The sequence below is a fragment of the Streptomyces sp. NPDC048419 genome, from assembly GCF_043200415.1.
Classification (GTDB): domain Bacteria; phylum Actinomycetota; class Actinomycetes; order Streptomycetales; family Streptomycetaceae; genus Streptomyces.
Window position 1 is genome coordinate 57259 of record NZ_JBICXT010000007.1, and the last position, 114281, is coordinate 171539.

Consider the following 114281-nt stretch of genomic DNA (forward strand, 5'->3'; position numbering starts at 1 on the left):
CGAGGCGGTCCGCGCGGCCGTCCCGGACGCGATCCTCGGCGGTGACCCGGTGGACCGCCTGCCGGCCAACGCCCACTTCACCTTCCCCGGCTGCGAGGGCGACTCCCTGCTGCTGCTCCTCGACGCGCAGGGCATCGAGTGCTCCACCGGCTCCGCCTGCACCGCGGGCGTCGCCCAGCCCAGCCACGTCCTGCTGGCCACCGGTACCGACCCCGACCTGGCCCGCGGCACCCTGCGCTTCTCCCTCGGCCACACCTCCACGGAGGCGGACGTCGAGGCGCTCGCCAAGGCGATCGGCCCGGCGGTCGAGCGGGCGCGCGCGGCGGGACTGACCTGACGCGCCCGGAAGTCGTCCTACGACTACGCCGACGAGACGGAGGCGGAGGGAGAGGCCGAGGCGGAGGCCGAAGCCCGGTGCACGAGCCGTATGTAGCGGCCCCAGTCCCAGTAGGGCCCCGGGTCGGTGTGATCCGTCCCCGGCACCTCGACGTGGCCGATGATGTGCTTCCGGTCGACGGGTATGCCGTAGCGCCCGCAGATCCCCGCCGTCAGGCGCGCGGAGGCCGCGTACATCGCGTCCGTGAACGAGGAGGCGCGCTCCACGAAGCCCTCGTGCTCGATGCCGACGCTGCGTTCGTTGTACTCGCGGTTGCCGGCGTGGAACGCCACGTCCAGCTCGCGGATCATCTGCGTGACCTCGCCGTTCTGGCGGACGATGTAGTGGGCCGCGGCCTGGTGGTCCGGGTTCCGGAAGGCCTTGACCGCGCTCGCGAAGCTGCCCTGGGTGACATGGATGACCACCCGGTCTATCGCGTAGTCCGCGGGCCGGTCGGCACGGCGGTAGTTCGCCGAGGAGGCCGCCACTCACTGCGCGCCGCGGAAGTCGACCGCACCCGGCGTGCGCGGCTTCTCCACTCCCGGCATCCGCCACCACAGATGTGACAGCTCCTCGCGCGCCAGGACGGCCGTGCCGATCGCGGCCGCCGCCCCGCCGACCAGCAGCGCGCGCCGCCCGATCCGCCGGTCCGAGTCGCTCTTCGTGTCCCCCATGTGATCACCAACGGATACTCGTGGGCTCCGGTTCCCGCGCCCCCGTACTCTTGAAGGGTTATGACTGACACCCCGCAGCGCCCCCGCCCTCTTCGCGTACTCGCCGCCATGTCCGGCGGAGTGGACTCCGCCGTCGCCGCCGCCCGCGCCGCCGAGGCCGGCCACGACGTGACCGGTGTCCATCTGGCGTTGTCCGCGAACCCGCAGTCGTTCCGCACGGGCGCGCGTGGCTGCTGCACCATCGAGGACTCGCGCGACGCCCGCAGGGCCGCGGACGTCATCGGCATCCCGTTCTACGTCTGGGACCTCGCCGACCGCTTCCGCGAGGACGTGGTCGAGGACTTCGTCGCCGAGTACGAGGCCGGCCGCACCCCGAACCCCTGCCTGCGCTGCAACGAGAAGATCAAGTTCGCCGCCCTGCTGGACAAGGCGCTGGCCCTCGGCTTCGACGCGGTCTGCACCGGCCACTACGCCCAGGTGATCGTGAACGAGGACGGCACGCGCGAGTTGCACCGCGCCTCCGACATGGCCAAGGACCAGTCGTACGTCCTCGGGGTCCTCGACGACAGGCAGCTGGCGCACGCCCTGTTCCCGCTGGGCGACACGGTCACCACCAAGGACGAGATCCGTGCCGAGGCCGAGCGCCGCGGCCTCGCGGTCGCCAAGAAGCCGGACTCGCACGACATCTGCTTCATCGCGGACGGCGACACCCAGGGCTTCCTCGCCTCCCGCCTGGGCAAGGCCGAGGGCGACATCGTCGACGAGTCCGGCGCCAAGCTCGGCACCCACGAGGGCGCGTACGGCTACACCATCGGCCAGCGCAAGGGCCTGCGCATCGGCACCCCGGCGCCCGACGGCAAGCCGCGCTACGTGCTCGACATCTCGCCGGTCGACAACACGGTGACGGTCGGCCCGGCCACTGCCCTGGACGTCACCGCGCTGACCGCCGTCAAGCCGCGCTGGTGCGGAGCGGCGCCCGCCGGCCCCGGCACGTACACCGCCCAGCTCCGGGCGCACGGCGGCGAGACCGAGGTGCGGGCCGAACTGGCCGACGGCACCCTCGCGGTGTCCTTCACGGAGCCGGTCCGCGGCGTCGCCCCCGGCCAGGCGATCGTGCTGTACGAGGGCACGCGCGTGGTGGGCTCGGCGACGATCGCGTCGACCACGCGCGCGCCGGCGACGGTGGCCTGAACCGCCCTAGCCGGCCGGGGCGAAGAACTCCGCCAGCACCGGCGCGAGCACCTGCGGATCCACCCTGTGGGTCTGGTCCGCCAGGCTCCGGTACGTCCCCTGGGGCACCGCCTCGGCCACGGCCCGGGCGGCCTCGCCCATCCAGGCGGGGCTCGCCTCGCCGGAGACCGACAGCACGGGCACGTCGATCCCGGCCAGCCGCGCGCGGGGCACCGTTCCGTCGCCCAGTACGGCGTCGTCGTAGGCGAGGCTCGGTGCGAGTGCCTCCATGGCGGCCCACATGGGGGACTGGCGGGCGCCCCGGATCATGTCCTCGGCCAGACCCGTCAGCCGGAGGAACAGCTCGACCGCGTCCCCGCGCCGGTCGTCCCGGAGCGCCTCGGTGAGGTGCGCGGTGTACTCGGTGCGTTCCTTGCCGGCGTCCTCGGACATGGCGAACGGCACCTCGTACACGGCGGCCCGGCCGACCGGCAGTCCGCTCGCCACCGCCTCCAGGACGAGCGCGCCGCCCGAGGAGATGCCGTACAGCGAGGCCTCGCCGCCCGCGACTTCGATGAGCGCCGCGAGGTCCTCGACCTCGCGGGTCACCGCGTAGGGCGCCGTGTCGCCGCTCTCGCCCCGGCCGCGCCGGTCGTAGACGATGACGCCGAAGCGGTCGGAGAGAGCCGCCGCGAGGGGGACCACCGTGGCACTCGTCGACATCGCCCCGCTCACGAGAACGACCGCCGGGCCCTGTCCGAACCGTTCATAGGCGACGGGGGTGCCGTCGCGTGAAAGGGTCTTCTTCTCCATGCCTGTGGAGACTGCCCCACCACACGGAAATATGCGCGCTCAATCGCTCACGACACGTCCACTTCGTAGAAGCAGAGGTGGTCCTTGATCTCGGTGACGTCTGGCTTGGGGTCGGGATACGACCAGACGATGTCCGCCGCGTCCGGGGCGGACCAGTAGGAGGCGGTGCCCTTGAACGGGCAGTACGTCTGCGTGTCGGAGGGCGTCAGCAGGTCGAGGCGTACGTCCTCGGGCGGGATGTAGTACCGCACCGGACAGCCCGTCTCGCGCAGCAGAAGGGGCCGGTCGCTCTCCGCCAGAACCTGGTCGCCGTGCACCACGCGCACGTGCTGGTCGCCTTGCTCGATGGTGATCGTGTGTCCGTTGGCCATACCTGGGCAGCGCTCGTGGGCGCCAAGTTCTTCCCGCGTACGGTTGCCTCATGCGTATCTGCGTCTTCCTCTCCGCCGCCGACCTCGACGACCGTTACACGCGCCCCGCGCGCGACTTCGCGAAGCTGCTGGGCAAGGGCGGGCACACGCTCGTCTGGGGCGGTTCGGACGTCGGGCTGATGAAGGTGGTCGCCGACGGCGTGCAGGAGGCGGGAGGCCGGCTTTGCGGGGTCTCCGTGGACTTCCTGGCGGCCAAGGCGCGGCAGGGCGCGGACGAGATGGTGATCGCCGGGGACCTCGCCGAACGCAAGCGGCTGCTCCTGGAGAAGGCCGACGCGGTGGTGATCATGGTGGGCGGCACCGGCACGCTCGACGAGGCCACCGAGATCCTGGAGCTGAAGAAGCACGGGCACACCGACAAGCCGGTCGTCCTGCTCAACACCGCGGGCTTCTACGACGGCCTCAAGGAGCAGTTCCGGCGCATGGAGGACGAGGGCTTCCTGCCGCGGCCCCTCACCGACCTGGTGTTCTTCGCGGAGGAGCCGGTGGGCGCGCTGGCATACCTGGAGGAGAGCCAGGGCGTCGAGTGAGTCCGGCGTGAGGTGAGCGGGGGAGCCGGGCGGCGCGACGTCCCGCACCCGCGTGATGCGAGCATGGCGGCATGGCTACACATGTGATCACCGGAGCGGGCTCCGGCATCGGCGCGGCCGTCGCCCGCCGCCTCCACGCGCGCGGGGACGAACTCGTGCTCCACGCGCGCGACGCCGGCCGCGCCAAGGAGCTGGCGGCGGCGTTCCCCGGTGCGAAGACCCTGGTGGGCGACCTGGCCGACCCGGACAAGCTGTCCTGGGCCTTCTCCCACCAGACCCTTCCCGACCGCGTCGACTCGCTGCTCCACATCGCCGGCGTCGTCGACCTCGGGCCGGTCGGCGACCTCACCCCCAAGTCATGGCGCCACCAGCTCAACGTCAACCTGATCGCCCCGGCCGAGCTGACCCGGCACTTCCTGCCCCAGCTCCGCGCCGCCCGCGGACACGTCCTGTTCGTGAACTCCGGCGCCGGCCTGAGCGCGAGCGCCAACTGGTCCGCGTACGCCGCCTCCAAGCACGGCCTCAAGGCACTCGCCGACTCCCTCCGCCAGGAGGAGCACTCCAACGGCGTCCGCGTCACCACGGTCTACCCCGGCCGCACCGCCAGCCCCATGCAGGCCAAGGTCCACCAGCAGGAGGGCAAGGAGTACGACGCCTCGAAGTGGATCGACCCCGAGTCCGTGGCGACGACGATCCTCATGGCCCTCGACCTGCCCGCGGACGCGGAGGTCAACGACCTGACGGTGCGCCCGGGCGGGTGACGGCGGGACGGGCCGGGGCGGTGGTGGAGGAACATAGGCTTCTCGTGTGAACGCAGACCTTCCCTTCGGCCCCGCCACGGGCATCGGCTCCATGCCGGGCGGCGACGCCCGTGAGGCCGCCAAGACCGTCACCGGGACCTTCGAGGACTTCCCGTTCCTGCCCGAACTGCCCGCCCGGGGCCCGGGCGCGGACATGATCGGCCGCACCGCGGGCCTGCTGGTGGACCTGTACGCGCGCGTGGAGCCCAGCGGCTGGCGGATCGGCGACCGCCCGGGCCGGGACACCAGGCGCGCGAGGTCCTGGCTCGGTGAGGACCTCGACGCCCTGGAGGAGTTCACCCAGGAGTACGAGGGCCCGCTCAAGGTCCAGGCGGTGGGCCCCTGGACCCTCGCCGCCAACCTGGAGCTGAGGAACGGCGAGGCGGCCCTCTCCGACGAGGGCGCCTGCCGTGACCTGGCCGCCTCGCTCGCCGAGGGCCTGCGCCTGCACCTGGAGGACGTGCGGCGCCGCATCCCCGCCGCCCGCCTCGTCCTCCAGCTCGACGAGCCCTCCCTCACCGCGGTGCTCCGCGGCCACGTGAAGTCCGCCAGCGGCTACCGCACCCACCGGGCGGTCGACCGCCAGCTCGTCGAGGCCACCCTGCGTGACGTCATCGGGGTTCACACGGGCGGCCCGGCCGTGGTCCACTCCTGCGCACCGGACGTCCCGTTCGCCCTGCTGCGCCGGGCGGGTGCGGCGGCGATCTCCTTCGACTTCTCGCTCCTGACCGAGCGTGACGACGAGACGATCGGCGAGGCGGTGGAAGCCGGTACCCGGCTCTTCGCCGGTGTCGTGCCGGGCACGGACGGCCCATTGTCGGACCCTGCCGGTAGCGTCATGGGTGTCAGGACGCTGTGGCGCAGGCTGGGGCTGCAACCGGGGCTTCTCGCGGAGGCGGTCACGGTCACGCCGTCGTGCGGACTCGCGGGGGCCTCCCCGGATTACGCGCGCCGGGCTCTCGCCCACTGTGTCAGGGCGGCGAGATCCCTCGCGGACAACCCAGAGTAACGGGAGGACGACACGGTGGCCGGCGACAAGCAAGCGGAGACGGCGGTGCCCGCCGAGGCACGGGAGCAGCACGCGAAGCTCGCTGAGCAGATCGAGGAGCACCGCTTCCGGTACTACGTGAAGGACGCTCCCGTCGTCAGCGACGCGGAGTTCGACAAGCTCCTGCGCTCCCTGGAGGCGCTGGAGGAGGAGTATCCGGAGCTGCGCACCCCGGATTCGCCGACCCAGAAGGTGTCGGGGTCGTACGAGACCGAGTTCACGGCGGTCCGGCACGCCTCGCGCATGCTGTCCCTGGACAACACCTTCAACGACGAGGAGCTCGCCGCCTGGGCCGACCGCGTCCAGCGGGAGCTGGGCGAGCAGGAGTACCACTTCCTGTGCGAGCTCAAGGTCGACGGCCTCGCGGTCAACCTCACGTACGAGCGCGGCCGTCTCGTCCGCGCGGCCACGCGCGGCGACGGGCGTACGGGGGAGGACATCACCCCCAATGTCCGGACGATCGCGGAGATTCCGGACCGTCTGAACGGCGACCGCGTCCCGGACCTCGTGGAGATCCGCGGCGAGGTCTACTTCCCGATGGAGAAGTTCGAGGAGCTCAACGCCCGCCTGGTGGAGGCCGGCGACAAGCCCTTCGCCAACCCGCGCAACGCGGCGGCCGGTTCCCTGCGCCAGAAGGACCCCCGCGTCACCGCCACCCGCCCGCTGCACATGGTCGTCCACGGCATCGGCGTGCTGGAGGGCTTCGAGGGTCTCACCCGCCTCTCCCAGGGCTACGACCTGCTGAAGACCTGGGGCCTGCCCACCTCCCGGCACAACAAGGTGGTCGACGGCCTCGACGGCGTACGGGAGTTCATCGCGTACTACGGCGAGAACCGCCACTCCGTGGAGCACGAGATCGACGGAGTCGTCGCCAAGCTGGACGAGATCCCCCTCCAGGGACGCCTCGGTTCCACCTCCCGCGCCCCGCGCTGGGCCATCGCGTACAAGTACGCGCCCGAGGAGGTCAACACCAAGCTCATCAACATCCGCGTGGGCGTGGGACGTACGGGCCGGGTCACTCCGTACGCCCAGGTCGAGCCGGTCACGGTGGCCGGTTCGGAGGTGGAGTTCGCCACCCTGCACAACCAGGACGTGGTCAAGGCCAAGGGCGTCCTCATCGGCGACACGGTGGTGCTGCGCAAGGCCGGGGACGTCATCCCGGAGATCCTCGGCCCGGTCGTCGACCTGCGCGACGGCAGCGAGCACGAGTTCGTGATGCCCGCCGAGTGCCCCGAGTGCGGTACGCCGCTCAGGCCGATGAAGGAGGCCGACGTCGACCTGCGCTGCCCGAACGCGCGCGCCTGCCCGGCCCAGTTGCGCGAGCGCCTGTTCTACCTCGCCGGCCGCAAGGCGCTGGACATCGATCACTTCGGTTACGTCGCCGCGGCCGCCCTGACCAAGCCGCTGGAGCCCGCCGACCCGCCGCTGACGGACGAGGGCGACCTCTTCGACCTCACCGTCGAGCAGCTGCTGCCCATCAAGGCGTACGTCCTCGACCAGGACAGCGGGCTGCCCAAGCGCGACCCGAAGACCGGCGAGGAGAAGATCGCCACGGTCTTCGCCAACCAGCAGGGCGAGCCGAAGAAGAACGCGGTTGCCATGCTGGAGACCATCGCCGCGGCCAAGGAGCGCCCGCTCGCCCGCGTACTGACCGGACTGTCGATCCGTCATGTCGGCCCGGTCGCCGCCGAGGCGCTGGCCCGGGAGTTCCGGTCGATCGAGCGCATCGAGCAGGCCACCGAGGAAGAGCTCGCGAACACCGACGGCGTCGGCGGGATCATCGCCGCCTCCCTCAAGGAGTGGTTCGCCGAGGAGTGGCACCAGGAGATCCTGCGCAAGTGGCGGGCCGCCGGCGTGCGCATGGAGGAGGAGGGCTCGGGCGAGGACGAAGGGCCGCGCCCGCTCGAAGGACTGACCCTCGTGGTCACCGGCACCCTCGAACACTTCACGCGTGACGGCGCCAAGGAGGCCCTGCAGAGCCGCGGAGCGAAAGTAACCGGTTCCGTTTCGAAGAAGACGTCGTTCGTTGTCGTAGGTGACAACCCAGGTTCGAAGTTTGACAAGGCAATGCAGCTCAAAGTGCCTGTGCTGAACGAAGAAGGTTTCAACGTCCTGCTGGAGCAGGGCCCGGACGCGGCGGCCGAAGTTGCGCTTCCCACAGAGGAATAGCGATTGAACGCCACCCGATCGGCGCATACCAGATGCATACGGGTGGCTGGGGTGCATTCGGGCAACCGTCGACGACCGCTGCCCGTGGAAGCCTTCTGCGGCCTACTGTTGAGATGTGCACCTGCCGTGCCCAGCTGCGGTCGGGGCATCCCCTTGCTCTTGATGAGCAAGGGGAAGGGTTTTCCAACGCGGCGCCGTTGATGGATGTCGGGCACCGGGCCGCGTGGCGTGGGCACCGCCGGCTGTGAGAGGGACGGGAATGGAACCGACCGAGAGCGCCGCCCCTGACTCAGGGCTGCGCCTGCGCCGCGTTGCCGGCGCATGGCGGGCGAGCCGGTGGGCCGGGCGGCCTTCGGAACGTCCGGGTGCGGAGGGGCGCGCCACCGGACAGTACACCGCGACCGACGGGCGTGCCCCGCACCTCACCGCAGACCACCCCGCAGGGCTGGACGACCCCGAAGTCGAACGGCACCCGTCCTGGCCCGCGCTGCCCGCCGCAGTCGTGGGCGCCGCGGCCTTCGTCCTGGGGGCCGGTTTCTACCGGGCGTTCACCGGCAGCCACGCGCTCTTCCCGTGCGGCACCGTCGGCTGGTCCCTGGCCGTGCTGACCGGCATCATCGTCGGCCACCTGGTGATGCTCGGCCGCTCCCGCTGGTGGGGCGGCACCGGCTCCGGGGCCGCCCTCACCCTCGCCGTCCTGCTGCTCTACGGGTGGGTGCCGGCCGGAATGGTCAGCCTCACCGTCGTCGTGCTGGTCGGCATCGCCCGCCGCAACCGCTGGCGCCAGGGCGTGCTGCACGGCTCGGTGGACATCCTCGGTATCGGCGCCGGGGCCCTGGTGCTGGGCGCCTTCGGCCGGGTGCCGTCCGTCGAGACGCCCTGGGACCCGAGCAGCTGGAGCCTCTACACGGCCCCCGCGGTGGTGCTGGTCGCCGCCGCCTATCTGCTGGTCACCCGCACCCTGCTGTGGTACCTCCACGCCCCGCGCCGTGAAGGTCTGCCCACCGTCGCCCGGACCGCCCTGGTCAGACACGGACTTGTCGCGGTCGCGCTGCTCGGCATCGCCCCGCTGGTCTGCGTGGTCGCCGTCGCCCAGCCGGTGCTGCTGCCGCTGTTCGCCATCCCGCTGATCGCGCTCGACTCCACCCTGTGGATAGCGCGCGCCCGGGCGGAGGAGCAATTGCGCGACCCGCTGACCGGACTGCCCAACCGGCAGTGGCTCCAGGAGCGCATCTGGACGGCGCTGGACGACGCCGAACGCATCGGCGCCCGCGCCGCCCTGATGCTGATCGACCTGGACCGCTTCCGTTCGGTCAACGACACACTGGGGCATCTCGCGGGCGACCGGCTGCTGTTGCAGATAGCCGACCGGCTGCGTCTCGCACTGCCGCGCGGAGCGGAGGCCGCGCGGCTGGGTGGTGACGAGTTCGCCGTACTGCTGCCGGTCGCCGACTCCACGACGTCCGCGACCCGGGTGGCCCGCGGCCTCGTCGCCGCGCTCAGCTCCCCGCTCGACCTCGACGGGCTCACCCTCGTCCTGGAGGCCAGCGCGGGCGTCGCCGTCTTCCCGGACCACGCCCTGGACGCCGAGGGGATGCTGCGCCGGGCGGACGTGGCGATGTACCAGGCGAAGCGGGACCGCACGGGCGTCGAGGTCTACGAGTCCAAGCGGGACTCCAACACCCCGGACCGGCTCGGACTCCTCGGTGACCTGCGCCGGGCCCTGGACGCGCAGGAGGTCGAGCTGCACTACCAGCCCAAGGTCCAGTTCGACGGGCATGTGGCCGGACTCGAGGCGCTGGTGCGCTGGGTGCATCCCGAGCGGGGGAAGGTGCCGCCGGACGAGTTCATAGCGATCGCCGAGTCCTCGGGACTGATGCCCCATCTCACCGAGTACGTCCTGGAGACGGCGCTCGCGCAGGTGGCCCGGTGGCGGGCGCAGGGTCTGCGGGTGCCGGTCGCGGTCAACGTCTCCCCGCGTGACGTCCACACCCCCGGCTTCGCGGGCTCCGTCGCGGCCCGGCTGGCCCGGCACGGAGTTCCGGCGGGAGCGCTCCAACTCGAGATAACGGAACACGTCCTGCTCGAGGACCCGCAGCGCGCCGCGGACACCCTGGCCGGTCTGACCGGGCACGGCGTGAAGATGTCGCTGGACGACTTCGGCACGGGCTACTCGTCCTTGGTGCATCTACGGCGCCTGCCGGTGAGCGAGCTGAAGATCGACCGCTCCTTCGTGGCGCGGCTGGCCGTCGACGCGGAGGACGCGGAGATCGTCCGCTGCACCGTGGACCTGGCCCACTCGCTGGGCCTCCTGGTGGTCGCGGAGGGCGTCGAGGACGACGAGACCTGGGAACGCCTGCGCGACCTGGGCTGCGACGCCGTACAGGGCTGGCTCGTCGCGGCGGCGATGCCGGCCGAGGAGGCGACGGCCTGGCTCCTGGCCCGCGGCACGCGCGGCTGGCAACGCCCGCGCGCGGCGCTTCCGGCCGCCGCCTCCGACGAATAGCCCTCTGCTCGCAGCGTCCCGGCAGGGTCTCGGCAGCGTGCTCAGCCGCCGCACCCTGCCATGAAATGCCCGATCAGCAGAGCCAGCCGTTCCTCGTGCGCCCGCTCCGGCAGCCGTCCGCTGCGCATGAGCGTCACCAGGCCGTGCAGACCCGCCCAGTACGTCTCCGTCAGCAGGCCCACGTCGTCGCCCTCCGCGGCGATCGGGGTCACGGCCGCCACGAGTTCCGCGAACCCCTCCTGCAGGGGGGTCGGGGCCTGCGGTGTGGCGAAGGGGAGGTCGACGGTGTGGGTGAACATCGCGTCGTAGAGGGCCGGGCGGCGGCGGGCGAAGGCGGCGTAGGCGCGGCCTACCGCGGCCAGCGCCTCGCGGGTGCCCTTCGCGGCCGTGCGGGCCGTGTGCAGTTCGGCGGCCAGTTCCGCGAAGCCCTGTAGCGCGACCGCCGCCATGATCGCGTCCTTGCCCTTGAAGTGGCTGTAGAGGACCGGCTGGCTGTACTCGATCTCCGCCGCCAGCCGACGCGTGGTCACCGCGTCCCAGCCCTTCGACTCGGCGAGTTCCCGTGCGGCCGTGACGATCAGCCGCTCACGTTCCGCTCGTTCGCGCTCCCGGCGCGTATGGATCGACATGGCAAGAATTCTAGCATCGCTAGCCAACCTGTCGGCGCTCTGCTAGCTTCGCTCTCGTGCCTAGCGTTGCTAGCGACTTCACACGAGGAGATGGACATGACCGCCACCGCCTACACCCTGGCCGTCCTGCTCGACCTGTTCTGCGTGTTTCTCGGCTACCGGTTCCTGTTCCAGCCGGCCCCCGCCGCCGCCGGTTACGGCGTCCCCGCCCGTCCGGAGGGCGACGCCGGTGCCTATCTCTCGGTCAAGGGCCTGCGGGACGGTACCTTCGGTCTGCTGGGCCTGGCCCTGCTGGCCTTCGTCGGCGCCCGGGCCGAGGCCTGGTTCATGCTCGCCGTGGCGCTCGTGCCGCTCTTCGACACGCTCATAGTCCTGAGGAACGGGGGCACCAAGGCGGTGGCGTTCGGGATCCACTTCGCGACGGCCGTCGTCGTCCTGATCGGCGCCGTCCTGCTCTTCCTCGTCTGAGCACGTCAACGTCCGCACCACTACCGGGGGTTCGAAGATGTCGCTGTTCGTTCCGAAGTTCGACGAGTCCGTGATCGTCCGTGAGGCCGAGGCGGAAGTCGTCGGCCGCGCTCCCACCACCGTGCGCCTGCTGGCCGACAGCAGCAGTACCGGCGGTGCGCTGTCCACCCAGCGCGTCACCCTCACGGGCGGCGCGGACGGCGCCAAACCGCACTGGCACGACAACTCCGCCGAGATGTTCTTCCTGCTCGACGGCGCCGCGGAGATCCTCTCCGGCGACGAGGTGCTCACCGCCGGCCCCGGCGATCTCGTCATCGTCCCGCCCGGCAGGCCGCACGCCTTCGCCGCCGTGCCCGGTGCCGACGCCGACCTCCTCATCGTCCTCGCACCCGGCGTCGAGCGCTTCGAGTACTTCCGCCACCTCCAGCGCATCGCCCTCGGCGAAGCCACCCCGGAGAGCCTGCTGGAGGTCCAGGACCTCTACGACAACCACTTCATGAAGAGCCAGGCCTGGGAGGGCCGCCGGCACTGAGGGGCAGGGCGCCGTCACCGGCGCGGAGGGGGGCCGGGTAAACCGTTTAACGGCCCGAGCCCCCCGCCCCATAGGATTGGGGCCAGTCGTCACATTCCCGTCTGTCGTGCGACGCGACCCGCCCTTCGGGCGGACGACGGGAATGCGACGACCGGCCCCGGCCCCGAACCACACACACTCACCCCAGAGGATCGCTGCATGCCTGGCATTACGCGCGAGGAGGTCGCGCACCTCGCACGGCTGGCGCGTCTGGAGCTGAAGCCCGAAGAACTCGATCACTTCGCCGGCCAGCTCGACGACATCATCGGCGCGGTCGCCCGCGTCAGCGAGGTCGCCGATCAAGACGTACCGCCGACCTCGCACCCGCTCCCGCTGACGAACGTCATGCGCAAGGACGAGGTCCGTCCCTCGCTCACCCCCGAGCAGGCGCTCTCCGGCGCCCCGGCCCAGGAGCAGCAGCGTTTCAAGGTGCCGCAGATCCTGGGGGAGGACTGAATCCCATGACGGACAACGTCAACATCATCAAGCTCACGGCCGCCGAGACCGCCGAGAAGATCGCCTCCGGCGAGCTCACGGCCGTCCAGGTCACCGAGGCACACCTCGCCCGGATCGAGGCCGTCGACGAGAAGGTGCACGCCTTCCTGCACGTCGACCGAGAGGGCGCCCTCTCGCAGGCCCGTGCCGTCGACGCGAAGCGGGAGCGGGGCGAGCAGCTCGGCCCCCTCGCGGGCGTCCCGCTCGCGCTCAAGGACATCTTCACCACCGAGGGCGTTCCGACGACCGTCGGCTCGAAGATCCTCGAGGGCTGGCTCCCGCCGTACGACGCGACGCTCACCAAGCGGCTGAAGGCCGCCGACGTCGTCATCCTCGGCAAGACCAACATGGACGAGTTCGCCATGGGGTCCTCGACGGAGAACAGCGCCTTCGGGCCGACCGGCAACCCGTGGGACCTCACCAAGATCCCCGGCGGCTCGGGCGGCGGCTCCTCCGCCGCGATCGCCTCCTACCAGGCCACCCTCGCCATCGGCACCGACACCGGCGGCTCCATCCGCCAGCCGGCCGCCGTCACCGGCACGGTGGGCGTGAAGCCGACGTACGGCGCGGTCTCCCGGTACGGCATGGTCGCGTTCTCCAGCTCCCTCGACCAGGGCGGGCCCTGCGCCCGTACGGTCCTGGACGCGGCGCTGCTGCACGAGGTCATCGCCGGGCACGACCCGCTCGACTCCACCTCCATCGACGCCCCGGTCCCGCCGGTCGTCGAGGCCGCCCGCAACGGCAGCGTCGAGGGCATGCGCGTCGGCGTGGTCAAGCAGTTCCGCGGCGAGGGTTACCAGGCCGGCGTCATCCAGCGGTTCGACGAGTCCGTCGCGCTGCTCAAGGAGCTCGGCGCCGAGATCGTCGAGCTGGACTGCCCCTCGTTCGACCTCGCGCTGTCGGCGTACTACCTGATCGCCCCGTCCGAGTGCTCCTCCAACCTGGCCCGCTTCGACGGTCTGCGCTACGGCCTGCGGACCGGCGACGACGGAAGCCACTCGGCGGAGGAGGTCACCTCCCTCACCCGTGAGGCGGGCTTCGGCCCCGAGGTCAAGCGCCGCATCATGCTGGGCACGTACGCCCTCTCCAGCGGCTACTACGACGCCTACTACGGCTCCGCGCAGAAGGTCCGCACGCTCATCACGCGCGACTTCGAGAAGGCCTTCGAGCAGGTGGACGTGATCGTGTCGCCCACGACGCCGACCACCGCCTTCGCGATCGGCGAGCGCGCCGACGACCCGATGGCGATGTACCTGGCCGACCTGTGCACCATCCCGACCAACCTGGCCGGCAACGCGGCCATGTCGCTGCCCTGCGGCCTGGCCCCGGAGGACAACCTTCCGGTCGGCCTGCAGATCATCGCCCCGGCGCTCAAGGACGACCGTCTGTACAAGGTCGGCGCCGCGGTCGAAGCCGCCTACGTGGAAAAGTGGGGGCACCCGCTCCTGGAGGAGGCTCCGTCGCTGTGACCAAGACAGGCAAGACGCTGACCAAGGCGCAGGACTTCAAGAAGTCCAAGTCCGGTATGTACGTGTCCATCGCCACCACCGCCTTCGGCGCGTTCGGTGTCGCCAAGCGGATCAAGAAGGCACGTTCCGAGCAGGACACGCTGCGGCTGCTCGACGCGACCGTGGCCGCCGTCGGCATCGTCACCGGCCTCGCCGTCCTGTACCGCGAGCTGAAGCGGCTGGGCGACGACGACGTCCTCCTGGGCTGAGAGGGAAGTTTCACCGTGACCACCACGACCGACCTGGTGTCGTACGAGGACGCGCTGGCGTCGTACGACCCCGTCATGGGCCTCGAGGTCCACGTCGAACTCGGCACCAAGACCAAGATGTTCTGCGGGTGTTCGACCGAACTGGGCGCCGAGCCCAACTCGCAGACCTGCCCGACCTGCCTCGGCATGCCCGGCGCGCTCCCGGTCGTCAACGCGACCGGCGTCGAGTCCGCGATCAGGATCGGTCTCGCGCTGAACTGCGAGATCGCGGAATGGTGCCGTTTCGCCCGGAAGAACTACTTCTATCCGGACATGCCGAAGAACTTCCAGACCTCCCAGTACGACGAGCCGATCGCCTTCAACGGCTACCTCGACGTGCAGATGGAGGACGGCGAGACCTTCCGCGTGGAGATCGAGCGCGCCCACATGGAGGAGGACACCGGCAAGTCGACGCACGTGGGCGGCGCGACGGGCCGTATCCACGGCGCCTCGCACTCGCTGCTCGACTACAACCGCGCCGGCATCCCGCTCATCGAGATCGTCACCAAGCCGATCGAGGGTGCGGGCGAGCGCGCTCCCGAGGTCGCGCGGGCGTACGTCCGTGAGCTGCGCGAGGTCATCCGGGCGCTCGGTGTCTCCGACGCCCGGATGGAGATGGGCCAGATGCGCTGCGACGTGAACCTGTCGCTGCGCCCGCACGGCCGCGAGAAGTTCGGTACGCGCTCCGAGACCAAGAACGTGAACTCGCTGCGCTCCGTGGAGCGTGCGGCCCGCTTCGAGATCCAGCGGCACGCGGCCGTGCTGTCCTCCGGCGGCACGATCATCCAGGAGACCCGGCACTTCCACGAGGACACGGGGTCGACGACCTCGGGCCGCGTGAAGGAGGAGGCCGAGGACTACCGGTACTTCCCCGAGCCGGACCTGGTGCCGGTGGCCCCCTCGCGCGAGTGGGTCGCGGAGATCCAGGGCGAGCTGCCCGAGCTGCCGCTGGTGCGCCGCAGCCGGCTGCGCGAGGAGTGGGGCATCTCCGGCACCGAGATGCAGGCCATCCTGAACGCCGGTGCGCTGGACCCGATCGTCGCCACTATCGACGCCGGTGCCGACGCCGCCTCCGCCCGCAAGTGGTGGATGGGCGAACTGGCGCGCAGCGCCAACGAGTCGGGCACGTCGCTCGACGAGCTGGCGATCACCCCGGCGCAGGTCGCGCGGGTCACCGAGCTGGTCTCGAAGGGTGATCTGAACGACAAGCTGGCCCGCCAGGTCATCGAGGGCGTCCTCGCGGGCGAGGGCACCCCGGACGAGGTCGTCGACAAGCGCGGCCTGAAGGTCGTGTCGGACGAGGGCGCGCTCGGCAAGGCCGTCGAGGACGCCATCGCCGGTAACCCGGGCGTCGCGGACAAGATCCGCGGCGGCAAGGTGGCCGCGGCCGGCGCCCTGGTCGGCGCGGTCATGAAGGCGACCCGGGGCCAGGCCGACGCGGCCCGCGTCAAGGAGCTGATCCTGGAGAAGCTGGGCGTCGGCGAAGGCTGAGCGGTAGCACGCGTACGGCCCCGGAGGCATGTCCTCCGGGGCCGTACCGCTGTGTGCGGCGTGCCACGCGCTACCTGCGGCGCCCGACGACCCGTACGAACCCCAGAGTTCGCCCCTCGTCCGCCCGCACCATCTCGCCGACCCGGCGGGCCATCGTGCGGTGGAACTCGTCCGGGCTCTCCTCGGCGACCACCTCGCACCGCAGCAGCCAGTCCCGCCAGCCGTCCGGCTGCCAGTCGGCCGTCTCGACCTCGACGGCCCCGCTGCGGGTCCAGTGGCGCCGCCACCAGCCGGCGGAGTGGAAGCACCAGAAGTCGGGCTCCCAGCAGGGCCTGAGATGCTCGGGAGGCTCGTCGCCGGCCGGCTCCTCGCGCAGCGCCGGTACGACGACGCCGATATGGCCGCCGGGCTTCAGCAGCCGGGTGAGCGTGGGCAGATACAGGTCGTCGGTGCCGAAGTACTGATAGGCGTCGATGCTCACGATCGCGTCGAAACTCCCCTCGGCGAAGGGCAGTTCGTGAGCTTCCGCGTGCACGGGCAGCACGCGGTCGGCGAACCCCGCCTCGGTGACGCGCCGGGCGTTGTCGTCGGACTGCACCCAGAGGTCGGCCGCGGTGACCTGGGCGTGGAACTCCCGGGCCAGGAAGACCGACGTCATCGCGCGGCCGCAGCCGAGGTCGAGCACCCGGGCGCAGCGCGTCCAGCCCGAGGGCGCCAGCCATTCCAGCAGCCACAGGGCGTTCGGGCCCATCTGGTTCCCGACCGTCCAGCGTGCGCCGTACTGGCTGCTGCGCGGATAGGACGGGTGGATCACACGGTCAGCGAGAGGGTCCTTCGAGGTCCTGGAGCCGATGTCGGACATCGGTGAACGGGCTCCTTGGGATCTTCGTAGTGGAAGGCGATGCGCAGGAACTCGGCCGGACCTTCGAACAATGCACCCGCTTCGGTCGTCGGCGAGGGGGCCGGGGAGGGCTGACCCGCGGAAGCCGGCACCCGGCCGGGGCGCCTCGCAGCCGGTTTCCCGGGAGGACGCGCTACCCTCGCCCGCCATGAATGGACGCGCTGATTCCGAGATGCCGGACGACGACTTCGGTCCGGCCGAGGACGCGCGGCGGGCCCGCTGGACCGCGGCCGGGACCGGGGTGCTGCTGGCCCTCGCCGGGCTGGCCGCCTCCGTGCTGCGGGCCTCCGGCTCCGCTCCGGCGCTCGTGCCGGCCGCCTACGCCTTCGGTGCCGCCGTCTGCGCGGCGGCCGCGGTGCTGGGCTCCCGGGGACGCACCCGGCGGGCACTGTGGCTGCTGATCGTGGGGGTGTTCGTGATGGCGGTCGGGGACCAGTTCGACTGAGGTGACAGAGTCGCCGTTACTGTCCTGTGATCTGCCTCCCACTCCTGTGAATAACCCCACGAACGGCATGAACGATCACTTCTGCCTGCAAGAGTGGTCCTTCCATTGCTCACGCGTTCTTTGCGGGCTGTTCATCTCCTGAACGACTGTTCCCGGTCAAAGATCCACAAACCGTCTCCCGGGAGCTCGTTAGTGGCAGCCCTTGCACGCTGGTGTGTCCGGAACCGCCTCGCCGCGATGCTCCTGTGGCTCCTCGCGTTCGGCGGGGTCAGCGCGGCCGCCGCCGTGACGGGTACGGCGTACTCCAACGACTACGAGGCTCCCGGCACCGAATCGGGCGCCGCCACCCAGCTGCTGCAGCAGGGCTTCCCCGGAATCGGCGGCGACGGCGACACCGTCGTGTGGCACACCACGTCCGGCACCGTCCGGGCCGCCGACGTCGAGCAGACGATGACCCAGACCCTGGACAAGATCACCGATCTGCCGGGCATCGCCTCCGTGAGCAGTCCCTACGACGGCCAGGGCGGGGGCCGGATCAGCTCCGACGGGCACACCGCGTACGCCACGGTCACCTTCCACGACCGCGCCGAGGACATCACCAAGGCCGAGGCCCAGGCCGTCGTCCGCACCGCCAAGGCCGCCGACACCGACGGGCTCCAGGTCGAGCTGGGCGGCAGCGCCGTCGCCCTCACCGAGTCGGCCGGCGGGCACGTCGCCGAGATCGTCGGCGTGGTCGTCGCGACGGTCGTCCTCTTCCTCGCCTTCGGCTCGTTCGCCGCCTCGATGCTGCCCATCGGGACCGCGCTGGTCGGCGTCGGCACCGCGTACGCCGGGATCGTGCTGCTCGGGCACGCCATGACGGTCGCCGACTTCGCGCCCATGCTGGGCATGCTGATCGGCCTCGGCGTGGGCATCGACTACGCGCTCTTCATCGTCACCAGACACCGCCGCGGCCTCAAACGCGGGCTGTCGGTCGCCGAGGCCGCCACCAGCGCCGTGACGACCACGGGGCGCGCCGTGGTCTTCGCAGGTGCCACCGTTTGCATAGCCCTGCTCGGGATGCTGATCCTCAGGCTCAGCTTCCTCAACGGCGTCGCGATCGCCGCCTGTCTGACCGTGATCCTCACGGTCGCGGCCTCCGTCACCCTGCTTCCGGCCCTGCTGTCGTTCATCGGCCCGCGCGCCCTGAGCCGGCGCGAGCGCCGACGCCTGGAGGAGCACGGGCCGCAGCCCGAGCTGCCGACCGGGCTCGCCCACCGGTGGTCGGCGTTCGTGGAGCGCCACCCCAAGGTGCTGGGTGTGGTCGCGCTGGCCGTGATGACCGTCCTCGCGCTGCCCACCCTCTCCCTCCACCTGGGCACCTCGGACGCCGGCAACGACCCCAGGACGTCCACGACGAGGCAGGCGTACGACCTTCTCGCCGACGGCTTCGGCCCCGGCGTCAACGGCCCGCTCACCCTCGTGACCAAGGTGAACGGCGCCGAGGACCGGCTCGCCCTGGACAACCTCGACGCCACCATCCGCACCACCGAGGGCGTCGCGTCGGTGACCCCTGTGACGTACAACACCGGTGGTGACACCGCGTACTTCTCGATCGTCCCGACCTCGGAACCCCAGTCGCAGAAGACCAGCGACCTGGTGGACCGGCTGCGCACCGAGGTGCTCCCGCGCGCCGAGACCGGCACCTCGCTGGACGTGCACGTCGGCGGTGTGACGGCCGGGTACGACGACTTCGCCGACGTCATCGTCGGAAAGCTGCCCCTGTTCGTCGGTGTCGTCATCGGCCTCGGCTGTCTTCTGCTGCTGCTCGCCTTCCGGTCCATCGGCATCCCGGTCAAGGCCGCCGCGATGAACGTCGCGGCGGTCGCCGCCGCCTTCGGCGTCGTCGTCGTGATCTTCCAGTGGGGGTGGGGGAGCGAGCTGCTGGGCCTCGGCCGCGCGGGCCCCATCGAGCCCTTCCTCCCCGTGATCATGGTGTCCGTCCTCTTCGGGCTCTCGATGGACTACCAGGTGTTCCTGGTCAGCCGGATGTACGAGGAGTGGCTGGAGACCGGTGACAACCGGCGTGCCGTCCGCGTCGGCCTCGCCGAGACCAGCCGGGTGATCAACTCCGCCGCCGTCATCATGATCGCGGTCTTCCTGGCCTTCGTCCTGAGCGGCGACCGCGTGATCGCCATGTTCGGCATCGCGCTCGCCTCGGCCGTCGCCCTCGACGCCTTCGTGCTCCGTACGCTGCTGGTCCCGGCCCTGATGCACCTGCTCGGCGGCGCCAACTGGTGGCTGCCCCGCTGGCTGGACGCCCGCCTGCCCCGCATCAGCATCGAGCCGCCCGAGTGCCGTGCCGCCCATGAAAGGCTGGCCGCGGCGACGGACGCAGAGGTGGCGGACGTACTGGCGAAGGGGCGGGACGAGGATGTACGCGATATCCCTGGGTGACGACGGAGCGCAGCTGCGGCCGCTGGAGCCGTGGCACGCCGAGGAGTTCCTCGCGCATCTGGAGCGCGGACGGGAGTTCATCGGGCAGTTCATCCCGTTCGGCTCGAACGCCGTCGACGTGCTCTCCGCGCGCGAGACGCTCCAGCGCTACGCCGACATGCGCGCCGCCGACACCGCCTCGTACCACGGCATCTGGCTGGACGGAAAGCTCGTGGGTGGCGTGCTCACGCTGAACTTCGAGGCGCAGACCGGCAACTGCGAGGTCGGCTGCTGGCTGGAGCCCGCCGCGACCGGCCGCGGACTGATCACCCGGGCGATGCGGGTGCTGATCGACTGGGCGGTCGAGGAGCGCGGCATCCACCGCGTCGAATGGGTGGCCGCGTCCGGGAATGTGCCGAGCCTGAACGTCGCCCGCCGCCTCGGAATGACCCGCGATGGCGTACGACGCGAGGCGCACCCCTATGGTGGGGTGCGGCACGACCTCGAGGTGTGGTCGATCCTCGCCCCGGAGTGGCGTGCAGCACGCGCGCGTGCCGAACACACAGATCAGTAGGGAGAGGCTCGACGGATCGCCTCGGCGATCTTTTAGAGACTTCTCAGACAGCGTCCGTACGGTGCGAGGTATGGGAACCAGCAAGACTGTTGACGAGGCCGGAACCGAGGCCACCGAAGTGAAGCCCGACGAGGAGACGGTGGACACCACCGCGACCGACGGGACCGAGGCGGACGAGAAGACCGCCGGCGCCACCTCCGGGGAGGCGACCGCGGAGGCCGACCTTGTCGAGTCCGGTGCCGACGGCGAGGCGTCCGGCGTCGGCCAGGGCGCGGGAGCCGTCGTCTCCGCCGCGCTCGGCGTCGTCTCGCTGACCGGCAGCTGGGTCGGCACCGTCGCGTCCGCGCGCCAGTCGCTCATCGGTCAGTTGCACGCCCAGAGCTCCCAGAACTCCAGCGTGTCCAAGCTGCTCGACGAGGGCTACGGCAACGCGTGGCAGGCCACCGCGATGTGGGGCGGCGTCTTCGCGCTGCTCGCGCTGATCGTCGGTGTCGTGGTGCTGGCCAGGCCCGCCTTCGGGGCCCCGGGCAAGCCGCAGGCCGTGTGGATCAAGTCGGTCGCCTGGGGCGGTGTCGCTCTCGGCGTCATCGGCCTGCTCCTGGCCGTGCTCAAGTACACCGACATCCTGCTCGCACTGCCCTCCGCGGGCTGAGTCGCCGCAGGTCCTGAGGGGTCTTAGGGCATCCGTAAGCACCTTACGGAGCTCCTGAGGCCCCTCACGCGCGTCTAAGGCCCCGGGCTCCGCCGAAGATGCGGAAGTCTCCCGATGTGGCGCACCCCCCTTGGAGACGAAAGTTGAGGCATCGCAGGAAGCGAAGCCGAAACCGACTCTCACAAGGGACACACCATGTACGAGTACGAGATCACCCAGTTCCGTTCCGCCGAGCTGATCCGCCAGGCCGAGCAGGAGCGCCAGGCCCGCGAGGTCGTACGGGGCCGCCGCGCCGCCCGCCGCGAGGCCGCCGCGGAGCACGAGACGCATAGGCCGCGCCTCCGCCGGCTCCGGTCGTCCGCCCGCGCCGCGTGAACGCGGGGCTTTGGGAGGGCGGCCGCACGGGGGACGGCCGCCCTCCGAAGGACCACGACCGCACCGAACGGACCCCGCCCGCGCCCTCACCGCACCTCCCCGCGGTGGGGGCCGCGGTGCGTCCGGCGGCAGTCGTCCCGGCGAAAACCGGTGCCGCACTGTCGGACCCCCGTGCGATGCTCGGGCTCGTGGAGACCAGGTCCGTCAGTCCGGTGTTCGTCGGCCGTGCAGAAGACCTGAAAACCCTCAACGATGCGCTCGCCCGCGCCGCCGCGGGCGAGCCGCAGGCGCTGCTGATCGGCGGGGAGGCCGGGGTCGGCAAGACCCGGCTGGTCGAGGAGTTCGCCACCGCGGCCTGCCGGGAGGGCGCCGTCGTCGCGCTCGGCGGCTGCGTGGAGATCGGCGCCGACGGCCTGCCCTTCGCGCCGTTCTCCACCGCCCTGCGCGCGCTGCGCCGTGAGCTGCCCGACGCACTCGCCGCCGCGGCGGCCGGCCAGGAGGAGGAGCTCACCCGCCTGCTGCCCGAGCTCGGCGAGTCGAGCGGAGGGCGGCACGACGAGGAGGGCATGGCCCGCCTCTTCGAGCTCACCGCCCGCCTGCTGGAGCGCGTCGCCGACGACCGCGTCGTCGTCGTCGCCCTGGAGGACCTGCACTGGGCCGACGCCTCCACCCGCCATCTGCTGGCCTACCTCTTCCGCACCCTGCGCACCGGCCGCCTCGTCGTCCTCGCCACCTACCGCGCCGACGACATCCACCGCCGCCACCCGCTGCGCCCCCTGCTCGCCGAACTCGACCGGCTGCGCACCGTCCGCCGCATCGACGTGGCCCGCTTCAACCGCGAGGAGGTCGGCCGTCAGGTCGCCGGCATCCTCGCCGCCGAACCGGACCCGGCCCAGGTCGACGACATCTTCGAACGCTCCGACGGCAACGCCTTCTTCGTCGAGGAACTCGCCGTGTGCGCCACCGAGGGCTGCGGCACCGGCCTCACCGACTCGCTGCGCGACCTGCTCCTGGTCCGCGTCGAGGGGATGCCCGAGAGCGCCCAGCGGGTCGCCCGGGTCGTCGCCGAGGGCGGCTCCACCGTGGAGTACCGGCTGCTCGCCGCCGTCGCCGGGCTCGCCGAGGACGACCTCATCGAGGCGCTGCGGGCCGCCGTGAACGCCAACATCCTGCTCGCCACACCCGCCGGCGACGGCTACCGCTTCCGGCACTCCCTGGTCCGCGAGGCCGTCAGCGACGACCTGCTGCCCGGGGAGCGCTCCCGCCTCAACCGCCGCTACGCCGAGGCACTGGAGGCCGACCCCACGCTGGTCCCCGCCGACCAGCGCGTCATGCGCCTGGCCAGCTACTGGTACCACGCCCACCACCCCGCCAAGGCCCTGCCCGCCGTCCTGGACGCCGCCGTCGAGGCCCGCTGCCGCCACGCCTACAGCGAGCAACTGCGGCTTCTGGAACGGGCGATGGAGCTGTGGGACACCGCCCCCGAGGACGTGCGCGACCAGCTGCGCCCCATCGACTACAGCGAGGTCTATCCTCCCCCACTGCCCGAAAGGCGTGGGGGGACCCCCAGCGGCTGCGACCCCGCCACCACCCCCCTGAGCTACCTCGACATCCTCGCCGAGGCCGCCGTCGCCGGAAGGCTGTCCGGGGAGCGCGAACGCGCCCTGAAGATCACCAAGCGCGCCCTGCATCTGCTGGAGGACGAGGGCGACCCGCTGCGCGCCGCCTGGTTCTGGGTCCAGCGCTCCCGCCTTGTGCAGGCACTGGCCCGCGGCGACGGCTGGCAGGAACTCGGCACCGCCCAGGAGCTCGTGCGCGGCCTGCCGCCCTCCGAGGTGCACGCCGAGGTGCTCGCCAACGTCGCCAACTGGTCCTCGCTCCACGAACCCGGCCCCGACGCCCTCTCCGCCGCCGAGCGCGCCGTCGAGTACGCGCGCATGGTCGGCGCCCGCGAGATCGAACTCAACGCCCGCATCACCCTCGGCGCCCTCATGGTCGACTCGGGCTCCGCCGAACCGGGCCTCGCGGAGATGTACGAGGTCAAGGACCAGGCCCTGGCGGAAGGCGTCTCGATCGTCGCCGGCCGCGCCTACGTCAACCTGCCCAGCGAACTCGACGCGGTCGGCCGCACCCGCGAAGCCGTGCCCATCCTCCAGGAGGGCCTCACCTACACCAGGAAGTTCGGCCTGCTGGACTCCGAGGCCTGGGTGTGGGCCAACCTCTCGGAGGCGCTGTACTCCCTCGGCCGCTGGGACGAGGCCGCCGACGCCGCGAGAGGCGCCCTGCGCGTGGGCCTCAGCGCCAAGCCCCAGGGCGGCGGCGCGATGTGCCTGGCACACGTCGCGCTCGGCCGCGGCGACCTGCCCGAGGCCGTCCGTCAACTGGCCGCCGCCCGCGCCCACTTGGGCACCCACGACCCCATGCCCCAGCACTCCCTCCTCCTGTCGCGCATCGAGGTCGGCGTGGCCGCGGGCCAGGGCCGCTTCCTCGACGCGCGGGCCGAGACCGTCCGCGTCCTGGCCTCCGACATCCCGCCCGGCACCCAGCGCTACCGCTGGCCCCTGCTGCTCGCCGCCGCCACTTCCGAGGCCGACGCACGCACCCTGCCGGCCGCTGCCGAGGGCCGCGCCGACGTCCTCGAACGGATCCGCGAGACCGCTGGGAAGACCACCACCGACGCCCCCATCTGGCTCGCCCACGAGCAGTGGGTACGCGCCGAACTCGCCCGCGCCGCAGGCCAGGACACCATCGACACCTGGTCGGACGTGGTCACCTCCTTCGAATGCCTGGACCGCCCCTACGACCTCGCCCGCGTCCGCCAGCGCCTGGCCGAAGCCCTGCTCGCGGTCGGCGGTGACGAGGAGCGCGACCGCGCCGCCGACCTGCTCCGGCTGGCCCATGCCGTCGCCGAGCACCTCGGCGCCCGCCCGCTCGCCGGCTCCGTGGCACTGCTCGCCCAGCGTGCCCGCCTCACCCTGAGCCGGGCCCCGGACCGCCGGCCCGCCGATCCCGCCGAGGCCCTCGGCCTCACCAGCCGCGAACGCGACGTCCTGCGCCTGGTCGCCGCCGGCCGCACCAACCGCCAGATAGCCGAGGAGCTCTTCATCTCCCCGAAGACGGCGAGCGTCCACGTCTCGAACATTCTGGGCAAGCTGGGCGTCTCAGGGAGAGGGGAGGCCGCCGCCGTGGCCCACCGACTCGGTCTGTTTGCGACGACCGGGGACGGGGACCGGGTGGTGGCCGGATGAGAGAGGGGACACCGTGTTCAACGCCTTCGAGGAACTCTTCGCCCCGGGCCGCAAGCACACCCGCGACGAGCAGAACCGCCTGGAGCTGACCCGGGAGGACGTGGGGGACGCCGACCCCGGACGCGGCCCGATAGACCTGGCGTCCGGCAAGGTCGTCGTACGGCGGCCGAACGCCGAGGAGCGGGAGGAGTCCGAGGCGTCGGGCGAGCCCGTCGAGCCGCAGGGGCCTGAGCCCGGCGTGGAGTGACCGGCGGCTACTTCACCTCCAGTTCCAGGATGCGGTCGTCACCGCTCTTCGGGTCACCGCGGCCGTCCGTGTTGCTGGTCGCCAGCCACAGCTTGTCGCCGCCCGCCGAGACCACCGTGCGCAGCCGGCCGTACTTGCCGGTGAGGAAGGCCTGCGGCTCGGCCGAGGCCTCCGTGCCCTTCAGCGGGATGCGCCACAGGCGTTGGCCCTTCAGGCCCGCCATCCATATGGAGCCCTCGGCGTAGGCGATGCCGCTGGGGGAGGCGTCGTCCGTGTGCCACTGGGCAATGGGGTTCTGGTACTTGGAGTCGGACGACTTGCCCTCGGCGTTCGGCCAGCCGTAGTCGGCGCCCGGCTTGATCGCGTTCAGCTCGTCCCAGGTGTCCTGGCCGAACTCCGAGGCGAACAGGCGCTGTTTGTCGTCCCAGGCCAGACCCTGCACATTGCGGTGGCCGTAGGTGTAGACGGGGGAGCCCGGGAACGGGTTGCCGGGGGCCGGTTCGCCCTCCGGGGTCATCCGCAGGATCTTGCCGCCCAGGGACTTCTTGTTCTGGGCCAGGCCCTGCTGACCGCTCTCGCCCGTGCCGGCGTAGAGCATCTTGTCCGGACCGAAGGCGATGCGGCCGCCGTTGTGGATGTAGCCCATCGGTATGCCCTTGAAGATCGTGTCCGGTGCGCCCAGCTGTTCGCCGGCCGGCTTCTTCGTGTCGTAGAGCATGCGGACGATGCGGTTGTCCGAGCCCGAGGTGAAGTACGCGTAGATCATGTGGTCCGAGGCGTAGTCCGGGGAGAGGGCGATGCCGAGCAGGCCGCCCTCGCCGGCGTGGGAGACACCCGACACCTTGCCCAGCCCGGTCTTCTTCCCGGTCTTCGCGTCGACCTTGGTGATCGTCCCCTCGTCCCGGTCGGCGACGAGCAGGCTGCTGTCGTCGGGCAGCGGGGCGATGCCCCACGGGGTGTTCAGGCCCGTGGCCACCGTGCGCAGCACCTTGACCGAGCCCTTGGCGGGCGGGGCCTGCTCGGCGGACTGGTCCGACGGGGACGCGTTCGCCGTCGTGCTCTCCGCTCCCTTGTTGTCTGCGCCGCCCGCGGATCCGTCGCCTCCGCCGCCGGAGGAACAGCCCGCCGTCAGCAGCAGCGCGGTCGCGGCCAGCACGGCCGGCACAGCTCGTCGTAGCACGATCTTGGTCCTTTCGGCGGCGGTCCAGCGGCACGTTCGGCAGGTTCTACTGTTCTTACACCGCTCGCGCCCCGCAGGTTCCCGATCAACGGAACCGGTCCCCGCAGCGCCACGGAACCCACCCGCTTCCGGTCCGGCGACCTCAGTCCTCAGTCCTCAGTCCTCAGTCCTCAGTCCTCAGTCCTCAGTCCTCAGTCCCAGGATCCGCGCGCACCCGGCAACCCCGCCACCTCGGCCAGGTCCCCCGGCGTCAGCCGCAGCGTTGCGGAGGCCGCGTTCTCCGTCGCCCAGTGCTCCTGTTTGGTGCCCGGGACCGGGACGACGTGGCGGCCCTGGGACAGGACCCAGGCCAGTGCGACCTGGGCCGGGGTGACCTCGGTGCCGTGGCGGGCCGCGGTACGGCGCAGGCCCGCCACGATGGGCTGGTTCGCGGCCATCATCTCCGCGGTGAAGCGGGGGTGGCGGGCGCGGACGTCGTCCGGTTCGAAGCCCTCGCCCGGGGTGAGCGTGCCGGTCAGGAAGCCGTTGCCGAGGGGCATCGCGGCCAGAAGGCCGACCCCGCGCGCCTCGCACCAGGGCAGCAGCGACTCGAGCGCCTCCGGCGACCACACCGACAGCTCGGCCTCCACCGCGCTCACCGGGAACACCTGCTGCACCCGCTTCAGCTGCCTGATCGTGGCGTCGTGCAGCCGCGTACCCGAGCGTCGGCCACCGCGCGCACCGACGGCGCACAGCCCCAACGCCCTTACCTTTCCGGCCTGGACGAGCTCCGCCATCGCGCCCCAGGTCTCCTCGACGGGCACCTCGGGGTCCTCGCGGTGCAGCTGGTAGAGGTCGATGACGTCCGTCTGCAGGCGCCTGAGCGACGCGTCGCAGGCGCGCTTCACATAACCGGGGCGGCCGTTGGCCACGACATGCTGCTCGCCGACCAGCAGCCCCACCTTCGTCGACACGAAGGCGTCCTCGCGCCGCTCCTTCAACGCCCGCCCCACCAGCAGCTCGTTGGTGAACGGGCCGTACATGTCGGCGGTGTCCAGGAGCGTCGAACCCGCGTCGAGCGCCCGGTGCACCGCCCTGAGCGATGCGTCGCCGCGCTGCCGCGATCCGCTGTACGCCCAGCTCATCGGCATGCACCCGAGGCCGACGGCCCCCACCTCGAGCGCCCCCGCGCCGATCGTCCTGCGCTCCACCTGCTCGTGACCCTCCCTCTCCAGGCCCCCAACCTAACCTCTGCGCTTCCCAGGGCCTGACATAGCCTCCTGACATGACTGCTGACGTGTGGCTTCCCATCCCGCCGGACACCATCGAGGGGCTGCCGGAGGGGCCGAACTACCGCTACTGGGACGGTGCCGACGAGTTCCCCGCGGACCCGGCCGACTGCGCGTACTACGTCGTCCCCTACATGAAGCCCGGTGACGTGGGCGTGCGCCCGCTGCCCGAGTTGAGCGCCGTACAGGTGGTGCAGACCCTGTCGGCCGGCATCGACAGCCTGGAGCCCGGACTGAAGCACCTGCGTCCCGGCGTGCAGGTGTGCAATGCGCGCGGGGTGCACGAGGCGAGCACCGCCGAGCTCGCCCTCACGCTGATCCTCGCCTCGCTGCGCGGCGTCCCCGACTTCGTGCGCGCCCAGGACCGCGGGGAGTGGCGCGGCGGGTTCCGGCCGGCCCTCGCGGACAAGAACGTGCTCATCGTGGGCTACGGCTCGATCGGTTCCGCCATCGAGGACCGGCTCGTTCCGTTCGAGGTGGCGCGCGTGGCGCGCGTCGCGCGCTCTGCGCGCACGACGGCGCGCGGGCCGGTGCATCCGCTCGCCGAACTGCCCGCCCTGCTCACGGAGGCGGACGTCGTCGTCCTGATCACGCCCCTGAACGACGCCACCCGGCACCTGGCGGACGCGGAGTTCCTCGCACGCATGAAGGACGGCGCCCTCCTGGTGAACGTCTCCCGCGGCCCGGTCGTCGACACCAAGGCCCTGCTCGCCGAGGTGGAGACCGGCCGCATCACCGCCGCCCTCGACGTCACCGACCCCGAGCCCCTGCCCCGCGAACACGCTCTGTGGCGGGCGCCCGGCGTCCTCATCAGCCCCCACGTCGGCGGCCCCACGTCCGCGTTCCTGCCGCGCGCCAAGCGGCTCATCGTGGACCAGTTGACCCGGTTCGTGAACCAGGAGCCGTTGCGCAACGTGATCCTTACGACAGGTACAACCGGCGCATGACACCGGGGATTTCGAGCGTCCCGCGCGGGACCCGCGCGACCGGCGCGGCAGGCGCGTAGTCCGTTTCCGGCACCCTCCGCAATCCTCTGGACGCGGTCCGTGCTCGCATTCCCGCTGGTCGTCACGGAGCGTAGAGGAACTATGTCCCTGAGTGACGAGACTGGTGTATCGTCCGGAGCAGGGGCTGCGCCGTGCACCGTTCGGCGCCGGGGATGGACATTGCAGACTGTGAGGGGGGCGACGGGCGATGCACGGCCGATGGACGAGCGATCCGACGCGACGGGGCCGCCGATGGCGACCCTGGCGTACGGCCGCGCGCAGACGCGGTCACCACGGCAGTCACGGCTGCCGTCACAGCCACCACATCGAGCAGGACGACCGCCGCAGGCACGGACACCCAGCGTCCCGGGGTCCGTGGGACCCGGGAGCGGAGCGGACCGGGAGTGCGCGGTGAGCCCGCCACTGCCCGTCGCGACCGCCTTCGACGGAGCGCTGCGGGCGCAGCCTTCGCGAGGGCCGCTGCTGCCCCGTCCGCCGTCCCTCGGCGGCCGGCCCGGCCTGGTCCATCAACTGGTCCTGGCCCTGATCTGCGCGGGATACGCCGTCGGTTCCGCGCTCGACTGGGGTTCCGAAGAAGTCGCTTTGATCATGGGTGATTTCGGGCTGGCCGCCGCCGCGGCGACCGCCGCCGTGTCGCTCTTCCTGTACGCCCGCAGCCGCCGTATCCGCTTTCGACCCGCCTGGCTGCTGTTCGCCCTCTCCTCGGCCATGGCGGCCCTCGGCAACGCGGTCTGGGGATGGTACGAGGTCGTCCTGGGGGAGCAGGTGCCCACCCCCAGCTACGCCGACCTGTTCTTCCTCTGCTTCGCGCCGCCCGCGATCGTGGGGCTCCTGGTGCTCGCCAAGCGCCCGGTGACGAAGGCGGGCTGGGTCTGCCTGGCGCTCGACGCCTGGCTGATCGGCGGCTCGCTGCTCACTCTGTCGTGGAGCCTCGCGCTCGCCCAGGCGGCCAAGTTCGACGGGCCGAGTGTGGCGCACACCGCGCTGTCGCTGGCGTACCCGCTGCTGGACATCGCGCTGGTCAGCATGGTGCTCGCACTGCACTTCCGGCGTTCGGCGGTCAACCGCACCGCGGTCAACACCGCCATCGGCGCGCTGGCGCTCACGGTGATGTGCGACGCCTTGTTCACCTCGCCCCTGCTGCACAACAACTACCACTCGGGCCAGTCGCTCGACGCGGGCTGGTTCGCCGGCTCGCTGCTCCTCGCCTACGCGCCCTGGGCCGCGCCCCGGCTCGGTCAGCTGCCCGCGGAGGACGACGGGCACACACGCGTGGTGCACGAGCACCTGCCGGGCCCGCACGGCGGCACCCACCAGCACCACGCGGTGCCGCAGCAGGGCGAGCACACCCGGTATCCGGCCGCCCGGCCCATCGCCGGCTCCCTGGCCGCTCTCACGCCCTATCTCGCCGCCGCCGTCTGCACGTTGGGGATCCTCTACAACGTCCTCAACGGCCGCAGCGTCGACCGCGTGGTGCTCCTGACCGGCGGCACGGTCGTGCTCGCCCTCGTGGTGCGTCAGGGCATCATGCTGCTCGACAACATCACCCTCACCCAGGAGCTGGCGCAGAAGGAGAACCACTTCCGCTCCCTGGTGCAGGGCTCCAGCGACGTCATCATGATCGCCGCGCCCAACGGCATCCTCCGGTACGTCTCCCCGGCGGCCGCCGGGGTCTACGGACGCTCGGCGGAGGAGCTGGTGGGTACGGAACTGGCCAATCTCATCCACCCGGAGGACCTGGGCCGCGTGGTGCACGAGGTGCGCCGCTTCCTCGCCGCCAGCCCGCTCGAGGAACCCACTACGCGCATCGAGTGCCGCTTCCGGTCCGGCGGCGGGGGCACCTCCCGCTCGAGCGGGGCCGAGAGCGGGGGAGGCTGGCTCAACGTCGAGTCGACCGTCAACCGCCACCACGGCGGCCTCATCTTCAACAGCCGGGACGTGACCGAACGGGTGCGCCTCCAGGCGCAGTTGCAGCACAACGCCGAGCACGACCCGCTCACCGACCTGCCCAACCGCGCTCTGTTCACCCAGCGCGTCCAGCAGGCCCTGTCCGGCCGCCGCTCCACCGACCGGGGCACGGCCGTGCTCTTCATCGACCTCGACGGCTTCAAGGCCGTCAACGACACGATCGGGCACCAGGCCGGGGACGAGCTGCTCGTCCAGGCCGCCCGCAGACTCCAGGACGCGGTCCGCAAGGGGGACACCGCCTCCCGGCTCGGCGGCGACGAGTTCGCGGCCCTGATCGTGGGGGAGGGCACCCGGGACCGCTCCGCGCGCGAGCGGCACATCCTGGAGCTGGCCGACCGGCTCAGGCACACGCTGTCGCAGCCCTACCTCATCGACGGCAACGATGTCCGGGTGGCCGCTTCCATCGGCGTCGCCTTCGCCGAACCGAGCCTCGGCGCGGGCGAGTTGCTGCGCAACGCCGACCTGGCCATGTATCGCGCCAAGGCGGCGGGCAAGGGCCGGGTCGAGCTGTACGCCCCGCAGATGCAGCAGGACGTCGTACGCAAGGCGGAGCTGGCCACGCGCCTGCGTGCCGCACTGCACGACGGCGAGTTCGCGCTGCTGCACCAGCCCGTCGTCGGCCTGGAGGACGGCCGGATCACGTCGGTCGAGGCACAGGCGCGCTGGCGCTCCTCGCAGGGGGTGCTGTTCACCCCGGCCGAGTTCCTGCGCGTCGCCGACGACAGCGACAGAACCGCCGAGCTGGGCCGCTGGATGCTGGAGGAGGCCGTCGAGCAGGCCGCCGAGCGCACCGGGACGGGGCTGGCCGTGCCCGTGGCGGTCCGGGTCAGCGCCCGGCGGCTGCTGGACCGGTCGATGCCGCTCGGCTCGATCGAGGCCCTGCTGACCAGGCACGGGCTCCCGTCCGGATCGCTGGTGATCGAGCTGACCGACGCCGATCCGCGGATCTCCCTGGACGAGCTGGAGCGGAGACTGGGCACGCTGCGCAGGCTCGGCGTCCGGATCGCCCTGGACGGCTTCGGCAGCGGCCACGCGGCGATCACGGCGCTGCGCAGACTCCCCGTCGACGTGCTGAAGCTCGACCGCAGCCTGGTCGAGGGCGTCGTCGAGTCCGCGCGGCTGCACAAGATCACCAGCGGCCTGCTGCGGATCGCCAACGATCTGGGGCTCCAGTCGGTGGCCGACGGGGTGGACCTGCCCGAGCAGGTGGTCGCGCTCCGCGCGATGGGCTGCACGCACGGACAGGGCATGGCGTTCTCCGGTCCGCTGGACGAATACCGGCTGCGCCGGGCGCTCGCTTCCGGCCACTATCCGGTGCCGCACGGCCCGATCGAGCCGGCGTTCGCGGGAGGTGGGGCAGGGGTGTACACAGGTGGTGTCGCCGCCGTCCTGGGAGGCGGAAGTGCCCTCCGCTCACATAATGAGACTCCCGTCCCACCCACTTGACACGTGGTGCGTGCCGGGGGGAGGGTCAGTGCCATGCGCACCCGAATTCTCGTACTTGGAAAGCGCGTCGGCTGAGCTGGTGATGTCCGGACGGATCCGGAACTCCCAGCGACCACACCCGGCGCGCTCCCCTCGCTTGCCTTACGGCACGAGGGGTTTTTTGTTGCACAGGTGACCCCCGTGCAGCGCCCGAACACCGCGCAAACCTCGCAAAAACCCTCAGCATCGAGAAGAGAATGCCGATGACCGAGCAGGCCACCGGGGCCCACCATCCGCAGCCGCGGCCCCGTTCCGGAGGACAGCAGTCCGCACCCGAGCACGTCACGGGTGCGAAGTCCCTCATCCGCTCTCTCGAGGAGGTCGGGGCCGACACCGTATTCGGCATTCCCGGCGGTGCGATCCTTCCCGCGTACGACCCGATGATGGACTCCACCCGGGTGCGTCATGTCCTGGTCCGGCACGAGCAGGGCGCCGGCCACGCGGCCACGGGTTACGCGCAGGCCACCGGCAAGGTCGGTGTCTGCATGGCGACTTCCGGCCCCGGTGCCACCAACCTGGTGACGCCGATCGCGGACGCGCACATGGACTCGGTGCCGCTCGTGGCGATCACCGGCCAGGTCGCGTCCAAGGCGATCGGCACGGACGCCTTCCAGGAGGCGGACATCGTCGGCATCACGATGCCGATCACCAAGCACAACTTCCTTGTCACCAAGGCGGAGGACATCCCGCGCGTCATCGCGCAGGCCTTCCACATCGCCTCCACCGGCCGCCCGGGCCCGGTCCTGGTCGACATCGCGAAGGACGCGCTGCAGGCGCAGACGACCTTCTCCTGGCCGCCCGTGATGGACCTGCCCGGCTACCGCCCGGTGACCAAGCCGCACGCCAAGCAGATCCGCGAGGCCGCGAAGCTGATCACCACCGCCAAGCGGCCCGTCCTCTACGTCGGCGGCGGTGTCATCAAGGCACACGCCACCGCGGAGCTCAAGGTTCTCGCCGAGCTCACCGGAGCGCCCGTCACCACCACACTGATGGCGCTCGGCGCATTCCCCGACAGCCACCCGCTGCACGTGGGAATGCCGGGCATGCACGGTGCGGTCACCGCCGTCACCGCGCTGCAGAAGGCCGACCTGATCGTCGCCCTCGGAGCCCGCTTCGACGACCGCGTCACCGGCAAGCTGGACAGCTTCGCCCCCTACGCGAAGATCGTCCACGCCGACATCGACCCGGCCGAGATCGGCAAGAACCGCGCCGCCGACGTGCCGATCGTCGGGGACGCCCGCGAGGTGCTGGCCGACCTGATCCAGGCCGTCCAGAAGGAGCACAGCGAAGGCGGCAAGGGGGACTACAGCGCCTGGTGGAAGGACCTGTCCCGGTGGCGTGACACCTACCCGCTCGGCTACGACCAGCCCGAGGACGGCTCGCTCTCCCCGCAGCAGGTCATCGAGCGGATCGGGCAGCTCGCTCCGGAGGGCACGATCTTCGCGGCGGGCGTCGGTCAGCACCAGATGTGGGCCGCGCACTTCGTCCAGTACGAGAAGCCGGCGACCTGGCTGAACTCCGGCGGCGCCGGGACGATGGGCTACGCGGTCCCGGCAGCGATGGGCGCCAAGGCCGGCGCGCCGGACCAGGCGGTCTGGGCGATCGACGGCGACGGCTGCTTCCAGATGACCAATCAGGAGCTCACCACCTGCGCCCTGAACAACATCCCGATCAAGGTCGCCATCATCAACAACGGCGCCCTCGGGATGGTCCGCCAGTGGCAGACCCTCTTCTACAACCAGCGCTACTCCAACACCGTCCTGCACTCCGGCCCGGGGGCGGACGGCAAGCAGCCGAGCGCCGGCACGCGCGTGCCGGACTTCGTGAAGCTGTCGGAGGCGATGGGCTGCCACGCGATCCGCTGCGAGTCCCCCGACGACCTGGACAAGGTCATCGAGGAGGCGAACTCCATCAACGACCGCCCGGTCGTCGTCGACTTCATCGTGCACGAGGACGCGATGGTCTGGCCGATGGTCGCCGCCGGCACCTCGAACGACACGATCCTGGCCGCCCGGGACGTCCGCCCCGACTTCGGCGACAACGAAGACGACTGAGCGAGAGAGACGTAAAAAGATCATGTCCAAGCACACGCTCTCCGTCCTGGTGGAGAACACCCCGGGCATCCTGGCCCGGATCGCCGCCCTGTTCTCCCGCCGCGGCTTCAACATCGACTCGCTCGCGGTCGGCGTCACCGAGCACCCAGACATCTCCCGCATCACCATCGTCGTGGGCGTCGAGGACCTGCCGCTCGAGCAGGTGACGAAGCAGCTCAACAAGCTGGTCAACGTGCTGAAGATCGTCGAGCTGGAACCCGGGCAGGCCGTTCAGCGCGAACTCGTCCTGGTGAAGGTGCGCGCCGACAACGAGACGCGCTCCCAGATCGTCGAGATCGTCCAGCTGTTCCGCGCCAAGACCGTCGACGTCTCCCCGGAGGCCGTGACGATCGAGGCGACCGGCAGCAGCGAGAAGCTGTCCGCGATGCTCAAGATGCTGGAGCCGTACGGCATCAAGGAGCTCGTCCAGTCCGGCACCATCGCGATCGGCCGCGGCGCCCGTTCGATCACGGACCGCTCACTGCGCGCACTCGACCGTTCCGCGTGACGATCCTTCGGGCGGCCGGGTGACTCCGGCCGCCCGTATGGCGAGACCCCGGAACTTCCCTTCCGCCCACCGTCATACGGTGGGACGCAACACCTGCACACAAGGAGAGAACCCAAAGTGGCCGAGCTGTTCTACGACGCCGACGCCGACCTGTCCATCATCCAGGGCCGCAAGGTCGCGGTCATCGGTTACGGCAGCCAGGGCCACGCCCACGCGCTGTCGCTCCGTGACTCGGGTGTCGACGTGCGTGTCGGTCTGCACGAGGGCTCCAAGTCCAAGGCCAAGGCCGAGGAGCAGGGCCTGCGCGTGGTGACCCCGGCGGAGGCCGCCGCCGAGGCCGACGTCATCATGATCCTCGTCCCGGACCCGATCCAGGCCCAGGTCTACGAGGAGCACATCGCCCCGAACCTGAAGGACGGCGACGCGCTGTTCTTCGGTCACGGCCTGAACATCCGCTTCGACTTCATCAAGCCCCCGGCGGGCGTGGACGTCTGCATGGTCGCCCCGAAGGGCCCGGGCCACCTGGTGCGCCGCCAGTACGAGGAGGGCCGCGGCGTTCCGTGCATCGTGGCCGTCGAGCAGGACGCGACCGGCAGTGGCTTCGCGCTGGCGCTGTCGTACGCCAAGGGCATCGGCGGCACCCGCGCCGGCGTCATCAAGACGACCTTCACCGAGGAGACCGAGACCGACCTCTTCGGCGAGCAGGCCGTGCTGTGCGGCGGTACGGCCGCGCTGGTGAAGGCGGGCTTCGAGACGCTGACCGAGGCGGGCTACCAGCCGGAGATCGCGTACTTCGAGTGCCTGCACGAGCTGAAGCTGATCGTGGACCTCATGTACGAGGGCGGCCTGGAGAAGATGCGCTGGTCGATCTCCGAGACCGCCGAGTGGGGCGACTACGTCACCGGCCCGCGGATCATCACCGACGCCACCAAGGCCGAGATGAAGAAGGTCCTCGCCGAGATTCAGGACGGCACGTTCGCCCGTGAGTGGATGGCCGAGTACCACGGCGGTCTGAAGAAGTACAACGAGTACAAGACCGCGGACTCCGAGCACCTGCTGGAGACCACCGGCAAGCAGCTGCGCAAGCTGATGAGCTGGGTGAACGAGGAGGCGTAAGCCTCCGACGGACGGGGCCGGAGCGTTCTGCTCCGGCCCCTTTGTCCAGCGCGTCGAATCTCGGACGGGTGATCCTTCCGCGGAGGCGCAGGACGACCACCGCCGCGCCACTACACTGCCGTACTACATACGCGTCAGGCCCACAGCGTCGTGCGTCTTCCACGCGGCTCAAGCGGCCCTACGGGCCGCGACACCCCTCCACCGCCTGCGGCCGTCGGGACGGCCGTCCGCAATGGACTTGTGAGGACTCACGTGAGCTCGAAACCCGTCGTACTCATCGCCGAAGAGCTGTCGCCCGCCACCGTGGACGCGCTCGGCCCCGACTTCGAGATCCGGCACTGCAACGGAGCGGACCGAGCCGAACTGCTCCCCGCCATCGCCGACGTCGACGCCATCCTGATCCGTTCGGCCACCAAGGTCGACGCCGAGGCGATCGCCGCCGCGAAGAAGCTCAAGGTCGTAGCGCGAGCCGGCGTCGGCCTGGACAACGTCGACGTCTCCGCCTCCACCAAGGCCGGCGTGATGGTCGTCAACGCGCCGACCTCCAACATCGTGACCGCCGCCGAGCTCGCCTGCGGTCTCCTCATCGCCACCGCCCGCCACATCCCGCAGGCCAACGCCGCGCTGAAGAACGGCGAGTGGAAGCGGAGCAAGTACACGGGCGTGGAGCTCGCCGAGAAGACGCTCGGTGTGGTGGGTCTGGGCCGCATCGGCGCACTCGTCGCCCAGCGCATGTCCGCCTTCGGCATGAAGGTCGTCGCCTACGACCCCTACATCCAGCCCGCCCGCGCCGCCCAGATGGGCGTGAAGGTGCTGTCGCTGGACGAGCTGCTCGAGGTCTCCGACTTCATCACCGTCCACCTGCCCAAGACCCCCGAGACCCTCGGCCTGATCGGCGACGAGGCGCTGCGCAAGGTCAAGCCGAGCGTGCGCATCGTCAACGCCGCGCGCGGCGGCATCGTCGACGAGGAGGCGCTGTACTCGGCGCTGAAGGAGGGCCGCGTCGCGGGCGCCGGCCTGGACGTGTACGCCAAGGAGCCGTGCACGGACTCGCCGCTGTTCGAGTTCGACCAGGTCGTCTCCACCCCGCACCTCGGCGCCTCCACGGACGAGGCGCAGGAGAAGGCCGGTATCGCCGTCGCCCGCTCGGTGCGCCTCGCCCTCGCCGGTGAGCTCGTGCCGGACGCGGTGAACGTCCAGGGCGGCGTCATCGCCGAGGACGTCAAGCCGGGCCTGCCGCTCGCCGAGCGCCTCGGCCGCATCTTCACCGCGCTCGCGGGCGAGGTCGCGGTCCGTCTCGACGTCGAGGTGTACGGCGAGATCACCCAGCACGACGTGAAGGTGCTGGAGCTGTCCGCCCTCAAGGGCGTCTTCGAGGACGTCGTCGACGAGACGGTGTCGTACGTCAACGCCCCGCTGTTCGCGCAGGAGCGCGGCGTCGAGGTGCGGCTGACCACCAGCTCGGAGGCCACCGACCACCGCAACGTCGTCACCGTGCGCGGCACGCTCACGGACGGCGAGGAGGTGTCGGTCTCCGGCACCCTGGCCGGCCCGAAGCACCTCCAGAAGATCGTGGCCGTCGGTGAGTACGACGTCGACCTCGCGCTCGCCGACCACATGGTGGTGCTGCGGTACGAGGACCGTCCCGGTGTCGTCGGCACGGTGGGCCGTGTCTTCGGCGAGGCGGGCATCAACATCGCCGGTATGCAGGTCGCCCGCGCGGCGGCGGGCGGGGAGGCGCTGGCGGTGCTGACGGTGGACGACACGGTTGCCGCCGGCGTGTTGGCCGAGGTTGCCGAGGAGATCGGGGCGACGTTCGCTCGGTCTGTGAACCTGGTCTGACATGGCGAAACAAGCGCCGGACGGGCTGAGACAGCTCGTCCGGCGCTTGCATGTCCTGCTACTTGCCGGCGACGTGGATTCCCCGTAGCGCCCGCGCCGCCAGCAGCGCCGCTCCCGCGAGGAGGATGGCGCCGGCGATCGCCGCGCCCTGCATGCCGCTGGTGAAGGCCTCGCGGGCGGCCGTCGCCAGGGCGTCTCCCGTGCGCCCCGGGAGCCGGCCCGCGACGGCCAGCGCGCCGCCCAGTGTCTCGCGGGCCGCGTCCGGCGCCGCGGCCGGCATGTCGTGGCGGTAGATCGCGGTGCCGATGGAGCCGAGGACGGCCATGCCCAGGGCGCCGCCGAACTCCGCGCCGGTCTCCATCAGGGAGGCCGCCGACCCGGCCCGCTCGACGGGAGCGCTGCTCAGGGCGAGGTCGGTGATCTGGGAGATGACCATGACGATGCCGGAGGCGAGGACGCCGCATGCGGCCAGTACCAGCCAGAGGGAGCCGGTGTCCGCGAAGGCCAGCATCGCGTAGCCGGCGGCGGCGATCGCGAAGCCCGCCGTGACGACGTAGGCGCGGCCCACGCCCTTCTGGACCAGCGCGGTCGCCATCGGGGCGGCCATGCCGATCGGCACCGAGGGGAGCAGCGCCCACAGGGCCGCCTCCATCGCGCTCTTGCCGAGCACCGACTGCAGGTACTGCGTGGTGAAGAAGGCGGAGCCCATCATGCCGAACGAGGCGACGAGGTTGAGGGCCACCGAGGGCGCGAAGCCGCGGCCGCGGAACAGCGCCGGGTCGATCATCGGTGAGGCCGTGGTGCGCTGGCGGTGGACGAAGAGGGCCGCGAAGAGCAGGCCGACGGTGATCGAGACGACGTACTGGGCGTGCCAGCCCTCGGACGGGATCTCCTTCAGGCCGTAGATGACGGGCAGTACGGCGGCCATCGACAGCGGGACGCTCGGCCAGTCGAAGCGGCCCGGGTTCGGGTCCTTGGACTCGGGGAGCAGGAACGGGCCCAGGATCAGCAGCAGCGCCATCGCGGGCAGGTTGACCAGGAAGACCGAGCCCCACCAGAAGTACTGGACCAGGACGCCGCTCATCACCGAGCCGAGCGCGATGCCGGCCGTCATCACGCCGGACCACAGGCCGATCGCCTTCGCGCGCTGGCCGGGGTCGGTGAACATCGTGCGGACCAGCGCCATCGTCGACGGCATCAGGGTCGCGCCACCGATGCCGAGCACGGCGCGGGACGCTATCAGGGTCTCGGCGCTGTTCGCGTAGGCCGCGACCAGGGAGGCGGCGCCGAATGCGACCGCGCCGACGAGGAGCAGCCTGCGGCGGCCGATGCGGTCGCCGAGCGAGCCCATGGTCATCAGCAGCCCGGCCAGGACGAAGGCGTAGATGTCGAAGATCCACAGCTGCTGGGTGCCGCTGGGCTCGAGGTCCGCGCTGATCGCCGGGATGGCGAAGTACAGGACCGAGACGTCCATCGAGACCAGCAGCAGCGGGAGCATCAGCACGCCCAGTGCGGTCCATTCGCGGCGGCCGGCGAGCCTGGCCGGGGTTGTGGTGGTGCTCGTCGAGTTCGTCATGGCAGAGACTGTACGAGCGTCTTACACGCTTGTCTAGAACGTTTGTGTAAGTCATCTGTATGGGACGGTTGTATGAATCGGGGGTAGGGTGGCCCGCATGGGACACCGTGAGGATCTGCTCGAAGGCGCCAAGCGCTGCCTGCTTCAGAAGGGGTTCCTGCGTACGACCGCGCGGGACGTCGTCAAGGAGTCGGGGACGAACCTGGCGTCCATCGGCTACCACTACGGGTCGAAGGACGCACTGCTGGTGCAGGCCTACGTCTCGCTGATCGAGGGGCTCGGCGACAGCTTCGACCCGGGCTGGGGTGGTGCGAAGAGCGGGGCCACGGCGCCACCCGGATCGCTGGAGCGCTTCCAGGAGGTGTGGGCGAACATCATCCGCTCGGTCCCGGCGTCCCGGGGCATCTGGCTGCTGAGCTTCGAACTCATCGCGCAGGGCGACCGGTTGCCCGAGGTGCGCAAGCTGCTGGCCGCGGCGCAGGAGGAGGGCCGCTCGGGCATCGTGCCGATGTTCAACGGCGTCCCCGAGGAGCAGCTGGACAAGGAGACCGTCGACACGGAGGGCCGCTTCTACCAGACCCTGCTCAACGGGCTCATGGTCCAGTGGCTCTTCGACCCCGACACGGCGACCGACGCGGCGCAGCTCACGGAGGGGCTGCGCCGCGTGATCGAGGGCGCCGGGAACGGCTGACGGTCAGGGGCGGGCGGCCCGCCGGTCGCCCAGCACCGGTGCCAGCGCGCCCAGCATCAGGACCGCGGTCACCGCGAAGGCCCACGGGTAGCCGGTCAGGCCGGCGAGGACGCCGAAGCCCGCCGCGCCCGCGCCCATCCCGCCGTCGTAGGCGAGGTTCCACAGGGCGCTGACCGTGCCGTAGGAGGAGGCGGAGACCCGGGCGTACATCAGGGTCAGCGTGGCGTTCTGGGCGATACCGAAGCCGGCGCCGAAGAGGGCGGTGCCCGCGACGACGGCGATCGCGCTGCCCGTCGCGGCGATGACCAGCACGCCGGCCGCCGACAGGAGCAGGCCGGGCAGGACGAGGCGGGCGCTGCCGTGCCGGTCGCCGTGGCGGCCCGCGAGCCAGCGGAAGACGGTCGAGGCGGCGGGCTGCACGAACAGCGCCACGGTGACGACGCCGGCGGACGCGTGCGGAACGGCCAGCGGCAGGAACGTGACCAGGATTCCGGCGGCCGTCGCGGTGGCGGCGAACACGATCACGGGGCGCAGGAGGGCGCCCGTGCGCAGTCCGCGGACGACGCCCACCGACTCCTTCGCATGCGCCTCGCGGTCCGGCAGCCCGAGCACCGAGGCGATCGCGGCCAGCGCCGCCGCGCCCCCGGTCACGGCCACCGGCCCGTAGCCGACGTGCCCGGCCAGCAACAGCCCCAGCGGCAGGGCGATCAGCGACGGCACTCCGGAGACGACGCCCACGACCGCCAGGCCCTCGCCCCTGCGCTCCGCCGGGATCAGGGACGCGGTCAGGGCACCGCCCGCGACGATCGTCAGCGCGAAGCCCAGCCCGCGCACCAGGCACATCGCCACGATCCAGGCCACGTCCCCGGAGAGGGTCAGCACCACGGCCGGGGCGCCGAGCAGGAACAGGCCCGCCATCAGCGTCGCCCGGTAGCCGAAGCGGGCGACGAGCCGGGGAGTGATCAGCTCGCCGAGGACGGTGGTCAGCATCAGTGAGCCGGTCGCGAGGCCCGCGCCGCCGTTGCCGCCGGACTCGGCCGCGTAGGCGGGCACCACCGACAGCAGCAGGAAGAAGCTGACGCTCGCGCCGATCATGCTCACGAAGCGGAGCAGCAGGGGCCGGGTCAGCAGCCGGGGAGCCGGAACGATCACCTGGGGAGGGCACGGGGCCGAAGTCGTCATACCGAAGACGTTAGGGATCGACCGACTCCCCGCTAAGCTCCAATTCCATGCCAGTGCAGTGGGCCGGTTTGTCACCCGAGCTGCTCCTGACCGTCGACCGGGACAGCGGGGACCGCCTGTGCGCCCAGCTGGAGGGGCAGCTGCGCGACGCGATCCGCTCCGGCCGCCTCCAGGCCGGCGAGCGCCTCCCGTCCTCCCGCGAGCTCGCCCGCATCCTGGGCCTGTCCCGCGGTCTCGTCCAGGACTGCTACGCCCAGCTCCAGGCCGAGGGCTATCTCGTCACCCGCGTCGGCTCGGCCACCCGGGTGGCGGCCTGCGCACAGGTGGAGCCGGTCCCCGCGGCACCCCGGCCCGAGGCCCGGCCCCGGCTGGTCGCCGACTTCCGGCACGGCGTCCCGGACCTGGCCTCCTTCCCGGTCGCCGACTGGCTGTGGGCGACCAGGGAAGCGGCTCGCACCATGCCGACCGCCGACCTCGACTACGGGGATCCGCGCGGCAGTTCGGCCCTGCGCGAGGTGGTGGCGGGGTATCTGCGCCGGGTGCGCGGGGCCGCCGCCGACCCCTCCCGCACCGTCGTCTGCTCCGGCTACGCGCAGGGCCTGAGCCTCGCCCTGCGCGCCCTCGTGGGCACGGGGGTGCGGGTCGTGGCCTACGAGGACCCGGGCGGTCCGGGCACCGCGCACGCCGCGGCGGAGGCGTCCGGCCTCGCGGCCGTACCGGTGCCGGTCGACGAAGCGGGCGTCGACGTACGGGCGCTGGACGCCACCGGTGCCCGCGCGGTGATCGTCACGCCCGCCCACCAGTGGCCGACGGGCGTCGTGCTGGCACCCGACCGCCGGCACGCGCTGATCGAGTGGGCGCAGCGCCGGGACGCGTACGTCATCGAGGACGACTACGACGCCGAGTTCCGCTACGACCGCGAACCCGTGGGCTCCCTGCAGGGGCTGGCCGCCGACCGCGTGCTGTCCGTCGGCACGGTCAGCAAGTCCCTCGCGCCCGCCCTGCGGCTGGGCTGGCTGCTGTGCCCGCCCGCACTCGCCGGTCCGCTCACCGACCTCAAACGCATCGCCGACCGCGGCTCACCCGCCCTCGACCAGCTCGCCCTCGCCCGCCTCGTCGAGTCCGGCCGCTACGACCGCCATCTGCGCCGTATGCGCACGACCTACGCGGCCCGCCGCATCGCACTCGTCACGGCCCTCGCCCAACACGCCCCGGACGTACGGCTGTCGGGGCTCGCTGCGGGCTTCCACGCGGTGGCGCACCTGCCGTCGGGCGTCGACGAGCCGGTGGTCGTGGGGAAGGCGCGCGAGCGCGGGGTGGGGCTGTACGGCATGAGCGACTGCCGTACGTCGAAAGCGGCGACCCCGCCCCAACTGATCCTGGGCTTCGGCAACGTGACGGAGCGTGCGATCTCCGAGGGGATCGGGAAAGTGGCGGAACTCCTCGACGGCAGGCCCTAGTTACAGCCGCGCCCCCTTCAGCGCCATGTGCAGCAGCAGCCGGTCCTCGCCGTCGTCCAGGTCGAGGCCCGTGAGCTGCTCCACGCGGGACAGGCGGTAGTACAGGGTCTGGCGGTGGATGCCCAGTTCGGCGGCGGTGCGGCCGGCCTGGCCCGCGCAGTCGAGGTAGATCTCGGCGGTACGGGCCAGCTCGCGGTGGGCGGGGGAGAGGAGGGCGCCGACCGCCGGGTCGTGGGCCACCTCCGGCGGCAGCGAGGTCAGCAGGCGGAAGGGACCGATGTGCGACCACTCCGCGACCGGGCCGAGCCGGGGTTCCGCGAGTGCGGCCCGCGCCGCCGCGGAGGCCTCTCGCCAGGCCGCCGCCAGCTCCGCGAGGCCCGTGCGCGCGGGGGCGATGCCGGCGGCCGCGGTGGTGCCGCGGTCCAGCTGCCGGGTCCGCTCCAGCATCCGCCCGGCCGCCGAGGCCGCCGGTGTCAGCACGTCCGCCGAGCGCAGCCGTACGAGCAGGGCGAGGGACTGGGACGCGGTTCCCCACGGCACCGTGCACAGCGCGGTCGCTCCCGGCACCGTACGGACCGAGGGCGCGTCGTCCGGGTCGGCGGACGGCCACGGGGTCACACAGACCACCGTGTGCGGGGCGTCCGCGCGCGAGCCGAGCGCCGTGCGCAGCTCCGCCACCGCCATGTCCTGCTGCCAGCCGCGCTCGGCGACCAGCACGGCGTGCAGCTCCCTGCTCAGATCCGCCCCGTGCTGGGCCTCGTCCGCGAGCAGGGCGCCGATGCGGACCGTCACATCCATGGCCGCGTCCAGTTGCCGCCCGGTCGGGCCCGGGTCGGAGTCCAGCAGCCACACGTAACCGAGGACGACACCCCGATGGCGTACCGGAAGGCAGATGCGCCCCCGGTACACACCCGCCTCGGGCGTCGGCGGGATACGGACCGGGCCCGTCGCCCGGGTGATGCCGAAGCCCTCGAACCACGAGCGGACGGCGGACGTGGAGCGGCGCGTCAGGATCGAGCGGGTGCGGACCGGGTCCAGGGCCGAGGCGTCGAGGTCGCCCTCACTGTCGTAGGCACCGAAGGCGATCAGCTCGAAGTCCCGGCTCTCCAGGGTCGCGGGAGCGCCGAGAAGCTCCGAGATCTCGTCGACCAGCTCCTGGTAGTCACCTTTGTGGTCCGCCGTCACTCAGGCATTCTCCCGCATTTCCCCAGGCGCCTCATACATATGTCTGAGATCTGCGGCACGGATGCGTGACAACTGTCGATGGTCGACGATCGGGGGAATCCTTAGGTTTCACGGTGGTTCTATCTGCTGGTTTGTGGAGGTGCCCCGTGCTGGGTCCCGTGATTCTTGCCGCGTCGCGCAGCGACCGGATGCGACGCCTCATCTCGGCGGCCCCGGTGACCAAGCAGGTCGTCGACCGCTTCATCCCCGGTGAGTCCGTCGACGACGTCGTGCCGATCATCAAGGACCTCACCGGCCGGGGCCTCGAGCTGACGATGGACGTCGTCGGCGAGGACATCACCACCCCCGAGCAGTCCCACGCCGCCCGCGACGCCTATCTGGCGCTCATCGACCGGCTGGCGGAGCTGGACCTGGGCGAGCGGGTCGAGATGTCCGTGAAGCTGTCGATGTTCGGGCAGGCGCTGGAGGGCGGTCACGAGCTGGCCCTCGCGAACGTCCGCCAGGTCGTCGTGGCGGCCGCCGCCATCGGTACGACGGTCACCCTCGACGCCGAGGACCACACCACCCTCGACTCGATGTTCGCCATCCACGAGGAGCTGCGGAAGGACTTCCCGCAGACCGGCTGCGTCATCCAGGCCTATCTGTTCCGCACCGAGGCCGACGCCCGCCGGCTGGCCGCGGCCGGCAGCCGGGTGCGGCTGGTGAAGGGCGCGTACAAGGAGCCCGCCGAGGTCGCGTACCAGAACAAGCACGAGATCGACATGGCGTACGTCCGGGTCCTGAAGACCCTCATGGACGGCGAGGGGTACCCGATGATCGGCTCCCACGACCCGCGTCTGATCTCCATCGCCCAGGAACTCGCCCACCGCGCCGGCCGCAAGCCCGACGAGTACGAGTTCCAGATGCTCTACGGCATCCGCGGCGACGAGCACCTGCGGTTGGCCGCCGAGGGCCACCGCATGCGCGTCTACACGGCCTACGGCACCGACTGGTACGGCTACTTCATGCGCAGGCTGGCGGAGAAGCCGGCGAACCTGCGCTTCTTCGCCCGCTCGATGATCAGCAAGGGGTGATGTGCTGGATGAGCCGCGGCTGTCGGTCGCCGAGGAATCTCGGAGGCCGACAGCCGCCGCCCTGCGGCCGGCTGAGCCGGCCCCAGATCCGTGGAAAGGAGTTACGGATCTCGTGACTCCGCCCCCGAGGGGGCTTCTCACGGGCTCGCCGCAGCGAGTCCGTGACGGTCAAGCCCTGACCGCTGCTCACCATTCGCAACCGCTTCGGCTCCTCGATGCCGAAGCCCGGGAATCACTCGGAAGAGGTACCCCATGGACGCCGTGACCCAGGTCCCCACCCCCGTCAACGAGCCGGTGCACGGCTACGCCCCCGGCTCGCCCGAGCGCGCCCGGCTGGAGGCCAAGCTCAAGGAGCTGGCCGAGAACCCGGTCGAGCTGCCGATGACCATCGGCGGCGAGAAGCGCCTCGGCGGCGGCGAGCCCTTCCAGGTCGTGCAGCCGCACAACCACAAGGCCGTCCTCGGCACCGGGCACCACGCCACCCAGCAGGACGCCCAGGACGCGATCGACGCGGCCCTCGCCGCCGCGCCCGCCTGGCGCGCGATGTCCTTCGACGACCGCGCCGCGATCATCCTGCGCGCCGCCGAGCTGCTGTCCGGCCCGTGGCGCGAGACCATCGCCGCCTCCACCATGCTCGGCCAGTCCAAGACGGCCCAGCAGGCCGAGATCGACTCTCCCTGCGAGCTGATCGACTTCTGGCGCTTCAACGTCCACTACGCCCGCAACATCCTGGCCGAGCAGCCGCCGGCCAACTCCCCGGGCGTCTGGAACCGCATGGACCACCGCCCGCTGGAGGGCTTCGTCTACGCGATCACGCCGTTCAACTTCAGCGCCATCGCTGCCAACCTCCCGACGGCACCCGCCCTCATGGGCAACGTCGTGGTCTGGAAGCCGTCCCCGACGCAGACCCACGCCGCCGTGCTGCTGATGCAGCTGCTGGAGGAGGCGGGCCTGCCGAAGGGCGTCATCAACCTCGTCACCGGAGACGGCATCGAGGTCTCCAAGGTGGCGCTGGAACACCGCGACCTCGCGGGCATCCACTTCACCGGCTCGACCAAGACCTTCCAGTACCTGTGGAAGACGGTCGGCAACAACATCGAGAAGTACCGCACCTACCCGCGCCTGGTCGGCGAGACCGGCGGCAAGGACTTCCTGGTCGCGCACCCGAGCGCCGACCGCGCGGTCCTCAAGACCGCCCTGACCCGCGGTGCCTTCGAGTACCAGGGCCAGAAGTGCTCGGCGACCTCCCGGGCGTACATCCCGGCGTCGATCTGGAACTCCGGCTTCAAGGAGGAGTTCGCGGCCGAGGTCGACTACCTGACCATGGGTGACGTCACGGACCTGTCGAACTTCATCGGCGCCGTGATCGACGAGCGCTCCTTCGCCAAGAACAAGGCCGCGATCGACCGCGCCAAGTCCGACCCGGACTGCACGATCGTCGCGGGCGGCTCCTACGACGACTCGGTCGGCTACTTCGTCCGCCCGACCGTCGTCGAGTGCACCGACCCGGAGAACGAGGTCTTCCGCACCGAGTACTTCGGCCCGTTCCTCGCCGTGCACGTCTACGAGGACGACCAGTACGACGCGATGCTCACGCAGATGGAGTCGGTCTCCGACTACGCCCTGACCGGCTCGGTCGTCGCGGGCGACCGCGCGGCGGCGGCGTACACGATGGAGAAGCTGCGCTACGCGGCCGGCAACTTCTACATCAACGACAAGTCGACCGGCGCCGTCGTCGGCCAGCAGCCCTTCGGCGGCGGCCGTGCCTCCGGCACCAACGACAAGGCCGGCGCCCCGCAGAACCTGCTGCGCTGGACGCTGACCCGCGCCATCAAGGAGACGCTGGTCCCGCCGACCGACTACGGGTACCCGCACATGGGCTGACGCCCACGGACGCACGAACGGGCCGGGTCGCACGACCCGGCCCGTTCGCGTGTTCAGCCGGGCATCTCCGTCCGCTCCCACCACTCGTACACCGGCAGCGGCCCCTCCGCCGTGTCCGCGCGGCGGGCGGTCTGCCGGAAGTGCTCGTAGCCGCCCCGCAGTTCGATCTTCAGGTCCACTTCCGGTGTCGCGAGCGAGATGATCCGTTCGGGCAGGTCCCGGGGGCCGCCCTCGAGCAGTGCCTTCGTCTCGTCGTTCATGACCTCACCCTTCCTTGTCGTCGTTCCGGGTTGTCATTCCGGCAGGACCAGGACGAGCTTCCCCTTCGCACGGCCCGCCTCGCCCAGCTCGTGGGCCTTGGCCGCCTCCTCGAAGGGGAGCGCCGCCTCGACGTGGACACGGATGCGGTTGTTCGCCAGGAGGGCGGCGGCCTTGGCGAGCCGCTCCCCGGACGGTTCCGCCCGTACGGCGACGAAGCGCATGCCGCGGGCCTCCACGTCCTCCGGCGCGAGACCCAGGTCGCCGGGGATCGCCGAGATCAGCAGGCCGCCCGGGCGGAGGGTGCCGAGCGTGCGCGGGCCGTAGTCGCCGCCGATCAGGTCCAGGGCGGCGTCGATGCCGTGCACGGCATCGGTGAAGTCGGTGACGGTGTAGTCGATCAGCTCGTCCGCGCCGAGGTCGCGCAGGAACTCGTGCCGGTCGGCGCGGGCGGTCGCCACGACGTACGCGCCCTCCGCCTTGGCGAGCTGCACCGCCACATGGCCGACGCCGCCGGCCGCCGCGTGGATCAGGACGCGGGTGCCCGGGCCGGCCTGCGCGATGTCGATCAGGGCCTGCCAGGACGTGAGCAGGGCGGTCGGTGCCGCGGCCGCGTGGATGTGGTCGAGAGTGGCGGGCTTCGGGGCGAAATGGGCGGCCGGGGCGGCGACATGGGTGGCGTACCCGCCGGAGTCGATCCTGCCGAAGACCTCGTCGTCCGGGCGGAGGCCGGTGACCTCGGCCCCGACGGCTTCCACCGTGCCGGAGACGTCGCGGCCGAGGGTGAAGGGCGGGTCTCCGTAGAGGGGCGCGGTCCCCGAACGGATCAGGAGGTCCACGGGGTTGACGGCGGCCGCGCGCACGCGGAGCAGGATCTCGCCCGGGGCGGGCGCGGGGCGTGGGCGTTCCTCCAGCTCCAGGACCTCGGGGCCGCCGAACCGGTGCTGGGTCATCGCTCGTGTGCGGGGATGTTCCGTGGTCATCAGGTCTCCCTCCCGGATCCGGACCGGGCGGCGGGACGCGGCCGCCTGTCTCCATCGTTGCTCCGGCGGGCGGGGTTGGGCACCCCCTCCGAGCGCCACCCGCAAAATCCCAGGTCAGCGCGGTGTGACCCAATCCACCGTCTCAGATAGTAGGAAGTCCGACTAACTGTGGAGACAGACCGGGAACGGTCCCCTACTTTTGTAGAAGCCGAACGTCTCGCTCGACCAAGCGAATGGCGGTCGTGAGCCGGGCCCAGTGCAGGCAACCCCTGCGGCACCGCTCCCCGCCGCTGGGGGCACCTCCCACGCCCATTAGGCAGTGGGGGAGTCTCGTAACCCCTTGTTCAGCACTCCCGGATGTCGAAGGAGTCGATTCCCCATGGCCGAGACGACCGCCCGCCGCCGCCGTCACCTCTCCCGTACGAGCGAGTCCGACCGCAAGAACGCCGCCGCCGCCCTCCAGCGCGCCCTCGACCGCAGGGACAACGGCGGCTCGACGGGCCACTGAGCAGCGCCGATCCACGAGGTGGGGCGCGGGCTCACGCGCCGCGCCGCACCTCGAAGTGATCGATGCGCTCACCCGCGTCGGTGAGCGCCGACACCTTCAGCGCGGGCCTCGCGCCGCTCTCCGCCTCGACGGAGAGGAGCGAGAAGCCCCGGTAGCGCACGCGCGACCACTCCGCGGTCTCCTTCTCGGCGGCCTTCGACCGCGTCCACTGGAAGGTGTCGACGGAGTCGTGGTGCGTGACGTGCCCTTCGTAGCTCTCCTTGACGCCCGGCGGGAACCCGTACAGGTCCCGGCCGCCGCCGCCCGCCGTCACGTACACGATGCCGTCCCGCGTCGGGTCGGTGGTGGCGCCGATCGGCACGGGCCTGCCGACCCCGCCGTTCTTGACGGCGTCCGTCCGTTCGTAGACGTGGTTGTGGCCGTTGATCACCAGGTCCACCTGGTGCCTGGCGAACAGCGGTAGCCACTCGGCGCGCACGCCGCCGTCGGAGGCGTGCGTGGACGTCGAGTAGGCGCAGTGGTGGAAGAAGACGACGACGAAGTCCACCTGCGAGGACGCCCGCAGCCGGGCCAGCTCCTGATCCAGCCACTTCGTCTGCCTGCCGCCGCTGTGGCCGAGGTTGGCGGGGATCTCGTACGAGACGTCGTTCGCGTCCAGTGCCACGAAGGCGACGTTGCCGTACGTGAAGGAGTACACGCCGGGCGCCGTGCGCGCGTCGAAACCGCTCTCCGGCAGGGACCAGCGGGCGAGTTGACCGCCGTAGCCGTCCGGCGAGTACCACGCCTCCATGTCGTGGTTGCCGGTCGTCACCATCCACGGCACGGACCTCGCCACCGGCTCGTTCTGCCTGAGGAACAGGTCCCAGTACGCGGGGTCGTAGCCGTCCGTCTTCCTGCCCTGGCCGTTGGTGTCGGCGTAGCAGATGTCGCCGGCGTGCAGATGGAAGGCGGGCTTCTGACGCAGCACCACATGGTTGGTGGCGGTCGCCGCCCGGCTCACGCCCTGGTCGCCGAAGGCCGTGAAGACGAAGGACCGAGGGGTCGCCGGGGCCGTACGGAACGAGCCGACGGTCGAGCGGTGTGCGGCGGAGGCCGGGTCGAAGCCGTCGTGGCCGACGCCGTAGTAGTACGTCGTGCCGGGGTGCAGACCGTCCAGGGCGGCGTGCAGGTAGTACTGCTCCAGCGCCGGGCGCACGCCCGTCACGCCCGGCGTGTGCAGAGCGCGGACCTCGGCCTCGATCTTCCGGCTCAACCCGTCCGGCTTCGGGCCGATGCGCACGTACGGCCGCCGCACCGCGAGCGGCACCTGCCAGGAGACCCGCATCTGCGTCTTCGGGTCGGCGCCGAAGGCGAGATGGCGGCCGAAGGGGGAGACGACCGAGCCGTGCACCTTCGAGGTGGCGGGCGACGGGGTCGCCGAGCCCCGCGCTCCCGAGCCGTCGCCGCAGCCGGTCAGCAGCCCGCCCGCCGCCACCGCGCCCGCCGTCACCAGGGTGCGGCGCCGCATCAGCTTCGTGCGCAGGTACTCGTGCTGCTCGGCCATGCTCATACGGCTCGCGAGCTGCGGCGGGATGCCGAAGTCGGGGAGGTCCATGAGAGGGAACTTCCCATCACATCCCAACACCCGCCAGGTATGCGGGTGAACGTGCGGCGACGAGTCGGGGCCGGCGTCGCCGTACATGTCCGTATCGCGGACACGGCATGTCATCCCATGGGACGAGGAGTAGGGTGCCGACATGTCTCGCAGCCTCAATCTCGCAGTGATCCCCGGTGACGGCATCGGCCAGGAGGTCGTGGCCGAAGGCCTGAAGGTCCTCTCCGCCGTCCTTCCGCAGGACGTGAAGCTGGAGACCAAGGAGTACGACTTCGGCGCCCGGCGTTACCACGCGACCGGTGAGACCCTGAGTGACGCCGACCTCGACGCGCTGAAGCGGCACGACGCCATTCTGCTCGGCGCGATCGGCGACCCGTCGGTGCCGTCCGGCGTCCTGGAGCGCGGCTTCCTGCTCAAGCTCCGGTTCGCCTTCGACCACCACGTCAACCTGCGTCCGTCGAAGCTCCTGCCGGGTGTGGCCACGCCGCTCGCCGGTGAGCCGAACATCGACTTCGTCGTGGTCCGTGAGGGCACCGAGGGCCCGTACACGGGCAACGGCGGCACCATCCGCAAGGGCACCGCGCACGAGGTCGCCACCGAGGTCTCGGTGAACACGGCCTTCGGTGTCGAGCGGGTCGTCCGGGACGCCTTCGCGCGTGCCCAGGACCGCCCGCGCAAGAAGCTCGCGCTGATCCACAAGAACAACGTGCTGAGCTTCGCGGGTCACCTGTGGACGAACGTCTTCAACAAGGTGGCCGCGGAGTTCCCCGAGGTCACCACCGAGTACATGCACGTGGACGCGGCGACCATCTACCTGGTCACGCAGCCCGAGCGGTTCGACGTCATCGTCACCGACAACCTCTTCGGCGACATCGTCACCGACCTCGCCGCGGCCGTCTCCGGCGGCATCGGCGTCGCCGCGAGCGGGAACATCAACCCCTCCGGCGAGTTCCCGTCCATGTTCGAGCCGGTCCACGGCTCGGCCCCGGACATCGCCGGCCAGGGCAAGGCCGACCCCACCGCCACGGTGCTCTCCGTCGCCCTGCTCCTGCGCCACCTCGGCCACGAGGCCGAGGCCGCCCGTATCGACGAGGCGGTCTCCGCCGACCTGGCCGAGCGCACCGGCAAGCCCGCCCGCAGCACGTCGGAGATCGGCGACGCGCTGGCCGTACGAGTAGCCGGCTGACCCGCCCGCTCCTCGAATTCATTCGAAGCCGCCGGGTCGCATCCGCACCCGGCGGCTTTCGCTCTGTCCCCGCCGGGTGCCACCATCATCCCTGGGCCGCTTTCACGCCGTTTTCGTCCACGGTTCCCCGCTTGCGATAATCGAACGCGGAGCCGCTGAACGAGGCAATGCTCGGACGTCCTAGCACTGGCCATCTCGTGGTCCAGTACCGAGCAACGCGGCCCGACACACACAACCGGTGAAGGACAACCACTCATGACGACGCCCACGATCGAGCTCAAGCCCTCCGCCAGCCCGCTCTCCGACGCCGAGCGCGCGGCGATCCTGGCGAACCCCGGGTTCGGCCGCCACTTCACCGATCACATGGTGACGATCAAGTGGACCGAGGGCCGCGGCTGGCACGACGGCCAGCTCGTCCCGTACGCCCCGCTCTCGATCGACCCCGCCACGATGGTCCTGCACTACGCGCAGGAGATCTTCGAGGGCCTGAAGGCCTACCGCCAGCCCGACGGTTCCGTCGCCACCTTCCGCCCCGAGATGAACGCTCGCCGCTTCCAGCGCTCGGCGCACCGCCTCGGCATGCCCGAGCTGCCGGCCGAGATGTTCATCGAGGCGTGCGACGCCCTGGTCCAGCAGGACAAGACCTGGGTGCCCGCGCACGGCGGCGAGGAGTCCCTCTACCTCCGCCCGTTCATGATCGCCACGGAGGTCGGCCTGGGCGTGAAGCCCGCCAACGAGTACCTCTTCCTGGTGATCGCCTCCCCGGCCGGCGCCTACTTCCCGGGCGGCGTCAAGCCGGTCTCCATCTGGCTCTCCGAGGACCGCGTCCGCGCCGTGCCCGGCGGCATGGGCGACGCCAAGACCGGCGGCAACTACGCCGCCTCCCTGCTCGCCCAGGCCGAGGCCGCCGCCAAGGGCTGCGACCAGGTCTGCTACCTCGACGCGGTCGAGCACAAGTGGGTCGAGGAACTCGGCGGGATGAACCTGTACTTCGTCTACGGGGACAAGATCATCACGCCGACCCTCACCGGCTCCATCCTCGAGGGCGTCACCCGCGACAGCCTCCTCGCCGTCGCCCGCGACCTGGGCTACGAGTCCGAGGAGGGCCGCGTCTCCATCGACCAGTGGCAGCGCGACGCCGAGAACGGCACCCTCACCGAGGTCTTCGCCTGCGGCACCGCCGCCGTCATCACGCCGGTCGGCACGGTCAAGCGCGACGGCATCGAGTGGCAGCAGTCCGCGGGCGAGCCCGGCGAGGTCACGGTCCGGCTCCGCGAGGCCCTGCTGAACATCCAGCGCGGCACGGCGGACGACACGCACGGCTGGATGCACAAGCTGGGCTAGAAGTCGCTCGGCACCCTGGGGGCCGCCTCGGACGCACCGTCCGGGGCGGCCCCGGCCGTCTGCGGCACGTTCGCCGTCAGCAGCAGGTACACCACGCCGCCGACCAGTCCCGACAGCAGGAAGCTGCAGTCCACCCCGCCCGTCAGGGACAGCAGCGGGCCCTCGTAGGACGGGAGGGACACGGCCAGCAGCCCGACCGTCGCGCCCAGCGCCCAGGAGAGTGTGGCGCGCACGTTCCAGCCGGCCCGGTACCAGTAGATGCCGCCCTGCGAGCGCCGGTTGAACACCTGGAGGGCGTCCGCGTCGTACACGCCCCGGCAGCGGGCGAAGCCGATGAGGGTGATGACCGCCCAAGGGGTGCCGATGGCCGTCAGGAGGAGGACGAAGGACGTCATCGCGTCCTGGGCGCTGGAGTAGTAGTGGCCGACGAAGACGCAGGCCGTCGCCACGACGGCGACCGTGTAGGTGGCGCGGGCGCGGGAGGCACGCGGGAGGATGGCGTCGAGGTCGAGGCCCATGGAGTAGAGCATCAGGCCCGCGTTGCCGACGGAGCCGGCGGAGGCCGACAGCAGGAGGGGGATCAGGTACCAGGTGGGGGAGGCCGCGACCAGCGGACCCGCGTAGTCCGTCGCCGCGCGGGCCGCGAACGCCGTGAAGGTGCCGAAGAGCTGGGGGACCAGCAGGCCGAGGATCAGGCCGAGCCAGGTCCCGTGCAGGACCCGGCGCGAGGCGTGGCGGACCGGGGAGATGTAGCGGGTGTAGTCGCCGAGCAGGGTGATGAAGGCGATCGGGCCGGACAGGCCCGCCGCCACGGTGGCCAGGAACCAGGTCGGCCAGAAACCGCCCAGCAGGTAGCCGCCGGCCGCGGGGAGCGCCGAGGTCGTGAAGTGCGGGCCGTACGCCACGACCCCCAGGAGCAGCAGGGCCGTCATGCCGATGGCCAGGACGCGGGACATGGTGAGCAGGACGCGGTAGCCGTACACCGCGCCGGCCACGGTCGCCGCTGCCAGCAGTGCGTAGACCACGGCGTAGGAGACGCCGTTCCCGGGCAGGCCGATCAGGCGGCCCAGCACGCTCACCATCACGTCACCGCCGATCCAGACGGTCAGCGCGGTGTAGCCGAGGGCCAGCAGCAGGCCGACGACCGAGCCGACCAGCCGGCCGCGCACGCCGAACTGGGCGCCGGAGGAGGTGGAGAGGTTGGTCGCGGTGCGCAGCGAGATCAGCGCCAGCGGGGCCGTCAGCGCCGTGCCGACCAGCGTGCCCACGACGATCGAGCTCAGCGAGCCCCACCAGTCGAGGCCGAACGACGGCGGCAGCCAGCCGAAGATGATCACGCCCAGACAGAGGTTGGAGCCGAGCAGGATCGAGACGAGGTCGCGTGGACCGCTGGTGCGTTCCTCGTCGGGGATGGTGTCGACTCCGCGCTGTTCTATCGGCATGGCTGGTCTCCTTCGATCGGCCGCCTCGTGAAGTTTGAGCGACGTTCAATGTGACGTGTCGCCCGTGCTTCGGTCAATGCCATGGGCTTGCGGACTTAGCATTTAGAGTGTTGTTCTAAATCCAGGAAGGCAAGGAGGTGTCGTGGCGTGAGACTGACCCCCACGGAACGTGACCGGCTGTTGCTCTTCGGAGCAGCCGAGCTGGCCCGTGCCCGCCGTGCGCGCGGGCTGCGGCTCAACGTCCCCGAGGCGACCGCGCTGATCGCGGACACCGTCTGCGAGGCCGCCCGCGACGGTGCCCGGCTGGCCGAGGCCATCGAGCGCGCCCGCTCCGTGCTCGGCCCGTCCGACGTGCTGCCCGGCGTCGCGGACGTCGTCACCGAGGTGCACGTCGAGGCCGTCTTCGACGACGGCTCGCGCCTTGCCGTGGTCAGCGACCCGATCGGCGGCGGGCTGGGGGACGACGCGCCGGGCGCGCTGTTGCCGGGGCCCGAGCACAGCGACCCCGAGCCGGTCCTGCGGCTGACGGTCACCAACACCGCCACCGTGCCGGTCTCCGTCACCTCCCACTTCCACTTCTTCGAGGCCAACCCGCGCCTCGACTTCGCCCGGAGCGACGCGTACGGCATGCGGCTCGCGGTGCCCGCGGGCGCGTCGGTGCGCTTCGGGCCGGGGGAGTCGCTGCAGGTCGGCCTGCTGCCGATCGGCGGCGCCCGGATCGCCATCGGCTTCGCCGGTCTCGTCGACGGGCCGCTGGACGCGCCCGGCGCCCGCGAGGAGGCCCTGCGCCGGGCCGCCGCCTGCGGCTACCTCGGCGTACCGCGGACCACTGATCAGGAGGCCGGGCGATGAGCCGTCCCGGAGGGCACCCGGCGCAGGCGCGCCGGCTCACCCCGTACGAGTACGCCGCGACCCACGGCCCCCGCGCCGGCGACCGCATCCGCCTCGGCGACTCCGGGCTGACGGTCCGGGTCGAATCCGACGCGCAGCGCTACGGCGACGAGTTCCTCGCCGGCTTCGGGAAGACCGCGCGCGACGGGCTGCACCTCAAGGCGGCAGCGGTGCGCGAGACCTGTGACGTCGTCATCAGCAACGTCGTCGTGATCGACGCCGTGCAGGGCATCCGCAAGGTGTCCATCGGCATCCGGGAGGGCCGGATCTGCTCGATCGGGCGGGCCGGGAACCCGGACACCCTCGACGGGGTCGACGTCGTGGTCGGCACGGGCACCTCGATCGTCTCCGGCGAAGGGCTCATCGCCACCGCGGGCGCCGTCGACACCCACGTCCATCTGCTGTCGCCGCGCATCATGGAGGCCTCGCTGGCCTCCGGCGTGACGACGATCGTCGGCCAGGAGTTCGGGCCGGTGTGGGGCGTCGGCGTCAACTCGCCGTGGGCGCTGAAGCACGCGTTCGGCGCCTTCGACGCCTGGCCGGTCAACATCGGCTTCCTGGGCCGGGGTTCGTCCTCGCACGACGCCCCGCTGATCGAGGCACTCGCCGAGGGCGGGGCGAGCGGCTTCAAGGTGCACGAGGACATGGGCGCCCACACCCGCGCCCTGGACACGGCGCTGCGCGTCGCCGAGGAGTACGACGTCCAGGTCGCCCTGCACAGCGACGGCCTGAACGAGTGCCTGTCGGTCGAGGACACCCTCCGGGTGCTGGAGGGCCGCACCATCCACGCCTTCCACATCGAGGGCTGCGGCGGCGGGCACGTCCCCAACGTGCTGAAGATGGCGGGCGTCGCGAACGTCATCGGCTCCTCCACCAACCCCACCCTGCCCTTCGGCCGGGACGCGGTCGCCGAGCACTACGGCATGATCGTCTCCGTCCACGACCTGAAGACCGACCTGCCCGGCGACGCCGCCATGGCCCGCGACCGCATCCGCGCCGGGACCATGGGCGCCGAGGACGTGCTGCACGACCTGGGCGCGATCGGCATCACCTCGTCCGACGCGCAGGGCATGGGACGGGCGGGCGAGACGGTCCGCCGCACCTTCGCCATGGCCGGGAAGATGAAGGCCGAGTTCGGCGCCCCGGACGAGCACGACAACGAGCGCGTCCTGCGCTACATGGCCAAGCTGACCATCAATCCGGCCATCGCCCACGGCCTTTCGCACGAGGTGGGCTCGATCGAGGTCGGCAAGCTGGCGGACATCGTGCTGTGGAGCCCGGAGTACTTCGGCGCCAAGCCGCAGCTCGTCCTCAAGTCCGGCTTCCCCGCCTACGGCGTGACCGGCGACCCGAACGCGGCCACCGACACCTGCGAACCCCTCGTCCTGGGACCGCAGTTCGGCGCCCACGGCGCGACCCCCGCCGACCTCTCGGTGGCCTTCGTCGCGCAGGCCGCCCTCGACCAGGGGGGCGACTCGATGCCGACGCGCAGAAGAAGGGTCGCCGTCCGCGGCACCCGCGGCATCGGCCCCGCCGACCTGCGCCGCAACTCCCGTACCGGAGCGGTCGACGTGGACCGGCGCACGGGTCTGGTCACCCTCGACGGCGAACCGATCCGCTCGGAGCCCGCCGACTCGGTCTCCCTCAACCGCCTCTACTTCCTGTGAAGGACTCCGCATGAGCACCCCTGGCCCGCGCGTGAACACTCCTGCCGCCGACGGCTTCCGCATGCCCGCCGAATGGACCCCGCACGAGCGCACCTGGATGGCGTGGCCCGGCCCGAACCCCACCTTCGAGGACCCGGAGGACCTCGCGGCCTCCCGAACCGCCTGGGCTTCGGTCGCCCGCGCGGTGCGGCGCTTCGAGCCGGTGACCGTGGTGTGCGGCCCCGGGCAGTCGGCGCGGGCGCAGGCGCTGCTCGGCCCTGGCATCGACACCGTGGAGCGGGAGCTGGACGACGCGTGGATGCGCGACATCGGCCCCACCTTCCTCACCGACGGCCGTGAACTGGCCGCCGTGGACTGGACGTTCAACGGCTGGGGCGCCCAGGACTGGGCCCGCTGGGAGCACGACGCGAAGATCGCCGCGTACGTCTCGGACCTCGCCGGTTCCACGCGGACGTACGCCTCGAAGTTCGTCAACGAGGGCGGCGCGATCCATGTCGACGGTGAGGGGACCGTGCTGCTGACCGAGACCGTCCAGCTCGGCGCCGAGCGCAACCCGCAGTGGACGCGCGAGGAGGTCGAGGCGGAGATCCACGCGCACCTCGGCACCGGCAAGGCGATCTGGCTGCCGCGCGGCCTCACCGGCGACTACCCTCCCCACGGCTTCGGCACCCTCGGCCATGTCGACATCGTCGCCGCCTTCGCCCGCCCGGGCGTCGTGGTCGCGCACTCCCAGCCGGACCCGGCGCACCCCGACCACGAGGTGACGAAGGAGGTCATCGGGCTGCTGAAGGCGCAGAAGGACGCGCGCGGCCGCAGCCTGGAGGTCGTCGAGGTGCCGGCGCCGACCGTGCTGGAGGCCGACGGCCACTGGGCCGACTACTCGTACATCAACCACTACCTCTGCAACGGCGGCGTCGTGCTGTGCGGCTTCGACGACCCGCGCGACGAGATCGCGGCCGGGATCTTCCGGCGCCTTTTCCCGGAGCGGACCGTGACGCTGGTGGACGCCCGTACGATCTTCGCGGGCGGTGGCGGTATCCACTGCGTCACGCAACAGCAGCCGAGGATCTAGGAGCCGAGACATGGCCGGTGCGCGCAGGAACGCCCCGCCGCGCGAGGACGTGCTCGCCGCCGCCATGGAGATGATCGCCGAGCGCGGTCTGGAGAAGCTCACGATGGCGGCGCTCGGCCGTGAGGTCGGGATGAGCAGCGGCCATCTGCTCTACTACTTCCGCTCCAAGGACGAGCTGCTGCTGCAGACCCTGGAGTGGAGCGAGGGCCGGCTGGGCGCGGAGCGCGGCCGGCTGCTGGGCCGCAGCGGCACGGCCCGCGAGCGGCTCGACGCCTATGTCGACCTGTACGTCCCCGACGGTCACAGGGATCCGCACTGGACCCTGTGGCTGGAGGTCTGGAACCGCTCGCAGAACGCCGAGGCGGACGCCCGCGACCGGCAGGCCGCGATCGAGGGCGCCTGGCACCGCGACCTGGTGGCGCTGATCGCGGAAGGCGTGTCGCGAGGGGAGTTCCGGCGGGTCGACCCCGACCGTTTCGCGGCCCGGCTGCGGGCGCTCCTGGACGGTCTCTCCATCCATGTGGCGATCGGGCTGCGCGGCACCGACCGGCCGCAAGTTCTCGACCACGTACGGGAGTTCCTGGACGAGACGCTTCTCGCGGACGCGTGACGTTCCACCCGGGTTGTACGCAATAGGATCGCTCGAACTCGCCACCGGTAAGCGGCAGTTGATCAGCGTCGACCGGTGGGGCGGCCGCAACGACCTTCCGGCCGGGCACCCGTCCGTGAACGCCGACGGCACGGTGGTCGCGATCGAGTCGGCCTCGTCCGATCTGGTGCGGGGGGACACCAACGGGGTGTCGGACGTGTTCCTGCGGACGGCGCAGTGATCAGTGCGGTGATCAGCGCGCTGTTCGCATCCTGAGACGGACGGTGAGCGCGGGGGCGACCTGTGCCAGACTTCCCCCGTGCTCTCGTTCGCCATGATTATTGGCAGCAGGCGCGCCGGTCCGCAGTGACCGCCACGTACGACCAGGTACGGGCGGACACCGTCGTCCTCGACCCGCGCGCAGACCTCTCGCACCCGCGAGGGGTTTTTCGCTTTTCTGGCCCACCTTCAGCCGGGAGCAAAGCGCGAGGGATCATTGGGGACGGTGGAGCCGGTCATTCCGGTACTGACCGAGATCCAGCGGGATCCAACAGCAGGAGCCTTGACACCATGACCGCAACCAGCGAGCTCGACGATTCGTTCCACGTCTTCGACACGACGCTGCGCGACGGCGCGCAGCGCGAGGGCATCAACCTCACCGTGGCGGACAAGCTGGCCATCGCACGGCACCTGGACGACTTCGGCGTGGGCTTCATCGAGGGCGGCTGGCCCGGCGCCAATCCGCGGGACACCGAGTTCTTCGCCCGCGCCCGCCAGGAGATCGACTTCAAGCACGCCCGGCTCGTCGCCTTCGGCGCGACCCGCCGCGCCGGCGCCAAGGCGTCCGAGGACCCGCAGGTCAAGGCGCTTCTGGACGCGGGGGCCGACGTCATCACCCTGGTCGCCAAGTCGCACGACCGGCATGTCGAACTGGCGCTGCGCACCACCCTGGACGAGAACCTGGAGATGGTCCGCGACACCGTCTCCCACCTGGTGGCGCAGGGCCGCCGGGTGTTCGTCGACTGCGAGCACTTCTTCGACGGCTACCGCGCCAACCCGGAGTACGCGAAGGCCGTCGTACGGACCGCCTCCGAGGCCGGCGCCTCCGTGGTGATCCTCTGCGACACCAACGGCGGCATGCTGCCGGCGCAGATCCAGGCCGTCGTCTCGACCGTCCTCGCCGACACCGGCGCCCGGCTCGGCATCCACACCCAGGACGACACCGGCTGCGCGGTCGCCAACACCCTCGCCGCCGTCGACGCGGGCGCCACCCACGTGCAGTGCACCGCGAACGGCTACGGCGAGCGGGTCGGCAACGCCAACCTCTTCCCGGTCGTCGCGGCCCTGGAGCTCAAGTACGGCAAGCAGGTCCTGCCCGAGGGCGCGCTGCGCGAGATGACCCGGATCTCGCACGCCATCGCCGAGGTCGTGAACCTCACGCCCTCCACCCACCAGCCCTACGTGGGCGTCTCGGCCTTCGCGCACAAGGCCGGCCTGCACGCCTCGGCCATCAAGGTCGACCCGGACCTGTACCAGCACATCGACCCGGAGCTGGTCGGCAACACCATGCGGATGCTCGTGTCCGACATGGCGGGCCGCGCCTCCATCGAGCTCAAGGGCAAGGAGCTCGGCGTCGACCTGGGCGGCGACCGCGAGCTGGTCGGCCGGGTGGTCGAGCGGGTCAAGGAGCGCGAGCTCAAGGGCTACACCTACGAGGCGGCGGACGCGAGCTTCGAACTCCTGCTCCGCGCCGAGGTGCAGGGCGGGCCGCTGCGCTACTTCGAGGTCGAGTCCTGGCGGGCCATCGTCGAGGACCGCCCCGACGGCACCCACGCCAACGAGGCCACGGTCAAGCTCTACGCCAAGGGCGAGCGCATCGTCGCCACCGCGGAGGGCAACGGCCCGGTCAACGCCCTCGACCGCTCCCTGCGCGTCGCGCTGGAGAAGATCTACCCGCAGCTCGCCAAGCTCGAGCTCGTCGACTACAAGGTCCGCATCCTCGAAGGCGTCCACGGCACCCAGTCCACCACCCGCGTGCTGATCTCCACCTCGGACGGCACGGGCGAGTGGTCCACGGTGGGTGTCGCGGAGAACGTCATCGCGGCCTCGTGGCAGGCGCTGGAGGACGCGTACACCTACGGCCTGCTGCGGGCCGGGGTGGAGCCGGCGCAGTAGCCACCTCCGGCGGGCGCCACCCCGGTGGTGCCCCTACTGCAGGTGCCACTTCTGGTTGGCGGCGCCCGTGCAGCTCCAGATCTGCGCGCGGGCGCCGTTCGCCGAGGAGTTGTCCGTCACGTCCAGGCACTTGTTCGCCGCCGTGTTCACGACGTCACCGGTGGAGGAGTTGTACGCCCATTGCTGGGCCCCGCTGCCGTTGCAGTCGTACAACTGGACCTTCGCGCCGTCGGCGACCGAGGCCGAGGTCACGTCGAGGCACTTGCCCAGGGCCCGGACCGACCCGTCACCCTGCACGGTCCACTGCTGGGCGGAGGAGCCGTTGCAGTCGTAGAGCTGGACGGCCGTGCCGTTCGCGCTCGACGCGCCCGCCACGTCGAGGCACTTGCCGGCGAGGCCCACGAAGGAGCCGGACGGGCTGCCGCTGCCGGACTGCGTGCCGTTCCAGGTGAAGGTGGCCGAGGTCTTGCCCGGCAGCGAGTAAGTGGCGTGCTGCGAGCCCCAGTTGATGGTCACGGTCTTGGCGCTCGAGGCGTCGTTGTAGGCGATCAGCGCCTTGGAGCCGTCGGGGTTGTGCCAGGCCACGTTCGGCACCGCCGAGGACGCCGTCGAGGCGATCCGCTGGGCGCCGGGCCGCACGAACTTCGTCAGCTGGCCCATCGTGTAGTACTCGACGGTGTAGTCGACGGTCCCGCTCGCCCCGTCCCCGTCGTGCACGGTGATCAGCCCGGTGCAGGTGCCGCAACCGCCGTTGTGCGGTCCCATGTTCTGATCCACCGCGAGGGACCACTTGGTCACCGACTTCGCCCAGTTGCGGGTGTAGTCGATGATGTTGTTCATGTCCTCGCGCTGCTGGTTGGCGATCCAGGTGCCGCCGGAGTGCTCGGTGCCGAACGCGTCCAGGTTCGGGTACTGGTTGTGGACCGAGGTCTGCTTGCCGACGTCACCGCCGTAGCCGTGCCAGGCGATGCCGCCGAAGTTGGGGTGGTTGCGGATCGCGGCGTCGTCCACGGACGCGGCCGCGTAGGAGTCGTAGACGTCCCAGTTCCAGTCGTGCGCCAGCACCTTGGTGGACAGGCCCGCGGACTGGAGCTTCGGCAGCAGCTCGCTCTTCAGGAAGTACTGGATGCCCGAGGCGTTCCAGCTCATCGACGGGTAACCGCCACAGCAGGTCGGCTCGTTCTGCGGGGTGACGTAGGAGACGTCGACGCCCTGGTTCCTGTACGCCTGGAGGTACTTGACGAAGTAGTCGGCGTAGGCGCCGTAGTCCTCCGCCTTCAGCCAGCCGCCGTTGAGCGAGCCGCTGTCCTTCATCCAGGCCGGAGCCGTCCATGGCGAGGCCATGACAGTCAGAGAGGGGTTCAGCTGGAGCGCCTGCTTGGTCAGCGGGACGACGTCCGCGAGGTCGTGCGCGATGGAGAAGCCGTTCAGGTTCGGGTCGCTCTGCCCGGCCGGCACGTCGTCGTAGGTGTAGCCGTAGCGCGCGAGGTCCGAGGCCCCCATCGGATTGCGCAGGAACGACAGCCCGATCCCGTCCGTCGGCGAGAACAGCTTCTTCATCGTGGCGTCGCGCGTGGCCTGCGAGAGCGCGCCGCTGGAGTTCATCAGCCAGGCCGCGGTGTCCGTGAAGGACGCGCCGCCGCCGGTGAAGGTCTGGTACCGGGTGCCCTCGTCGACGGTGATGTTCTCGCCGCCGCCACCCGTGCCCGACTGGAAGGCGAACGGCGTCTGCGCCTGGAGCCCGCGCGTGACATGGCGTCCTGCGGAGTCGTCGGTGGTGGTGAGCCACGCGGTGACCTGCTCGCCGGCCGCGTGTGCGGGGGGAACGGCCGCGGTGAAGCCGGCCGCCGAGAGCACTCCGGCCAGCAGCAGCCGGAGTGCGTGGGGGGTTCTTCTCATGGGGGGTGCATCCCTTCCTGACGAGACGTCTTGACGGGTCTGCGGGGCCTTAGTTAACTCACGGCGTGATCTAAGTCATGAGTGAACTGCTCGAGCCAGAGTGAACCAGAGAGTCGAGGGAAGGTCCATGCCAAGAACCGCCCTGCTCGTCTCCGCGGCCGTGGTCGCCGCACTGCTCTCGCCGACCGCGTCGCAGGCGGCCGACGATCCCGCCCCGGTCCCCCTGGACCGCTTCGAGGGCGAGGTCCCCTTCGCGTCCCAGCCCGCCGAGGGCATCTTCACCTGGGGCGGCGACTCCGACGACCCACCCGGCCTGGAGCTCACCGCCCGCCCGGACGCCCCCGACGGCGACAAGGTCCTCGCCGGCACCTACGACATCAGCGGCTACGGCGGATACACCCACGACTTCGCCGCGAACCAGCCCGGTCACGACTGGTCCGCCCACCGGGGCATCCGCTTCTGGTGGGACGGCCGGGACAACGGCAGGAAGATCGCCTTCGAGATCAAGGACGGCGGCGCCAACGGCGAGGCGTCCGAGCTGTGGACGACCTCGTTCACCGACGACTTCACCGGCTGGAAGCAGATCGAGATCCCCTTCACCGACTTCGCCTACCGCACCGACTACCAGCCCGTCGGCGGCATCGACCACGTCCTCGGGCTGACCTCGATGTGGGGGTACGCCGTCACCCTCCCCGTCGGCGTCAAGGGCCAATTCGCCATGGACGACGTCGAGTTGTACGGCAAGGCGGACCAGTCCCTGCGCGCCTCCGTCACCACCGACGCCGCGGTGCACCCGGTGAAGCAGGGCGCCACCGCAGCAGTCAAGGTCACTCTCGCCACCACCGGCTCCGCCCCGATCGACGAGCCCGTGACCGTCGCGTACGAGACCGGGGGCGGCACCGCCGAGGCGGGCAGGGACTACGTCCCCGTCTCCGGCACGCTCACCTTCCCGGCGGGCACCGCCTCCGGCACGACGCGGACCGTCGAGGTCCGCACCCTCAGGGACAAGGCGGCCGAGCCCGCCGAGACGATCCCGCTGAAGCTCACGGTCACCGGCGCCAAGCCGCCCGCCGAGACCCCGCAGGTCGTCGTCGACGCGCACGGACTGCCGTACCTGGACCCGAAGTTGCCGGTGAAGAAGCGCGTCGCCGACCTCCTGTCCCGAATGTCCCTTCAGGAGAAGGCCGGCCAGATGACGCAGGCCGAGCGCGGTGCCGTCGGCGAGGGCGGCGACGTCGCCACGTACGCCCTCGGCTCGCTGCTCTCCGGCGGCGGCTCGACACCCACGCCCAACACCCCCGCCGCCTGGGCGAAGATGATCGACGGTTTCCAGCTGCGGGCGCAGGCGACCCGGTTCCAGATCCCGCTGATCTACGGCGTGGACGCGGTGCACGGCCACAACAACCTGGTCGGCGCCACGATCATGCCGCACAACATCGGCATCGGCGCCACGCGCGACCCCGGGCTCGCCGAGCGGGCGGGCGCGGTGACCGCCTCCGAGGTCCGCGCCACCGGCGTCCCCTGGGACTTCGCCCCGTGCCTCTGCGTCTCCCGCGACGAACGCTGGGGCCGCTCCTACGAGTCCTTCGGTGAGGACCCGGCGCTGGTGAAGTCCATGGAGACGGTCATCCAGGGCCTCCAAGGGGCCGCGAACGGCAAGGACTTGAAGCGGAACGACAAGGTCCTCGCCACCGCCAAGCACTTCGTGGGCGACGGCGGCACCGAGTACGGCTCCTCCACGACCGGCACGTACACCATCGACCAGGGCGTCACCAAGGTCACCCGGCAGCAGCTGGAGGCCGTCCACCTGGCGCCCTACCAGACGGCCGTGGACCGGGGCGTCGGCACGGTCATGCCGTCGTACTCCTCGCTCGACATCCTCGGCGACGGCCAGGGCCCGGTGAAGATGCACGCCCGCGCCGACATGATCAACGGCGTGCTGAAGGGCCGGATGGGCTTCGGCGGGTTCGTCATCAGCGACTGGAACGCGATCGACCAGCTGCCGGGCGACTACCCGGCCCATGTGCGCACGGCCGTCGACGCGGGCGTCGACATGATGATGGTGCCGTACGGCTACAAGGACTTCAGCGCGACGCTGGTCGACGAGGTCGAGGCCGGCCGCGTCGGCGAGAAGCGGATCGACGACGCCGTGTCCCGCATCCTCACGCAGAAGTTCCGGCTCGGGCTCTTCGAGAAGCCGTACGCCGACACGGGCAACGCGCGGCAGATCGGCTCCGCGGCGCACCGGGCCGTCGCCCGCCGGGCGGCCGCCGAGTCGCAGGTGCTGCTGAAGAACGCGGGCGGCGTGCTGCCCCTGAAGAAGAGCCAGAAGGTCTACGTCGCCGGGTCCGACGCGGACGACATCGGCAATCAGAGCGGCGGCTGGACCGTCACCTGGCAGGGCTCGTCCGGGAACATCGTCCCCGGCACGACGATCCTGCAGGGGATGAGGAACGCGGGCGGCGACGTCACCTGGTCCAAGGACGCGTCGGCGCCGACCGGCGGCTACGACGTGGGCGTGGTCGTCGTCGGCGAGACCCCGTACGCCGAGGGCGTCGGCGACGTCGGCAACGGCCACGACCTCCAGCTGTCCGCCGCGGACAAGGCGGCCGTCGACAAGGTGTGCGCGGCCATGAAGTGCGCGGTGCTGATCGTCTCCGGGCGGCCGCAGCTCATCGGTGACCGGCTCGGCGGCATCGACGCGCTGGTGGCCTCCTGGCTGCCGGGCACCGAGGGCGACGGCGTGGCCGACGTCCTGTACGGCAAGCGGCCCTTCACCGGCCAACTCCCGGTCACCTGGCCGAAGTCGGAGGCCCAGCTGCCGATCAACGTCGGCGACTCGGCGTACGACCCGCAGTTCCCGTACGGCTGGGGCCTGACGACCCTGACCAAGGTGCCGGGCGGCGGCGCGATCACGCTGAAGGCGCTCGCCGTGGCCGCCGCGGTCGCCGAGCGGGCCGGGGCCGACGAGGCCGGCCGCGCGCTCGTCACCAGGGCGCGGCTGATCGTCCAGGAGAAGGTGGGCGAGGGCATGACGGCGGCGGTCGCGAAGCCCTTCGCCGACGCGGACCACCTCTCGCTCACCGGAAGGTACGGGGCCGCCGTACTGCGTCTGGAGGATGCCTACCGGGCCGGCTGAGCTGCATGAGCAACAGGGTTTGGGAGGCTTCGGGTAGCTTCGACACATGAAGGCCGTTCTGCGGATCCGAAGCCTCCTGGCCCTGCTGCCGGTGCTGGCGCTGGTCTTCCTGACCGTCGCCCTGAGCGCACCGCGGGCGCAGGCCGACACCGGTGTCTCGACGATCGCCGAGGCCCTGCGCAAGAGTCCCGTCTACGTCGATCCGGCCGCTTCCGCCCAGCTCTCCAGCGGCGACGCGGACGCCCTGGCCAAGAAGATCGAGGACCACGGCAAACCCCTGTTCGTCGTGGTCCTGCCGGCCGGTTACCCGACAGCGAACCTCTTCCCGAACCTGCGTACCGCGACCGGTGTCACGGGCCTGTACGCGATCCGCCTCGGCGACCGTTTCGACGCCAAGGCCGACTCCTCCGTCCTGCCGCGCACGGCCGTGCGGAACCTGGTCACCAGCGTGCGCGGCGAGCAGGACGCGAAGACCCAGCTCACCGACTTCACGGACCGGGCCCTCGCGAACATGGGCGGCTCGGCCCCCGCGACCTGGGGCTCGTCCTCGCCCGGCGGCGGGGTGTCGTCCACCTCGCTGATCGCCGTGGGCGCGGTCCTGGCGGTCGGCGGCGCCGGCGCGTACACCCTCGTACGACGCAACCGGCGCAGGCACGAAAAGGAGCAGCGGGCGGCCCTGGAGCGGCTCCGCGTCGTCGTCGACGAGGACATCACCGCCTTCGGCGAGGAGCTGGACCGCCTCGACTTCCACCCCGCCGAGGCGGGCGCCGACGACGCCGTGCGCGCGGACTACGAACGCGCCCTGGACGCCTACGAGCAGGCGAAGTCGGCCATGGCGGACGCGCGCAGACCCGAGGACGTGCGTGCCGTGACCCAGGCCCTGGAGGACGGCCGCTTCTCGCTCGCCCAGCTCGCCGCCCGCCGCGAGGGACGCCCGCTGCCCGAGCGCCGGCCGCCCTGCTTCTTCGACCCGCGTCACGGGCCGTCCGTCGCCGACGCCACCTGGACGCCCGCGGGCGGCGCCCCGCGCGAGGTCCCCGTCTGCGCGGCCGACGCCACGCGCCTGGCCGACGGCCGCGACCCCGCCGTCCGCGAGGTGGACACCGAGGACGGCCGCCGCCCCTACTGGGACGCGGGCCCGGCCTACGGCCCCTGGGCGGGCGGCTACTTCGGCGGCGGCCTGCTCCCCGGCCTCCTGGTCGGCACCGTCCTGGGAGGCATGATGGCCACGCCCTCCTACGCGGCCGACTACGGCGCCGGATACGGCGACTTCGGCGGCGGCTACGACGGCGGCGACGTCTCCGGCGGGGACTTCGACCCCGGCGACTTCGGCGGCGGCTTCGGCGACGGCGGGGGAGGGGATCTCGGGGGCGGCGGGGACTTCGGCGGCGGCTTCTGAACGGACCGCCCGCCGGGACGCTGCCGCCGGTGCCGTACAGACGTACGGCCAACTGATGGCGTGAAAAGGGTCGATCGACCCATATCACTCGACTTGCCCCGGCTCCTACGCTCCCGACATGGCGAGTCCACCTGAGGGGGACGGCCGGAGCACCGTGGAGGTCCTCGGAGACGCACGGCCCCTGATCCGAGAGCGCTGGCAGGCGCTGTCACGCCGTGCGCGCGTCTCCATCGCCGCCACGATGTGCGTGCTCGTGCTCTTCGGGGTCCTCTCTTACGTCGCCGGAAACCGCCACCCGCCTCCGCCGCCCGACCCGGGCGACGCCACCACCGCCCGGATCACGGACGTGGAGATGCCGCACCGCACCAGCCCGGACTTCGACATCACCTTCCGCATCGCCGCCACGTCCCGCGTCACCTACGTGGGCCTGACCGAGGGCTACGGCAACGTCTTCGTCCACGAACGCCCCGGCCCCACCGTGCTCCGCCCCGGCCACGCGCGCATCCTCCACGCCCGGGTCGACGTCTACTGCGCGGCCCCGCACATCCGCCGGGACACCCCCCTCCTGTACGAGAGCCCGGACCCCCACCCCGACATGCCGCTCCTCTTCGCGATCGTCAGCAACGCCAAAGGCAAGGGCGTGACCCCGATAGTCCCGACGGCCACCCAGTCCGACAGCATCAGCCGCGCCGTGCGGGAGGTGTGCGCCTGACGCGCGTCAGCCGGTTCGGGGTATCACCAATCCCGTCTCGTACGCCATCACGACCGCCTGCGTGCGGTCGCGCAGGCCCAGCTTGGAGAGGATGCGGCTGACGTGGGTCTTGACGGTCTGCTCGCCCAGGTGCAGGCGGGCGGCGAGTTCCGGGTTGGAGAGGCCCTCGGCGAGCAGGCGCAGGACGTCCGTCTCGCGGGGGGTGAGGACGTCGAGCGTGGACCGGGCGGGGGCCTTCGGGCGCAGCCGGGCGAACTCGGCGATCAGGCGGCGGGTGATGCCGGGTGCGAGCAGGGCCTCGCCGGCGGCGACCACCCGGACCGCGTCGAAGAGCCGTTCCGCGGTCACGTCCTTGAGCAGGAACCCGCTGGCCCCGGCGGTCAGGGCGTCGTAGACGTGCTCGTCGAGGTCGAAGGTGGTGAGCACCAGGACGCGCGGCGCGTCCGGGCCCCCGTGCAGCCGCGCGGTCGCCTGGATGCCGTCCATGACCGGCATGCGCACGTCCATGAGGACGACGTCGGGCGCCTGCTCCCGGCAGACGCGCACCGCCTCGGCGCCGTCGCGGGCCGTGCCGACGACGGTGAAGTCGGCCTGGGTGGCGAGGAGCCCCGCGTATCCGGCGCGGACCACCTCGTGGTCGTCGGCCACCACGATGCGGATGCTCATGCCAGGGCCTCCGCACGCACCGGCAGCCGCGCCTCGACCAGGAACCCGCCGCCGGGCGCGGGCCCGGTGCGCAGCGTGCCGCCCACGGTCGCCACCCGCTCACGCATGCCGAGGAGACCGTGACCGGGGGAGCCGGCGGCCGCGGGACCGGGCCCGTTGTCGCGGACGCGGACGGCCAGGTCGGCGTCGCCGTAGCGCAGTTCCACGTCCACGGCCGCCCCCGGCGCATGCCGCCGCGCGTTCGTCAGCGCCTCCTGCACGATCCGGTACGCGGTGACCTCGATCCCCGGGTCGAGCGTCGCGACCGGCCCGCTGACGATCAGCCGCGTCGTCGAACCTGCCGCGTCCCTCGCCTCGTCGAGCAGCTCCATCAGCTGGCCGAGCCCCGGCTGGGGCCTGCGCCGGGTGCCCGTGCCGTCCGTGCCCTGCGCGTCCTCCCGCAGCACGCCCAGCAGCCGGCGCATCTCCGTCAGGGCGGTGCGCGCGGTGTCCCCGATGGCCAGGAAGCGCGCGGCGCCCTCGGGCGGCAGGCCGGACGTGGTCAGCCGCGCGGTCTCCGCCTGCACGGCGATCATCGAGATGTGGTGCGCCACCACGTCGTGCAACTCCCGTGCGATACGCGCCCGTTCGCCCCTGGCCGCATGCTCCAGCAGGGTGTCCGCGAACGCCTGCTCCGTCGCGCTGTGCGCCAGCGCGGTGCTGCGCGCATGGTGCGCGACCCCGGTCGCCGCGGCGGCGGACGCGAGCGTGGCCAGCAGCACGGCGACGACCCGGGTGCCGTCCTCGGTGGCGAACAGCGCGACGATCACGTACGGCACCACGAGCAGCCCGCCGAGCAGCGGCCGGCCCCCACGGGTGAGCACGTAGACGCAGGTCAGCTGGGCGACGACACCTCCGGACGTGAGGGCGCGGAACGGGACGAGCGCGAGCACGCACGCGGCACTGAGCGCGAGGGCGGTGCCGGCCCGGCCGATCCCGTCGCTGCGCAGCACGAAGACGAGCGGAAGCGTCGTGGCGAGGGTGAGCAGCAGCACGGCGGCGAGGTCGCCGTGCGGGCCCACGCCCCGCACCAGCATCTCCCCGGCGGCCAGCACGGTGAGTGCGCAGCCGACGGTCACCGCCGGGACGCTCTGCCCGGCCCTGAGCCACCTCCGCGCGGCGGCCGGGACCGATCTCTGCTCACCCACCCCGTCATTGTGCCCACCCCCTCCCCGCCCGGCGTCCCCCGCGGGAGGGACCTCCCCGGCGTGACGACACCCCGCACGGCCGCCCCTAGCCTCGCTCCTCATGAGTGACGCAACGATCGAAGTCCTGGGCCTGCGCAAGCGGTTCGGCCGGACCCTCGCGGTCGACGGCCTCTCCTTCAGGGTCGAACCCGGCACGGTCACGGGCTTCGTGGGACCCAACGGCGCCGGCAAGTCCACCACCATGCGGGCCCTGCTCGGCCTGGACGCCCCCGACGAGGGCGCCGCCCTCATCGGCGGCCGCCCCTACCACGCCCTGCGCACCCCACTCCTGGAGGTCGGCGCCCTGCTCGACGCCGCCGCCCTGCACCCGGCCCGCCGCGGCCGGGACCACCTGCGCTGGCTGGCGCACTCCCACGGACTGCCCCTCGCCCGCGTGGACGAGGTGCTGGAGCAGGTCGGCATGGAGACGGCGGCCCGTCGCAGGGCCGGCGGCTACTCCCTCGGCATGCGCCAGCGCCTCGGCATCGCGGCCGCCCTCCTCGGCGACCCGCCCGTGCTGCTCCTCGACGAGCCCGTCAACGGCCTCGACCCCGAGGGCATCCAGTGGGTGCGGGGCCTGCTGCGCGGCCTGGCCGCCGAGGGCCGCGCCATCCTCGTCTCCAGCCATCTGATGAGCGAACTGGAGGACACCGCCGACCACTTGGTGGTCATCGGCCGGGGCCGCCTCATCGCCGACACGGCCGTCTCCGACCTGCTGGCCGCCGCCTCCGGCGACCGGGTCCGCCTGCGCACCGACGCCCGTACCGAGGCGATGGAGCTCCTCGCCCGCTCGGGCGCCACCGTCGCCGTCACCGACCGCGACACCCTCACCGTCACCGGCCTGCCCGCCCGCCGGATCGTGGAGCTGCTGAACGGGGCCGACGTCCCCTTCGCCGAAGTGGGCGCCCACCGGGCGACCCTGGAGGAGGCGTACATGGAACTCACCCGGGACGCGGCCGAGTTCACGGCCTCCACCGGTACCGACGAGGTGACCTCATGACGACGACCCTCACCCCGTACCGCTCCCGTCTCCACCCGGCGAAGGCGGGCTTCGGGCGGCTGCTGCAGGCGGAGTGGACCAAGTTCCGCACGGTGCGTGTCTGGCTGATCGTGCTGGCCGTGGCGTCCGTCGTCATCGTCGTGTTCTCCCAGCTCGCCGCGAGCGGCTCCAGCACCGGCGGCGACCACGAGGCGATCTTCGGACCGGACGGCACGGTGGTCGAGGACAGCTTCCGCTTCGCCCACCGCCCGCTGACCGGCGACGGCAGCGTCACCGTCCGCGTCGCGGCGCTCAGAAGCGCCGACGGCAAGGCGATCGAGCCCTGGGCGAAGGCCGGCGTGATCGTCAAGTCGAGCCTGAAGGAAGGCGCTTCGTACGCGGCGGTGCTGACCACTCCCGCCCACGGCGTCCGTATGCAGTGGGACTTCACGCACGACAGGGCGGGTTCGGGCAGCGCCTCGCGCTGGCTCCGCCTGACGCGGAAGGGCGACCACCTCACCGGCTACGACTCGGCCGACGGCCGCACCTGGTCGAAGATCGGGGACGTACGGCTGCCGGGCCTGCCCCGGACCGTCCAGGCGGGCGCGTTCGCGAGCACCCCCGCCCACCAGGTCGTGCACCGCGCCTTCGGCGGCACGAGCGAGACGTACGGCGGCGGCGAGGTCACCGCGACGTACGACCACCTCACCCTCGACGGCACCTCGGCCGCCGGCCGCTGGGCGAGCACGGACGTGGGCGGCCCGAGGCCGAACGGCCCGGCACCAGCGAACGACCGGCCCGGCACCACCGGCGTCACCGCGGCCGGCACCTACACCCTCACCGGGCACGGGGACATCGCCCCCGACGAGAACCGTCCCGACATGGTCCAGATGAGCTTCCAGGGGGTCTTCGTGGGCATCCTGTTCATGGTCGCCCTGGGCGCGCTCTTCGTGACGGCCGAATACAAGCGCGGCATGATCCGCACGACGTTCACGGCGACACCGGCCCGGCTGAAGGTGCTGGCCGCGAAGGTGACGGTGATCGTCGGCGTCACCTTCACCACGGGTCTCCTGGCCACCGCCGTGGGCTTCACCCTGGCCCAGAAGGCGCTGCGCTCGAACGGCTTCCGGCCACCCGAGTTCCCGGACCTCTCCGTCCTGGACGACCCGGCCCTGCGGGCGGTGGTGGGCAGCGCGATCCTGCTGTCCCTGGTGGCGGTCCTGGCCCTGGGCGTGGGAGCGGCGCTCCGCAGCACCGCGGGTGCCATCGCGACCGTCGTGGTGCTGGTCATCCTCCCGCAGATCCTGTCCTTCGCCTTCCCGCTCCCCGCCGCGCAGTGGCTGCTGCGCGTGACACCGGCGGCGGCGTTCGCGGTCCAGCAGGGGGTGACGTACTACCCCCAGGTCGAGCACAACTGCCTGCCGGAGAGCGGCTGTTACCCCCTGTCCCCGTGGCCGGGACTCGCCGTTCTCGCGGCCTACGCCGCTGCCGCCCTGCTGCTCGCGGCCTGGCGCTTGCGCCGGAGGGACGCATGAGGTGGCTGCACGCGGAGTGGACCAAGCTCCGTACCCTGCCGAGCACCTGGTGGCTGCTGGCGACGACTGTGGTCCTGACCGTGGCGGTGGGCGCGGCTGCGGCCTCCTCCCTGACGACCGAGGTCTGCCCGACCCCCGAGGCCTGCCACGAGGACACGGTGAAGCTGAGCCTGTCGGGGGTGTGGCTGGGCCAGGCGACCTGCCTGGTTCTCGGCGCCCTGTCGATGGGCGCGGAGTACGGCACGGGCACCGTCCGCACGACGCTCACGGCGATGCCGGTGCGCTGGCGGGTGCTGACCGCGAAGGCGGCGGCACTCTCCCTGGTCACGGCCGCGACGGCGGCGGTGGCGATCCCGCTCTCACTGTGGACGGCGAGCCTGATCCTCCCGCTGCACGGCCCCACCCTCCGCGCGACGGCCGGCTCGATCCTCATCCTCACCCTCGTGGCCCTGCTGGGCCTGGCCCTGGCGACCCTCTTCAGGGACACCGCGGCCGGCATCACCTCCGGCCTGGCCCTGCTCTACGTCGTCCCGCTCATGGCCGACATCCTCGCCTCCCCCGGCTGGCAGCACCGCCTCCAGCGCTGGACCCCCATGCCCGCGGCCCTCTCCGTCCAGGCGACCATCGACCTCGACCGCCTGCCGATCGCCCCCTGGCCGGGACTGGGAGTACTCGCGGCCTACGCGGCGGGGCTGCTGACGGCCGGGGGAGTGGCGTTCAGGCTGCGCGACGCGTGACGGAGCCTTCGGCAGCGGGCCCGGAACCAGGAACGGAACCTGCGGCAGCCGGCCGGGGAAGTAGGATAGGAATGGGCCCATCTCCCGCCTACGGTCTCCCCATGTCCCTCCCCGACACCGCGGCGGCCCGGCCCTTCGCCTCGGCCGCGGACCTGGACTCCTGGCTCGCCGCCCACCCCGCACCGCACCCCGGCCTCTGGGTGAAGGTGGCCAAGAAGGGCTCGGGCCTGGCCTCCGTCGACTGGGCCGAGGTCAACGACGTCGCCCTGTGCCACGGCTGGATCACCGGTCAGCGTAAGGCACTTGACGCCACGCACTACCTCCAGAAGATCACTCCGCGCCGGCCGGGCAGCCTCTGGTCGATGGTCAACGTGCGCCGCGTGGCCGAGCTGACCACCGCCGGCCGTATGCGTCCCGCGGGCCTCGCGGTGGTGGCCGCCGCCCGGGCGGACGGGCGCTGGGCGGCGGCGTACGCCTCGCAGAGGGAGGCCGGTGTCCCCGCGGACCTGGCGGCGGCCCTGGAGCAGAACCCGCGGGCGGCGGCCGTTTTCGGCGCGCTGGGCCGCACCGACCGCTACCAGGTGATCTTCGGCCTCCTCACGGCCCGCACCGCGCAGGGCCGCGCGGCCCGTCTGGTGGCCGCCCTCGCCCGGCTCGGCCGGACCCGGTGATCCCGGAACGTCCGAGCGCCCGCCCCCTGGAAGAGGGGAGCGGGCGCTCGCGGACGCAGGAGCTGTGAAGGCTCAGCCCTGCCGCATCAGGCGTTCTTGATCGCCGAGATGTCGAAGTTCAGCTTGATCTTGTCGGAGACCAGCACGCCGCCCGTCTCCAGCGCGGCGTTCCAGGTCAGGCCCCACTCGGAGCGCAGGATCTCCGCCTTGCCCTCGAAGCCGACGCGCTCGTTGCCGAAGGGGTCCTTCGCGGCGCCGTTGAACTCGAGGTCGATGGTGACCGGCCTGGTGGTGCCGAGGATCTCCAGGTCGCCGGTGATCCGGTAGTCGTCGCCGCCGAGGGACTCCGCCTTGGTGGAGCGGAAGGTCATGGTCGGGAACTCGTCGGTCTTGAAGAAGTCGGCGCTCTTCAGATGCCCGTCGCGGTCGGCGGACCCGGTGTCGATGCTCTCCATCTTGACGTCGATGGAGGCCGTGGACGCCGACGGGGTGCTGCCGTCCAGGTGCAGCGAGCCGCTGAAGTCGAGGAACTTGCCCTTGACGTTGGTGACCATGGCGTGGCGGACGGTGAAGCCGATCGTCGAGTGGGCGGCGTCGATCGTGTAGTCGCCGGTCAGCGCGGTCAGCTCGGGGGTCGCCATGACGTACTCCTTCGGTTGATGTTGAACGTTGAACTAATCAACGAGAACGACCGTAGACCTATTCCCTTCAAGTTTCAACATCATCCGCAGAGTGTCCGGGGGAGTTCGCAGAGTGTTGGCGAAAGGCTCCCGTGGTGGTAGATGCCCAGTGCATGAACCCCCATCGCAGAGGCTCCATGACGCCCACCCGCAGAGCCGTGTTACTCGCGGCCGCCCTCGTCGCCGCGGCCGCTCCCGCCGCACGCGCCGCCACCCCGGATCGCTACGACATTCTCCGCCGTCGCTGGCTCGACATCGCTCTCGGCAGCGGATACGACGCCACGGCGGAGCCCTATGCCTCCCGCCTCGCGCAGACCGGCGAACTCGCCCGCGCCGTCCGGGCGACCATGGCCCCCACCCCAGACTCCCTCTGGCCCGGCTACCCATACGACCCGCCCGCCGGCATCACCCAGAGCTACAGCCGCCTGTGGACGATGACCCAGGCCTACGTCCAGCAGGGCACCGGCTCGACCGGCGACCCGGCACTCCTCGCGGACGTCCTGCGCGGCCTCGACCATCTCTCCGCCACGGTCTACAACCCCTCAACCTCCCGCTACGGCAACTGGTGGGAGTGGCAGATCGGCAGCCCCCGCCTGCTGATGGACATCGTCGCCGCCCTCCGCGAGCACCTCACGGACACGCAGGTGGACGCGGCCTGCGCCGCCGTGGACCACTTCGTCCCCGACTCCATGCTCACCGACTACTCCGGCACCTCCACCGGCGCCAACCGCGTCGACCTGTGCCGCTCGGTCGCCCTGCGCGGCATCCTGGGGCGGGCGGACGCCAAGATCGCCCTCGCCCGGGACGCCCTGTCGCCGGTCTTCCCGTACGTCACCCAGGGGGACGGGCTCTACGCGGACGGCTCGTTCGTGCAGCACACGTGGGTCGCGTACTCGGGGACCTACGGGCAGGTCATGCTCGACGGCCTCGGGCGCCTCTTCACGCTCCTCGCGGGCTCGGCCTGGGAGGTGACCGACCCGAACCGGCAGATCGTCCTCGACAGCGTCGAGCACGCCTACGCGCCGCTGATCCACGACGGGTTGGTGATGGACTGCGTCAACGGCCGTGCCATAAGCCGGGGTTACCTCAAGAGCGACGACCTGCACGTCATGCGCAGCGACCACTTCCACGGCCAGGGCATCATCGCCGCGATCGCGCTCCTGGCCGGCGGGGCCACCGACGCCGAACGCGAGCGCTGGCAGTCGCACGTCAAGGGCTGGATCGAACGGGACACGGTGACACCGATCCTCACGGCCCCTCAGTTCGGCGTCGCCGACCTGGCCCGGCTGCACGCGGCCGCCGCCGCGCCGGTCCCGGCCGCCCCCGAACCCCTCGGCCACCGCCTCTTCCCGGCGATGGACCGCGCCGTGCACCGCGGGCCGGACTTCACCGCGAGCATCGCGATGTGCAGCGACCGCATCACGTACTACGAGTGCGGCAACGGCGAGAACCCGCGCGGCTGGCACACCGGCGCCGGGATGCTCTCCTGGTGGCCGGCCGGCCGCAGCGACGAGTACACGGACTGGTTCTGGCCCACCGTCGACTGGTACCGGCTGCCCGGCACCACCGTCTCCACCAGGCGCCTGGCCGACAACGCCGGCGGCGAGTGGGGTGCGCCCAAGCCGGACGTGCGCTGGGTCGGCGGCACGACGGACGGCGCGTACGCGGCCGTGGGGCAGCATCTGAAGGGCCTCGGCTCGACGCTCCAGGCCCGCAAGTCGTGGTTCTGCGTCGCGGACGCGGTGGTCTGCCTGGGCGCGGGTATCACCGCCACCGACGGCGTCCCGGTCGAGACCGTGGTCGACAACCGCAACCTGGGGGAGGGCGGGACCCAGGAGTTCGTACGCGGTCCCGGCTGGGCCCACCTGGAGGGGCACGGCGGCTGGCTGGTCCCCGGCGGCGGCCTGCACACCCTGCGCGAGGACCGCACGGGCGCGTGGTCCGACATCAACACCACCAGTACGCCGGAGCGGGCCACCCGCCGCTGGCAGACCCTCTGGCTCGACCACGGCACGGACCCGGTGGACGCCACCTACGTCTACGTCCTCATGCCCGGCGCTTCCCGGCGGGCCGTCGCCGTCCGCGCCGCCGACCGCCACTGGCTGTCGCTGCTCGCCAACGACGCCGCCCGCCAGGCCGTCCACATCCCCTCCCTCGGCCTCACGGCCGCCAACTTCTGGCAGGGCGGCACGGCGGGCCCGCTGACCGCCTCCGCGGCGGCGAGCGTGCTGCTCGGCCACCGGGGCCGTACCGCTACCCTCTGCGTGAGCGAGCCACCCCGAACGGGCGAACCGCTGGAGATCACCTGGGACCATCCGGTCCGGGCCGTGGTGCGGGCCGACGAGACGGTGGAAGTCCTGTCCACCGGGCGCCGGCTGCGGCTCCGGATTACCCCAGGCGTGTCATGTGCCACCCACCGATGTGAGCTGACTCTCGGCTGACGGCTTTGTGTGACCTCTACAAGCCGGACGCCCCCTGAGCAGTCGGAATGCCTGCATGCCGTCGAGGTTCTGTTCAGGGGTACCAGGAAAACGGGCCGGAGACTGTACGGAGTCGACGGCTCGCATTCCTCGGTGGGCTTCGTAAGGTCACTACATGACCGTTTTGGATGAGGCGCCGAGTGAGTCGACGGGTGAGCCGGCGGACGCGCGCGGGCGAGTCGCCGAGCTGCACGAGATCCGTGCCCGGGCGCTGGCCGGGCCGAGCGAGAAGGCGACCGAGGCGCAGCACGCCAAGGGCAAGCTGACCGCGCGGGAGCGTATCGAGCTGCTGCTGGACGCGGACTCCTTCCAGGAGGTCGAGCAGCTGCGCCGGCACCGTGCCACCGGCTTCGGCCTGGACGCCAAGAAGCCGTACACGGACGGTGTGATCACCGGCTGGGGCACGGTGGAGGGCCGCACGGTCTTCGTCTACGCTCATGACTTCCGCATCTTCGGCGGCGCGCTGGGCGAGGCCCACGCCACGAAGATCCACAAGATCATGGACATGGCCATCGCGGCCGGTGCCCCGCTGGTCTCCCTCAACGACGGCGCGGGCGCCCGTATCCAGGAGGGCGTCTCCGCCTTGGCCGGCTACGGCGGCATCTTCCAGCGCAACACCAAGGCGTCCGGCGTCATCCCGCAGATCAGCGTGATGCTCGGCCCGTGCGCCGGCGGTGCGGCCTACAGCCCCGCGCTGACCGACTTCGTGTTCATGGTCCGCGACACCTCGCAGATGTTCATCACCGGCCCGGACGTGGTCAAGGCGGTGACCGGCGAGGAGATCACGCAGAACGGCCTCGGCGGCGCGGACGTCCACGCCGAGACCTCCGGTGTCTGTCACTTCGCCTACGACGACGAGGAGACCTGCATCGCGGAGGTCCGCTACCTCCTCTCGCTCCTCCCGCAGAACAACCGGGAGAACCCGCCGCGGGTGGAGTCCACGGACGCGGTGGACCGGCGCAGCGACGTGCTGCTCGACCTGGTCCCGTCGGACGGCAACCGGCCCTACGACATGGCCAAGGTGATCGAGGAGATCGTCGACGACGGCGAGTACCTCGAGGTCCACGAGCGCTGGGCCCGCAACATCATCTGCGCGCTGGGCCGCCTGGACGGCCAGGTCGTCGGCATCGTGGCCAACCAGCCGCAGTCCCTCGCGGGCGTCCTGGACATCGAGGCCAGCGAAAAAGCTGCGCGCTTCGTCCAGATGTGTGACGCTTTCAACATCCCGATCGTCACCTTCCTGGACGTCCCCGGGTTCCTCCCCGGTGTCGACCAGGAGCACGGCGGCATCATCCGCCACGGCGCGAAGCTCCTCTACGCCTACTGCAACGCGACCGTGCCGCGGATCTCGCTGATCCTGCGCAAGGCGTACGGAGGTGCCTACATCGTCATGGACAGCCAGTCCATCGGCGCCGACCTCACGTATGCCTGGCCGACGAACGAGATCGCGGTGATGGGCGCGGAAGGTGCCGCCAACGTCATCTTCCGCCGGCAGATCGCCGATGCCGAGGACCCCGAGGCCATGCGGGCCCGCATGGTCAAGGAGTACAAGTCCGAGCTCATGCACCCCTACTACGCGGCCGAGCGCGGCCTGGTCGACGACGTCATCGACCCGAGCGAGACCCGCGAGATCCTCATCCGCTCCCTGGCGATGCTGCAGACCAAGCACGCCGACCTGCCCTCGCGTAAGCACGGCAACCCCCCGCAGTAACCCGGCGGACCCTCTGCGACACCCTCGCGGAAACCTCATCCACGGAGACTGAGACCTATGAGCACCCCTGACATTCGCGTCGAGAAGGGCCACGCCGAGCCCGAGGAAGTGGCCGCCATCACGGCCGTCCTGCTGGCTCGCGCCGCGGCCGCCCCATCTGACGTGCAGCCCCACCCCGGCCGTCCCAAGGCCGGCTGGCGCCGTCTGGAGCGCGAGGGCGGCTTCCGGGCCCCGCACAGCTGGCACGGCTAGGCTGCGCCGCCTCAGCAGGTGCGCCGCCTCAGCAGGCTTCACACACGCCGAAGGGCCCCTCTCCGAGAGAGGGGCCCTTCCGTATGCCTTCAAGGGGCGCGGGGAACTGCGCGACCAGCCACCAGGCAGCCGCAGACGGCCGACAACCGTCAGAGGCAGCCCGGTGGCCGCACGTCCACTACCGCAGCCGTGCCATCAGCGCGTGCTCGACCAGCGTGATCAAAGCGGACTTCGCGTCGGCGCGATGACGGGCGTCAGTGGTGATGATCGGGGTGTCCGGGCCGATCTGCAGCGCCTCCCGGACCTCGTCCGGGTTGTACGGCTGGTTGCCGTCGAACCCGTTGAGGGCGATCACGAAGGGAAGCCCCGAGTTCTCGAAGTAGTCGACCGCGGGGAAGCAGTCGGCGAGACGCCGGGTGTCCACGAGCACGATCGCGCCGATCGCGCCGCGGACCAGGTCGTCCCACATGAACCAGAAGCGGTCCTGGCCCGGCGTACCGAAGAGGTACAGGATCAGGTCCTGGTCCAGGGTGATGCGGCCGAAGTCCATGGCGACCGTGGTGGTCGTCTTGTCCCCGGTGTGGGTGAGGTCGTCGATGCCCGCGCTGGCGGACGTCATGACGGCCTCGGTACGCAGCGGGTTGATCTCCGAGACGGCCCCGACGAACGTGGTCTTGCCCACGCCGAAGCCACCCGCCACCACGATCTTCGCCGAGGTGGTGGAGCGGGAAGGACCGCCGCTAGAGCTTGCGAAGTCCACTGAGCACCCTTTCGAGCAGTGTCACGTCTGGCTGGCCGCCGGCGTTCTCGTCGCCGCCGGGCTGATGGATCGCGACCAGTCCCGCCTCCGCCAAGTCGGCGACGAGAATTCTGGCCACGCCGAGAGGGATCGTCAGGAGCGCGGAGACTTCGGCTACCGACTTGATCTCGCGGCAGAGGTTGCAGATCCGCTGATGCTCGGGCAGCTGGCCCTGCATCTGGTGCGGCTGCGCGGTGGTGTGCACCAGCGCCTCGATGGCGAGCTGGTAGCGGGGCCTGGTACGGCCGCCCGTCATGGCGTACGGGCGCACCAGGGGGTTGTTCGACGCCCCCGCGGGCGCCGGCTCAGGGGCGCGTCGCTGCGGTTGCACGGGCTGGATGCGCGGCGCCGGCGGCTGGTCGTACGGCGAAGGGCCGGGGCCCTGCGGTGCGTACGGCTGCTGACGCCGGTGGCTGGGAGCGGAGGGAAAGTTGTAACGGTTCGGGTCCTGCGAACCGTCGCCGCGGCCCTGGGCAGGGCCGTACGACCAGTTGCCCGAAGACGAACCGCCTGGGGGTGTTGCCACTTTCTCCTCCTCCGACTGCGCCGGGCACCCGATCCTGTGGAGCCGCGTCCCGAAACCTTAAGGCCACGGGACGCCAAAACGCACCGTCTGTCTGTCAGTTGAGCAGGCTGCCCTGGAGCTCCGCACGGAGATCCGGCGTCAGGACGGTACCGGCACGGTCCACCAGAAGTGCCATCTCGTACCCGATGAGACCGATGTCCGCCTCGGGATGTGCAAGAACCGCGAGTGAGGAACCGTCGGAGATGGACATGAGGAACAAGAATCCCCGCTCCATCTCCACAACCGTCTGGTTCACACTGCCGCCCTCGAAGATGCGCGAGGCACCGGCGGTCAGCGAGGTCAGACCGGAGGCGACGGCCGCGAGCTGATCGGCGCGGTCGCGCGGAAACCCTTCGGACATCGCCAGAAGGAGTCCGTCGGCGGAGACCACCACGGTGTGGGACACCCCCGGGGTGTTGTCCACGAAGTTGGTGATCAACCAGTTCAGGTTCTGTGCCGCCTGGCTCATCGGGCTCACACTAACGCTCCTGGTTGTAGGTGCTGTCAGGACCGAAGCCCTGGCCGTTCGTTTCACTGCCTGCGCCGGCGTTGCGTCCTCGCTGGACGCCCCGTCGCAGGTTGCTCAGCCTGCCCCGGACGTCCTCCGGGGCGCGGGAGACCTGTGGGCCCCCCTGAGGGGTGGACTCGGCGGTTCCCTCGACCAGGTTGGCCCTGGGCACCCGCCGCGGCAGACCGGAGGCGGTGACCCCGCCGGCCTTGGGCTTCCTCAGTGCGGAGGCCTGCTGCCAGCGCTCGTCGTTGGCCGAGCGCCAGTCGCCGTTGCCGTTGCTCGAGGGAGCCGGAGCCGGAGTCGGCGCCGGGGTCGGCGCTTCCTGGTTCGCCGGCCGCGCGCCGTTCGAGCCGTTCGTTCCGCCGACGGATCCGCGGCGGGGCAGTCCGGCATCGGTGAGCGCGTGGCCCGCGGAGGGGGTCGGTCCCGGCCGGTCGAAGCCTACGCGGTCGTGCTCTCCCGCGTCAGGGCCCTGTGGCCGTTCCGTATCCGGAGCGTAATCGGGCGTGTAACCGTTCTGGAAACCGTCCTGCTGCGGCCAGTCGTCCTGGTAGCGCCGCTCCTCGAAGGCCGAGAAGGCCTCGGGGGCCGGGGCACCCGTGGCGGCGGGCTCCTCACGGACCGGCTCCGCGTATCCGGGTTCGGAGTAGCCGCCGTTCGGCGAGAAGGTGTCGTTCTGCGGCAGGGGGTCGTTCGGCGCGTAGTACGGCTCCTCGTACGACGGGCGCTGAGCAGGCTCGTCGTACGCCGGGCGCTGCGGCTCCTCGTACGGGGTCTGCCGACGCTCGTCGTACGCGGGCTGCGGGTCGTAGCCGGCGGACTGCTGCTCCGGGTAGGCAGCGGTGCCGTTGTCGTAGGAGGGCTGCGCCTCGAACGGGTCGCCGTACGGGGCGTCAGGGTCGTTCGGGTCGTTCGGCCGCCGGCCCTCCAGGGCCGCCCGGCGCTCCTCGCGCATCAGCGAGCGGCCGACCGGGTCGAGCTCCCGGATGTCGTCCGGGATGTCGGAGTAGCGGCTGTCGTCGAAGCCGAGCTCCGCGGCCGTACGCATCGGCTGGCTGAAGTCCTCACCCTGGAAGTTCTGCTCCGGGATGATCTGCGAGACCGTGAACTCGTCGCGGTTGGCCTGCTGCTCGCCGCCACCACCGTGGGTGATCGCGTCGGGGAGCATGACCAGCGAGGTGGTGCCGGCCTGCTCGCCGGAGGGGCGCAGCTGGACGCGGATGCCGTGCCGGTCGGACAGCCGGCCGACCACGAACAGGCCCATGCGCTGGGAGATCGCGGCGTCCACGGTCGGCGGGTTGGCCAGCTTGTGGTTGATGTCCGCGAAGTCCTCGGCGGTGAGGCCGATGCCCTTGTCGTGGATCTCGATCATGATGCGGCCGTCGGGCAGACGGGTCGCGGTGACGCGCACCTTGGTCTGCGGGGAGGAGAACGTCGTGGCGTTCTCCAGCAGCTCCGCGAGCAGGTGCACGAGGTCGGTGACCGCGCGGCCGTGGATCTCGGCCTCCGGGACGCCGGAGAGCTCGATGCGCTCGTACTGCTCCACCTCGGAGGAGGCGGCGCGCACGACGTCGATGAGCGGGACCGGCTGGTCCCAGCGGCGGCCGGGCTCCTCGCCGGCGAGGACCAGGAGGTTCTCGCCGTTGCGGCGCATACGGGTCGCGAGGTGGTCCAGACGGAAGAGGTTCTCCAGCTGGTCCGGGTCGGCCTCGTTGTTCTCCAGGTCGGTGATCAGGGTCAGCTGGCCCTCGATCAGCGACTGGTTGCGGCGCGAGAGGTTGGTGAAGATCGCGTTGATGTTGCCCCGCAGCAGGGCCTGCTCGGCGGCGAGGCGGACCGCCTCGCGGTGGACCTGGTCGAAGGCCCGGGCGACCTCGCCGATCTCGTCGCGGGTGTTGATCGGGATGGGCGCGACCCGGGTGTCGACCCGTCCGGGGTCGGTACGGGAGAGCTGGTCGACCAGCATCGGCAGGCGCTGCTCGGCGATGCCGAAGGCGGCGTTGCGCAGCTGGCGCATCGAGCGGGACATCTGGCGGGCGACGGCGCCGGCCAGGATGAACGCGAGCAGCAGGGCGACGACGACCACGGCACCCGTGATGAGGGCGTCACGCTTGGCGTTGTCGGCGATGTCCGAGGCCTCGTTCACGGCCGTGTCGGCCATGTCCGCCTGGATCTTGCGGTAGACGTCGTAGCGGAGGGTGTTGACCGCCCACCAGTTCTCGGCGGTGATGCCCTGCTGGGCGAGCAGGGCGCGCTCGGTGGTGTCGGTGCTCTTCAGCGTCGCCAGGGCGTTGACCATGGTGGTCGGCTCGGACGGCGGCGGCACGAAGGTCTTGTTGTTGGCGGCGGCCTGCGCGGCGGCCTCCTTGGCCTGCGCCTTGCCCTTCTCCGTGGCCTTGGCCTCGAGGTCGACGAGCTTCTGCGCGTCGGCCTCGGTGCCACCGGCCTTGTACTCCTCGATGGCGATGCCCTCGAGGTAGGCGTAGGAGGACAGGGCCACCCGCTGCTTGGCGAGGTCGCTGTCCTTGGGACCGGGGCTGACCAGCAGATGCATGCCGATCGACCGCTCGAGCGACAGGGCGGCCTGGGTCAGCGAGATCGCGTAGACGGTACGGCCGTAGCTGGTGATGTTGCCGGTGCCCAGACCGAGTTCGTTGGCGAACTCCATCAGGGGGTGGGCGATGGCTACGTAACCTTCTTCGGTCTTCACGCCGGAGCCCTTGTAGGCCTTCGCGCGCAGCGTGGCCAGCTGGGGCTCGGCCTGGCGGAACAGCTTCAGGCGGCGCAGCAGGCCGGCCTTCTGCGGCATGTTCTGCGCCGCCTCGTCGAAGCCGTCGGCGGCCTGGTCCGTGGCCTTGCGGGCCGCCGCGACCGTCTTCTTGTCCTCGGCGGTCTCGAGCTTGCCCTTGAGGAGCGGTGCCGCGGTGATGTCGCGCTCGTTGTTGACCGCGTTGGCGTAGGTCAGCGAGGCCCGCACCAGGCGCGCGGTCTTCTCCGCGTTCTGGGCCTCCTGCCAGGTGTCGATCGAACCCTTGACCTGGAAGCCACCCATGACCAGGCCGACGGTCACGGGTATGAGCAGGATCGCGTTCAGCCGGGTCGGCACCCGCCAGTTACGGGGGGAGAAACGGCCGCCGCTCGGAGCGGGGGCGGCCGTCGGTTCCGAACCGGGCACAGGGGCGGGCGCCGCTCCGCGCGGCGGCGGGGTGAAGTTGCCCCGGGCCGACGGCTCGGGACCGTTCTTGCTTCGCCTCACTCGACCAACAACCTCTCGGCGGCGGGCACCAACGTTGTGCCGCAGTGTCTCAGAGCCCAGTACGCCACTGAGTACGCAGTACTACTGAGTACGTCTTTGACTATTGGGCAGTTCAGGCATTCCAGCACGACGACCAGCGCTCTTCCAAACAGCGGAAAGCGCGGATTCCGTGTGATGTAAGCCCCAGATAAATCGGTCATAAAGAGCGAGCCCCGTCAAAAGACGGGGCCTGTGTGTGCGCAGCGACACCGGTTGGCAACGACGCGTGGCCGTACCACTCGATTCCACTGCCGAAACGTTATGAACACCGGGGCCGACCGTGTCAAAGGACACAGTCGGCTCCGGCTTGTCTACGACAACTGCCGTACATCATCACTGATTTGGAATTGATCTACCGAAGCCGTGCCATCAGTGCGTGCTCCACCAGCGTGATGAGTGCGCTCTTGGCGTCGGCCCGGTGGCGTGCGTCGGTCGTGATGATGGGGGTGTCGGGCCCGATCTGCAGGGCCTCGCGCACCTCCTCGGGAGCGTAGGGCTGGTGCCCGTCGAAGCCGTTCAGGGCCACGACGAACGGCAGTCCGCTGTTCTCGAAGTAGTCGACCGCGGGGAAGCAGTCGGCCAGGCGCCGGGTGTCCACGAGCACCACCGCGCCGATCGCGCCGCGGACCAGGTCGTCCCACATGAACCAGAAGCGGTCCTGACCGGGCGTACCGAAGAGGTACAGGATCAGGTCCTGGTCCAGGGTGATGCGGCCGAAGTCCATGGCGACCGTGGTGGTCGTCTTGTCCCCGGTGTGGGTGAGGTCGTCGATGCCCGCGCTGGCGGACGTCATGACGGCCTCCGTGCGCAGCGGGTTGATCTCGGAGACGGCGCCCACGAACGTGGTCTTGCCGACGCCGAAGCCACCCGCCACCACGATCTTCGCGGAGGTGGTCGCCCGCCCTCCGTCAGAGCTTGCGAAGTCCACTGAGCACCCTTTCGAGCAGGGTCACGTCCGGTGCACCGGTTGCCTCGTCGCCACCCGGCTGGTGGATGGCGACAAGCCCGGCCTCGGCCAGGTCCGCGACGAGAATGCGGGCCACACCCAGCGGCATGGCCAGAAGCGCCGACACCTCGGCCACCGACTTGACCTCACGGCACAGGTGGCAGATGCGCTGATGCTCCGGGAGCAGCCCCATGAGCGCTGCCGGGTCGGCAGTCGTGCTGATCAGCGCCTCGATGGCGAGCTGGTAGCGCGGCCGCGTCCGGCCACCGGTCATCGCGTACGGACGTACCAGCGGCTGGTCGCCCTCATCCTCGTACGGCTCCGCGTACGGATCATGAGAGGCGGTGGGCGGGGTCATGAATCCTCCGGGCGGGACAGCAAGTCGGTCAGCGTGCCGTCGTTGGGGCCGATGGGGGGATTGTGGCGGCCGGACGGTGATTTGGTGAGACGGGTGGTGCCGGTGGGGTTCAGTGGAGCAGACTGCCTTGCAGTTCGGCGCGCAGGTCGGGCGTGAGCACAGCGCCCGCGCGGTCGACCAGCAGCGCCATCTCGTAGCCGACCAGGCCGATGTCGCACTCGGGGTGAGCGAGCACGGCGAGGGACGAGCCGTCCGAGACGGACATGAGGAAGAGGAAGCCCCGCTCCATCTCGACGACCGTCTGCGCCACGTTGCCGCCCTCGAAGATCCGGGAGGCCCCGGCCGTCAGCGAGGTGAGACCGGACGCGACGGCCGCCAGCTGATCGGCGCGGTCACGGGGGAAGCCTTCCGACATCGCCAGAAGAAGACCGTCGGCGGACACGACGACGGTGTGGGACACACCCGGGGTGTTGTCCACGAAGTTGGTGATCAACCAGTTGAGATTCTGTGCCGCCTGGCTCATCTGGCTCAACTAACGCTCCTGCTGGTGAGTGGGGCTCGGGAAACTGCCCGTCTGGCCTGTGCCGGCCTGGCGACCCTGCGCGATACCCCGACGGAGATTGGTCAGCCGGCCGCGAACGTCATCAGGCGAACGCGAGACCTGCGGACCGGACTGGTGCTGTTGCTGCTGAGCCGTGCCCGGGACGAGGTTCGCCCGGGGCACCCGGCGCGGCAGGCCGGAGGTGGTGACACCGCCCGCGGCCGGCTGCCTTACGCGCTCCGCCTGCCGGACGAGGTCGTCGTTCGGCGAGGCGCGCCAGGAAGAGGTGGCGGGCTGCTGCGCACCGGTGGAGCGCTGCGGCGCCGCGGGAGAGGCCGGTGCCTGCGGCTGCTGCTGCGGGGCGGAGCCGTTGCTCTGCTGACCGCCCGCCTGGCCGCGGAACCAGTTGGTCTCCAGCGTGTCGTACAGCGGCGTACGGCCGTCGCCCGGGCCGGATGCCGGCGGCAGCGCCTCGGGCTCCTGGCGGGCGGGCCGCTGCTGCGGCCGCGGCGGGACCGGCTGCCGCGGGGCACCGAAGTCGCCGTGGTTGCCGTTCACCTGCGGACGCTCGAACTGCCCGCTGTCGGCGGGGTTCTGACGGCCCGGCAGGTTGTGCTGCCCGGTGGAGCCGTTGTCGTAGCCCGGCGTGGCGAACTGGCCTGTGGAACCCGCGTCGTAAGCCTGCGGGATCGCGAACTGGCCCGTGTTGGCAGGGCTGTTCGGGTTGTTCGCGTTGCCGTGGTTGTTCTGGCCGGCCGGAGAGCCGAAGACGTCAGGCCGGACGAACTGGCCCTGGTCCTGCGAACCGTTCGGGGCCTGCGGCGCACCGAAGTCCTGCTGCCCGTACGGGCCCGGCTGCTGCGGGGCGGCCGGCGCCGGGGCGCCGAAGTCGGGACGGGGGAACTCCGAGGTCGAGTTCTGCCGGTCCTCGCCCCGCGGGACGGCCGGCATCTCCGACGTCGAGCCGGGGCCCTGACGGTCGTCGAAGCGCGGCATCCGGGAGGTCTCGTCGTGACCGCGAGGGGTGTCGAGCGAGGCACGCGGCACCGGCGGCTGCGCGTTCTCGTCGCTCCAGCTCGGACGCGGCTGCTGGTTGCTGCCCGGCAGTTCGGCACGCGGACCGCCACGGCCCGGCAGCTGCGGGCGACGGCCACGACGGCCGGTACCCGGCTGCTCGCCCGCGGGAGCCTGGGACTGCGGCGACGGGGGTCCCCCGGGCCGAGTCTGATCGAGGCTGGGGGAGGCGCCACGAGCGCCGCCGAAGCTGTCCTGGTCCGAACCGGCCTGCAGGCCCTGCGGTGCGCCCGGCGCCTGGCCGAACGCGGCGCCCGCGGGAGCCGGCCGGCCCTGCGGCGGCGCGGCGGGGGACTGCGGTCCACGCGCTCCGCCCGGAGCACCCGGACGGCCACCGCCCGGACCACCGGCGCCCGGCAGCGCGGCCCGCGGCCCCTGACCGGCCCCGAGCCGGCCACCGCCGGACGACGCACCGGCGCCGAGGGCGCCACCGCCCGGAGCACCGGCGCCGTTCGCCTGGCGCCGGGCCGCGGCCACACCGGCCGCGGCCTGCGCGGCGGCGGGGCCTCCGGCGTTGCCGGCGCCCTGACCGGGCTTGCCCTGCGGCTTCTTGCCGCCCTGGGCGACGTCCACGGGCAGCATGACCAGCGCGGTCGTGCCACCGGAGTCGGACGGGCGCAGCTGGATGCGGATGCCGTGGCGCTGCGACAGACGGCCGACCACGAACAGACCCATGCGTCGGGAGACCGACACGTCCACGGTGGGCGGCGAGGCGAGCCGCTCGTTGATCGCCGCGAGGTCCTCGGGGGAGAGGCCGATGCCGGTGTCGTGGATCTCGATCAGCACGCGGCCGTCGGGCAGCGCGTGACCGGTGACCTTGACCTTGGTCTGCGGCGAGGAGAAGGAGGTCGCGTTCTCGAGCAGCTCGGCGAGGAGGTGCACGAGGTCGTTGACCACGCGGCCGGCCACCTCGGTGGTCGGCACGGCGGCCAGCTCGATGCGCTCGTACTGCTCCACCTCGGACGCGGCGGCGCGGAGCACGTCGACCAGCGGGACCGGGCGGGTCCAGCGGCGGCCGGGCTCCTCACCGGCGAGGACGAGGAGGTTCTCACCGTTACGGCGCATACGCGTCGCGAGGTGGTCGAGCTTGAACAGCGAGGACAGCTGGTCCGGGTCGGCCTCGCGGGACTCCAGTTCGGAGATGAGCGAGAGCTGACGCTGGATGAGGCCCTGGGAGCGGCGCGAGAGGTTGGTGAACATCGCGTTGACGTTGCCCCGCAGCAGGGCCTGCTCGGCGGCGAGGCGGACCGCCTCGCGGTGGACGTCGTCGAAGGCCGCGGCCACCTGGCCGATCTCGTCCCGGGAGTGCACACCGACCGACTCGACGGAGGTGTCGACGTCCTGCGGGTCCGACTCCGACAGCTGCTTGACCAGCTCGGGCAGGCGGTCCTGGGCGACCTTGTTGGCGGTCTCCTGGAGCCGGCGCAGCGAGCGGATCATGGACCGGGCGATGACGAAGGCGCCGACTAGCGAGACACCGAGCACGAGCAGGATCAGCGCACCGGAGATGATCGCCTCGCGCTCGGAGGCGGCACGCAGCTCGCGGGCCTTCTGCTCCATGTCCTCAAGCAGTGTGTGCTCGATCTTCTGCATCTGCTCGATCTTGGTCGAGCTGTCGTCGACCCAGTCCTGGTACGAGCGCTTCTGCAGGTCCTGCAGGCCGTCCTGACCGGCCAGCGCGCGGCTGGCGTAGGTGTCGGTGGCCTTGATGGTCGCGTTGTTCTCCTCGATGGGCTTGAGGAGGGCGGCCGCGCTGTCCGTGCCGTAGATGCTCTTGAAGCTGCGCAGCTCCGAGCCCTGGCTCTGCAGCGCCGACTGGGCGTAGAGCCGGTCGTTCTCCGAGAGCTTGCCGACGGAGGTGTTGTTGGCGGGCAGGGCCGCCGCGAGGACCGCGCGCTGGATGGACGCGTACTCCTTGGCGGACGAGAAGGCCGCCAGGGAGCGCGTGCGCTGGATCATCTCGGGGTTGCTGGTGGCCTCCGCCATGTCCTGCGAGAGGTCCAGCAGGTGCGTGATGAGGCGGTGGTACGACTCGACCGTCTGCGAGGAGTTGAGCTTGGTCTCGTAGGCGCCGGCGCGGACCTTCTCCAGCGTGCCCAGGTCGCTGACGACACTGACGAGGCTCTCGCGGACGCCCTGGAGGTTGTTGTCCTTACCGGAGACGTCGATCTGCTCGGCGGCGTCCTTGAAGTTCTGCTCGGCCCGGTCCGTCTTGTCGCGGTAGCCCTTGACCGTGTAGTCGCTCGCCTTGGAGCCGTGCGCCAGCGGGCCGGCGGACTGGTCGCGCTCCTCCTGGAGCGCGGCGGCCAGCTCGGTGGCCTGCTTGGTCATGTCCGTCAGCAGCTTCATGTTGTCGAGCTGCTGGATGTCGTCCATGTTGCTGCTGATGCGCAGCGCGCCCAGCGAGGTGGCCGCCACCACCGGGAGCGCGAGCAGCGACACCAGACGCGTGGAGATGCGCCAGTTGCGCAGTGCCACGCGCGAGCCGGGGCCGCTCGGGCCCTTGGGCGGTTTGATCACCGGGGCAGCGTTGCCGGGTGTCCCGTTCGCTGCCGTCGGGCCGGGGCGCCCAGAGCGGTCTCCGCCGTCACCGGACGGCGCCGGTCCCGGGTTCTGGGCGTGCTGGGGCGAGGAACTGCCGACATTGGGGCCAGTCCCGCCGTGCGGCTCCGGCTCCGCCGAAGCACTGCCATCCCTCTTGAAACGTCCCTGCACTAGCGTCGCAACCTCTGGACCAGGCGCCCCTCCGCGCGAGCGGAAGAACACGGTGTCGGCGTTCTGGAAGGCGCCCTGAATGCGCCCCCTGTGGTCGTGAGTGACCGGCGCCGGTTCCCCCTTCTCGCCGTCACTCGGCGCTCGTTGCGCCCCCTGTGCGCCGGCTCGATCCTGCGGCGGTCCGTGGCATTCCAGCACAGTGCAGGATCTCCAACAAGGTTCGCGTGTGATGCCGTGACGTAGGTGACACCACGTGAGTGCGGAGTCACCAGCCGTAGAGAGGGATCTCCCGCAAAACGGGCGTATGACCGCGAGTTGTACGGGTGCGGGCGGTGTCCCAGTCGCCATGATCAGGAGCGGAATGGTGGCTTCAGGGGGCCAATGTCCGTTTGGTCAGGGTGGGTTGCCGGTCCGGATTGACCGGTTTGTCCCCGACTCAGTGAGCAAACTCACATGCTCATCATGGGGTTCATCGGACTTCCCCGGGGAATGGCGCGTCTAGCCTGGCGCTTTACAAGACGCAGGAAAATGCCGACCGCCGACCGAGAACGCCGACCGAGAACAGGGCCCAGAACAACCGTGAAGACGACGATGATGTTCCACAACATAGCCAACCCGCGGCGCACGACCCTCGCCCACCTCGAGGGCACCGAGGAACTGCAGATCCCGCAGCAGCCGCAGCACTCCGTCGATCTTCCCACGCACACCGCCAACCCCAGGCGCACCGTCCTCGAAGAGGTCCCGGTCGCGGCCGCCGTCGCCGAGTAGTACGCGTACGGGGCGCCGATCACTCAGGGCGCCCCCACGCGGTGATGCGCACGTGGGCGGCCCCCTGCCGCGTTAGCCTGGAGCGTCCGACTCCAGCAGGCTCAGTGAGGGGCGCAAGTATCCCGTGCGCATCGCCAGATTCTCCATCGACGGGAACGTCGCCTTCGGCGCGGTCGAGGGTGACAAGCCCGACGAGCTCGTCCTCGACATCATCAAGGGCATTCCGTTCGCGGACTTCGAGCTCTCCGGCACGAAGGTCCCGCTGAGCAAGGTCCGGCTGCTGCCGCCGGTGCTCCCCAACAAGGTCGTGGCCTTCGGCCGCAACTACGCGGAGCACGCGCGCGAGCTGGGCAACGAGGTGCCCGACGCCCCGTTCGCCTTCTTCAAGCCGTCGACCTCGGTGATCGGCCCCGGCGACGAGATCCGCTACCCGTCCTTCACCGAGGACCTCCACCACGAGGCCGAACTGGCCGTGGTCATCGGCCGCATGTGCCGCGAGGTCCCGCGCGAGCGCGTCAAGGACGTGATCTTCGGCTACACCTGCGCCAACGACATCACCGCGCGTGACGTGCAGAAGCGCGAGAAGCAGTGGGCGCGGGCCAAGGGCTTCGACAGCTCCTGCCCGCTCGGTCCGTGGGTGGAGACCGGCCTCGATCTCGCCGCCGCGGGCGACCTGACCATCCAGCTCACGGTCAACGGCGAGCAACGCCAGCTCGGCCGCACCAGCGAGATGATCCACCCGATCGAGGATCTGATCGTCAACATCACCGAGGCCATGACGCTGCTCCCCGGCGACGTGATCCTCACGGGCACCCCGGCAGGCGTCGGGCCGCTCACCGTCGGCGACGAGGTCGCCGTCACCATCGAAGGCATCGGCTCTCTCACCAACAAGGTTGTCAAGCGTGGCTAGCGCACCCGGCTCTCCCGTTCGCGTCCGATTCTGTCCGTCCCCGACCGGAAACCCGCACGTGGGCCTGGTCCGCACAGCCCTGTTCAACTGGGCGTTCGCGCGGCACCACCAGGGCACGCTGGTCTTCCGCATCGAGGACACCGACGCCGCCCGCGACTCCGAGGAGTCCTACGGCCAGCTGCTCGACTCGATGCGCTGGCTGGGCTTCGACTGGGACGAGGGCCCGGAGGTCGGCGGCCCGCACGCGCCGTACCGCCAGTCGCAGCGTATGGACATCTACGCCGACGTCGCGAGCAAGCTCCTGGACGCCGGCCACGCATACCGCTGCTACTGCTCCCAGGAGGAGCTGGACACCCGCCGCGAGGCCGCCCGCGCCGCCGGCAGGCCGTCCGGCTACGACGGCCACTGCCGCGACCTGAGCGCGGAGCAGGTCGAGGAGTACCAGGCCATGGGCCGTACCCCGATCGTCCGCTTCCGCATGCCCGACGAGACGATCACCTTCACGGACCTGGTCCGCGGCGAGCTGACGTTCACGCCGGAGAACGTGCCGGACTACGGGATCGTACGAGCGAACGGCGCGCCGCTGTACACGCTGGTCAACCCCGTCGACGACGCCCTGATGGAGATCACCCACGTCCTGCGCGGCGAGGACCTGCTCTCCTCCACCCCGCGCCAGATCGCCCTGTACAAGGCGCTGATCGAGCTGGGCGTCGCGCGGCGGATCCCGGCCTTCGGCCACCTGCCGTACGTGATGGGCGAGGGCAACAAGAAGCTCTCCAAGCGTGACCCGGAGTCCTCGCTCAACCTCTACCGCGAGCGCGGCTTCCTGCCGGAGGGGCTGCTCAACTACCTCTCGCTGCTGGGCTGGTCGCTCTCGGCGGACCAGGACATCTTCAGCATCGCGGAGATGGTGGCGGCGTTCGACATCGGCGACGTGAACCCCAACCCGGCCCGCTTCGACCTCAAGAAGTGCGAGGCGATCAACGGCGACCACATCCGGCTGCTGGACGTGAAGGACTTCACGGAGCGCTGCCGCCCGTGGCTGCAGGCCCCGTTCGCCCCCTGGGCGCCCGAGGACTTCGACGAGTCCCGGTGGCAGGCGATCGCCCCGCACGCCCAGACCCGTCTGAGGGTCCTCTCGGAGATCACCGACAACGTCGACTTCCTGTTCCTCGCCGAGCCGGTCCTGGACGAGGCGAGCTGGGCGAAGGCGATGAAGGAGGGCTCGGACGCGCTGCTGGTCACGGCCCGCGAGAAGCTCGAGTCGGCCGACTGGAACTCCGCGGAGGCCCTGAAGGAGGCCGTCCTGGCCGCCGGTGAGGCCCACGGCCTCAAGCTCGGCAAGGCCCAGGCCCCGGTCCGCGTCGCGGTCACCGGCCGTACGGTCGGCCTGCCCCTCTTCGAGTCCCTGGAGGTCCTGGGCAAGGAGAAGACCCTGGCCCGCATCGACGCGGCGCTGGCCAGGCTGGCCGCGTAGCGCACAGGCACGTGAAGGGGCGGCACCGGATCACCGGTGCCGCCCCTTCGTCGTCGTGCAACTCCCGCTCGTGGAGCGGCAGTTGCACGGGCCCCGCAGGTGATGCAGCCGGCCCCCGGCCTGACCCTGACCGGCACGACCACGGTGAACTGACGGACACGCCGTCCGCCCGCCGGGTTACGGTCGGTCCATGACCCTGCGCGCCGGCGGCACCCAGGTCCACGCCATCGTCTGGGACGTGGACGACACCCTGTTCGACTACACGTCGGCGGACCGCGCCGGAATGAGCGCACACCTGGCGGCCGAGGGCCTGCTCCACGGGTACGGCACCGTGGAGCAGGCCCTCGCGCACTGGCGGGCGGTCACCGATCAGCAGTGGGCGCGCTTCTCCGCCGGCGAGGTGTCCTTCGAGGGCCAGCGCCGGGACCGCGTACGGGTCTTCCTGGGCGAGGAGCTGACCGACGCCGAGGCCGACGCGTGGTTCCGGCGCTACGTCGCGCACTACGAGACGACCTGGTCCCTCTTCCCGGACGTGCTGCCCGCCCTCGACGCGCTCGCCACCAGCCACCGGCACGCCGTGCTGTCCAACTCCAGCCTCACGGTCCAGGACCGCAAGCTGCGCATGCTCGGTGTGCACGACCGCTTCGAGGCCGTCCTGTGCGCCGCCGAACTGGGCGTCTCCAAGCCCGAGGCCGGCGCCTTCCTGGCCGCCTGCGAGGCCCTTGAACTCGCCCCGCACCAGGTCGCGTACGTCGGCGACCACCCGGAGATCGACGGGCGCGGTGCCGCCGAGGCCGGGCTGGTGTCGGTCTGGATCGACCGCTCCGGCGCGCACACCGGCGACGGCGCCGGTACGGGCCCCCGCCGGATCGCCTCCCTCGCCGAACTCCCCGCGCTGCTCGGCGCCGATACCCGTTTTGGAGCCCCGTCCACCTTCAGGTAATGTTCTTCCTGCGCCGCCGGGCAGCGGGCCGAAAGGGCCGGAACCGGAGGAGCAAACTAGAACAAGATCCCCTCAGGGGCTTGCGTTCCAGTGGCCTATGGTGTAATTGGCAGCACGACTGATTCTGGTTCAGTTAGTCTTGGTTCGAGTCCAGGTAGGCCAGCTCGCAGAGCTCATCTGCAACGCCCCCGTTGTGTAGCGGCCTAGCACGCCGCCCTCTCAAGGCGGTAGCGCCGGTTCGAATCCGGTCGGGGGTACGGATCCTGATCGACTCGGGATCGCTAGGGCCCCCGTTGTGTAGCGGCCTAGCACGCCGCCCTCTCAAGGCGGTAGCGCCGGTTCGAATCCGGTCGGGGGTACAAACTGGTCTAAACCACATTGGTCTATGGTGTAATTGGCAGCACGGCTGATTCTGGTTCAGTTAGTCTTGGTTCGAGTCCAGGTAGACCAGCTCGGATCTGCGGAAACGTAAGATCCTCGCCCCCGTTGTGTAGCGGCCTAGCACGCCGCCCTCTCAAGGCGGTAGCGCCGGTTCGAATCCGGTCGGGGGTACACACCGAAGGCCCTTCGCTCGCAGCGGAGGGCCTTCGCCGTGTCCGGGCTCCGGCTTGTCGGGTCCCTAGCCGAAGCCGTAGCGCCGTGCCGACTCCTCCTCCTGTGCGAGCCGGTGCAGCGCCTGGAGGATCGGCTGGGCGAGGATCACGCCCAGGACGGCCGTCTCGACCTTCTCGGCCTCCGACCCGTGCGTCTCCACGAAGTCCAGGTCCAGGACCGCTGCCTGATGCATCAACCGGGCGTAGGACATGAGGAGTTCGGTCTCCCAGTCGTAGCCGAGCCGGCGGAACGCGGCGATCGACACCACCAGCCTGCGGTAGGCGGGCGAGATCGTGATCAGGGCTTGGGCGTTGGTCCAGCCGAGCGCCTGGAGGAGCTGTTCCGCCTCCTCGCCGGCGTCGCGGACGTACTCGTCCTCCGCGTCCGGTTCGGGCACCTGCGGCAGGGCCCACAGCGCCGCGCCCATCCGGATCGTACGGCCGAGGGAGTCGTCGTCCACGTGCCCGAGCACCTCGCGCACCTTCGCCACCGGCACACCGCCGACCTGGATCATCGCGCGTACCAGCCGCAACCGGCGCAGATGCTCCTCGTCGTACTCGGCCGTCGTCGTGTTGATCTGGCGGCCCGGCGCCAACAGCCCTTCGCGCAGGTAGTACTTGATCGTCGCGGTGGACACGCCACTGCGCTCGCTGAGCTCCCTCAGCCGCATGTCTTGCGCCCTTCCTTGGTCAGTGCGACTATCCAAGCATCGATTCAGAAGGATAGTGCCGCTATCCGACCGGGCGGAGCAAGGAGGGCGACCATGTTCGCGAAGCCGGTGCCGGGCCGTACGACCGCGGACGGCGAGGGTGATGTGGTGGTCCTGCTGATCGGCATGCGGGTCAACAGATTCCGGGCGGTGCACCAGTGGCTGCCGGTCATGGTGTCGATGATCCGCATGCTGCGGGAGCTCGAGCGGGACCCCGGCCGCGGGCTGCTGGAGCATGTACTGCTGACCGCCTCCCCGCGGACCTACTACGTCGTCCAGTACTGGGAGTCCAAGGAGAAGCTCTACGCGTACGCGGGCTCGCCGGAGATGTTCCATCACCGGGTGTGGGGGATCGTCAACCGCAAGGAGCGGGCGGGGAAGGTGCGCGGGCACGTGGGGCTGTGGCACGAGGCGTACGTGGTGCCCGAGGGGTCGTACGAGTCGATCTACTTCGACATGCCGGCCTTCGGGCTCGCGAAGGCGCACGGGCAGGTGCCCGTCGAGCGGCGGGGACGGTACGCCAAGGACCGCTTCGCCCACCGGTCGGAGGCCGGCGCGGCAGAGAAGCAGGCGGGCTGAGCGGAGAGCCAGGGGGGTTCGGGGGACGGGGAGGGTCTGCCGCGGCGTTGAGGCGGGCCCTCCCCGTCGACGTCCGATGGGGGTTGCCGGCGCTCAGCCGGTGCGGCGCAGTGCCTCGGAGAGGCGTCCGGCGGCGTCGATGACCGCCTGGGCGTGCATACGGCCCGGGTGGCGCGTCAGGCGCTCGATGGGGCCGGAGACCGAGACGGCGGCCACCACGCGGTTGGACGGGCCCCGCACGGGAGCGGAGACGGACGCGACGCCCGGCTCCCGCTCGCCGATGGACTGGGCCCAGCCGCGGCGCCGTACGCCCGAGAGCGCGGTGGCCGTGAACCGGGCGCCCTGCAGGCCCCGGTGCAGCCGCTCCGGCTCCTCCCAGGCCATCAGGATCTGCGCGGAGGAACCGGCCTTCATCGTCAGCGTCGAGCCGACCGGGACGGTGTCCCGCAGTCCGGACAGCCGCTCCGCCGCGGCGACGCAGATGCGCATGTCGCCCTGGCGGCGGTAGAGCTGGGCGCTCTCGCCCGTGATGTCCCGCAGATGCGTGAGCACCGGGCCCGCCGTCGCGAGGAGACGGTCCTCGCCGGCTGCCGCGGCCAGCTCGGCCAGGCGCGGTCCGAGGATGAAACGGCCCTGCATGTCGCGCGCCACCATGCGGTGGTGCTCCAGAGCCACGGCCAGACGGTGGGCCGTGGGTCGTGCCAGTCCGGTCGCCGCAACCAGCCCTGCGAGGGTGGCGGGTCCGGACTCCAGGGCGCTCAGGACAAGGGCCGCCTTGTCCAGAACGCCGACGCCGCTACTGTTGTCCATGAAACGATACTCGCGTCTCACTCTGTGAAACGCAAGTTCATTTTTCAGTGAGACGCGCAACCCTTGTACGCATAGCGGCCCGCAGACCGAACGGGTCCGGTGGCGGGCGCCCGTGAAATGGGGCCGGGCGTCGTCTCCTCAAGATCTCTAGCAAGGCCGGTGGACGTCGTGCCGGCCGAAGGGAAAGCGATGGGTAGGACACTCGCGGAGAAGGTCTGGGACGACCATGTCGTCCGGCGCGCCGAGGGCGAGCCCGACCTCCTCTTCATCGATCTGCACCTGCTGCACGAGGTGACCAGCCCGCAGGCCTTCGACGGTCTGCGGCACAACGGTCGCAAGGTGCGCCGCCTCGACCTCACCATCGCGACCGAGGACCACAACACCCCGACCCTCGACATCGACAAGCCCATCGCAGACCCGGTCTCCCGGGTCCAGCTGGAGACGCTGCGCAAGAACTGCGCCGACTTCGGTGTACGGCTGCACCCGCTGGGCGACGTCGAGCAGGGCGTGGTGCACGTCGTCGGCCCGCAGCTGGGTCTGACCCAGCCCGGTACGACGGTGGTTTGCGGCGACTCGCACACCTCCACGCACGGCGCCTTCGGCGCGCTGGCGTTCGGCATCGGCACCTCCCAGGTGGAGCATGTGCTGGCCACCCAGACGCTGCCGCTGGCCCGCCCCAGGACCATGGCCATCACGGTCGAGGGCGAGCTGCCCGAGGGCGTCACCGCCAAGGACCTGATCCTGGCGATCATCGCCCGGATCGGCACGGGCGGCGGCCAGGGCTACATCCTGGAATACCGCGGCTCCGCCATCGAGAAGCTCTCGATGGAGGCCCGGATGACCATCTGCAACATGTCGATCGAGGCCGGTGCCCGCGCGGGCATGATCGCCCCGGACGAGACCACCTTCGAGTACATCAAGGGCCGCGCCCACGCTCCCGAGGGCGAGGACTGGGACGCCGCGGTCGCGTACTGGAAGACGCTGAAGACGGACGAGGACGCCGAGTTCGACGCCGAGGTCGTCATCGACGCCGCGGCGCTGTCGCCGTTCGTCACCTGGGGCACCAACCCCGGCCAGGGCGCGCCGCTTTCGGCGTCCGTCCCCGATCCGGCTTCGTACGAAGACGCTTCGGAGCGCCTCGCCGCCGAAAAGGCCCTGGAATACATGGGGTTGGAGGCCGGGCAGCCGCTGCGCTCCATCGACGTGGACACCGTCTTCGTAGGTTCCTGCACCAACGGCCGTATCGAGGATCTGCGTGCCGCGGCGGCGATCGTCGAGGGCCGCAAAGTCGCCGACGGTGTACGGATGCTGGTCGTCCCGGGCTCCGCGCGGGTGGGCCTGCAGGCCGTCTCCGAGGGTCTGGACGTCGTCTTCAAGGAGGCCGGCGCCGAATGGCGGCACGCGGGCTGCTCGATGTGCCTGGGCATGAACCCGGACCAGCTGGCCCCGGGTGAGCGCTCCGCGTCCACCTCCAACCGCAACTTCGAGGGCCGGCAGGGCAAGGGCGGTCGTACGCACCTGGTCTCGCCGCAGGTCGCCGCCGCGACCGCGGTCCTGGGGCACCTGGCCTCGCCCGCCGACCTGTCCGACGCCCCCGCGCCCGCTGGAGTCTGAGAGTCATGGAAGCATTCACCACGCACACCGGCCGGGCCGTCCCGCTGCGCCGCTCCAACGTCGACACCGACCAGATCATCCCTGCTCACTGGCTCAAGAAGGTGACCCGGGACGGTTTCGAGGACGGGTTGTTCGAGGCCTGGCGCAAGGACGGGAACTTCATCCTCAACCGCCCCGAGCGGCAGGGCGCCACGGTCCTGGTCGCCGGCCCCGACTTCGGCACCGGCTCCTCCCGCGAGCACGCGGTGTGGGCGCTGCAGAACTACGGCTTCAAGACCGTGATCTCGTCCCGCTTCGCCGACATCTTCCGCGGCAACTCGCTGAAGAACGGCCTGCTCACGGTCGTTCTGGAGCAGAAGATCGTGGAGGCGCTGCAGGAACTCACGGAGCAGGACCCGCAGGCCGAGATCACCGTCGACCTCGAGGCCCGCGAGGTGCGCGCCGAGGGCATCACCGCCCCCTTCGAGCTCGACGAGAACTCCCGCTGGCGGCTGCTGAACGGGCTGGACGACATCTCCATCACCCTCCAGAACGAGGCGGACATCGCCACGTACGAGGCCAAGCGCCCGTCGTACAAGCCGCGGACGCTCAAGGTCTGATCCAGGCCGGTCCGCGGCGCCGGAACCTGACGGGTTTCGGCCACCGGAACACCCCGATGTACCCCCGATCGGCCCGATCGGGGGTACATCTGTTTCTGGGCCCGAACGGCTTGGAACCCTCTTGCTTTTTCTCTCAACTTCCCACGTTACGACGGCCGTTGTGTGGGTAGCCGTGCTCTGTGGACACCACGTCCGGCTTTGCCGGGAAGGCCGTTTGAGGCATCAGTTGCTACCCCCGCAGGCGACAACTCGCCCCAGATGGCACAATCTGTGCATGGAACACGACGGCCAACTCGAGCTCTACACGGCAGTCGCGGACCGACTGAAGGAAGCGCACTCCCGAGTGCGCGCACTGCAAGTCCCGGAGGGCGTACGGATGGCGCTGACCCGGAAGCTGCTGGTCATTACGGCCGCGGCCAAGCACGATCTCGCCGACGCGGCAAGGCGTCTGGAGGCGTTCAACACGGACCTGGAGAAGGGGTGCATCCCTGAAGAGGACCGCTGAACGCAGCCGGAGCAGTCGAGTTCGTTGCGGCGCACGGGTGATTAGCCCGTTTCGTGTTTGATTTGCGGTATATATCTGCCTAACGTGCGAAAAAGCTTGAACACTTTCGTTCTGGCGATGTCTCCGAAGGGGAAGACGTGAACAAGGCGCAGCTCGTAGAAGCGATTGCCGACAAGGTAGGTGGCCGTCAGCAGGCCGCCGAGGCTGTCGACGCGGTCCTGGACGCCATCGTCCGCGCGACCGTTGCCGGAGACCGTGTCTCGGTCACCGGTTTCGGCTCGTTCGAGAAGGTCGACCGTCCGGCCCGCTACGCCCGCAACCCGCAGACGGGCGAGCGGGTTCGGGTCAAGAAGACCTCTGTTCCGCGCTTCCGCGCGGGCCAGGGCTTCAAGGACCTGGTGAGCGGCTCGAAGAAGCTCCCGCGCGGCGGCGAGGTCGCCGTCAAGAAGGCGCCCAAGGGCAGCCTGACCGGTGGCGCTTCGGCGACCGTCAAGAAGGCCGCCGCGAAGAAGGCGACCGCCAAGAAGGCCGCGCCGGCCACGGCGAAGAAGACCGCGGCGAAGAAGACGACGGCCAAGAAGGCCACGGGCGCCGCCAAGAAGTCGACCGCGAAGAAGACCACGGCGAAGAAGGCCACGGGCGCCGCGAAGACCTCCGCGGCCAAGAAGACCACCGCCAAGAAGGCCACCGCGAAGAAGGCTCCGGCGAAGAAGGCGACGGCCAAGAAGGCCCCCGCCAAGAAGTCGACCGCTCGCAAGACCACCGCCAAGAAGGCCACCGCCCGTAAGCGGTAAGGGCACAGGGGCACTCACGCGCCGGGCCGGACTCCTCATCGGAGCCCGGCCCGCGGCGTGTTCGGGGTTGGTTCAAAGCGGCCTCAGAACGTCCGCAGAGCGCCCTCAGAAGGTCTGGAGCGTCACCAGCGTGATGCGGGGGCTGTCCTTGGTGCCCTCCAGCTCGATGCGCACGCGCTGCCCGGGGCGCAGCAGCCGGAGGCCTCCGGCGTCGAAGGCCGCGGCGTCGAAGGGGACGGGGGTGCCGTCGTCCAGCAGCACGCTGCCGTCGCGGGTGTTGGGGTCGTAGGTGTACGCCGTGGCCTGCATGACGGCCAGCCTAATGTGCGGTTGGGTTCGGGGCCTGTTGTGGGGCTTGCGGTCCGGTGCCGGTGCGGATTCGTCGTGGTCGGACGCGCAGTTCCCCACCCGCCCGGGGAGTGCGGCCCAGGGCGCTCTCAGGATTCCGGGATCAGCAGCCCCGCCGACAAGGCTGCCGTCCGGGGGCCCACGCCCAGGGCCAATGCCGCCCGCAGGTCTGCGCCGGTGTCGACGTCCTGGCGTACGGAATCGACTGCGTCGAGGATCAGTTCCTCGGCTCCGGAGGCTCGGTGGCGGGCGCGGGAATCGGGACCGAATGCCGGGAGCAATTCCTGGGCGGGAGCGGCGGCCAGCAAGGTGGTGCCGATTGCGGCCGCATCGGCGAGAAAAGCGCGGGGGAATTCGGCGGCCGCGTCCAGTACGCGGAGCAATTCCAGGGGGCGTAGTGCCGGAAGATCGGCGTTCAGGGTCGCGACGGGACTTTCGGGGCGTGTGGTGCGTACCGCTCCCACGCCGTGCGCCAGCGCCGCGTTGAGGCCGCCCCGGGGTTCGTCGGGGACGATCCGGGCGCCCAGCGCGGACAGCTCGCGTCCGGCCAGGGAATCGTCCGTGACGACCGCCACATCGCGCACCGCCGGGCAGGCCAGCGCGGCCGCCACGGTGTCCTGGGCGAAGGCGAGGGCGAGGCCCGGGCGCAGCCCGTCGGCGGCAGTGTCCGCGAGCCTGCTCTTGGCCCGCGTCAGGGGTTTCAGGGGTATGACCAAGGTCCACTGCACCGGTGTTCCGTCCCTCTCTTGTCGCGGCCATTGTCACTCAGCCGTCACCTCGGCCATCTGGCGGCGCCGCCGTCGGGGCGTACGGTGTTCTCGACAGACCGGCGGCCTGGGGTGACACTTGTGCGGCTCCTGGTCCGAGGTTCTTGACCCATAGAGGAAGGTGCGCGCGTGCCCCGCCGCAGAATCGGCTTCTGGTACCGCTTCGCCGCGGTGCTCTGCAAACCGCCGTTGGTGGTTCTGATCAAGCGGGACTGGCGTGGAATGGAGCACATTCCGGCCGACGGTGGATTTATCACCGCGGTGAACCACAATTCCCATGTGGATCCCTTCGCGTACGCGCACTATCAGTACAACACCAAGCGGGTTCCGCGATTCCTGGCGAAGAGCGGCCTTTTCAAGAAGGGATTCGTCGGTGCCGCGATGCGCGGCACCGGGCAGATCCCCGTCTACCGCGAGACCACGGACGCGCTCAGCGCCTTCCGGGCCGCGATCGACGCCGTGGAGCGCGGCGAGTGCGTCGCCTTCTATCCCGAGGGCACCATCACCCGGGACCCCGACCAGTGGCCCATGGTCGGCAAGACCGGTGCCGCGCGCGTCGCCCTGACGACCAGGTGCCCGGTGATCCCGATCGCGCAGTGGGGCGCCAACGAACTGCTGCCGCCGTACGCGAAGAAGCCCAACCTCCGCCCGCGCAAGACCCATCACGTGCTCGCCGGCCCGCCCGTCGACCTCGCGCGCTTCTACGACCGGGAGATGACTCCCGAGCTGCTGAAGGAGGCGACCGAGGTCATCATGGCCGCCATCACCCGCCAGCTGGAGGAGATCCGCGGCGCGAAGGCGCCCGCGACGCCCTACGACCCGCGGCGCGAGCGGATCGAGCAGCGACGCAGGACGCAGTCGCAGGGCGACCGGCAGAACGCCGGGCAGGAAGAGGGGCAGAGCACGTGAGCAAGCCGGTCAAGGCGGCCGTCTTCGGCACCGGTTCGTGGGGCACGGCGTTCGCCATGGTGCTCGCCGACGCGGGGTGCGAGGTCACCCTGTGGGGACGGCGCGCGGAACTCGCGGAAGCGGTCAACTCCACGCGTACGAACCCCGACTACCTTCCCGGTGTCGAACTCCCGGGCGGCGTAAGGGCGACGACGGACGCAGCCGAGGCCGCGCGCGGCGCCGACTTCGCCGTCCTCGCGGTCCCCTCGCAGACGCTGCGCGGCAACCTCGCCGAGTGGGCACCGCTGCTCGCCCCCGACACCGTCCTGGTGTCGCTCATGAAGGGCGTCGAACTTGGCTCCGCCATGCGGATGAGCGAGGTGATCGAGGACGTCGCCAAGGTGCGCGCCGACCGGATCGCCGTCGTCACCGGGCCCAACCTCGCGCGGGAGATCGCCGCCCGCATGCCGGCGGCCGCTGTGGTCGCCTGCACCGACGAGGCGGTCGCCCAGCGGCTCCAGGCCGCCTGCCACACGCCGTACTTCCGGCCGTACACCAACACGGACGTGGTCGGCTGCGAGCTCGGCGGTGCGGTGAAGAACGTCATCGGGCTCGCCGTCGGCATCGCGGACGGCATGGGCCTCGGCGACAACGCGAAGGGCTCGCTCATCACGCGCGGGCTCGCCGAGACCACCCGGCTCGGCATGGCGCTCGGCGCCGACCCGCTGACCTTCTCCGGACTCGCGGGTCTGGGCGACCTGGTGGCCACCTGCTCCTCGCCGCTGTCGCGCAACCACACCTTCGGCACCAACCTCGGCAAGGGCATGACCCTGCAGGAGACCATCGCGGTCACCCGGCAGACCGCCGAGGGCGTCAAGTCCTGTGAGTCCGTGCTGGATCTGGCGCGCAGGCACGGCGTCGACATGCCGATCACCGAGACGGTCGTCGCCATCGTGCACGAGGGCAAGTCCCCGGTGGTCGCCGTCAAGGAGCTGATGTCGCGCAGCGCGAAGCCCGAACGACGCTGAGCGACGCCCCCCGTGGGACGCTGTCTTGGGGCACTACCAACGGGTACTCTCAACCCGATATGAGCACCGAGAACCTCCCCCAGAACCCTGAGCAGCCGCCTCGCAAGCCGCGCGTGGCCGTCGTGTTCGGCGGGCGCAGCTCCGAACACGGGATCTCCGTGGTCACCGCCGGGGCCGTCCTGCGCGCCGTCGACCGGACCAAGTACGACGTCCTGCCGATCGGCATCACCAAGGACGGCCGCTGGGCCCTCACCGCCGACGAACCGGACCGCATGGCGATCACCGACCGCCGTACCCCCGACGTCGAGGAGCTGGCCGAGTCCGACGAGGGCGGTGTGGTGCTCCCCGTCGACCCCGGGAACCGCGAAGTCGTCTACAGCGAACCCGGATCGGTGCCCAAGGCGCTCGGTGAGGTCGACGTCGTCTTCCCCGTCCTGCACGGCCCCTACGGCGAGGACGGCACCCTTCAGGGCCTGCTGGAGCTCTCCGGCGTCCCGTACGTGGGTTCGGGTGTGCTCGCCTCGGCCGTCGGCCAGGACAAGGAGTACATGAAGCGGGTGTTCACCTCCTTCGGGCTCAAGGTCGGCCCGTACGTGGTGATCAGGCCGCGCGAGTGGGAGCGCGGCGAGGCGGCGGCCCGCAAGAAGATCGTCGACTTCGCGGGCGAGCACGGCTGGCCGCTCTTCGTGAAGCCCGCCCGCGCGGGCTCGTCGATCGGCATCACCAAGGTCGACGACATCTCCGGTCTCGGGGACGCGATCGCCGAGGCCCAGCGGCACGACCCGAAGATCCTCGTGGAGGCGGCGCTGCGCGGCCGCGAGATCGAGTGCGGGGTGCTGGACTTCGAGGACGGTCCACGCGCGAGCGTGCCCTCGGAGATCCCGCCGCCGGACACGCACGCGTACTACGACTTCGAGGCGAAGTACATCGACTCGACCCCCGGCATCGTGCCGGCGCCGCTGACGCCCGAGGAGACCGCCGAGGTGCAGCGGCTCGCGGTGGCGGCCTTCGAGGCCGCGTCCTGCGAGGGACTGGTGCGCGCGGACTTCTTCCTCACCGAGGACGGCGAGTTCGTGATCAACGAGATCAACACGATGCCCGGCATGACCCCGATCTCGATGTACCCGCAGATGTGGCAGGCGAGCGGGATCAGTTACCCCGAGCTGGTGGACCAGCTGATCGAGGCGGCGCTGCGCAGGTCCACGGGCCTGCGCTGACCGCAGCCCGTTGCCGTAGGCCGTTGTCGGTGGGCCGTTGTCGGTAGGCCGCTGTCAGGAGGCGATCCCCTCGGGGATCGCCTTCTTCACTGCCGGAGCCAGGTCGACCAGCGGCGCCATGCCGTCTGCCGTACGGCCCTTGGGGATGGTCACTTCCACGTACGCGGTGCGCAGCGTGGTGGTGAAGCGGAACGAGCCGTCGGTCTGTTTCTGCAGCAGCCAGCCGACTCCGTCGACCTCGACGCCGTCGGCCTCCGGGTCGGACATCTCGGCGGGCCGCTCGACACCGCAGCGCAGTATGATCGCCGGGCCGCCCCAGCCCGCGGTCAGCGCGGAGGCGGGTTCGGGATCCCGGCGATCCTGGCCGTCGGCCTTGGACGGCAGCACCTTGTCCAGGTTCTGACACAGCTTGGTGACCTTCGCGCCCGGGCCTGGAACCGCGGCCCGGGCGCTGTCGTCTGCTGAGGAGCAGCCCGTTGCCGTGATCAGTGCGGCGGCGAGGACGGGCAGCCCGAGAACGAGTCGGCGCCGGTGACGGATGGAGTTCACCGGCCAAGGGTAGACGGGGGCTACAGATGGACGACCGGGCAGGTCAGGGTGCGGGTGATCCCGTCCACTTGCTGGACTTTGGCGACCACCATGCGGCCGAGGTCGTCCACGGTGTCCGCCTGGGCCCGCACGATCACGTCATAAGGTCCTGTCACGTCCTCGGCCTGGATGACTCCAGGGATCTTGCTGATCGTCTCGGCGACGGTCGACGCCTTGCCGACCTCCGTCTGGATCAGGATGTACGCCTGTACCACGGAACCTCCAGGGCGGCCACGAGGATCATGTGGGGAAAAGGAACGCCACGGTATCGCGTCGCCGCACGCCGCGGGGAGACCTGCGCGAGCCAGGGTCCACGCGCCGGGGCACAGGCACGACAGAAGTTGACGGACACCTCGACGGTATCGAGGACACTGATGACGCGCGACCGGGAACTGCACGGGACAGAAGGGGAGCAAGGGCAATGAAGGGCACTGTTGGTGAGCTCGGGGAGTTCGGGCTCATCAGGGAGCTCACCTCCCGTCTCACCACCACCCCCGCGGTCCGGGTCGGCCCCGGCGACGACGCCGCGGTGGTCGCCGCGCCCGACCGCAGGGTCGTGGCCAGCACCGACATCCTCCTGGAGGGGCGGCACTTCCGCCGCGACTGGTCCACCGCCTACGACGTCGGGCGCAAGGCGGCCGCGCAGAACCTCGCGGACATCGCCGCGATGGGTGCCGTGCCGACCGCGCTGCTGCTCGGCCTGGTCGTCCCGGCCGAACTCCCGGTCACCTGGCCGAGCGAGCTCATGGACGGGCTGCGCGACGAGTGCCAGGTCGCGGGCGCCTCGGTGGTCGGCGGCGATGTCGTACGAGGCGACACGATCATGGTGTCGATCACCGCGCTCGGCGATCTGCGCAACCAGGAGCCGATCACCCGGGGCGGCGCCCAGCCCGGCGACCGCGTCGCCGTCACCGGCTGGCTCGGCTGGTCCGCCGCCGGGTACGCCGTGCTCTCCCGCGGATTCCGCTCGCCCCGCGCCTTCGTGGAGGCGCACCGGCGTCCAGAGCCGCCGTACCACGCGGGTCCGGCCGCCGCGGGGCTGGGGGCGACCGCGATGTGCGACGTCAGCGACGGCCTGATCGCCGATCTCGGGCACATCGCCGAGGCCAGCAAGGTGCGGATCGACATCCGCTCCGGCGCGATCGACATCCCCTCGCAGATGAACGACATCGGTCAGGCCGTCGGCGTCGACCCCATGCAGTGGGTGCTGACCGGGGGAGAGGACCACGCCATCGTCGCCACCTTCCCGCCGGACGTGAAGCTGCCCGCCCGCTGGAAGGTGATCGGCGAGGTGCTCAACCCCTCGGCGCTGCCCCAGGTGACGGTGGACGGGGCGCCGTGGACCAGCAAGGGCGGCTGGGACCACTTCGGCGGGGACATCGAGTCATGAACGCGCCGCCCAGGGTGCTGACCGTCGCGGGATCCGATTCCGGCGGAGGGGCGGGAATCCAGGCAGACTTGAAGACGATGCTCGCGCTTGGTGTGCACGGCATGAGCGTCGTCACGGCGGTCACCGCGCAGAACTCGCTGGGTGTGCAAGGGGCTTGGGAGCTGCCGGTGGAGGCGGTGCGGGCGCAGTACCGCAGCGTCGTCGACGACATCGGCGTCCAGGCGGTCAAGACCGGGATGCTGTCCTCGGCCGAACTCGTCGAGGCCGTGGCCGAGTTGATCGGCGGGACGGATGTTCCGGCGGTCGTCGACCCGGTGGGCGTCTCCAAGCACGGGGACCCGCTGCTGGCGGCCTCCGCGCTGGACTCCGTACGGACGAAGCTGCTGCCTCTCGCGACGGTGGCGACGCCGAACCTCGACGAGGTCGCCCAACTCGCCGGTGTCCGGGTCGAGTCGGAGGCGGACCTGCGCGAGGCCGCGGCGGCCGTCCTGTCGTACGGACCCACGTGGGTGCTCGTCAAGGGCGGTCATCTCGCCGGTGACGCGGTGGACCTGCTGACCGACGGCTCCGAGGAGCACTGGCTGCGCGCTCCCCGCCACGACAACCGGCACACGCACGGCACGGGCTGCACCCTCGCGTCCGCGATCGCGTCGCAGCTCGCGAAGGGGCAGCCCGTGCCGGAGGCCGTGGCGACGGCCAAGGAGTACGTCACCGGGGCGATCGCGGCCGGCTTCGCGCTCGGCGGCGGGATCGGGCCCGTGGACCACGGCTGGGCTCTCAGCAGGGGTTCTCGAAGGGGTACTCCCTCAGCTTGATCCCGGTCGCCGCCTTCTCGGTCAGCCGCTTGAAGAAGCGGGCCAGCGGTCGGGAGGCGAGGATCCGGTACATCCGGTCGCGGCTGCGGATGCGCCGCTCGGTCGCCGGGGCGAAGAACGGGCCCGCGTTGCCGGAGATCTTCTGGCAGCCCTTGGCGAAGTCCCGGACGCGCGTCTCGTACTCGGCGAAGGCGATGCGGAAGTCGCCGCCCGCGAGGGCGAGTTCACCCGCCAGCACATACGCGCCGACGATCGCCACACCCGTGCCCGTGCCGCCCATGGTCGCCCCGTACCCGGCGTCCCCGAGCAGCGCCACCCGCCCCTTGGTCAGGCGGTCGACGTGGATCTGGGCGATCGCGTCGAAGTACACGTCGTCGGCCTCCTCCAGCGCCTTGAGGACGGCCGGGGTCTGCCAGCCCATCCCGGCGAAGCGCTCCGCCAGGATCCGCTTGACCGCCGTGACGTCACGGCGGTCGTACGAGAGCTCCTCGGAGCGGAAGACCAGCAGCGCGCCCGCACGGTCCGGGTCGCCGTCGTAGTTGCCGATGCAGACCGCGCGGCCGGGCTCGCTGTAGAGCCGGCCGGTGCGGATCAGGCCGAGGTCGTTGGGGACGTCGAAGCCGGCCACGTAGTGGTCGAAGAAGCGCAGGTGCCGGGATTCGTCGCCGAAGGCGAGGCGGCGGGTGTTGGAGTGCAGTCCGTCCGCGCCGACGACGAGGTCGAAGCGGCGGGGCGCGCCCTTCTCGAAGGTGACGCCGACGCCGTCCGCGTCCTCGGTGAGCGAGGTGATCGAGTCGCCGAAGACGTACTCGACGTCGTCCTTGGTGCGCTCGTACATGATCTGCGCGAGCTCGCCGCGGAAGATCTCCACATCGCCGCTCATCAGCTCGGCGGGCAGGTCCACGCACGGGGTGCCGTCGGCGTCGACGACGGTCTGGCGGCCCATGTGGGTCTGGCGGGCGTGGACTTCGTCCCAGATGCCCATGGCGGTGAGGACGGTGCGGTGGACATGGCCGCGGAAGTCGACCGCGAAGCCGCCGCCGCGCAGTGCGGGCGCCTTCTCGACGACGGTGACCCGCGCGCCGAGACGCGCGAGGTTCAGGGCGAGGGCGGGACCGGCGACGCTCGCGCCGGAGACCAGGACACTGAGGTGGCTGAGGTTCTTCGTCATGCGGTGAGCCTCGGCGGCCGCGCTGACCGTCCTCCTACCGTTCGCTGACCGCCGCTGACCGCAGCCGTCCGCCCTGCTCGAAGGCCTGCGCGTAGGCCTCGGGCGACAGCTTTTCGCGTACGTGCCTCTCGGTCCGTACGAGGTCGGGGTCGCCCTCGACGCGCATGCCGCGCAGGGCGCTCGCGGCGCCGAGCAGGACGGCGGCGCGCTCGGCGGAGCCGGCGACGGACGCCAGCGCCTCGGCCGCGTCGGCCAGTTCCAGGTCACCCGGCCCCTCGACGGCGAGTTCCGCGGCCTGCCGGAACCACTCGCGGGCCTCCTCGGCATGCCCCTCGGCGACGGCCGTGCGGCCGAGCCCGATGAGGATGCGGACCGTCTCGCCGACACTGAACCAGTTGGCGGCACACTCCTGGAGGGCGTTCTCGTAGTGCACGCGCGCGCGTGCCGTGTCCCCGGCGAGCCGCGCGGCGTCACCGAGGCCGCGCCGCGCCGCCGCCGCCTTGTCGGGGAGCCCGGCGCCGCGGGCCAGCGTCAGCGCCTGCGCGAAGTGGGCCTCGGCGCCCGCCTGGTCGCCACCGTGCAGCAGGACGGTGCCGCGGGTGCGCAGCAGGTCCGCGGTCTCCTCCGGGGAGGCCAGCTCCCGGACGTACGCCAGCCCCTCGTCGAGCAGTTCCAGCGCGCGCCGTGCCTGCCCGCGCGCGTGGGCGAACATCCCCAGCGAATCGAGGCAGTTGGCCATGCCCCAGCGGTCGCCCACGGCCCGGAAGCCCTCCAGCGCCCGCGCGAAGCTCGCCTCGGAATCCCGCGGCCGGCCCGCGAACTGCGCCCGGAAGCCCAGTCCCACGTCCAGCAGGGCCCGCGCCCAGGGCTCCTTGCCGGCCAGCGCCAGGGCGTGGTCGTCGGCGTAGGGGCGCGGACCGGCCGCCACCGACCACAGCACGAGGACGTACGGCAGCCGCAGCGGCCCCCGGTATGCGTCGAGGACGGTGTCCACGCGTGCGACGAGGTCAGGGGCGTCGCCCTCGCCGGAGAGCGTGTTGATCGCGCACAGGACGTACTCCTCCGCCAGGCCCGGTGGCGGGGCGTCCCCGATGGCGGTCAGCAACTCCCGCGCGGTGGCCACCTGTTCGCCGTGCAGCCCGCGCAGCCGCCAGAACCAGGACAGGGCCGCCGCGAGGCGCAGGGCGTCCTCGGGGGCGCCACCGACGAGGTGCCGCAGCGCCGCGACCAGGTTGCCGTGCTCGGCGGTCAGCCGGTCCAGCCAGGGCAGCTGACCGCCGCCCCGCAGCTGTGGCTCCGCACGCTCGGCGAGTCGCAGGAAGTACCCGGCGTGCGCGTCCGCCAGATCGCCCCGCGCGGGCAGGTCCTCCGCGGCGAACGCCCTGATCGTCTCCAGCATCCGGTAGCGCCCCTCGGACACCTCCAGGAACGACTTCTCGACCAGCGAGGCCAGCACGTCCTCCGGGTAGGGCAGCGCGCACACCGCCTCCACCGCCTCCAGCGTCGCGCCGCCGGAGAACACGGTCAGCCGCCGCGCCAGCTCCCGCTCCTCCTCGTCGAGCAGGTCCCAGCTCCACTCCACCACCGCGCGCAGGGTGCGGTGCCGGGGCGCCTTGGAGCGGTCTCCCCGGGACAGCAGCCGGAACCGGTCGTCCAGGCGGTCCGCCAGCTCGTCCGGGGTCAGCGTGCGCAGCCGGGCCGCGGCCAGCTCGATGGCGAGGGGGAGCCCGTCGAGGGCGGCACAGATGCCGGGCACGCGCGCGTGGGACCCGAAACCGGGACGTACGGCGCGGGCGCGGTCCACGAAGAGCCGCTCCGCCGGCTCCGGTTGCAGCGGTGGCACGGGGACCAGCATCTCGCCGGTGATCCCGAGGGACTCCCGGCTGGTGGCGAGGACGCGCATGCCGGGGCAGGTGCCGAGCAGCAGCGCGGCGACGCGGGCGGCGTCCTCGACCAGGTGCTCGCAGTTGTCGAGGACGAGCAGCAGCTCGCGGTCCTCCAGCGCCGCCAGCAGCCGGTCCGTGCCGTCGGTGGCGGGCGTGCGGAAGCCCTCGCGCACCCCGAGCGCGGTCAGGACGGCGTACGGGATGCGGGTGCCGTCGGCGAGCGGCGCCAGCTCGACGAAGCAGACTCCCGCATGCTGCCGCGCCGTCTCGATCGCCAGCCGGGTCTTGCCCGCGCCGCCCGGGCCGGTGAGCGTGACCAGACGGGCGTCGGCCGCCAGGAGGGCGGCGATCCGGGCGAGTTCGCCCTCGCGGCCGACGAAGCGGGTCAGCTGGACGGGCAGGCGGCGCCGCTCCTCAGCACCGCCCTGGAGCAGCTCCAGATGCAGCGCGGACAGCTCGGGCGAGGGATCGGCGCCCAGCTCGTCCGCGAGCGTGCGCCGGGCGTCCTCGTACACCGTGAGCGCCTCGGCCGGACGCCCGCTCGCGTGCAGCGCCCGCATCAGCTGCCCGTACAGCCGCTCGCTCAGCGGGTGTTCCGACAGCAGCGCCCGCAGCTCCGGTACCAGCTCCGGGCCGCCGCCGAGCGCGAGGTCCGCCTCGATCCGGTCCTGCACGGCGGCCCGTCTCAGCTCGTCGAGCCGGGCCTTCTCGGCGTGCGCGTCCGGCAGGTCGGGCAGCGCCGGGCCGCGCCACAGGGCGAGCGCGTCCCGGAGCAGGGCCGCCGCGCGCGCGTGGTCACCGGCGGCGGAGGCGGCCCGCCCCTCCTGGGAGAGGTGCTCGAAGCGGTGGGCGTCGACGGAGTCGGGCGGCGCCGCGAGACGATAGCCGGCGGCGACCGCCTCGATGTCGGTGTGCGGAGCCAGGCGCCCGCGCAGCCGGGAGATCTGCGACTGGAGGGCGTTGGCGGCCCCGGCGGGCGGCTCGGCGCCGTAGAGCCCGTCGGTCAGCCGCTGCGTGGACACCGGGTGGCCGGCGTCGAGGAGCAGCAGGGAGAGCAGCGCCCGGGGGCGGGGTCCGCCCGGGTCCAGTGGGGAGCCGTCGTCGGTGCGTACGTCCAGGGGGCCCAGGATGCCGAAGCGCATTCACATGATTCTGGCAGGTCGCCGCGGTGCCGAGGGTGGCTTTCGGGCACAGCAAAAAGCCGGCCCACCCGAGGGTGGACCGGCTCAGTGCAGCGAACCAGCAGTGGCCGCGCGCTCAGCTGTGGGCGTCAGCGCGAGACCTTGCCGGCCTTGATGCACGAGGTGCAAGCGTTCACGCGCTTCGGCGTCCCGCCTACCACAGTACGCACGCGCTGGATGTTCGGGTTCCAGCGACGGGGCGTACGGCGGTGAGAGTGCGAGATGTTGTTGCCGAAGCCCGGCCCCTTGCCGCAGACGTCGCAGTTGGCAGCCACGGGTCACTCCAAAGACTTCAGATGCACTTACGGTTGGGTCCCGGCATGCCGGGATCGAGATCGCAGGATCAGAGATCTGAGTGGCGGTGCCAGGTGTAGAGGCCCGATCGGTGTCGGGCAACCGGAGCAGCATACAACGACTGCGCCAGTACAACGAAACTACCATGGCTGATCAGGGCTCCGCTCCAGGCCCTCTTCCGGCGGACACCGCCCCGGGGTCTACGCTGCGTCCCATTCACAGCTCAAGGAGGCGCAGGTGGCGCAGGTGCCGCAGACATTCTTCGATGCTCTCGCGGTGCGCTCCTGGTGCGGCCTCGCGCTGCAGGCGCTGGGACGCGCGCGTGAGGAGATCGACGCGATCAACGTCTACCCCGTCGCCGACGGGGACACGGGCACCAATCTCTATCTGACCGTGGAGTCCGCCGTCGCGGCGGTGGAGGCCGTCTTCGCCGCTCACGAGGTGGGGACCGGAGCCTCGGGGAAGCCGACGCTGGCCGACGCCGCGGGCGCGATGGCGCACGGCGCACTGATAGGCGCCCAGGGGAACTCCGGGACGATCCTCGCGCAGCTGCTGCGCGGTATGGCGCAGGTGCTCGCCGCCGACGGTGAGACGCCTCACACCGACGGCTCCGGCCTCCGGCTCGCCCTGCGGCGGGCGGCCGACTCCGCCCGCCAGGCCGTCGCCCACCCCGTGGAAGGGACGGTCCTGTCCGTCGCCTCGGCCGCCGCCGACGCCGCCGCCGGGACCCAGGGCGACTGCGGGGCGGTGGCGCGGGCGGCCTACGAGGGAGCGCGCGCCGCGCTCGCCGCGACCCCGGGGCAGCTGGCCGTGCTGGGGCGCGCCGGGGTGGTCGACGCGGGCGGGCGCGGGCTGGTCGCGGTGCTCGCCGCACTGGTGGAGACGTTCACGGGGGAGGCGCCGAGGCCGGTCGCGGCCTCGGCGGTCGCGATGCGGGGGCCGGCCGCCACGGCGGGCGCCGAGGCCGAGGTCCTCGCCGACGAGGACTGCGCCGCCTCCCCGGAGGACGGCGGCCCCGCGTTCGAGGTGATCTACCTGCTGGAGGCGGAGGACGCGTCCGTGGCGCGGCTGCGGACCCGCCTCGACGCGCTCGGGGACTCGCTCGTCGTGGTCGGCGGCGACGGGCTGTGGAACGTGCACGTGCACGTGGACGACGCGGGCGCCGCCGTGGAGGCGGGCGTCGAGGCCGGGCGGCCGTACCGGATCCGGATCACCCACTTCGGGCTCGGCGACGTCCACACGCGCGGGGGCGAACGGCCGCCCCGGGAGCGGGTCCAGCGCGCGGTGGTCGCCGTCGTGCCGGGCGAGGGCCTGGCCGGGCTGTACTCCGAGGCCGGCGCCACGACCGTGCTCGCGCGGCCCGGGGAGGCGCCCGCCAGCGGAGAGCTCGTCGACGCCGTACGGCGGGCCCACGCGCTGGAGGTGGTGCTGCTGCCCAACGACGCCGACCTGCGGCACACCGCCGCCGCGGCGGCCGAGCAGGCCCGCACCGAGGGCATCCGCGTGGCCCTCATCCCCACCCGGTCCGCGGTCCAGGGGATCGCGGCGCTCGCCGTGCACGAGCCGGAGCGCCGCTTCGACGAGGACGTCGTGTCGATGACCTCGGCGGCGGGCGCGACCCGGTACGCCGAAGTGGCCGTCGCCGAGCGCGAGTCCTGGACCATGGCGGGCATCTGCCAGGCCGGCGACGTCCTCGGCCTCGTCGAGGACGACGTGGCGGTGATCGGCTCCGACGTCATCGCCATCGCCGAGGCCGTCCTCGACCGCATGCTCCAGGCCGGCGGCGAACTCGTCACCCTGGTCCTCGGCGACGACGCCCCCGACTCCGTCGCCGACCGCCTGGAGGCACGCGTGCGCGAGTCGTACCTCGCCGTGGACACGGTGGTCTACCGGGGCGGCCGCCAGGGGGCGCTGCTCCTGATCGGCGTGGAGTAGCACCGCCTGCGCCGCCCTGCCCCCCGCGTCAGCCCGCCCCCTGCTCCTTCAGCACCTGGACCATCTGCTCGGCCTCGGACCGTCGTTCCTGCGCCGTCTCGTCCTCGTCGCCCGCGCCGTCGTACGCCGCGAGGACCGCACGCGCATGTGCCGCCGCCCGGGCGGGGCGGCCGAGGTCGGCCTCCAGCCAGCCCGCGGCGAGTTCCGCGCCGGTGCGGCTGTCCAGGGCGTCGTCCCCGAGGGAGGCGAACACCGCGACCGCCTCGGTGACCTGGGCCAGGGCGTCCTCGAGCGCGCCCCGGATCGAGTCGTCGTCGGCGTCCTCGGCGGCGGAACGGGCGAGCAGGTCGCCGAACTGGCGGTGGGTGTGCCCGAGTTCGGCGACGAGCCGTTGCCGCGCCCCCTCATCGGTCCCGGCCGCGCCCAGAGCCGCCTCGCACTCCCGGACCGCGTCCGCCATCGACTCCCGTGCCGCGCCCGCCCCGTCCTCCGTCCGCAGCGCGAGCCACGCGCGTGCGCGCAGCGAGCGGACCAGGCCGTGCACGTTGCCGAGCGAGCGCCACAGCTCGCCCGCGCGCGCGTAGGCACGGTCGGCGTCGGCGGGCTGTCCCGCCGCCCCGAGGGACTCGCCGGCGAGATGGGCGAGCGTCGCGTGGTCGTGCTGCTCGGGCCAGTGCCGGGCGATCTCGGCGGCCTGCAGCCGCCGTTCGGCCGCCGCACGGTGCTCCCCGAGCTCGCTCAGACAGTCGCCGAGCCACCACTGCGTCTGCACCACCGCGCCGTCGCCGTGCGTCTCGGCGCTCAGGTCGGGCAGCGCCGACTCCAGCACCTCCGCAGCCTCGGCGAACCGGCCCTGCCGCAGCAGGAACCCGCCCAGCTGCTGCCGCGCCCAGGCGCCCAGGGTCCGGCTCTCGCCCGCCTCGTCGGCCCAGTGCGCCGCCTCCAGGGCGTGCTCGGCGGCCTCCACGGACAGCCCGCGACCGCCGAGCACCTCACCGAGCTGGAGATGCAACTGGGCCCGCCCGACGGCCTCCAGATGCGCCCCGCCGTGCTCCAGCGCCGCCCGCAGCGCCCGCTCCGCCCCGGAGATGTCGCCCAGGTGGTGGGACAGCCCCGCGAGCCGCGCCTCGTACTCCACCGCGAACCACGGCAGCCCCGCCTCGACGAACGCGGCCGTGGCCCGCCCCAACAGCTCCACCGCCGGCTCCAGGTCCCCGCGCCGCACCGCCAGCTCCGCGAGCATGGCCTGCGCCTCGGCGCCGCGCGAGGCGATCCGTACGTCGTCCCCGGTGTACCCGCCGACCAGCGCGAGCAGTTCGCGCACGGCGGCCTCGGCCTCGGCGAGAACCGCCTCACCGGCCGCCTCGCCGGCCGTCCCGTCGGCGTCCAGCACCCGCCGCATCACGATCCGCGCCCGCCCCATCAGCACGGACGCCGTCTGCCGCACGCCCGTCGCGTCCTCGGCGTAGAGCGCCAGCACCTGGTCGTACGGCTCCTCGACCGCCGCCAGCGCCTCGTCCACCCGGCCCGCCAGCGCGCGTACGTACGCCGCACGCGTGCGTGCCGCCAG

At 71.4% G+C, this 114281-nt stretch carries 99 protein-coding genes, 5 tRNA genes and 1 pseudogene (2 of these 105 only partly in view); 69 read left to right on the forward strand and 36 right to left on the reverse strand.

Annotated features, from left to right (window positions below; translation table 11 throughout):
* Positions 1 to 337: the final stretch of a cysteine desulfurase family protein gene (locus tag ACGFYN_RS17165; protein ID WP_393866635.1), read on the forward strand. The gene continues 827 nt to the left of window position 1, outside the view; the window shows 337 of its 1164 coding nt (coding positions 828–1164); its start codon lies beyond the left edge, outside the window; its stop codon occupies positions 335 to 337.
* A gap of 23 nt (positions 338 to 360) precedes the next feature.
* Here ACGFYN_RS17165 and ACGFYN_RS17170 read toward each other — a convergent pair.
* Positions 361 to 1050: pseudogene (locus tag ACGFYN_RS17170) on the reverse strand (N-acetylmuramoyl-L-alanine amidase).
* A 60-nt stretch (positions 1051 to 1110) separates the two neighbouring features.
* Between ACGFYN_RS17170 and mnmA the strand changes: the two are divergent.
* Positions 1111 to 2241, forward strand: a complete 1131-nt coding sequence (mnmA, locus tag ACGFYN_RS17175) for a tRNA 2-thiouridine(34) synthase MnmA (RefSeq protein WP_393866636.1) — start codon at positions 1111 to 1113, stop codon at positions 2239 to 2241.
* Between the two features lie 6 nt (positions 2242 to 2247).
* On the opposite strand, the gene ACGFYN_RS17180 is transcribed toward mnmA, so the two are convergent.
* Both ACGFYN_RS17180 and ACGFYN_RS17185 read right to left on the reverse strand, forming a co-directional pair.
* Positions 2248 to 3033, reverse strand: a complete 786-nt coding sequence (locus ACGFYN_RS17180) for an alpha/beta fold hydrolase (protein ID WP_393866637.1) — start codon at positions 3031 to 3033, stop codon at positions 2248 to 2250.
* 47 nt (positions 3034 to 3080) lie between these two features.
* Complete coding sequence (locus ACGFYN_RS17185; RefSeq protein ID WP_393866638.1) at positions 3081 to 3404, reverse strand: DUF427 domain-containing protein; 324 nt, start codon at positions 3402 to 3404, stop codon at positions 3081 to 3083.
* A 50-nt stretch (positions 3405 to 3454) separates the two neighbouring features.
* Between ACGFYN_RS17185 and ACGFYN_RS17190 the strand changes: the two genes are divergently transcribed.
* The 5 genes from ACGFYN_RS17190 (at position 3455) to ACGFYN_RS17210 (ending at position 10517) form a co-directional block, all read left to right on the forward strand.
* A complete protein-coding gene (locus ACGFYN_RS17190; protein ID WP_393866639.1) occupies positions 3455 to 3994 on the forward strand; it encodes a TIGR00730 family Rossman fold protein in 540 nt (179 codons plus the stop codon).
* A 71-nt stretch (positions 3995 to 4065) separates the two neighbouring features.
* Positions 4066 to 4755 carry an SDR family oxidoreductase gene (locus ACGFYN_RS17195; protein WP_393866640.1) on the forward strand — a complete coding sequence of 230 codons (690 nt, stop codon included), beginning with the start codon at positions 4066 to 4068 and terminating at the stop codon, positions 4753 to 4755.
* 46 nt (positions 4756 to 4801) lie between these two features.
* Positions 4802 to 5803, forward strand: a complete 1002-nt coding sequence (locus ACGFYN_RS17200; protein ID WP_393866641.1) for a methionine synthase — start codon at positions 4802 to 4804, stop codon at positions 5801 to 5803.
* A gap of 15 nt (positions 5804 to 5818) precedes the next feature.
* Positions 5819 to 8011, forward strand: coding sequence for an NAD-dependent DNA ligase LigA (gene ligA, locus ACGFYN_RS17205; RefSeq protein WP_393866642.1), 2193 nt, complete (start codon positions 5819 to 5821; stop codon positions 8009 to 8011).
* 259 nt (positions 8012 to 8270) lie between these two features.
* Entirely contained in the window at positions 8271 to 10517 is a 2247-nt protein-coding gene (locus tag ACGFYN_RS17210) for a putative bifunctional diguanylate cyclase/phosphodiesterase (RefSeq protein ID WP_393866643.1), read from the forward strand.
* A gap of 41 nt (positions 10518 to 10558) precedes the next feature.
* Here ACGFYN_RS17210 and ACGFYN_RS17215 read toward each other — a convergent pair whose 3' ends face one another.
* Complete coding sequence (locus ACGFYN_RS17215; protein ID WP_393866644.1) at positions 10559 to 11146, reverse strand: TetR/AcrR family transcriptional regulator; 588 nt, start codon at positions 11144 to 11146, stop codon at positions 10559 to 10561.
* Positions 11147 to 11242: 96 nt separating this feature from the next.
* Between ACGFYN_RS17215 and ACGFYN_RS17220 the strand changes: the two genes are divergently transcribed.
* The 6 genes from ACGFYN_RS17220 to gatB all read left to right on the forward strand — a co-directional run bounded on the left by ACGFYN_RS17220 (position 11243) and on the right by gatB (position 15927).
* A complete protein-coding gene (locus ACGFYN_RS17220; protein WP_393866645.1) occupies positions 11243 to 11614 on the forward strand; it encodes a DUF4267 domain-containing protein in 372 nt (123 codons plus the stop codon).
* A 37-nt stretch (positions 11615 to 11651) separates the two neighbouring features.
* A complete protein-coding gene (locus ACGFYN_RS17225; protein WP_393866646.1) occupies positions 11652 to 12146 on the forward strand; it encodes a cupin domain-containing protein in 495 nt (164 codons plus the stop codon).
* A 198-nt stretch (positions 12147 to 12344) separates the two neighbouring features.
* Positions 12345 to 12641 (forward strand): Asp-tRNA(Asn)/Glu-tRNA(Gln) amidotransferase subunit GatC, encoded by a 297-nt coding sequence (gene gatC / locus ACGFYN_RS17230; RefSeq protein ID WP_016432511.1) that lies wholly within the window; start codon positions 12345 to 12347, stop codon positions 12639 to 12641.
* Positions 12642 to 12646: 5 nt separating this feature from the next.
* Entirely contained in the window at positions 12647 to 14149 is a 1503-nt protein-coding gene (gene gatA / locus ACGFYN_RS17235; protein WP_393866647.1) for an Asp-tRNA(Asn)/Glu-tRNA(Gln) amidotransferase subunit GatA, read from the forward strand.
* Positions 14146 to 14397: a hypothetical protein gene (locus ACGFYN_RS17240; RefSeq protein ID WP_393866648.1), complete on the forward strand. Its 252-nt coding sequence runs from the start codon at positions 14146 to 14148 to the stop codon at positions 14395 to 14397. The genes gatA and ACGFYN_RS17240 overlap by 4 nt, the downstream gene beginning before the upstream one ends.
* 15 nt (positions 14398 to 14412) lie before the next feature.
* Positions 14413 to 15927, forward strand: coding sequence for an Asp-tRNA(Asn)/Glu-tRNA(Gln) amidotransferase subunit GatB (gene gatB, locus ACGFYN_RS17245; protein WP_393866649.1), 1515 nt, complete (start codon positions 14413 to 14415; stop codon positions 15925 to 15927).
* Between the two features lie 70 nt (positions 15928 to 15997).
* Here gatB and ACGFYN_RS17250 read toward each other — a convergent pair whose 3' ends face one another.
* A complete protein-coding gene (locus tag ACGFYN_RS17250) occupies positions 15998 to 16789 on the reverse strand; it encodes a methyltransferase domain-containing protein (protein WP_393866650.1) in 792 nt (263 codons plus the stop codon).
* A gap of 187 nt (positions 16790 to 16976) precedes the next feature.
* Between ACGFYN_RS17250 and ACGFYN_RS17255 the strand changes: the two genes are divergently transcribed.
* From ACGFYN_RS17255 to ACGFYN_RS17285, 7 genes are all read left to right on the forward strand, one after another.
* Positions 16977 to 17273, forward strand: a complete 297-nt coding sequence (locus ACGFYN_RS17255; RefSeq protein ID WP_393866651.1) for a hypothetical protein — start codon at positions 16977 to 16979, stop codon at positions 17271 to 17273.
* Between the two features lie 192 nt (positions 17274 to 17465).
* Complete coding sequence (locus tag ACGFYN_RS17260; protein ID WP_393866652.1) at positions 17466 to 19709, forward strand: MMPL family transporter; 2244 nt, start codon at positions 17466 to 17468, stop codon at positions 19707 to 19709.
* On the forward strand, positions 19687 to 20262 hold the full coding sequence (locus ACGFYN_RS17265; protein ID WP_393866653.1) for a GNAT family N-acetyltransferase: 576 nt from the start codon (positions 19687 to 19689) through the stop codon (positions 20260 to 20262). The genes ACGFYN_RS17260 and ACGFYN_RS17265 overlap by 23 nt, the downstream gene beginning before the upstream one ends.
* 70 nt (positions 20263 to 20332) lie before the next feature.
* Positions 20333 to 20914 carry a hypothetical protein gene (locus tag ACGFYN_RS17270; protein ID WP_393866654.1) on the forward strand — a complete coding sequence of 194 codons (582 nt, stop codon included), beginning with the start codon at positions 20333 to 20335 and terminating at the stop codon, positions 20912 to 20914.
* A gap of 195 nt (positions 20915 to 21109) precedes the next feature.
* The gene (locus tag ACGFYN_RS17275; RefSeq protein ID WP_393866655.1) at positions 21110 to 21289 is read left to right on the forward strand and encodes a hypothetical protein; all 180 of its coding nucleotides are present in this window, start codon (positions 21110 to 21112) and stop codon (positions 21287 to 21289) included.
* A 176-nt stretch (positions 21290 to 21465) separates the two neighbouring features.
* Complete coding sequence (locus tag ACGFYN_RS17280; RefSeq protein ID WP_393866656.1) at positions 21466 to 24537, forward strand: AAA family ATPase; 3072 nt, start codon at positions 21466 to 21468, stop codon at positions 24535 to 24537.
* A gap of 13 nt (positions 24538 to 24550) precedes the next feature.
* Positions 24551 to 24784 (forward strand): DUF6191 domain-containing protein, encoded by a 234-nt coding sequence (locus ACGFYN_RS17285; protein WP_393866657.1) that lies wholly within the window; start codon positions 24551 to 24553, stop codon positions 24782 to 24784.
* 7 nt (positions 24785 to 24791) lie between these two features.
* Here the strand turns inward: ACGFYN_RS17285 and ACGFYN_RS17290 are convergent, their stop codons facing one another.
* Complete coding sequence (locus ACGFYN_RS17290) at positions 24792 to 25949, reverse strand: PQQ-dependent sugar dehydrogenase (protein ID WP_393866842.1); 1158 nt, start codon at positions 25947 to 25949, stop codon at positions 24792 to 24794.
* A 206-nt stretch (positions 25950 to 26155) separates the two neighbouring features.
* Positions 26156 to 27154, reverse strand: a complete 999-nt coding sequence (locus ACGFYN_RS17295) for an aldo/keto reductase (protein WP_393866658.1) — start codon at positions 27152 to 27154, stop codon at positions 26156 to 26158.
* A 74-nt stretch (positions 27155 to 27228) separates the two neighbouring features.
* Between ACGFYN_RS17295 and ACGFYN_RS17300 the strand changes: the two genes are divergently transcribed.
* The 6 genes from ACGFYN_RS17300 (at position 27229) to serA (ending at position 37251) form a co-directional block, all read left to right on the forward strand.
* On the forward strand, positions 27229 to 28179 hold the full coding sequence (locus tag ACGFYN_RS17300; RefSeq protein ID WP_393866659.1) for a 2-hydroxyacid dehydrogenase: 951 nt from the start codon (positions 27229 to 27231) through the stop codon (positions 28177 to 28179).
* 258 nt (positions 28180 to 28437) lie between these two features.
* The gene (locus ACGFYN_RS17305) at positions 28438 to 31653 is read left to right on the forward strand and encodes an EAL domain-containing protein (protein WP_393866660.1); all 3216 of its coding nucleotides are present in this window, start codon (positions 28438 to 28440) and stop codon (positions 31651 to 31653) included.
* 236 nt (positions 31654 to 31889) lie between these two features.
* Entirely contained in the window at positions 31890 to 33746 is a 1857-nt protein-coding gene (locus tag ACGFYN_RS17310) for an acetolactate synthase large subunit (RefSeq protein ID WP_393866661.1), read from the forward strand.
* Positions 33747 to 33768: 22 nt separating this feature from the next.
* Positions 33769 to 34293, forward strand: coding sequence for an acetolactate synthase small subunit (gene ilvN, locus ACGFYN_RS17315; RefSeq protein WP_016432494.1), 525 nt, complete (start codon positions 33769 to 33771; stop codon positions 34291 to 34293).
* Positions 34294 to 34410: 117 nt separating this feature from the next.
* On the forward strand, positions 34411 to 35409 hold the full coding sequence (ilvC, locus tag ACGFYN_RS17320; RefSeq protein WP_393866662.1) for a ketol-acid reductoisomerase: 999 nt from the start codon (positions 34411 to 34413) through the stop codon (positions 35407 to 35409).
* A gap of 252 nt (positions 35410 to 35661) precedes the next feature.
* Positions 35662 to 37251, forward strand: coding sequence for a phosphoglycerate dehydrogenase (gene serA / locus ACGFYN_RS17325; protein ID WP_393866663.1), 1590 nt, complete (start codon positions 35662 to 35664; stop codon positions 37249 to 37251).
* A 58-nt stretch (positions 37252 to 37309) separates the two neighbouring features.
* Here serA and ACGFYN_RS17330 read toward each other — a convergent pair whose 3' ends face one another.
* Complete coding sequence (locus ACGFYN_RS17330; protein ID WP_393866664.1) at positions 37310 to 38827, reverse strand: MFS transporter; 1518 nt, start codon at positions 38825 to 38827, stop codon at positions 37310 to 37312.
* A 97-nt stretch (positions 38828 to 38924) separates the two neighbouring features.
* Between ACGFYN_RS17330 and ACGFYN_RS17335 the strand changes: the two genes are divergently transcribed.
* Positions 38925 to 39518 carry a TetR/AcrR family transcriptional regulator gene (locus tag ACGFYN_RS17335; RefSeq protein ID WP_393866665.1) on the forward strand — a complete coding sequence of 198 codons (594 nt, stop codon included), beginning with the start codon at positions 38925 to 38927 and terminating at the stop codon, positions 39516 to 39518.
* Positions 39519 to 39521: 3 nt separating this feature from the next.
* On the opposite strand, the gene ACGFYN_RS17340 is transcribed toward ACGFYN_RS17335, so the two are convergent.
* On the reverse strand, positions 39522 to 40700 hold the full coding sequence (locus ACGFYN_RS17340; protein ID WP_393866666.1) for an MFS transporter: 1179 nt from the start codon (positions 40698 to 40700) through the stop codon (positions 39522 to 39524).
* 47 nt (positions 40701 to 40747) lie between these two features.
* Here ACGFYN_RS17340 and ACGFYN_RS17345 point away from each other — a divergent pair, with 47 nt between their 5' ends.
* Entirely contained in the window at positions 40748 to 42160 is a 1413-nt protein-coding gene (locus tag ACGFYN_RS17345) for a PLP-dependent aminotransferase family protein (protein WP_393866667.1), read from the forward strand.
* Here the strand turns inward: ACGFYN_RS17345 and ACGFYN_RS17350 are convergent, their stop codons facing one another.
* The gene (locus ACGFYN_RS17350; protein ID WP_393866668.1) at positions 42161 to 43345 is read right to left on the reverse strand and encodes a PucR family transcriptional regulator; all 1185 of its coding nucleotides are present in this window, start codon (positions 43343 to 43345) and stop codon (positions 42161 to 42163) included.
* Positions 43346 to 43491: 146 nt separating this feature from the next.
* On the opposite strand from ACGFYN_RS17350, the gene ACGFYN_RS17355 reads away from it, so the two are divergent.
* Complete coding sequence (locus tag ACGFYN_RS17355) at positions 43492 to 44418, forward strand: proline dehydrogenase family protein (protein WP_393866669.1); 927 nt, start codon at positions 43492 to 43494, stop codon at positions 44416 to 44418.
* 252 nt (positions 44419 to 44670) lie between these two features.
* On the forward strand, positions 44671 to 46302 hold the full coding sequence (gene pruA, locus ACGFYN_RS17360; protein WP_393866670.1) for an L-glutamate gamma-semialdehyde dehydrogenase: 1632 nt from the start codon (positions 44671 to 44673) through the stop codon (positions 46300 to 46302).
* A gap of 53 nt (positions 46303 to 46355) precedes the next feature.
* Here pruA and ACGFYN_RS17365 read toward each other — a convergent pair whose 3' ends face one another.
* Together ACGFYN_RS17365 and ACGFYN_RS17370 are read right to left on the reverse strand one after the other, a co-directional pair.
* On the reverse strand, positions 46356 to 46562 hold the full coding sequence (locus ACGFYN_RS17365; protein WP_393866671.1) for a DUF5988 family protein: 207 nt from the start codon (positions 46560 to 46562) through the stop codon (positions 46356 to 46358).
* Positions 46563 to 46595: 33 nt separating this feature from the next.
* Positions 46596 to 47543: an NADP-dependent oxidoreductase gene (locus ACGFYN_RS17370; protein WP_393866672.1), complete on the reverse strand. Its 948-nt coding sequence runs from the start codon at positions 47541 to 47543 to the stop codon at positions 46596 to 46598.
* A gap of 379 nt (positions 47544 to 47922) precedes the next feature.
* Between ACGFYN_RS17370 and ACGFYN_RS17375 the strand changes: the two genes are divergently transcribed.
* Positions 47923 to 48051, forward strand: coding sequence for a hypothetical protein (locus ACGFYN_RS17375; protein ID WP_016432484.1), 129 nt, complete (start codon positions 47923 to 47925; stop codon positions 48049 to 48051).
* 31 nt (positions 48052 to 48082) lie between these two features.
* Here the strand turns inward: ACGFYN_RS17375 and ACGFYN_RS17380 are convergent, their stop codons facing one another.
* On the reverse strand, positions 48083 to 49645 hold the full coding sequence (locus tag ACGFYN_RS17380; protein WP_393866673.1) for a purple acid phosphatase family protein: 1563 nt from the start codon (positions 49643 to 49645) through the stop codon (positions 48083 to 48085).
* A 142-nt stretch (positions 49646 to 49787) separates the two neighbouring features.
* Here ACGFYN_RS17380 and ACGFYN_RS17385 point away from each other — a divergent pair, with 142 nt between their 5' ends.
* On the forward strand, positions 49788 to 50831 hold the full coding sequence (locus tag ACGFYN_RS17385; protein WP_393866674.1) for a 3-isopropylmalate dehydrogenase: 1044 nt from the start codon (positions 49788 to 49790) through the stop codon (positions 50829 to 50831).
* A gap of 255 nt (positions 50832 to 51086) precedes the next feature.
* Positions 51087 to 52175, forward strand: coding sequence for a branched-chain amino acid aminotransferase (locus ACGFYN_RS17390; RefSeq protein WP_393866675.1), 1089 nt, complete (start codon positions 51087 to 51089; stop codon positions 52173 to 52175).
* Here ACGFYN_RS17390 and ACGFYN_RS17395 read toward each other — a convergent pair.
* Positions 52172 to 53617: a cytosine permease gene (locus ACGFYN_RS17395; RefSeq protein ID WP_393866676.1), complete on the reverse strand. Its 1446-nt coding sequence runs from the start codon at positions 53615 to 53617 to the stop codon at positions 52172 to 52174. The two genes, ACGFYN_RS17390 and ACGFYN_RS17395, sit on opposite strands and share 4 nt — an antisense overlap.
* Before the next feature lie 147 nt (positions 53618 to 53764).
* Between ACGFYN_RS17395 and ureA the strand changes: the two genes are divergently transcribed.
* The 6 genes from ureA (at position 53765) to cimA (ending at position 60011) form a co-directional block, all read left to right on the forward strand.
* Entirely contained in the window at positions 53765 to 54469 is a 705-nt protein-coding gene (gene ureA / locus ACGFYN_RS17400) for an urease subunit gamma (RefSeq protein ID WP_393866677.1), read from the forward strand.
* Entirely contained in the window at positions 54466 to 56175 is a 1710-nt protein-coding gene (locus tag ACGFYN_RS17405) for an urease subunit alpha (protein WP_393866678.1), read from the forward strand. The genes ureA and ACGFYN_RS17405 overlap by 4 nt, the downstream gene beginning before the upstream one ends.
* A 10-nt stretch (positions 56176 to 56185) precedes the next feature.
* Complete coding sequence (locus tag ACGFYN_RS17410) at positions 56186 to 57247, forward strand: agmatine/peptidylarginine deiminase (RefSeq protein ID WP_393866679.1); 1062 nt, start codon at positions 56186 to 56188, stop codon at positions 57245 to 57247.
* A gap of 10 nt (positions 57248 to 57257) precedes the next feature.
* On the forward strand, positions 57258 to 57857 hold the full coding sequence (locus ACGFYN_RS17415; RefSeq protein ID WP_393866680.1) for a TetR/AcrR family transcriptional regulator: 600 nt from the start codon (positions 57258 to 57260) through the stop codon (positions 57855 to 57857).
* Between the two features lie 13 nt (positions 57858 to 57870).
* Positions 57871 to 58077, forward strand: coding sequence for a hypothetical protein (locus tag ACGFYN_RS17420; RefSeq protein WP_393866681.1), 207 nt, complete (start codon positions 57871 to 57873; stop codon positions 58075 to 58077).
* 329 nt (positions 58078 to 58406) lie between these two features.
* On the forward strand, positions 58407 to 60011 hold the full coding sequence (cimA, locus tag ACGFYN_RS17425) for a citramalate synthase (RefSeq protein WP_393866682.1): 1605 nt from the start codon (positions 58407 to 58409) through the stop codon (positions 60009 to 60011).
* A gap of 33 nt (positions 60012 to 60044) precedes the next feature.
* On the opposite strand, the gene ACGFYN_RS17430 is transcribed toward cimA, so the two are convergent.
* The gene (locus tag ACGFYN_RS17430) at positions 60045 to 61910 is read right to left on the reverse strand and encodes a ricin-type beta-trefoil lectin domain protein (protein WP_393866683.1); all 1866 of its coding nucleotides are present in this window, start codon (positions 61908 to 61910) and stop codon (positions 60045 to 60047) included.
* 127 nt (positions 61911 to 62037) lie between these two features.
* On the opposite strand from ACGFYN_RS17430, the gene ACGFYN_RS17435 reads away from it, so the two are divergent.
* From ACGFYN_RS17435 to ACGFYN_RS17445, 3 genes are all read left to right on the forward strand, one after another.
* Positions 62038 to 65049 carry a carbohydrate binding domain-containing protein gene (locus tag ACGFYN_RS17435; RefSeq protein WP_393866684.1) on the forward strand — a complete coding sequence of 1004 codons (3012 nt, stop codon included), beginning with the start codon at positions 62038 to 62040 and terminating at the stop codon, positions 65047 to 65049.
* 46 nt (positions 65050 to 65095) lie between these two features.
* Complete coding sequence (locus ACGFYN_RS17440) at positions 65096 to 66448, forward strand: hypothetical protein (RefSeq protein WP_393866685.1); 1353 nt, start codon at positions 65096 to 65098, stop codon at positions 66446 to 66448.
* A gap of 118 nt (positions 66449 to 66566) precedes the next feature.
* A complete protein-coding gene (locus ACGFYN_RS17445) occupies positions 66567 to 67160 on the forward strand; it encodes a hypothetical protein (protein WP_393866686.1) in 594 nt (197 codons plus the stop codon).
* Between the two features lie 6 nt (positions 67161 to 67166).
* Here ACGFYN_RS17445 and ACGFYN_RS17450 read toward each other — a convergent pair whose 3' ends face one another.
* Together ACGFYN_RS17450 and ACGFYN_RS17455 are read right to left on the reverse strand one after the other, a co-directional pair.
* Entirely contained in the window at positions 67167 to 67826 is a 660-nt protein-coding gene (locus ACGFYN_RS17450) for a response regulator (RefSeq protein WP_393866687.1), read from the reverse strand.
* Positions 67823 to 68902 carry a sensor histidine kinase gene (locus tag ACGFYN_RS17455; protein ID WP_393866843.1) on the reverse strand — a complete coding sequence of 360 codons (1080 nt, stop codon included), beginning with the start codon at positions 68900 to 68902 and terminating at the stop codon, positions 67823 to 67825. The genes ACGFYN_RS17450 and ACGFYN_RS17455 overlap by 4 nt, the downstream gene beginning before the upstream one ends.
* A gap of 211 nt (positions 68903 to 69113) precedes the next feature.
* Between ACGFYN_RS17455 and ACGFYN_RS17460 the strand changes: the two genes are divergently transcribed.
* From ACGFYN_RS17460 to ACGFYN_RS17475, 4 genes are all read left to right on the forward strand, one after another.
* Positions 69114 to 70052, forward strand: coding sequence for an ABC transporter ATP-binding protein (locus tag ACGFYN_RS17460; protein WP_393866688.1), 939 nt, complete (start codon positions 69114 to 69116; stop codon positions 70050 to 70052).
* Entirely contained in the window at positions 70049 to 71566 is a 1518-nt protein-coding gene (locus ACGFYN_RS17465) for a hypothetical protein (protein ID WP_393866689.1), read from the forward strand. Before ACGFYN_RS17460 ends, ACGFYN_RS17465 begins: the two co-directional genes overlap by 4 nt.
* The gene (locus ACGFYN_RS17470) at positions 71563 to 72303 is read left to right on the forward strand and encodes an ABC transporter permease (RefSeq protein ID WP_393866690.1); all 741 of its coding nucleotides are present in this window, start codon (positions 71563 to 71565) and stop codon (positions 72301 to 72303) included. The genes ACGFYN_RS17465 and ACGFYN_RS17470 overlap by 4 nt, the downstream gene beginning before the upstream one ends.
* 101 nt (positions 72304 to 72404) lie before the next feature.
* Complete coding sequence (locus tag ACGFYN_RS17475) at positions 72405 to 72974, forward strand: YdeI family protein (protein WP_393866691.1); 570 nt, start codon at positions 72405 to 72407, stop codon at positions 72972 to 72974.
* A gap of 86 nt (positions 72975 to 73060) precedes the next feature.
* Here the strand turns inward: ACGFYN_RS17475 and ACGFYN_RS17480 are convergent, their stop codons facing one another.
* Positions 73061 to 73615: a YceI family protein gene (locus ACGFYN_RS17480; RefSeq protein ID WP_393866692.1), complete on the reverse strand. Its 555-nt coding sequence runs from the start codon at positions 73613 to 73615 to the stop codon at positions 73061 to 73063.
* 176 nt (positions 73616 to 73791) lie between these two features.
* On the opposite strand from ACGFYN_RS17480, the gene ACGFYN_RS17485 reads away from it, so the two are divergent.
* The 3 genes from ACGFYN_RS17485 to ACGFYN_RS17495 all read left to right on the forward strand — a co-directional run bounded on the left by ACGFYN_RS17485 (position 73792) and on the right by ACGFYN_RS17495 (position 78097).
* Positions 73792 to 76095, forward strand: coding sequence for a polysaccharide lyase 8 family protein (locus tag ACGFYN_RS17485; protein ID WP_393866693.1), 2304 nt, complete (start codon positions 73792 to 73794; stop codon positions 76093 to 76095).
* Between the two features lie 154 nt (positions 76096 to 76249).
* Positions 76250 to 77845 carry an acyl-CoA carboxylase subunit beta gene (locus ACGFYN_RS17490; protein ID WP_393866694.1) on the forward strand — a complete coding sequence of 532 codons (1596 nt, stop codon included), beginning with the start codon at positions 76250 to 76252 and terminating at the stop codon, positions 77843 to 77845.
* 57 nt (positions 77846 to 77902) lie between these two features.
* Complete coding sequence (locus ACGFYN_RS17495) at positions 77903 to 78097, forward strand: acyl-CoA carboxylase subunit epsilon (RefSeq protein ID WP_384269213.1); 195 nt, start codon at positions 77903 to 77905, stop codon at positions 78095 to 78097.
* Between the two features lie 178 nt (positions 78098 to 78275).
* Here ACGFYN_RS17495 and ACGFYN_RS17500 read toward each other — a convergent pair whose 3' ends face one another.
* The 8 genes from ACGFYN_RS17500 to ACGFYN_RS17535 all read right to left on the reverse strand — a co-directional run bounded on the left by ACGFYN_RS17500 (position 78276) and on the right by ACGFYN_RS17535 (position 88901).
* Positions 78276 to 78857, reverse strand: coding sequence for an ATP/GTP-binding protein (locus ACGFYN_RS17500; RefSeq protein ID WP_026248371.1), 582 nt, complete (start codon positions 78855 to 78857; stop codon positions 78276 to 78278).
* The gene (locus ACGFYN_RS17505; RefSeq protein WP_393866695.1) at positions 78838 to 79422 is read right to left on the reverse strand and encodes a DUF742 domain-containing protein; all 585 of its coding nucleotides are present in this window, start codon (positions 79420 to 79422) and stop codon (positions 78838 to 78840) included. The genes ACGFYN_RS17500 and ACGFYN_RS17505 overlap by 20 nt, the downstream gene beginning before the upstream one ends.
* Positions 79423 to 79516: 94 nt before the next feature.
* On the reverse strand, positions 79517 to 79930 hold the full coding sequence (locus ACGFYN_RS17510; protein WP_030948713.1) for a roadblock/LC7 domain-containing protein: 414 nt from the start codon (positions 79928 to 79930) through the stop codon (positions 79517 to 79519).
* Between the two features lie 10 nt (positions 79931 to 79940).
* Positions 79941 to 83228 carry a nitrate- and nitrite sensing domain-containing protein gene (locus ACGFYN_RS17515; protein ID WP_393866696.1) on the reverse strand — a complete coding sequence of 1096 codons (3288 nt, stop codon included), beginning with the start codon at positions 83226 to 83228 and terminating at the stop codon, positions 79941 to 79943.
* 391 nt (positions 83229 to 83619) lie between these two features.
* Positions 83620 to 84195: an ATP/GTP-binding protein gene (locus ACGFYN_RS17520; RefSeq protein ID WP_058922977.1), complete on the reverse strand. Its 576-nt coding sequence runs from the start codon at positions 84193 to 84195 to the stop codon at positions 83620 to 83622.
* Positions 84176 to 84571 carry a DUF742 domain-containing protein gene (locus ACGFYN_RS17525; RefSeq protein ID WP_393866697.1) on the reverse strand — a complete coding sequence of 132 codons (396 nt, stop codon included), beginning with the start codon at positions 84569 to 84571 and terminating at the stop codon, positions 84176 to 84178. Before ACGFYN_RS17525 ends, ACGFYN_RS17520 begins: the two co-directional genes overlap by 20 nt.
* Positions 84572 to 84680: 109 nt before the next feature.
* Positions 84681 to 85094: a roadblock/LC7 domain-containing protein gene (locus ACGFYN_RS17530; RefSeq protein ID WP_003973453.1), complete on the reverse strand. Its 414-nt coding sequence runs from the start codon at positions 85092 to 85094 to the stop codon at positions 84681 to 84683.
* A gap of 9 nt (positions 85095 to 85103) precedes the next feature.
* The gene (locus tag ACGFYN_RS17535) at positions 85104 to 88901 is read right to left on the reverse strand and encodes a nitrate- and nitrite sensing domain-containing protein (RefSeq protein WP_393866698.1); all 3798 of its coding nucleotides are present in this window, start codon (positions 88899 to 88901) and stop codon (positions 85104 to 85106) included.
* A gap of 579 nt (positions 88902 to 89480) precedes the next feature.
* Between ACGFYN_RS17535 and ACGFYN_RS17540 the strand changes: the two genes are divergently transcribed.
* From ACGFYN_RS17540 to ACGFYN_RS17580, 9 genes are all read left to right on the forward strand, one after another.
* Positions 89481 to 89669: a hypothetical protein gene (locus ACGFYN_RS17540; protein WP_393866699.1), complete on the forward strand. Its 189-nt coding sequence runs from the start codon at positions 89481 to 89483 to the stop codon at positions 89667 to 89669.
* A gap of 124 nt (positions 89670 to 89793) precedes the next feature.
* On the forward strand, positions 89794 to 90579 hold the full coding sequence (locus ACGFYN_RS17545; protein ID WP_393866700.1) for a fumarylacetoacetate hydrolase family protein: 786 nt from the start codon (positions 89794 to 89796) through the stop codon (positions 90577 to 90579).
* Entirely contained in the window at positions 90572 to 92056 is a 1485-nt protein-coding gene (gene gltX / locus ACGFYN_RS17550; protein WP_393866701.1) for a glutamate--tRNA ligase, read from the forward strand. Before ACGFYN_RS17545 ends, gltX begins: the two co-directional genes overlap by 8 nt.
* Positions 92057 to 92246: 190 nt before the next feature.
* The gene (locus tag ACGFYN_RS17555) at positions 92247 to 92999 is read left to right on the forward strand and encodes an HAD family hydrolase (RefSeq protein ID WP_393866702.1); all 753 of its coding nucleotides are present in this window, start codon (positions 92247 to 92249) and stop codon (positions 92997 to 92999) included.
* A gap of 91 nt (positions 93000 to 93090) precedes the next feature.
* Positions 93091 to 93162 (forward strand) — tRNA-Gln (locus tag ACGFYN_RS17560).
* 21 nt (positions 93163 to 93183) lie between these two features.
* Positions 93184 to 93256, forward strand: a tRNA-Glu gene (locus tag ACGFYN_RS17565).
* A 29-nt stretch (positions 93257 to 93285) separates the two neighbouring features.
* A tRNA-Glu gene (locus ACGFYN_RS17570) sits at positions 93286 to 93358 on the forward strand.
* 20 nt (positions 93359 to 93378) lie between these two features.
* Positions 93379 to 93450: transfer RNA gene (locus ACGFYN_RS17575), tRNA-Gln, on the forward strand.
* A gap of 28 nt (positions 93451 to 93478) precedes the next feature.
* A tRNA-Glu gene (locus ACGFYN_RS17580) sits at positions 93479 to 93551 on the forward strand.
* 67 nt (positions 93552 to 93618) lie between these two features.
* On the opposite strand, the gene ACGFYN_RS17585 is transcribed toward ACGFYN_RS17580, so the two are convergent.
* Positions 93619 to 94263, reverse strand: a complete 645-nt coding sequence (locus tag ACGFYN_RS17585; RefSeq protein ID WP_393866703.1) for a MerR family transcriptional regulator — start codon at positions 94261 to 94263, stop codon at positions 93619 to 93621.
* A gap of 93 nt (positions 94264 to 94356) precedes the next feature.
* On the opposite strand from ACGFYN_RS17585, the gene ACGFYN_RS17590 reads away from it, so the two are divergent.
* Positions 94357 to 94881 (forward strand): DUF4188 domain-containing protein, encoded by a 525-nt coding sequence (locus tag ACGFYN_RS17590; protein ID WP_393866704.1) that lies wholly within the window; start codon positions 94357 to 94359, stop codon positions 94879 to 94881.
* Positions 94882 to 94974: 93 nt separating this feature from the next.
* Here ACGFYN_RS17590 and ndgR read toward each other — a convergent pair whose 3' ends face one another.
* Positions 94975 to 95691: an IclR family transcriptional regulator NdgR gene (gene ndgR / locus ACGFYN_RS17595; RefSeq protein ID WP_028806673.1), complete on the reverse strand. Its 717-nt coding sequence runs from the start codon at positions 95689 to 95691 to the stop codon at positions 94975 to 94977.
* 189 nt (positions 95692 to 95880) lie between these two features.
* Between ndgR and leuC the strand changes: the two genes are divergently transcribed.
* The 4 genes from leuC to ACGFYN_RS17615 all read left to right on the forward strand — a co-directional run bounded on the left by leuC (position 95881) and on the right by ACGFYN_RS17615 (position 99203).
* Positions 95881 to 97305, forward strand: a complete 1425-nt coding sequence (gene leuC / locus ACGFYN_RS17600; protein WP_393866705.1) for a 3-isopropylmalate dehydratase large subunit — start codon at positions 95881 to 95883, stop codon at positions 97303 to 97305.
* A 5-nt stretch (positions 97306 to 97310) separates the two neighbouring features.
* A complete protein-coding gene (leuD, locus tag ACGFYN_RS17605) occupies positions 97311 to 97904 on the forward strand; it encodes a 3-isopropylmalate dehydratase small subunit (RefSeq protein WP_393866706.1) in 594 nt (197 codons plus the stop codon).
* A gap of 274 nt (positions 97905 to 98178) precedes the next feature.
* On the forward strand, positions 98179 to 98409 hold the full coding sequence (locus tag ACGFYN_RS17610; protein ID WP_384269038.1) for a hypothetical protein: 231 nt from the start codon (positions 98179 to 98181) through the stop codon (positions 98407 to 98409).
* Between the two features lie 137 nt (positions 98410 to 98546).
* On the forward strand, positions 98547 to 99203 hold the full coding sequence (locus tag ACGFYN_RS17615; protein ID WP_393866707.1) for an HU family DNA-binding protein: 657 nt from the start codon (positions 98547 to 98549) through the stop codon (positions 99201 to 99203).
* 105 nt (positions 99204 to 99308) lie between these two features.
* Here the strand turns inward: ACGFYN_RS17615 and ACGFYN_RS17620 are convergent, their stop codons facing one another.
* Positions 99309 to 99512: a hypothetical protein gene (locus ACGFYN_RS17620; protein ID WP_393866708.1), complete on the reverse strand. Its 204-nt coding sequence runs from the start codon at positions 99510 to 99512 to the stop codon at positions 99309 to 99311.
* Positions 99513 to 99640: 128 nt separating this feature from the next.
* Complete coding sequence (gene cofC, locus ACGFYN_RS17625; RefSeq protein ID WP_393866709.1) at positions 99641 to 100279, reverse strand: 2-phospho-L-lactate guanylyltransferase; 639 nt, start codon at positions 100277 to 100279, stop codon at positions 99641 to 99643.
* A 168-nt stretch (positions 100280 to 100447) separates the two neighbouring features.
* On the opposite strand from cofC, the gene ACGFYN_RS17630 reads away from it, so the two are divergent.
* The 3 genes from ACGFYN_RS17630 to ACGFYN_RS17640 are packed head-to-tail and all read left to right on the forward strand — an operon-like array spanning position 100448 to position 103451.
* Entirely contained in the window at positions 100448 to 101227 is a 780-nt protein-coding gene (locus ACGFYN_RS17630) for a lysophospholipid acyltransferase family protein (protein WP_393866710.1), read from the forward strand.
* Positions 101224 to 102234: an NAD(P)H-dependent glycerol-3-phosphate dehydrogenase gene (locus ACGFYN_RS17635; RefSeq protein WP_393866711.1), complete on the forward strand. Its 1011-nt coding sequence runs from the start codon at positions 101224 to 101226 to the stop codon at positions 102232 to 102234. The genes ACGFYN_RS17630 and ACGFYN_RS17635 overlap by 4 nt, the downstream gene beginning before the upstream one ends.
* Positions 102235 to 102293: 59 nt before the next feature.
* Positions 102294 to 103451, forward strand: coding sequence for a D-alanine--D-alanine ligase family protein (locus ACGFYN_RS17640; protein WP_393866712.1), 1158 nt, complete (start codon positions 102294 to 102296; stop codon positions 103449 to 103451).
* Between the two features lie 54 nt (positions 103452 to 103505).
* Here the strand turns inward: ACGFYN_RS17640 and ACGFYN_RS17645 are convergent, their stop codons facing one another.
* Together ACGFYN_RS17645 and ACGFYN_RS17650 are read right to left on the reverse strand one after the other, a co-directional pair.
* Positions 103506 to 104000, reverse strand: a complete 495-nt coding sequence (locus ACGFYN_RS17645) for a DUF3515 domain-containing protein (protein ID WP_393866713.1) — start codon at positions 103998 to 104000, stop codon at positions 103506 to 103508.
* Between the two features lie 20 nt (positions 104001 to 104020).
* The gene (locus tag ACGFYN_RS17650) at positions 104021 to 104254 is read right to left on the reverse strand and encodes an Lrp/AsnC family transcriptional regulator (protein ID WP_003997603.1); all 234 of its coding nucleotides are present in this window, start codon (positions 104252 to 104254) and stop codon (positions 104021 to 104023) included.
* 206 nt (positions 104255 to 104460) lie between these two features.
* Here ACGFYN_RS17650 and ACGFYN_RS17655 point away from each other — a divergent pair, with 206 nt between their 5' ends.
* Both ACGFYN_RS17655 and thiD read left to right on the forward strand, forming a co-directional pair.
* Positions 104461 to 105429 carry a thiamine-phosphate kinase gene (locus ACGFYN_RS17655; protein ID WP_393866714.1) on the forward strand — a complete coding sequence of 323 codons (969 nt, stop codon included), beginning with the start codon at positions 104461 to 104463 and terminating at the stop codon, positions 105427 to 105429.
* Positions 105426 to 106244: a bifunctional hydroxymethylpyrimidine kinase/phosphomethylpyrimidine kinase gene (thiD, locus tag ACGFYN_RS17660; RefSeq protein ID WP_393866715.1), complete on the forward strand. Its 819-nt coding sequence runs from the start codon at positions 105426 to 105428 to the stop codon at positions 106242 to 106244. The genes ACGFYN_RS17655 and thiD overlap by 4 nt, the downstream gene beginning before the upstream one ends.
* Here the strand turns inward: thiD and ACGFYN_RS17665 are convergent.
* From ACGFYN_RS17665 to rpmB, 3 genes are all read right to left on the reverse strand, one after another.
* Entirely contained in the window at positions 106207 to 107415 is a 1209-nt protein-coding gene (locus tag ACGFYN_RS17665; protein WP_393866716.1) for an FAD-dependent monooxygenase, read from the reverse strand. The genes thiD and ACGFYN_RS17665 overlap by 38 nt on opposite strands.
* 34 nt (positions 107416 to 107449) lie before the next feature.
* Positions 107450 to 110443, reverse strand: a complete 2994-nt coding sequence (locus ACGFYN_RS17670; protein ID WP_393866717.1) for an ATP-binding protein — start codon at positions 110441 to 110443, stop codon at positions 107450 to 107452.
* Between the two features lie 128 nt (positions 110444 to 110571).
* Positions 110572 to 110757 carry a 50S ribosomal protein L28 gene (gene rpmB / locus ACGFYN_RS17675; RefSeq protein WP_004924906.1) on the reverse strand — a complete coding sequence of 62 codons (186 nt, stop codon included), beginning with the start codon at positions 110755 to 110757 and terminating at the stop codon, positions 110572 to 110574.
* A 256-nt stretch (positions 110758 to 111013) separates the two neighbouring features.
* Between rpmB and ACGFYN_RS17680 the strand changes: the two genes are divergently transcribed.
* Positions 111014 to 112711: a DAK2 domain-containing protein gene (locus tag ACGFYN_RS17680; protein WP_393866718.1), complete on the forward strand. Its 1698-nt coding sequence runs from the start codon at positions 111014 to 111016 to the stop codon at positions 112709 to 112711.
* A gap of 28 nt (positions 112712 to 112739) precedes the next feature.
* On the opposite strand, the gene ACGFYN_RS17685 is transcribed toward ACGFYN_RS17680, so the two are convergent.
* On the reverse strand, positions 112740 to 114281 hold the 3' portion of the coding sequence (locus ACGFYN_RS17685; RefSeq protein ID WP_393866719.1) for a tetratricopeptide repeat protein. Its footprint extends 1398 nt past the window's final position; 1542 of the gene's 2940 nt are visible here — the last part of the coding sequence; its start codon lies off the right edge, out of view; the stop codon is at positions 112740 to 112742.

Bases quoted from the DNA above. Each gene is read 5' to 3' on its own strand.
- mnmA (WP_393866636.1), top strand. From the start codon at position 1,111: ATGACTGACACCCCGCAGCGCCCCCGCCCTCTTCGCGTACTCGCCGCC.
- ACGFYN_RS17180 (WP_393866637.1), bottom strand. From the start codon at position 3,033: ATGGAGAAGAAGACCCTTTCACGCGACGGCACCCCCGTCGCCTATGAA.
- ACGFYN_RS17185 (WP_393866638.1), bottom strand. From the start codon at position 3,404: ATGGCCAACGGACACACGATCACCATCGAGCAAGGCGACCAGCACGTG.
- ACGFYN_RS17190 (WP_393866639.1), top strand. From the start codon at position 3,455: ATGCGTATCTGCGTCTTCCTCTCCGCCGCCGACCTCGACGACCGTTAC.
- ACGFYN_RS17195 (WP_393866640.1), top strand. From the start codon at position 4,066: ATGGCTACACATGTGATCACCGGAGCGGGCTCCGGCATCGGCGCGGCC.
- ACGFYN_RS17210 (WP_393866643.1), top strand. From the start codon at position 8,271: ATGGAACCGACCGAGAGCGCCGCCCCTGACTCAGGGCTGCGCCTGCGC.
- ACGFYN_RS17215 (WP_393866644.1), bottom strand. From the start codon at position 11,146: ATGTCGATCCATACGCGCCGGGAGCGCGAACGAGCGGAACGTGAGCGG.
- ACGFYN_RS17220 (WP_393866645.1), top strand. From the start codon at position 11,243: ATGACCGCCACCGCCTACACCCTGGCCGTCCTGCTCGACCTGTTCTGC.
- ACGFYN_RS17225 (WP_393866646.1), top strand. From the start codon at position 11,652: ATGTCGCTGTTCGTTCCGAAGTTCGACGAGTCCGTGATCGTCCGTGAG.
- gatC (WP_016432511.1), top strand. From the start codon at position 12,345: ATGCCTGGCATTACGCGCGAGGAGGTCGCGCACCTCGCACGGCTGGCG.
- gatA (WP_393866647.1), top strand. From the start codon at position 12,647: ATGACGGACAACGTCAACATCATCAAGCTCACGGCCGCCGAGACCGCC.
- ACGFYN_RS17250 (WP_393866650.1), bottom strand. From the start codon at position 16,789: ATGTCCGACATCGGCTCCAGGACCTCGAAGGACCCTCTCGCTGACCGT.
- ACGFYN_RS17255 (WP_393866651.1), top strand. From the start codon at position 16,977: ATGAATGGACGCGCTGATTCCGAGATGCCGGACGACGACTTCGGTCCG.
- ACGFYN_RS17265 (WP_393866653.1), top strand. From the start codon at position 19,687: ATGTACGCGATATCCCTGGGTGACGACGGAGCGCAGCTGCGGCCGCTG.
- ACGFYN_RS17270 (WP_393866654.1), top strand. From the start codon at position 20,333: ATGGGAACCAGCAAGACTGTTGACGAGGCCGGAACCGAGGCCACCGAA.
- ACGFYN_RS17275 (WP_393866655.1), top strand. From the start codon at position 21,110: ATGTACGAGTACGAGATCACCCAGTTCCGTTCCGCCGAGCTGATCCGC.
- ACGFYN_RS17280 (WP_393866656.1), top strand. From the start codon at position 21,466: ATGCTCGGGCTCGTGGAGACCAGGTCCGTCAGTCCGGTGTTCGTCGGC.
- ACGFYN_RS17300 (WP_393866659.1), top strand. From the start codon at position 27,229: ATGACTGCTGACGTGTGGCTTCCCATCCCGCCGGACACCATCGAGGGG.
- ACGFYN_RS17305 (WP_393866660.1), top strand. From the start codon at position 28,438: ATGGACGAGCGATCCGACGCGACGGGGCCGCCGATGGCGACCCTGGCG.
- ACGFYN_RS17310 (WP_393866661.1), top strand. From the start codon at position 31,890: ATGCCGATGACCGAGCAGGCCACCGGGGCCCACCATCCGCAGCCGCGG.
- ilvN (WP_016432494.1), top strand. From the start codon at position 33,769: ATGTCCAAGCACACGCTCTCCGTCCTGGTGGAGAACACCCCGGGCATC.
- ACGFYN_RS17330 (WP_393866664.1), bottom strand. From the start codon at position 38,827: ATGACGAACTCGACGAGCACCACCACAACCCCGGCCAGGCTCGCCGGC.
- ACGFYN_RS17335 (WP_393866665.1), top strand. From the start codon at position 38,925: ATGGGACACCGTGAGGATCTGCTCGAAGGCGCCAAGCGCTGCCTGCTT.
- ACGFYN_RS17340 (WP_393866666.1), bottom strand. From the start codon at position 40,700: ATGACGACTTCGGCCCCGTGCCCTCCCCAGGTGATCGTTCCGGCTCCC.
- ACGFYN_RS17345 (WP_393866667.1), top strand. From the start codon at position 40,748: ATGCCAGTGCAGTGGGCCGGTTTGTCACCCGAGCTGCTCCTGACCGTC.
- pruA (WP_393866670.1), top strand. From the start codon at position 44,671: ATGGACGCCGTGACCCAGGTCCCCACCCCCGTCAACGAGCCGGTGCAC.
- ACGFYN_RS17365 (WP_393866671.1), bottom strand. From the start codon at position 46,562: ATGAACGACGAGACGAAGGCACTGCTCGAGGGCGGCCCCCGGGACCTG.
- ACGFYN_RS17370 (WP_393866672.1), bottom strand. From the start codon at position 47,543: ATGACCACGGAACATCCCCGCACACGAGCGATGACCCAGCACCGGTTC.
- ACGFYN_RS17375 (WP_016432484.1), top strand. From the start codon at position 47,923: ATGGCCGAGACGACCGCCCGCCGCCGCCGTCACCTCTCCCGTACGAGC.
- ACGFYN_RS17380 (WP_393866673.1), bottom strand. From the start codon at position 49,645: ATGGACCTCCCCGACTTCGGCATCCCGCCGCAGCTCGCGAGCCGTATG.
- ACGFYN_RS17385 (WP_393866674.1), top strand. From the start codon at position 49,788: ATGTCTCGCAGCCTCAATCTCGCAGTGATCCCCGGTGACGGCATCGGC.
- ACGFYN_RS17390 (WP_393866675.1), top strand. From the start codon at position 51,087: ATGACGACGCCCACGATCGAGCTCAAGCCCTCCGCCAGCCCGCTCTCC.
- ACGFYN_RS17395 (WP_393866676.1), bottom strand. From the start codon at position 53,617: ATGCCGATAGAACAGCGCGGAGTCGACACCATCCCCGACGAGGAACGC.
- ACGFYN_RS17405 (WP_393866678.1), top strand. From the start codon at position 54,466: ATGAGCCGTCCCGGAGGGCACCCGGCGCAGGCGCGCCGGCTCACCCCG.
- ACGFYN_RS17410 (WP_393866679.1), top strand. From the start codon at position 56,186: ATGAGCACCCCTGGCCCGCGCGTGAACACTCCTGCCGCCGACGGCTTC.
- ACGFYN_RS17415 (WP_393866680.1), top strand. From the start codon at position 57,258: ATGGCCGGTGCGCGCAGGAACGCCCCGCCGCGCGAGGACGTGCTCGCC.
- cimA (WP_393866682.1), top strand. From the start codon at position 58,407: ATGACCGCAACCAGCGAGCTCGACGATTCGTTCCACGTCTTCGACACG.
- ACGFYN_RS17430 (WP_393866683.1), bottom strand. From the start codon at position 61,910: ATGAGAAGAACCCCCCACGCACTCCGGCTGCTGCTGGCCGGAGTGCTC.
- ACGFYN_RS17435 (WP_393866684.1), top strand. From the start codon at position 62,038: ATGCCAAGAACCGCCCTGCTCGTCTCCGCGGCCGTGGTCGCCGCACTG.
- ACGFYN_RS17440 (WP_393866685.1), top strand. From the start codon at position 65,096: ATGAAGGCCGTTCTGCGGATCCGAAGCCTCCTGGCCCTGCTGCCGGTG.
- ACGFYN_RS17445 (WP_393866686.1), top strand. From the start codon at position 66,567: ATGGCGAGTCCACCTGAGGGGGACGGCCGGAGCACCGTGGAGGTCCTC.
- ACGFYN_RS17450 (WP_393866687.1), bottom strand. From the start codon at position 67,826: ATGAGCATCCGCATCGTGGTGGCCGACGACCACGAGGTGGTCCGCGCC.
- ACGFYN_RS17455 (WP_393866843.1), bottom strand. From the start codon at position 68,902: ATGCTGGTGCGGGGCGTGGGCCCGCACGGCGACCTCGCCGCCGTGCTG.
- ACGFYN_RS17460 (WP_393866688.1), top strand. From the start codon at position 69,114: ATGAGTGACGCAACGATCGAAGTCCTGGGCCTGCGCAAGCGGTTCGGC.
- ACGFYN_RS17465 (WP_393866689.1), top strand. From the start codon at position 70,049: ATGACGACGACCCTCACCCCGTACCGCTCCCGTCTCCACCCGGCGAAG.
- ACGFYN_RS17470 (WP_393866690.1), top strand. From the start codon at position 71,563: ATGAGGTGGCTGCACGCGGAGTGGACCAAGCTCCGTACCCTGCCGAGC.
- ACGFYN_RS17475 (WP_393866691.1), top strand. From the start codon at position 72,405: ATGTCCCTCCCCGACACCGCGGCGGCCCGGCCCTTCGCCTCGGCCGCG.
- ACGFYN_RS17480 (WP_393866692.1), bottom strand. From the start codon at position 73,615: ATGGCGACCCCCGAGCTGACCGCGCTGACCGGCGACTACACGATCGAC.
- ACGFYN_RS17485 (WP_393866693.1), top strand. From the start codon at position 73,792: ATGACGCCCACCCGCAGAGCCGTGTTACTCGCGGCCGCCCTCGTCGCC.
- ACGFYN_RS17490 (WP_393866694.1), top strand. From the start codon at position 76,250: ATGACCGTTTTGGATGAGGCGCCGAGTGAGTCGACGGGTGAGCCGGCG.
- ACGFYN_RS17495 (WP_384269213.1), top strand. From the start codon at position 77,903: ATGAGCACCCCTGACATTCGCGTCGAGAAGGGCCACGCCGAGCCCGAG.
- ACGFYN_RS17510 (WP_030948713.1), bottom strand. From the start codon at position 79,930: ATGAGCCAGGCGGCACAGAACCTGAACTGGTTGATCACCAACTTCGTG.
- ACGFYN_RS17525 (WP_393866697.1), bottom strand. From the start codon at position 84,571: ATGACCCCGCCCACCGCCTCTCATGATCCGTACGCGGAGCCGTACGAG.
- ACGFYN_RS17530 (WP_003973453.1), bottom strand. From the start codon at position 85,094: ATGAGCCAGGCGGCACAGAATCTCAACTGGTTGATCACCAACTTCGTG.
- ACGFYN_RS17555 (WP_393866702.1), top strand. From the start codon at position 92,247: ATGACCCTGCGCGCCGGCGGCACCCAGGTCCACGCCATCGTCTGGGAC.
- ACGFYN_RS17585 (WP_393866703.1), bottom strand. From the start codon at position 94,263: ATGCGGCTGAGGGAGCTCAGCGAGCGCAGTGGCGTGTCCACCGCGACG.
- ACGFYN_RS17590 (WP_393866704.1), top strand. From the start codon at position 94,357: ATGTTCGCGAAGCCGGTGCCGGGCCGTACGACCGCGGACGGCGAGGGT.
- ndgR (WP_028806673.1), bottom strand. From the start codon at position 95,691: ATGGACAACAGTAGCGGCGTCGGCGTTCTGGACAAGGCGGCCCTTGTC.
- leuC (WP_393866705.1), top strand. From the start codon at position 95,881: ATGGGTAGGACACTCGCGGAGAAGGTCTGGGACGACCATGTCGTCCGG.
- leuD (WP_393866706.1), top strand. From the start codon at position 97,311: ATGGAAGCATTCACCACGCACACCGGCCGGGCCGTCCCGCTGCGCCGC.
- ACGFYN_RS17610 (WP_384269038.1), top strand. From the start codon at position 98,179: ATGGAACACGACGGCCAACTCGAGCTCTACACGGCAGTCGCGGACCGA.
- ACGFYN_RS17620 (WP_393866708.1), bottom strand. From the start codon at position 99,512: ATGCAGGCCACGGCGTACACCTACGACCCCAACACCCGCGACGGCAGC.
- ACGFYN_RS17640 (WP_393866712.1), top strand. From the start codon at position 102,294: ATGAGCACCGAGAACCTCCCCCAGAACCCTGAGCAGCCGCCTCGCAAG.
- ACGFYN_RS17655 (WP_393866714.1), top strand. From the start codon at position 104,461: ATGAAGGGCACTGTTGGTGAGCTCGGGGAGTTCGGGCTCATCAGGGAG.
- thiD (WP_393866715.1), top strand. From the start codon at position 105,426: ATGAACGCGCCGCCCAGGGTGCTGACCGTCGCGGGATCCGATTCCGGC.
- ACGFYN_RS17665 (WP_393866716.1), bottom strand. From the start codon at position 107,415: ATGACGAAGAACCTCAGCCACCTCAGTGTCCTGGTCTCCGGCGCGAGC.
- ACGFYN_RS17670 (WP_393866717.1), bottom strand. From the start codon at position 110,443: ATGCGCTTCGGCATCCTGGGCCCCCTGGACGTACGCACCGACGACGGC.